This is a genomic window from Candidatus Methylospira mobilis (genome assembly GCF_009498235.1).
GTDB lineage: Bacteria > Pseudomonadota > Gammaproteobacteria > Methylococcales > Methylococcaceae > Methylospira > Methylospira mobilis.
The window spans coordinates 2,412,659-2,528,001 of record NZ_CP044205.1; the positions used below are offsets into that span (position 1 = coordinate 2,412,659).

A 115,343-nucleotide genomic window follows, 5' to 3' on the forward strand; every position below is an offset into this window, starting at 1 on the left:
CACGGCTTTTCCGGATCACGCCATAGCCGTGAAGCGCGCGCCCGTCGTAGCATGCCAGCCCGCGCGCCTGCGGCATGATCAGCCAGTCGCGTAGAAATTGCGGACGATCGGCTGGAAAAACCTGATGATCGTAGGCATTAATCTTTGTGAACGGCACCTCGCCAACCGGCAACAATTCCGGCGCCGGCTCAAAACGGCTATTGCCGGCGATCCTTCCGCCATACCGGATGTTCTTGTAGGCTTGGTGAAACCCGAATCTCTGATAATAATCCACTTTTTCCATAACTCCGTCCAAACCGTTATTGCACTCCGCCAGATATTCGAGCGCGCAATCCTTCAACGCAGTCCCGACTCCTTGACCACGAAATGCTTTTTTAACGATAAAAAGCCCGAAAAAACCAAATGATTGTTGCGGGTACTTCACACCCGAAACCGAACCGATTGCTTCGCTGCCCTGCCAAGCCATGAAGAAACCCTGTGGATCGGTATTGTAAAACACCTCGGCGTCGTTCAGACCGGGATTCCAGCCTTCCAAGGCAGCCCATTCAATGGCGGTATCCAAATCCTGCCGCCGCATCCGGCGAATTTCGTAATTCATAAGTTTTTACCTCAACCTGCGGGGGTTCGATCAAATTCTTGTCGACACGCCGCCTGCACCAACTTTTACAATCGCACGGGCCTGATAATGTTTAATTCCGGATAACTATTCAACTACCCTTGTATAACGCTGTAGGAGCGGGCTTTAGCCCGCGAAAGAGGTCGATCGCAACCTAAAGCCCGCTCCTGCGAAGTTGTTTCAATCGAAGATTACTTTGCACCGTCCCTTTTAAGGTTGCGTTTTCCGTAGAAGCCTTTAATGAGCTTATTTAATAAAAAAACGTCGAAACCAGTTACGTAGAATCAGAGGGTTGCTATTCGTTTTGTGGCGAAAAACGATTAACTCAGTGATTCCCTAGGGTTTACTTTCTTTTTTTATTAACAATGATGTTGCTATCGGTGATGCCAATAAATTTAAATCAATATTGTTTTGTTTCAGTAACGCCTCAATTGCCGGCAGTAATGTCCCCAATCTTTCCTCGATAGTTGACCTCACTGTATCTACAACACAACCTGTGTACCCCGTTCGATTTCAACATTAAGTTGAGAACCCGCCAGTTTTGACTCGAATGTGGTCATTCTACGCGTTTCTGGAATTAGCCAAACTTCAAACCAGTCAGACTCTTTATTGATTTCCGATATCGTCAGACTGGTGCCATTAAGAGCAATGTAACCTTTTGGAAAAATATAACGCATCCACTGGTGAGGCACGCCAATTCGAATGCAATAATTATTCTGGATCTGTGTTACGTCATGCACGGTAGCGCAGAAATCGACATGACCGGAAAGAGGGTGTCCGCCTATTTCAGCGCCATCTTTTGCAGCGCGTTCGGCATTAACTCGATCGCCCGCAGTACAGCCCCCCAATGTCGTGATCAACGTGCTTTGCAGCATGACATCAAATTTCACATGAATGTCACTGAGTACTTCTGTGACCGTCAGGCAAACACCATCAATCGCAATACTTGCGCCAATTTTCAGGTCAGTGCAAAAACCGCTGGGAAACTCGATTTCAAAAGAACGCATGCCATCAATATCGGTCACGGATTTAATGGTTGCGATACCTTGTACGATACCTGTAAACATAAAAATTCTCTCGAACGCAAATAACGCCCGACGCACATTCATGTGTGCTGTAGAATATTGCCGAAGTAAAGCACCATAATAATTCAGAGTCAATCCATTAAGGAAACGCTGATTTAATCGCCACCTAATTCCATATATTTATTATGGATATAAATTAACCATGGTATAATAATCAATATATTATACTGAAACGGTTTCCGGCGTATGATGAAACAGACCACCCTCCTTGACGTTCTTCTCCAGCAAAAATCGCGTACCACGCGGCGCGAGACTTTTTTGAACGCGATGGATCAGGTAGTTCCCTGGTCTGAACTGGTCGAGCTCATTCAGCCGGTGTATCCCGCTTCCGGACGAGGTCGTCCGCCTATCGGGATCGAAAGGATGTTGCGATTGTATTTCATCCAGCAATGGTACGGCTTTTCCGACGAAGGAACAGAAGATGCGCTTTATGATATGCCCCTATTAAGCCGCTTTGCCGGAATTGACCTGACGCATGAGCGTGTTCCCGATGCTACCACGCTATTGAACTTCCGCCACCTGCTGGAAGAGCATAAGCTGGCGCCGGTGATGCTGGGCCGCATTAATGCGCTTCTTGAAGCGAAAGGATTACTCATGCGCGAAGGAACGATCGTGGATGCCACGTTGATCGCAGCGCCGCCCTCGACCAAAAACAAAAGTGGCGAGCGCGATCCGGAAATGCACCAGACCAAGAAAGGAAATCAGTGGTATTTCGGGATGAAGGCGCATATTGGTGTGGATGCTGAATCGGGACTGGTTCATACGGTTGTCGGTACGTCGGCGCATGTCAGTGATGTGGTGATGACCAGCGAGTTGCTTCATGGTCGGGAACAAGTGGTCATAGCCGATGCCGGTTACATCGGCGTTGAAAAGCGCGAAGAGAATACCGGGAAAACGGTGGAGTGGTTGATCGCCATGAAGCGCGGCAAGCTAAAAGCGATGCCCGAAGGCCGATGGAAAGAAACGGTGCGCGAGATCGAAAAAAAGAAGGCGCAGATTCGTTCGCGTGTCGAGCATCCGTTCCATGTGATCAAGAACCTGTTTCATTATCGCAAGACGCGGTATCGGGGATTGGAAAAGAACACGCATCAACTACAGATTTTGTTCGGGCTTTGTAATTTGTACCGGAGCCAAAAGCGGCTGATGGGGTCGATATGAGGGATTATTGCGCCCTCAATCCGCCCGAAAGGCGGAAAATGCCGGTAAAACCGGTGGTTTTAAGAGGGAACGCATAAAAAATGCGCCAAAATAGAAAATTTAGGCTCAAAAAAATTGCGCACCGGCGCAGCAACCCAGGTTTTGGCTATTAATCAGCGGTTCCTTAAAAACATGGAATTTGCTATAAACGGGTTTTCTCAGCAAGCAACTCCGGCGTATTTTCTGGTTTTTCAGCGCTTTTCAATATTGCAGGATAATCTGAGATCATCCCAAAAAAGAACCCCGGCATGGCCCGGGGTTGTCAAAAGCGCGCGGACTGTTCCGGTATTGGTAAACAGTAGCGCGGTGGGATTGTTTACATGTTCGATTATGGCGCGCGCGGGTCTTCGCGCGTCGCGGCGGCCCATTCGGCTATCTGGGCGGTATTGGGGAAACGTTTGAGTACCGGCTCCTGGCAAACGATGGCTTCGGTCGTCATTACCGTCGACACGATGCCCGCCGCATTCTGCAACGCCAGCCGGGCAACTTTGACCGGATCGAGTATGCCTGCTTCCAGCAGGCTGCCATAAGTCCTGGCCGCAACATCGTACCCATAAACGCCGTCATCGTGCATCAGCACTTTCGCCAAAACCGATTCGGGATTCATTCCGGCGTTATGCGCTATACAGCGTAAAGGCTCATAGAGCGCTTCTTCCACGATTTCCACGCCGCGACGCAGATCGGCATTGTCGAACCGGAGCCTGTCCAACGCCCTGCGGATATGCAGCAAGCCTACGCCGCCGCCGGCCATAACGCCTTCGTCCATTGCCGCGCGTACCGAGTTATAGGCGTTTTCGACGCGAACCATGCGCTCTTTTATCGTCATATCGTTCAAACCGCCGACACGGTACACGGCGGTTTTGCTGCGTAAAAAAGCGATGCGTTCTTCGAGGTTTTCCAAGTCGTGGCGATTTCCGGTCGGAGACCCCTCGCCCGGCTTGCGTGCGCGTATCCTGTCGGCATCGAGCGTCAATTGTGCAATCCGATCCTCTATCCGCTGTGCGTCGCCGCGACAGCCGATAATCAGCGTGGATTCGGCGCTGACCACGACTCGCTGAGCTTGTCCCAGATCCGCCAGCGTCATTTTTTCCAAGGTATCGCCTTGAACTTCCAGGCAGGCGCGTCCGCCGGTCATTATTGCCAGGTCGAGCAGGCGTTCGCTGCGTCCGTCGCCGAACCCAGGGGGTTTGACGGCAACCACCTTGAAGTTGCCGCGCACATGATTCAGCAACAGCGGCGCCAGAGCTTCTTCAGTGATATTCTCGGCTATGACCAGCAGCGGACGCCGCTGGTCCTGGGCATTTTCCAGCAGCGGCACCAGATCCATGAAGTCCGTTACTTCACGGTCGTACAGCAAAATATAGGGCTGATCCAGCTCCGCCAGATTTCTTTCCTTATCGGTATTGAAATAAGAGGACAAATAGCCCTGCGCGAAGCGGGAACCGTCGGTAATTTCCAGTTCGTCGTCGTGAGTATAGCCCAGCTCAAAACTGACTACGCCATCGTTGCCGACCGCTTCAATCGCATCAATCAGTAAATCGGCGACGCTGTCGTCTTCCTTGCTGGCCGAACGGCAAACCTTGCGGAAAATATCGCGATCCTGGGTGCGTATCGCGGTTCGGCGCATTTCATTGCTCAGGCATTCGACCGCCAGTTCCATGCCTTTTTTAAGATCAACCGGATTCGCGCCGGCGACCATGCTCTTTTCGCAGCCCCTGGCAAGGCTGCGCGCCAGTACTATCGAAGTCGTCGTGCCGTCGCCGGCCGCACGGGAAACCGCACCGGCGACATCGCGCAACATGCGCGCGCCTACATCTTCAATGATATCGGGAAGCGTAATCGCTTGCGCCACGGTAACGCCGTCGCGCGTCACCACCGGCCCCACGCCGTCGGTACGATGCTGGATGACGACACTGGGACCAGATGCGCCCAGCGTTACTTCCACGGCCTGAGCAAGTTTGTTTATGCCGCGCATCATCCTTGAGCGGGCGTTATGATTAAAAACGATTTGTTTCGCCATAGGTGTGCAAACTCTGATTATAGTTATCGGAAAGCAAAAGCTTTACTTTTGTATTTGTAACTATTCAGCATGCCCGCTGGAAAGGAAATGAGGTGAGTCAGGCGAGACCTTTTGCGTCCATGGATGGGCGCATAGAGCTTCCAGAAATGGAATTGCAGCGTGGTTATTCTCTCCGACACGCTTCCCCGTGTGTCTCGGCTGACTTGCCTCAACCCGACTGCATCGTTCATGACTAAAAAGCACTCACTGAATAGTTACTTGTATTTTTTAATTCGAATCTATCGAATAGTGACGCATTAATGTCTGTCCTGCATTGGCGCGCGCCGAGCAGGCGCGCCGCTGGCGCGACCATATCCACATCAACTCGCGGTCATTCCAGTCCAGCGTGCGGCGCAATTCCTCTTCGTCCTGTCGAGACAACGATTTATTCCATAGCTCCCGCAATTCTGCTACACGATCGGGATAAAGGCCGGATGTCAGCTTCTGTTCGCGAACCGCAAGCTCGCGAATGGAGTGATCCAGTTGCCGCACGGTCAGTTCGATAAACTGTTCATCTTCAGCTTGCGAAGACATGACGCATCCACTACCTAAACTCGATACAAAATAAAAGTTGAATCGCCGCCGTCCAATGGTGGGCCTGCCATAACGTTGCCATCGGAGTATCGACGGCAATTCAACAAAACTTACGCCGTCGCACCCACTGTCAGAAATTTTTCCAGGTAAATCTGATTTTTAGGTATGCCGAACTCACTGCAAACGGCATAAGCCGCATCGACCATGCCCGGAGGCCCGCACAGATAAAGGTCGGGTTTAAGCGGATGCTGTTCCAGATCGTGGCGCAGAATGTCGATGACATTGCCTCGTTCGCCTTTCCAGGCTTCATCCGGCTGCCAGGCGCAGATTTTCACACTCAGCGTAGGCATTTCCCTTTCCAGCGCTTCAAGCTCATCGACATAAAACGCTTCGTCAGGCTTGTTCACACCGAAATACAGCCGCGCTTCCTGCGGTTCTCCCCAGTGATGCATTTGCCTGATCATTGATAACACCGGTGCCAACCCCGTACCGCCGGCAACAAAATAACGCGGGCGGAAACCATTCTCCTTCAGCGAGAAAATACCGAGCGGGCCTTTAAGCGATAAAATCTGACCCGGTTTCGCCCGGTTACGCAGAAAGTTTGAGAACTGCCCATCAGGCAGCAATCGGATCAGAAATTCGAGATCGCCGTCCTCATTGCTGATATTGGCTGGAGAATAGGAACGCGACAGTTCACTATCGGGTATCCGTATGTCCATATACTGGCCGGGAGCGAAATCGACTTTCAACTCGCTGCCGCTACCCGGTTTTTTCAGCAACAAGCGTACGGCATTGGATGAAATGGGCGTAACACTGACGACTTCCGCCTCAAAATCCAGATCTTCAGCCCCGAAGGAAATTCTGGAATAGGTATATGGTACTTCAACCTCCAGATCGGTTTCCGGGAAGCAGCGGCACAGTAAAACCTGACCTTCTTCCTCTTCTTCGGGCGTGAGCGCCTGCACGCTGCACCCCACCAGCTTATAATCGCCTTCCACGCAGAAGGCTTTACAGGTGGAGCACCCTCCGGCGCGGCAGGATGACATCAGGATGATATCCTGACGCAGGCCGGCGGAAATGACATCCTCGTCGGATTTGCACTCAAAACTTACGGATTCACCATCTTCGGTGATAACTTCTATGGTATGCGATGCCGCCATGGCATGAACTCCTGCTTCCAGGTATTTTTAGGTTGTCTGTTTGTTGGACATAATCTGGCCGTCGACATGGCCAAAAAATGCCAATACATGTTGAACCGACTGTTTCGACGACTCCAGACTGATCGCACAGCCGTCCTGTATCTCCTCTCCATCGCGCGTAATCACCCAGCGCCACATGAAATCGAGATCGTAGGCGTAGGCGCTGTAACGCCCGTTCTCGATCAGCGGCACAGGCTCCAGGCCTTCGGGCATAACCAGAGCGCCGCGCAGATTTTTTTGAAACAAATGTTCCAAATCAAGCACCTTGCTATCTGAATGATCTTCGGTTGTCATCATGGGTACAATCAATTCTGAATTGGTTTTCCATCAACGGGAGTATTGCCACGGTTCACAACCTGCACGCCGTATACTGCAGAAATACCCCGTCAACAGACTTTATCTCGACTCACTTTCTATAGGGACAGGAAGCGAACCTTGTTTTTCTCGCTTAATGCGGTACCTGAATAACGCGAACGCCACGCTGCTTGCGCAGATCCTCAAGCGAGGTATCGTAGTAATTCAGGTTGCGCAGCTCCATCAAACGAGTACCCAATTGGCGCTCGGCGTCCAGGAAAAAATTCACGGGAAGAATCGGCGGTTTATAAGCCTGGCGGAAACCGATGTGGATTTTCTCCGCTTCCCACTTATCCTTGGCGGCATTGATTTTGGCTACCGCCTGATTGACTACCTCTGCGGCGTCCTCACCGGTTGCAGTCTTGTTGCGGAAGTCTTCGTCGCTGAAAGCGTTGGCTTTCAGTACCGCCACCTTTTCTTCGAGCTTGGCTTCGATCCACAGATAGTCGATATCCAGATCGTAGCTTTTTCTGAACGGTGTGCTGTAATCAAGACGGAACTGCGTCAAGGTTTCCGCGCCCTCTTTCAGCGTGCTGATGGCGGCAACTTTCGATTTCCATTCTCTGCGAATGGCGTTATCGTGAACGGGTTGGTTAGGCATAGTCATTCACTCCTTATGCGGCTTTGTAATCTTCGAGCTTGGTATCCAGACCCATCAGTTCACTGGTAATAGTAAACTTGTTGCCCAGCGTATAAGCGCGACCTATGGTGGAAGAAACATCCACCAGAAAGTCGTAGACGTTGAAGCTGCGTCCCAGCAACTCGGAAATCTCGTCGCAATCGACTTCGATTTTGCCGTTGGCCTTGATCCACCAGTAACCGGCGCGATCTTCAACGTTGACGGTCGGATTCACGCTCTTCTTGTAATCCTGCAGCAGGATTTCATCGATGAAAGTATTGATTTCATCCGATTTTTTCAGAACCAGAACCACGGTATCGCTTTCATGCACAACCTGGTTTTCTTCGGCAAAGAATTCGTCGGCGAATGCCTTACCCGTTTTCCCCATGATGCCGGCATCATAAGCGTTCTTATTTACAGTCATGTTTATCTCCTTATTTCAGACCGGCCAGAACGGTATTCACGATCTGATCGCGATCCACCTTGAAGCCGATTTTGGCGGCATAGTCTTCGGTCCAATCATCAACCACGCGATACAGCGACGCTGTGATTTCTTCTTTACTGGTTGTGCCGGCAGGCAGCAACGCAAAGATTCCAACGAAGTCGCGCAAGGCGTTGACGGTCTGACCCAGCCACTTCGCGGTCCAATTGTTCAGAACCTTTTTGTTGTACGCGCCAAATTCGGCGTCTGCTACCAGCGTGGTGTAGAAGTAGTCCTGCACGTCCAGCTTGGTGATACCGTAATAGCTCTGTGCCTGATTTATGAAGAACGGTGTCAGGTTGTCGCCGAACTTCGGCGCTAGACGCAGAAAGAACTCGCGGCGCACGAACTGGCCGAACAGCGAATCGTAAACGGCGTGAACCGCAAACAGGCTTTCGTTCCAGTCGAACACATCCTGCCAGATGCCTTCAACAGCAAGGCGGGCGCTCTTGTAGATGTTGCCGGTGGTCCATTCCTTTTTCGGCACGGCGGTAGACTCGTCAAATCCGGGAACGATTTTGGCGAGGAAACCGCGTTCCAGCTGGATCATTTGCGCCAGATCGACTTTATCGAAACCCCAGAAGGTGGCACTGACACGAATGGTATCAGACAACGCTTCGCGCGCTACGGCGGAGTGGGCGTTGAAAAGGCCGTATTCGCTGTGCAGAAAAGCGCCCAGGTACTTGTTGATGATTTCATCGCACCAGAACCGGTCCATAGTGCGGATCTGGCCGTCGGCTGAGTAGCCCTGCAGGAAACGGTCGGTGACGCGCCATTCCTCGGCCTTGTCCTTTACATAAGGAGCGTGCCAGCGACGGCTTGGGTCACGATGGCGATACCAGTCCTGAGTGTGCAGCTCGGTGGTCTCGTTGCCCCAGGAAGGGCGTCCGCCGTGGAATTTTTGCGTCCAGTCGCCCCAGTCCAGGCCGCCTGCAATCCAGTCGGCATTCGGCTGTGCGTAAACCGTCAGCGCTTCGTATTCGGTCAGACGTTTCCAGCGCGGCGTCACGAAATAACCCATTTTATTCTGGGTATCCAGTGGTGCATCGGGCAATGCTTTCAGAATGACGCTGGCCATTTCCGGATCGGTCAGACCACGGGGTCTTTCTCCTAACATACTCATAACATATCTTCCTATCTTAAGATTATTCGATTGAGCAACCGGGCCGCATCGAGGGATGAAGCCCGATAGAGCATCAATTCAGCGCATCGACCGGGTTTTTGAAAACACAGTTCAGCCTTTTGATGTCGTCCAGCGTCCACAGCTTGTCGCCACGTACATGCGGTTGCGCGATCAAGGTCTTACCGTCGCTGCGCAGGCCGTGCAGTTCCTTGATCACTTCGGACAGTTCGCGTCCTTCGTACTGTTCGAAGATGTTCTGGCACTCGTAACGTTCCGGCTCGGACAGCCACATGCGCTCGCCCCACTGGTCGCTGAAGGTATGCTTCTGACCGTTGAACTCATGTACGCGCAGCGTGCTTTCGCCCTTGCACAACGTCGGGCAGAACGGAACCTGGGATACGCGGTCGATATAGATCGGATGATTGTTTTCGATGAACCACATCAACGGGATGAAACCCGATGACGGATCTTCGCAGCCGCGCGCGCGCCACTCGTCATAGATTTTGCCGTAGTGATCGTACCAGCCAGGGTAGTTCTCTTCGAACCAGGCCGATTCTTCCGCATCCGGCAGATTCAGGCGGAAGAAGCCTGTGGGCCATAACGCATAAGCCAGCAGGAACAGATCGTGATGCGCCCAGTAGGCGTCTTTCTTCGCATCGCGCAGGCTCTTCGGCGAATCGACGCCATATTTGCCGAGACGGCCGATCCATATGCCGCCCCAATCTTCATAAACCCAGCGATTCCAGGTTTTAACCCAAGGCTCTACCTTGAACTTGCTGCCGTACTCGAACAGCATGCCCAGCGCCGGCGTGAAGTACTTCTGTTGCGTCCAGAAAGCATTGTTCAGGTCGGTGTTCAAGTATTTTGCCGAAGCAGGGTCGTTGGCGATGGATACCACGGTCTGGTAGCCGTTGGCCATATGACGCAGTTCGTCGGTTTCGATCGACAGGAACACGGTCGGAGTGATTTCATCGCCGTTGGCTGCAGCCCATTCGGTAACGGCTACGATCAGCGGGTTGGTGAAGCAGGCTTCGCCGACCAGCTGCAGGTTGATGGAACACTCGACCGCGTCGCCGGAAATAAACCCGTCGGAGAATACGCGCTTCATGCCCTTCCACAGCGGCCCGATGGTGCGCGTGCGGCGCGCATCGTTATGACCGGCAGGATCCTGACCGTTCTTGGCGAAGTAGTGGTTCACGTAGGCGCACTGGTGGGTGTGACGAATTTCGTCCAGCACCTGGGCCAGGTAGCCGTTCTTCTGCTCGGCGGCGGTCGCCGAATCCCACAGCATGCCGGTTGCGGCAATAGCGTTGTACTCGCCCACTTCCAGGAAGTTGGAAACCACTTTCATGGTCTCATTCCATTTCGGATGCACGCGATGGCCGGCGTTCAAGCGCGTCAGCGCATCCTGCAGACTGCCGAACTGGCGCTCGTCCTTGACGGACTCCATGCGCGCATATTCCTTGGCGATGAGCTTGAACTGCTCTTTGGTTTCATTCGCCATCTTGTACTTGGTGGCGTACTTGGTGCGGTTGTTTTTGAATTCCCAGTTAAAGCTTTGAAGCCAACGGTGAACTTCCTGCGCATTGACGCTGGTGGGCGCACGATGTGTGGCCAGGGCGTCGGTTGCGGCTTTGGTAGCTGCGCTTATAGCCATTTCTATCTATCTCCTCAAGGTAGATCACAGCCCCGCTTGCGGGGCATCCTTAAATATCAGCCGGAAGCCGATATTTCCCGTAACCGTAGTCCGGGACAGAAGAGATAGGGCAATGACTGTGCCAACGAGGAAACTTATTGTTTACTCTTTTTAATACAATGATTTATTACAGAACCGTAAAAACGGGAAAGTAAACGGACCACCTAAACGGCGTATACAAACTAGACAGCGTTTAATAGTTAGACATCGTCCGCGCCGCTTCAAAACTCCATCCGTAACAAGCCGATCACGTTTAACGGCGTTCCCGGCGGGATGTTGTATCGGTTCGTAGCGGCAGCGTAACAGGTTTTGTGGAAAAGATTTTTAACGCACGATCAGCCAAGACCTTTATCCTGAAAGGGCTGGCAAACGGGGAAATCGGGGTTATTTGCTGAATCACGCCCAAGGGATAGCGTCCAGTAACGGCTATCCACCGTTTTCGGAAAAGGATTAAAGGGGGTGATGCTGTAGTCTCGTTACCAACCATACGCTGGACGCAAGACTTAAAGAACTTGAGCTGAGGCTGAGCAAGGATATTGAGGTGCTTCGCGCAGAAACAAAGCAGTCTATTACTGAAACGAATGCGCGCATATCGGAAACCAAAGTCGAACTGATCCGCTGGGTCGTTGCCGTAGGCATGCTGCAATCCACAGAGATTGTGGGCGTACTGCTTAAGGTCGCTCACTTGGTTTAAACGCTGCGCATAAAATGGCTGGACTCCTGTGCCGTATCAGAACTCCACTCGCAGCAACCCCATCGCGTTTAACGGCGTTCCCGGCAGTATGTTGTAGCGGTTCGTCGCAGCCGCGTAATAGGTTTTATCGAAAATATTTTTGATGTTCAGTTGCGCGGTCACCCTGTTGCCAAGAAAAGGAAAGCTGTACGATGCCATCGCATTGACTATGGCGTAGGCCGGCAACTGAAATGAATTGGCGTTATCGCCTTCCTGTATGCCCAGCGCCTGCACGCCCAGCGCAGCGCTCATCCCCGTGAAGTCGCCATCTGCATCGTATTTCGCCCAAAAATTCCCCATGTCGGCCGGGGCATTAGGCAAACGCAGGCCGGCAACAGCATATTCGGTAGTCAGCGTCGCATTGGGACCGGAAGCGATGTACGGCTGCCCTGAGGTATACCAGACGTCGTCGTGGGTATAATTGGCGATCACGCTCCAGTGATCGCTCAAGCGTCCGGTAATATCCAGCTCGACGCCGCGGCTTTCCGCAGCGGCGGGGAGAAAGGTCGGCATCCCATTGACATACAGGGTAGGCGCCGAAAAGAGATTGGTTCCTTCGATGATGACATTGGTTTTGGCAATATCAAAAGCGGCCAGCGTCACCATTAAACTCTTATCGAAAAACTCCATTTTAACGCCGCCTTCGTACTGTGTGGCGTATGAAGGCGGGTAAGGTGAGTTACCACCGCCCGGGCTGGAAACATTGGGACTGATCGCCTGGGTAAAATTGCCATAAATGGACAACCATGGCGCAGGCTGATAGGTGATGCCGACGCGCGGGTTCCAGGCGCTGACCGTACTGGTGGCGTTACCGGGATTTTGCCGATGGGTAGCCTCAGCCAAAGAGGGAGAACCAAAACCGTTCCCCATCACCAACGAGTCGTATCGTCCGCCAATCAGCAGGTGCAGCCTATCGTCGAAAAACGAAATCTGATCCTGAGCGTAAGCCGCCGTCCAGCCCAGCGCACTTTGAATATATAAGGGTTTGGTATTGGCGGGTACTCCGGTGCCGGTATAAGTGGCGGGATTATAAATATTGAACGCTCCGGCTGGATAGCCGCCAAGACCGAAATTGAAGGGAGTCACCGGTTCGTTCATATGATAGTAGTCGAAACCGAGCAAAGCGGAATGCGTGATAACGCCGGTCTCGAACTTGCCCCGCAAATCCAGATTGGTTGCAATCGTGCCTTGAGGCCATTGGCCTACATTCATCATGCGCGTTGCCCCTCCCGTTATCGGGTTAAGAGCGGTGATGCCCGAGTATGAGTCCTGCATTTCCTGATATTGATAATAGAAACGATTAACCACGCTCCAGTCGCGACTCATTTCGAAAATCCAGTCATAGCCGATATAGTTTCTTTTCTGCCTCATAATCGGGCTGGTGGTAAAACTCGCATCGCCGAGATAAGTGTTGACCGGCAACGCCGCCGGGCGATTGCCTATCGCGGGCAGGCCGGGATATTCGACGATGGCCCTGTCCTGATATTGATAGTCGAGGTTCAGCTTGAATCGATCGACGGGATGCCAGGTAAGCGAAGGCGCGACGAGCACGTCCTGCGTAGCCCCGTGATTGATGAATGAGCCGGTGTCGTAATATTGCCCGTTGATCCGGTACAGCACTGTTTTATCAGGCGTCAGCGCGCCGGTCGCATCCGCTGTGGTGCGGTACATCCCATAGGAGCCGAACTGTTGCTGCAACGAATAATAAGATGTCTCCGATGGCCGCTTCAAATTCATATTAACGATACCGCCCGGCTGGACCTGTCCATACAACATCGCGGAAGCGCCTTTCAGCACATCGACCGACTGCAGGTTATTGGTGTCGAACCCCATGCTGTCAAGCATGCGCAGGCCGTTCATGTAAATATTGTTACCGGTGTTGAAACCGCGAATACTGAACGTTTGGAAACTCAAGGCGCTCGGGCTTGGAACAATGGCGCTGACATTCGGCCCAATTGCATCCTGCACGCTGATGGCCTGCTGATCGTCCATCGTTCTATGCGTAGTACCCTGAATACCGAAAGGCGTCTGCATGATCGGCGTGTCCATTTTATTTGCAGTCGAGGAATGGTCCATCAGATAGCGGTCGTCGCCTTCATCCGGCCCCGCATCTTCATCCGGCCCCGCGACCATCACGGCCGGCAACAGATTGAATGGCGCCTGAACAGGCGCATCCTCCGGTTTTACTGAAACCGCGCCATCCGGGGTAATCGCATAACTCAGGCCGGTTCCGAACAGCAGTTTTTTCAGCGCCTGACGCGTAGTGTAACTGCCCTTCACCCTGTTGCTGCGTTTAGCAGCAACAGTTTGCTCGGCGAAAAACAAGGGCGCGCCGGACTGCCTGGCCAGTTGCTGCAATGCGCTGCTCAGGGGCTGAGCGGCAATACTGAAAACATGCATGGCTTCTTCCGCACAGGCTGTAGATACGGTAACAGCCATGATTACCGACACCAGGGATGTTGCGAAAAGTCGACTCCCCCCCGCCGTTTTGCAAGTATTACCGGGAGAAAAGCGGATGGACGGCATCGAAAAATTCCAGGTTTTTGCCAACGCGGCATTTAGACATTTTTTTATGCGCTTGCAGGCGCACACAGGGAAGCAAAATAATTTTATCGGCTGCAGGTCCGGATGAAACGACGATTAGAATCTACAACCATCAGCAGTAGCAAGTTGTTGATAGTCAGGAGCAGCTTGGACTCTGGCAAAAACTCGACCGCCTTCACGCTCATTGCGGTTTTATAGCGGCTAGGGAGCATCCATCCATAAAGTTCAAATGCTATCAAGAGTATATAACCATCATTGAAAAGCATAAAACATACCATAACCATAACAACTTGTTTTAAAGTTATTTTTTATAATGGCTATGCTTTTTTGAAACGGTCATCGACTCAAAATCCCGCCCGTTCAAGTGAAATGCCACAGGTTAACCTCCCGACAGCCTTGACACAGCGCCATGCCTGGTAGTATGAGCGGCTTCAAGCGCAGGTATTGTCATTTGTCACGATGTTGAACTGAATTAAACCGCCGCGGCTACCGCCTTGCAACGCACAGGAAACACCGGCCGGTGCGCAGTAATCAGCCAATACGACGTCGAACGCCAACGATTTCCCGGCAACGTCGTAAGCGAACGTCGCGCCTTCCAAAGCGGGATAGGCAATATCCGGAGCGGCGGTCAAGGTGACACCGAACGCTTCGGCGACAGCGGTGAAACTCAGGTGGTCGCTGGGGCCGGTGGCAGTCCATGACGCCCTGAAGTCGCATGCGGCCGACAGTTCCAGTGCAAATGGCCGGCCGCAAATATCAACCGCCGCTTCCCAAAATCCGTTGTCGATAGTGACGATACAGCGTAATTGAGCGCCGGCAATCTCAAGCGCGCCGTCGAAAGCAAGACGCTCGACCGCCAAGTCCAGGGAAACCTGAATGTCGTTTAGCGGGAGTCCGAATAGCGCGGAAGATACCTCGGCCTGCAAACTCAACTGATTCGCCAGACCAGAGACGAGACTACCGATGGAAATTTGCTCGATACCGCCATAAAAAACCAGCGCTCTGTCTTTCTGAAACCTGGCGTTGAGGATGACGCGATTGTTCGAATCGATATAAAAACAGACCGTCACGACAGCTTCCGTTTTCTGGGCGGTAACGACAAGATTCATTTGCGGCGCGGCAAGCACCAGCTTACCGGGTACGATTTCCCAATCCATGTAGGACTGTGCGTAAAGCCAGAACGTTTTGTTGGGTACGTCGAGGCGTAGACTCAACGCATGAAACATCATGTCGCGACCGGTTTGCTTCAAAACGACCGAATACTCCGGCGCATATGCGGCCAGCAATTCCGTTAAATAGAGCGGATTTTCCGGGATCAGATTGCCGGTAAGGTAAAGATCCGGAAGTTTGCCGGCGACCTTAAAGCGGACGCCTAACACTTTAAAGGAAGCTTGAACGGCGCTATAAGCCCGCCGTTTTTCAGGGTCTGTCGCATTCCGAATCACAAAAAAAACCTTCAAGTCATCGAATGACGCCATGCCGTTATTTAACAAATCGATATACGGCTCCAAACCGGCCGTAACAAAAAACAGCGGAACGGTTTTTTGCCGGCGATCGAATTTCACCTTTAAATCAAGCGACAGAAGCGAAAACTGCACTTTCAAATTATCCGGCATCAGATTGATCCAACTATCATCACCGCACAGTTCACTCAAAATTTCCAGATTTGCGCCGCCGTTCAAAACCAGCGCAGCATTTAGTACCCATAAGGTATTATCCCCATTTGGAAAATCCACACTGGCAGTTAATTCGGCCTGTTGCAATTCGATGAATCCCTTAAGTCCGCCGTTAGTGAGCGATATATCGCCCATACCTGAATCACCGGAAAATGAAATAAGAGCGGTATTAAAAAATACAGATAGCGTATTCAGTTTAAACCAGTCTATGCCGTCAATCTTGAAAATAAGATCAGGACGTAAAGAGCCGCCAAGCGTAAAGTTATAGCGCATTGCGCTGGCCTGGGTCAGATCGCCTTTGAAATCAACTGTTTCTCCGGAGAAGTTAAGTTTACCGGTAACCGTCAATGACCGGGCGTTGGCGTCGAGGATTACTTGCGAGTCCGAGTTGCCTGCCGCTTCAAACAACCCGGCCAAGTCGTGAAACTCCTCGATACCTTGAATAAACAGTTTTCCGTCAAGAATGTTGTTATCGATCAGTCTATACAGTTCTGAAACGGTACGCATTGTTACGACCAAGCTCCTGTGCCATTAGCAGTGATTTAGTTGGATAATCGACAAATATTAATCACATGATTTGCATCAGAAAACATTGCGACACACGCGTGCTGCTTCACACTCTTCACTATTTTTACTCATGGCATTCATATTTATACTTAGCTGTTTTAATTGTTTCCTTAACTCCTCGACCAATGCCGTTTTATCTGCGAATTGTATCTGAGTGCGCACAGCCGCCATCGATGGCTCCGGCAAATACGTTTTTTTATTTCCATCAGTTGCTGCGTTTTCATCGGCATTCACCTTAAAACCAAATGAATTGTACAAATTGGCGTCATTGAGCCTGTGAACATAAAATGGGATATCAAGACTGGAAAAGTCCTTCAGGTTATTATCGGCGCTCCATAAAAGCCAGGCATTTAATGAATCCCATGTTACTCCGAAAGCACGCGAATCCGGCACCGTCATCTCAATCCCGGCGCCAATCCTACTAATATCCTTTCCAAGTTCATTGACAATCGCCGAAGGATCGCATGCGCCATGACTGCACAACCACCCATACAACGCGGACTTCGCCTTTACCAATCCCCACGTTCCTTCAGCTACATACCGGGTAGTTATCATTTCTATATCTTCAAGAAATACATACAGCGCTTCATTGGCAACAACCTTGGTTATCGTTTTTTCAAAAAACTTTGCAAGTCGATCGACATAATCTTTAAGCGGATACTTTTCGCCATTTAACGAAACTCTATTTTTTCCATTTTGTTCCAGGCCATCAACATCACTGAAAGAATGCTGCGTGACAAAAAACCCCCGAGCTTCATCCATCGAAATTACATATGAAAACTCACCAGGATCATGCTCACTATCTATGGCGCCCCATACCCTCATTTTGCCTGAAAAAATAAACGTGTCCGCCAGTTCGTTGAATTTTCTTTTAAAACTATCCTCCAAATCTATAAGACAAGGTTTATTACCATGTGTAATTACGTTTTGCACATGCAAATCCGCAATGGAAAATAAACGGGCCATGGCTATAAGCTTTCCCCATACGGAATAGAATATTTCCGCATCATTTTGCGTTGCATTATTGTAGTCGTGTTCTTCGTGACTTAAAAACTCAACGTATCCGTAAGACTCCCGCACTGGAATACCCGTAGTTTCTTTTGTAAGAAACAAGGACCCGGGAAAACGCGGCAGGATTTTATAGGTGGGCAAGGAACAGCCGTCATCTCTCATGGCGCCGTTCAGAATCTCAGACAGGCTTTTCCCTGTCAGGAAATAGTTTTTTCTCGATACGTCTATAATATCCGCCTCGAACTTTTCCTTATCATCGTTAATTCTTGAAAGCAGCGTATCTTTTACCTTGCCCAGGTCTTCTATACATCCAACAAGATAGCAATCAGCCTCGACATCCCTGGGTTTGTACACCAGTTTTCTATAGCATGAGCGCGTACTAAACGTCAGAATTAAAACCTGCTGCCCCCCCTTATGAAAATCGCTGCCTGTACACTCAATGGCGCTTAGTTTTTCCAGCTCATCACCAAAAAATTCGCCAATAAGTTCCCAGTCAGCTGATAGCCTATCGATCAACAGCCGAATATTGCTCAGGAAATGCGATATCTGCTTATCGATCGCGTATTTAGTGCGTGGATTTCTAATAAAAAACGCATCCAGCCCATCTAGCAGTTCACGTTGCGCTTTGCGCGACTCATGACCAACCCATATTTTCCGGTCTATTACCCAGTTAAAATAATCGGCATAAGCCTGACCGTGCTCTTTGTATTTTTTAAGTTCAAGCGACTTGCACTTTAATCTGTTGTTTTCATCTGCACTGTTGAAAAATTTCGCATCACTTACAAAGCCATCCAGGGCAAAGTCATCTATAGAAGAGGGTTTCCCAACTTCTTTTTGCAATACACAATACAAATGGGTTCGGCATCGGTTAAAATCAGCCATCACACCCGACGCCACATACTGATCCATAATTCTGGCCAGACTTTCTATAAGCTCCTTATTCTGTAACGCGCAGGAAAATCTTTTTGAATAAAACAAGCTGCGAGAGGCGTCAGAGAAAGACAAGGCCGGAGCTGTAACGTTTCCAAACTTTCCAAATAGCGTGTTATATGCAATTACCAGGAAATCATTATAAATAGCAGCCCTTCTCCGGCAGGGAACATTCACCTCGACATGAATATCGTTATCAGAGGAATCATTTTTTCTAAATTTTAATGTATATGTCGCCATTAAGACAAGCACCCTGTGGAGAAAAAATTTGACGTGGTGATCGCATGTCCCGCCTGCTGAATAAATAAGTTGCTCGCGCGACAGGAGCTTTATTAACCCAACTATTCAATATTAATCAGGGGGAACGGTTTTTATAGTGCTTCATCAGGTAATAGCAAGGTATACAAGGGTATGGAATAGCGAACGGCCATTGCCAGATGAGGGGATAAACCGGTTCCGGACACCATCCGGCGCGTCTTTTTAATGCGTGGACGACCAATGGCGGATATCCGGTAAAACGGCAGCAAATAGCCCCTTCCCATCCACACCATCGCCAGCAGTTCTCCCACAAAGATCTGACTGAAGGCAATAAACGGATTATCAAAATAAAGCCCGGCAACGATCACAGGAAAGTTAAAAAGCCAGATAATGCGGGTATCCACTCTGGCGACCAGGTTGAACTGCATACGCGCCAGCAGTAATCCGCGCTGCAACTGATTGAAGTAACGCAAGGGCAACGATAACGACAACATCAACAGCAGTACCGACCACCACCTCCCGTGCAACTGGCCGTACAAAGTCTTCACTAGCCAATCTCCGCGGAGCAGCAGTGCGGCCGTCACCCCCAGTACAGGCGGTAAGCCTGTCCGGCATAATAAATTGAAAGTCGAAATCATGACGAGCATTGAGCAGCCTGCCAGTTGCTGCGAGAACGAGCGCATTAACGCCATCAGCGGAGCGCTCAGCAGCAACATCAGCGCGGTTCCCATTGAAACAGCACTCAGGCGCTCCATTTTCATCGGCACGATGTACGAAGACGAAAACAGCACCAGCGTCAGCAATCCGTAAATTTGTGCCGACAACAGGCGCTGCACTTCCCAGCCGATATTACAGACAAAATCCCGCAGCCACGCGCGTTTCGGCCAACACAAACGCAAATTCAGTTCCGTGCGTATAACAATCAAAGACCCAAGGCTGGTCAGCAGCATGACAATAACGCCGGCTATGTAGCAACCGTTAAAGCCCCGTGCCCAGAAAAATATCAGCACATAATTCAACAGAATTTTAAGCAGGCACTCGATACACTTCCAGACGATCACGAGACCTCCATGGTCTAACGCAATCAGAATAAACGTAGCGCTGCACGCAATCATGCGAAATGGCGCGCTGATCGAAAACCAAAACACTGCATCGGACGCCAGTCCAGACAGTTCACGATTATCCAACAACAGAGCGGCCAGATGAGGATAGAACAATAAACCGGCCACCGCTGTAACTACGCCGATCAATACGCTGATCACTATCATTTGCGGGACGACGATTTCAACGTTTCCATCCCGCCGCCCCCGGGATACGAAAACGGAAGTCACTGCCCCTGTTGCCATCATAATAATAGCGTCCAGTACGGCGATGCGCATCAGCGCAATATAAGCAATCGTGGATGTCTCACTCAAACGAGACAGCATGACCAGATCGATTTGCAGCGTCAACTGCGCAATACCGAAGGTAAAAAACAGCGGGAAAAAACCGCGCAGGAATTCGCGCCCTTTCATTGAAGGATTAGGTATAGATCGCTCATAGGGAACAGATTCTGCTCGTATCCTGCTGAAATCAGAAAAGATACGGAATCGAATGATTTTCAACAAACCGGAGTTCATAAAACCCCGTATTCTGTTAGTATACAAAATACGGAGTCCCTAGTTAAACCCTTAGGGCTTGTGTCACCAGTATTGGTAAAGAAGCCTCGGTTTACTTATGCGGCGCTGGAGCTGCAAATGGTGCCGCCGCACTGTGCGGAACCAATTACGTTTACGGTCAAAGCCTGTTTTTTTGCTACTTTGATTTTCATACTATTCTCTCCTAAAGATAAGTATCAAACAATACGGCGGAATTTTCTGCCCGCACATACCCGATCCGCCATAACAGGTATGTACTTTCCGATGAATCTGTAGGGCAGATTCATCGAATCTTTATAATTTCCAGCTTGCGTACATGCGCAGGAAACAACCCGTCACTGCGGTATCTCGGACCAACCAGGAAACAAATCCAACTCGAATTGCGGCACGGTAAAATAACCCAGCCATTGCTCCGGCTTCGGCAACGGCTCGTCCAGTTCAATCAATTCCACTTCGCGCCTTCCGTCAACGGCATGTTGCTTCCATCCGGCAAAAACTTCCGGAAAATCGCTTCCGCCAATCACGATGCCGCTGTTGATGCCGCGGTCCATCACCGCCCAGCGCGCCGCCGAAGCCGCGATCAGTTTGTGCACAATTTCCGGCGTCAGCTTTGTGGCGAATTCTGATTGCAGCAGCCAGCAATAAACCCAAAGATAAAACGTCCAGTTAAACGATAACTGCAATTTTTCAGCCCACATCATGAAAGGGCGGAATATGGGCAAGCCGTCAGGCTGTCCTGAAAGGCCGATCAACTCAGGACAGACATCGTACAAGGTATGCCAATAAACACGAAAACTGAGATCGAGACGAACATAGGCGCGCGTATGGCGCGGATAAGCGCCCTGCCAGTCAGGCGTATCCAGCGACTGATGATCCCAGACCGGGTGAGGTACCGGCAGCAGGTTGAGCAGATCGGAGTCGAATATCAGTCTCCCGTTCATGCTGCCGCTCCTTCCGTATCACAGAAGACAGCGCGTAACTTTCTGATATCGGATACGATGCTGTCATATTCGATATTCTGATCACGCTCATAAGTCATGGTCGCGCCGGGTTTTTCGAAACGTTTTTTATAACCTGCAAGGAATCCCAGCGTTTCTTCGGACATTAAACCGTCGTGGGAATCCACGATGACTGAGGGGTTCTCCGTCAGGGACTGACGGTAACTCGCCACATGATAATGAAGGGTCGAGTCGATGACGTTTTCCCAACTGTCCAGCGCGAGACCGCAATTAAGATAGGCGCAAACAGCATTGGACGCATCGAACAGGGTTTCGGAACCGGTCTCCTTTGCTAGACGCATGAAAAATTCCGGTGCGTCCGCTCCGCTGTCCATGATCGATGGAAAATTTTCCAGATAAAGCGGCTGCCTCAGCTGTTCCTGCCACCATTCGACTTTTTGCCTCACCCGCTCGTAATCGCGCTGATAATCCAGTTCCGCCAGATGGTAAAGCTGCCGTCCTTTCGGATTGGAGAAATGCGCCAGATGATCGGAAACGTACAAGGGTTTCATCGCATCGATAAACTCGCGCAAACGTTTGGCAAACGAGATCAAATGATCTTCGTCGCTTTCCAGAAACCGGGAATGCATAATATGAAAGCCGACCGGACAATCGAAGGCCTCTGCAACTTCCTTGACAGGAACATGCAGAAAATTATCGATCAAAAACTCGACGTAATCGACCTCCCCTTCCCCTACCATCTGCCGCACCATTTCCAGCGTGGAACCCTGAGTAAATGTAATGGTTTAATGAACCCGGACACTTCCAAAGGCAGAATTTATACTGTCAGCAGAGGTGAGCATGAAGACAAACGAGACAAAATACAAGCGCCCCAAATACAGTCTGGAATTCAAGCAGGATGCCGCCAAGCTGGTTCTTGAAAAAGGCTACAGCCTGAACCAGGCTGCCGATCATTTGGGCATATCATTAAGTGCCCTGGGACGCTGGGTCCGGACGGAACGCAAGCCTTCCGGCAATGAGTCTGCGACGAAAAAGCCAGGCTTGAATCTGGGGGATCACGATGAATTGATTCGTTTGCGCAAGGAAATTGAACAATTACGCATGGAGCGTGAAATCTTAAAAAAGGCCGCAGTCTTCTTTGCGAAAGAAGCCGAATAAAGTACGGGTTTATTCAGGTGCAACAGAAGACGTATCCAGTGACCGTGCTCTGTCGAGTGATGCAGGTGAGTACCAGTGCGTATTATGAGTGGTTAAAAGCCCGACAGGACAGCGATAAGGATCAACAAGATCAAAAGCTTGCCGAGAAGGCGAGGCAGATTTTCATCGACAATAAACAGTGCTTTGGTTCGCGTCGTTTAGCGGATCGATTGCAAAAACAAGGTCATGCCGTTGGGCGTTTTAAAACGCGGCGCATCATGCGAGATTTAAAGTTGAAGGTTCGCTATCCCAGGCGAGTTAAGGTCACCACCGATAGTAACCATAACGAGGCCATTTCGCCCAACCGCTTGGACCGGCAGTTCCAGGTTGCCAAACCCAATCAAGTATGGACGACAGATATTACCTACGTGTGGACCCTACAAGGCTGGCTTTATGTCGCGGTGGTCATCGATCTGTTTTCCCGGCAAGTCGTGGGCTGGGCGATTGATGATCACATGCGGACCTCGCTGTGCGTCAAGGCCTTGCAAATGGCCTTCTGGCGCCGTAAGCCGCCACCCGGTCTGTTGCATCACTCGGATCGTGGCAGCCAGTATGCGAGCCGGGAATATCGCCGGCATTTAGAAGTGATGAAGATGGAACAGAGTATGAGCCGTAAAGGGAACTGTTGGGACAACTCGCCGACCGAACGCTTTTTTCGCAGCTTGAAGCATGAGCAGCTCAACTACGAAAAATTCAAGACCCAAGAGGCCGCAAAACTGAGTGTGATCGATTATTTGGCTTTTTATAATGGCCGTCGTTCACACTCAATATTGGGTTATCAGACCCCTCTCGAATTCGAGCGGGAATTTTATCGAAACGCTGCCTGAACAGGTGTCCGGTTTTTGTTGACCATTACATACCTCCGTAGCGCTACGCAGACGATGATTAGAAATCCACCCGCAACGCACCCATCACGTTAAGCGGTGTTCCCGGAATAATGTTGAAACGATTGCTCGCCGTCAGGTAATACTGTTTGTCGAACAGGTTTTTAAGATTCAGCTGCGCCGTGACCTTTTTGCCGAGCAGCGGGAAGCTGTAACCGATCATCGCGTTGGCAACGGCATAGGCCGGCAGCTGATACGAGTTGGCGTTGTCGCCTTGCTGTTGCCCCATAGCTTGAACGCCCAGAGCGGTGCTCAGACCGCTGAGATCCCCATCTCCCTCGTATTTCACCCACAAGTTACCCATGTCAGCGGGTACACCAGGCAACCGGTTTCCGGCAACGGCGTACTGCGTGGTAATCGTCGCAGTGGCGCCGGATGCGACATAAGGCTGCCCAGAGGTGTACCAGACGTCGTCATGGGTATAGTTGGCGATCACGCTCCAGTTCTCGTCGATGCGCCCGGTGATGTCGAGTTCTGCGCCCCGGCTTTCCGCCGAAGCAGGTATTGAAGTCGGATATCCGTTGATATAGAAAGTAGGAGCCGAAAGCAGGTTAGTGCCGCCCATAATCACATTGGTTTTGGTGATATCGTAAGCCGCCAGCGTCATCATCAAGCGCTTGTCGAAGAATTCCATCTTGATGCCGCCTTCGAACTGCGTACCGTAAGAAGGAGGATAAGGAGGAAAGCCGCCGCTGTAACCGCCCGCATTGGGGCTGAGCGTCTGCGTAAAGTTGCCGTAGATCGAAATCCACTTTTCAGGCTGCAGCACGATACCGGCGCGTGGATTCCATGCGCTGGTGGTGGCAAAAGCTTGACTGAGATTCGTTCTATTGCTGGTAGCGGGGAAAGCGGGCGAACCGAATCCGTTACCGACAATCAGCGAATCGAAACGCCCGCCCAGAAGTATCTGCAGCATGTCGTCGAAGAAGCTCATCTGGTCCGTAGCATACGCCGCCGTCCAGTTTTGATAGTTCTGGGTATATACCAGATTGCTCGCACTACTGAACGGTACGCCGGTACCGGTATAGGTAGCCGGGTTATATATATTGAACTTGCCGGCCGGATAGCCGGCCAATCCGAAGTTCAGCGCGTCCGCCGGATTGTTCATATAAAAGTAATCGAAACCGAGCAAGGTCGAATGTTTTACCGGACCGGTTTCGAATTTACCCTTAAGATCCAGGTTGGTGGCGATGCTGTCTTCGAAGAACTGCCCGATATTCGTGCTGCGCGTAGCCGCGCCGGTATTCTGAGTAACGCCGCTGACTGACGTACCTGAGTTATAGTTCCCCATGTATTGGTAATAGAAACGGTTAACCAGGCTCCAGTCGTCGTTGAACTTGAAAGTAGCGTCATAGCCGACATAATTTCTAACCTGACGAGTCAACGGACTGTTGGTGATGCTGGAGTCGCCGAGATAAGTGCTGACCGGCAATGCCGCAGGCCGGTTATAGATTGCGGGCAGGCCGGGATACATAACCATCGCCTTGTCCTGATACTGGTAGTCTAGGTTCAGCGTAAACTGTTCTGTCGGCTTCCATGTCAGCGACGGCGCCACCAGCGTGTCCTGATTGGTCGACATGTTGTCGATAAAAGAGCCCGTGGTGTAATACTGGGCATTGAGCCGGTAAAGCAGCGTTTTATCAGGTGTAATAGCGCCGGTCGCATCCGCCGTGGTGCGGTACATTCCGAAAGAACCGAACTGCTGCTGCAACGAATAATACGGCGTATCCGAGGCGCGCTTCAGATTCAGGTTAATCATGCCGCCCGGCTGCACCAGCCCGTACAGCATTGCGGCCGCGCCTTTCAGCACATCGATCGACTGCACGTTATTGGTATCCATCCCCATACTGTCGCCAATTCTCAGTCCGTTCATATAAATATAGTTGCCTGTATTAAAGCCACGTATGGTGTAAGTCTGATAGGTAAACGCGGGGCTGCCCTGCACTACGGAACTGGTATTGGCGTTGATCGCGTCCTGCACGCTGATCGCCTGCTGGTCGTCCATGGTTCTGCGCGTTATGGACTGTACGGCGAACGGCGTATCCATGATCGGCGTATCCATTTTATTCGCTGTCGAGGTGTGATCGATCACATAGTTGTCCCCCCCCTCTTCCACACCGTCTACCAGCGATTTCTCCGCTGTGTCCTTCACCGTAACTGTCGGCAATTGAGCAGGTGTGGATGCCTGAGCAGGAGTTTCGGCGTAAGCCGCTTGCGCCAATCCTGTCAGAAACGCAGCCATTAAAGGTGTTACGATCTGTTTCATGATTTTTTTATCCCTTCTTGTCAATCTGGCATATTTCGTAGACGCCGAAGACAGGTAAAAACCGCCAACTTTTTTTAGAAAAGTTAAATATTATTTGCCGTTTCAATTTTCAGATTAATTGGCGGGTTTTCCGGACGCAGGCGTCTATCTTTAGATAAACACTATCGGCCGTAAAGCTCGTGTAATACTGAAAAATGCAGTGCTGCTCATGGGTCGACAAAGCCCCCCTGAGCGCACTATAAGAATTTGTATCCTCGACAAAAAACAACTTGAAATCCACCCTGAGTCTATTGATGGACTTAATCAATCCGTTTTAAGGGAGCATCATGCAGACTGGTCAAACACTTTGGAAACGCGCAAAACAGATCATTCCAGGCGGAAATATGTTGCTGGCCAAACGTCCGGAATCGTTCCTGCCTGACTTGTGGCCGGCTTATTTCAGCAAAGCGAAAGGCTGCAGAGTATGGGATATGGACGGAAACGAGTATATCGACATGTCCATCATGGGTATCGGCGCGCATCTCCTTGGTTATGGCCACCCTGCGGTTGACGAAGCGGTGTGCAAGGTGATCGCCGACGGCAATATGTCCACACTGAACGGCCCTGAGGAAGTCTATCTGGCGGAAAAATTGATCGAACTTCACCCTTGGGCGGATATGGCGCGCTTTGCACGCACGGGCAGCGATGCCAATGCGGTCGCCATCCGTATCGCGCGCGCCGCCAGCGGCAGGGATAAAGTGGCTTTTTGCGGCTTTCACGGCTGGCACGATTGGTATATGTCGGCCAGCCACGACGATAAAGACTGTCTGGCGCAACAGTTCCTGCCTGGCCTTGAACCCAACGGCATACCGAAAACGCTGAGCGGAACCGCTCTTCCGTTCGTCTATAACGATTACGCATCGCTGGAAACACTGGTGCAGCAACACGATATCGGCGCCATCAAGCTGGAAATAGCACGCCACACGGAGCCTCAGGACGGTTTTCTGCATCAGGTGCGCAAACTGGCGAGCGAGCGCGGCATCGTGCTGATTTTCGATGAATGCACCTCAGGCTTTCGCGAAACACTGGGCGGCGTGCACAAAAGATACGATGTAGAACCCGACATGGCGCTGTTCGGCAAAACGCTGGGCAACGGTTACGCGATATCGGCAATTCTGGGAAAACGCCAGATAATGGAAGCAGCGCAAACCTCGCTGATCAGCAGCACGTTCTGGACTGATCGTATCGGACCGGCTGCCGCGTTGAAAACACTGGAGATCATGGAGCAAACAGCGCCATGGGACGCCGTGATCCGTACCGGATTCGAAATACGCCAGGGCTGGCAACACCTCGCCGACAAATATGACGTTCCTATCAGACATTGGGGGTTGCCTTCAATGGCGCGTATCAACTTCCCTTGCACCAACAACGGGCTGGCTTACAAGACGCTGATCACTCAGGAAATGCTGGCGCGCGGCTATCTGGCCGCCAACAGCGTTTTCGTATGCATCGAACATAGGCCTGACATCATCGCCGGTTTCTTTGAAGCACTGGATCCAGTATTCGCATTAATCGGGGAATGCGAACATGGGCGCGATGTGACGGCACTGCTCAAAGGTCCGGTATGCCATGGGAGCTTCAAGCGTGTAAACTGAAACATGATGACACGCAGAACAAGACTTCATGGGCCGGAAAAACTTTCGGATTCATGGCCCCTGTATAAAGGCAAGGAAACGGCTCGTCCGTAGGCGGCATCCATTTTCAAAACTTACCCGCATCCAAGCCCACCGGCACATCGGCAGTAACCTGATCGAAGCGGAGCATGCGCTTGCCTTTGTGATCTTTCATAAAATCGGCGGCGTCTTCCGGCGTTGCCAGCGGCACCAGTTCATGGCCCATCGGGCCAAGCACGTCGGAGCCGGTGACAAAAAGCGCCTTTTTCGCATCGATTCTTTCCAGGCTGTAAAACTCGGTCACATAAATGGCGCTGATTTCCTCGCGCTTGTGACCGGGAGCGTACCTGGCAAGATCGTAAAGAAACTTGAACATATCCTTGGCGCCATCGAAATGATGAGCATGGCCGTTCTTCCACACTACGGTAGCCACCCAGTTCGGATACTTGGCAACAAGCATGCCGCAGACCGGACAGAGACTTTTCGTGTCGGGCTTGGGCGGCTCTGCCGCCAGGAGCACGGCAGATGTAAAAAAAGCGACAAGAAATGCCAGACTTCTCATTGTATGTTCATTCCAGAAGAATCAGGTTGGATCGTCCTACCATCAGCGTAGCGATAGCGGCGAACAGCAGGTATCCTCCCACTGCAACCGCGGCCAGGCGCACGGAAACTTCCGGCACGATATCCGACAAGCTTGCCATGCCGCGGAACGGCTGAATTGCGCCGATGCCCAGTCCTGCCGCTGTAGCCGTGAATAGCGGCACGTAGAGCCAGTATCCCTGGTAATCGTATTCCGGTTTCAGAATGCAGAACGGGCAGTGGTGGTGCGGGTGTTCATAAAGGTAGAGCGACAGAAAAGACAGAATGCCGGCGACAGCGACGAACATGGCGGCGGCGCTGCCAGCAGCAACAACATAGCCGCCCCGGCGGTATCGACTATAAAAAACCGCCGCCCCCACGACCAGCGTCAGCGAGCCATAAAAAGCAATCAGCGCCAAACCGGGAGGCAGCGCGGAAAGATCCCCGGACAAGCCATGAGCCTCGCTAGAGAACAGGCTGCCGCAACAAGAGGTGATAATGTCGGTGCGAAGACCGGAGAAATATCGCCATTGCAGCATTAGCACCGCCGCCAGCATCGGCAGCATGGCGATCAACAGGCCGTACTTGATCTTCACCAGCGGATAATCGCGGCCGCGCGTATCCACATGATTGATCGTCAGCCACATCGAAGCAAGAAAGAACATCGCCGTCTGTGCGCTCAGCGCCGGAAAACCGTAGCTATTAGCGTTAAGCGTACCCACCGCGCACATCGCGCCGACGAACATCACCGCCATTCGGTCGGCGTTGAACACGAACAGCAGCAAGGAAACAAGCTGTAACGCCAGCACGAAGGTGACCAGCGTTGAAAACAGATAGATGCGCCGTTCCAGCGTCAGTTGCAGCTCGGAGCCGCTGCCGATATCCCAGTAGCGGATCACTTGCAGCGCGAACGGCGTAGCGGTCAACAGCATCCCGACACCCAGGCCGGACGCCAGCAACAGCGCAATAATCGAGGGCTGAAAAATCACGATGCGACAATCCTGCCGTCGCGCATATGAACCACGCGATGGATGTCGGCGGATTCGATTACCAGCGGGTCGTGGCTGGTGACCAGCATTGTCCGCCCCTCGGCGTTCAATTCCGCCAATATCCCCATGAACTGCTTCGACAGCATGGTGTCGAGATTCGCGGTCGGTTCGTCGGCGATCACCACTTCCGGATCATTGATCAACGCGCGAGCAATCGCGACGCGTTGCTGCTCGCCGCCGGACAGCCATTCCACGCGCGCGTCGCAGCGTTGCGCAAGCTTGAGCCGATCAAGTAGGGCCATGGCCTTGTTGCGCACTTCACGGTGCGGCCTGCCGGTGGGCGCGGCGGGAAGCATGATATTGTCAAGCGCGGTGAGTCCCTTGATCAGGTTGAACTGCTGGAAAATAAAACCGAAGCTCTGACGGCGGATTTCAGTAAGAAAACGCTCGGGCAGTCCGGAAATGTCTTCGCCCTTGAACCTGACGCGCCCCTGCGTCGGGCGCGCCAGACAGCCGATGATGGTCAGCATGGTAGTTTTCCCCGAACCGCTGGGACCGCACAGAACAGTGACCTTTTTCGCCTCAATGGAAAGATCGACGCCGCTCAGCGCCCAATATTCGTTGGGTTTACCCTGGTTGAATGCTTTACGAATTTCATTCAGCTCTATCATGCTCTCATCACCGCATCAGGGTCGGTTGTCGCCGCGCGCCAGATCGGCACCAGCACAGCCGCCGTGTAAGGAATGACCGTGAAGAAAAACAGCGTCAATACCGATACGCCGTCTATGACCGGGGTCAGTGAAAAACGAGGGTAAAGCACGGCCCAGCCCTTCAGCACCGGCTCGAACAGTCCCGCATCGAAGCGGAAAACGTGAAGATAGGCGGCTATGTAGCCTATCAGGAAAGCGGCGAGCGAGATCATCGCTCCCTCCCAGAATTTCATTTTAATCACATCGCCGGTCTCCCAGCCAATGGCTTTGAGAATGCCGATTTCGCGTTTTTCTTCGGCGGACAGCCCGGCAGCCTTGTCCCAGGCAAGTATAGCGAAAGCGAACAGCGTACCCGACAGCACGGTCAGCACGATGCCCTCACGCCAGTCGAACAGCGATGCGTAGCTACGCAGTATTTCCTCGCGCAGGATGGGACGGGAATCAGACAAGGCGCTCGCCAGCTTGGCGGCCACGGTGCGCGCCTCATTCGGGTTGGCCACGGACAGCGCTATGTCGGTGTAATGACCCGCCGGGTAGGCGAAAAAGGCGCGAAAGTCGTGTTCGGACAGCAGCACCAGATCGGCGCTGGCCAATTCGGAGCGCTGCGGCAGCACGGCCGCAATCTTAAAAGTAAACAACTGGCCGGAATAGGAGCGGAAAGACACCGCGCTGCCTGCCGTCAGCTCACGCGCACGCGCCAGCGCCGGTCCGATGACCAGCGCGCCGTCACTGACTGTGTAGCCGGGCACCATGAAAGTATAGTTGGCCTTGATCACCGGATCGTAGTAGTAACCCCACAGCCGCCCCTGCTTCTGCTGCACGCCGCGTATGCGGCCAATGCTGTCCAGGTAGTCGGGCGGAATCAGGTCGTGACGGCCGGCCACCATGCGTTGGAGTATGACTTCGGGCGCGCCGGCCAGCACGGCGGCCGCTTCCTGACGCAGCGCGTGCGTAAACAGCATCACCGAAGCCAGCACGAAGACCAGCGCTGCATAAACCGTCAGCAACCCCAGGTTGCGCGTCTTGCGCCGCGCCAGCGAAGCCAGCGTAAAATCAATCAGGCTGCGCTGTTTTTCTATCCAGGAGTTCATAGGCATAAGTCCGTGGCGGCATCAGGCTGCCGGTTGGAAAATGGTCGAAGGCAAGCGGATGATCCTGAAAGGCCGAGTGCAAATCCGCCTGTGCCGGGTGCCGGGTATAGCGCGCCTCGTTGAACAGGGCAAGATCGGCGAGACCGAGCCCCGCTGCCAGCCCGGCGGTTTCCGCCCGCTCGGCAGCGCGTGATCGCGCAAGCAGCGCAGCATCGATAAAACTCAGGCAGAACAGCGCCATCGCGATGGTCAGCGCCGCCAGCGCCAGGGTCGAAGGATGCAGCGTTTTCATAACAGCTTTCTGACCGCGGCCACCACTTTCTCTACCGGCGTGTCGAAACCGAGCACGGCGGCGAGTTTGCCGTCTGGCGCTATGACATAGGTCTGCTGGCTGTGATCGACCGCATAACTGCCGTTCGGTCGCACCGGCTGCTTTTCATAACCGACGCCATAGCGCTTTGCCACCGCGTCAATCTCGTCCACGGTGCCGGTCACGCCTATCATTTCCGGATGAAAATAAGCCGTATAGTCCTTCAAGCGCTGCGTCGTATCGCGTTGCGGATCAACGGTCACCAGCACCATGCGCACCCTGGCGCGCTCTTCGGCTGAAAGCCGCTTTAGCGCCTGCGCGCCGTAGATGGGTGAACAATTGTCGGGACAGCTCGTATAACCGAAATAAAGCAGCAAAACCTTGCCGCGCTGCGCCTGGGTATCGAACGGGCCGTCGGCGGATTGCAGTATGAAATCGCCGCCGGCAGGCAGCTTGGCCTGAGGTCCGGCGCCGGAACACGCAGCAATCATCGCAAGCAGGATAAACGGTACGAACGGAATTATCCGGCTCCGGCAAACTTGTCGGTATCTGAACATCTGATGTAATGCTGAATTGGAATTTAGGGAAAACCGCTGTTATCAAAAAACGCACGATAAGGAAACGGGCCGGAGATTGTGTATCCTTTGTTGCGCAAAGGATAACGCCATGATGCTACACTTGATGGCTCATGCTCTCTGACCCGCTAGGAACAGCCCTATTTAACATGGGGAACCTGCTAATCCAAAGTCCTGACGATACGGAATCCGAAATCGCCGCTACGATATTCGGGAGAAAAAGCAAAACGCAATGCGGCGCGGCTATACTGGGAACCGCTGAGCCACGACCCTCCGCGCAAAATACGGCTACCGCACCCGCCGGCGTCCACCCATGCCGAACCGTCCGCAGGCGCACCGTTGTAATCGGCGTGCTTGCAATCCTGAGTCCACTCCCAAACATTGCCGCTCATGTCGTACAAACCCCAGGCGTTGGGCTGCTTCAACCCGACCTTTTGAGCCCCGCCTTCCGTGTTTCCGTACCAGGCCGCCTTACCCGGGTCGTCCCCCCCGCAAAAATCACGCTGTTCTCCTGCCCTGCAGGCATATTCCCATTCAGCTTCCGTCGGCAACCGGTATTTCTTGCCGGTCCTGGCGCTCAGCCGCTCCGCGAATACCTGGGCCTCATGCCAGTTAACGCTCGTCACCGGACATGCATCGCCGCAGGCGCCGGCCTTGCCGGGAGGACCGCCCCCCATCACCGCCTTCCATTCCTTGCGAGTGATTTCATACTTCCCTATCGCGAAGCGCGGCAGTGCCACGCTATGCACGGGTTCGGTCATCGCCGCGCGCTGTCCTGCTGCACCCATCTGAAAACTTCCGGCCGTCAGCTCTACCATCTCCGGGCAGCCGGCGCAGTCGCGGAAAGAAGAAGCTTCGGCATTAACGACCCACATCAACGCCATCATCAATAAAATTTCTATCATGATTTTCACGGATCATCCTCTATGGCATGAGAGACAAACGTTAGCGCTGTTGACGGCCGGCGGCTCTTTTGCGGCGCTCTTCACGGTTCTTGCGCATTTTGTCGACATCGTCGGCAAGATCGGTGAAGGAAATTCGCAAGGTCTGCTGAAAATCAGCGAGCTGACCGCCATGGATTTTTTGCGCTGCGGCGGCCGCTTCAGCGTTGCCATAGGCGACCTTGCTATTCCAGGTCATCACCCCAGGCAGGTCGCTGCCGACAAGGAAGGTAGCCTTGCCAACCTCGACCAGAGGCTTTGGATCCACATCCGGCGCATTATCTCCCGCATAAATGACTTTTGGATCAAGCGCAAGATTCAGCGCGAGACTGATCGCGGCGCAGTGTATGGAGCAAAGCGGATCCGGCAAATCGTTTCCGTAATGGATCAGCATCCTCGAGCTGTGATTGAAACGTCGGTCCATCCCGCAATAGGGACACATCGGGTACTTTTCAATGTCGTTCACCTCCGGCTTCGGATCGGCCGGCAATTTGGGCAGAAACTGTGCCGGCGTGCCGGCGGTCGACTTGACCATGGACTTGGGCTGGGTCTGAGCGAAAGCGGGAGCGGCAATACCGATGCCCGCCAGCATGGGAAGTTTCAGCAGTTCGCGTCGTTTCATAAATTATCTGAATATCCAGGAAGTTATCTTGTGTTCCATACCCATGCCTTTGCAGCGGATACGTTGCCGGACCGAATAGAGGCTGACCAGGAAGCCAAGTAAAACTCACTACCCTTATTGCAGTCTCACACAAGTAGACGTACCGCATCGATCAAACCGCCACGTATTTACAAAAAATTGCAAATATTCGGTTTGCATGTCCAAGTGAAATACGCATTGAACTCTTCGATGGACTGAACGACCAACAGGATTTTGCGCCCGTTCGCAGCGAACGCATCAACCGGCTTGCGTAGAAAAAACAAATGCGGGCGCAAGCCTTCTATGATTTGCTCGCGATTGCTTACGCAGAAACGTTCAGGCTCAGCTTTTTTTGCCCAGAGGCTTCAGCAGAACTTCATGTTCATTGATACGCTCGACCTTGACCGGCAAGGTGGAGGTGATGGTGTTAAGAATGGCGTCGAGACTGGCGGTGCGAAACGCGCCGCTGACACGCAGGTTGCGCTGTTTGGCATCGGAAATACGGATGCTGATATCGTGATAACGTCCGATTTCGCTTAGCACTTCGCTTAAAGGACGATCGTGGAATACCATCCGGCCCTGCCGCCAGGCGGTGAGATCTGCGATTTCCCGGGCAGGTATCATGGAAAATTCTCCCCGCCGATTATAAGTGATCTGTTGACCCGCAGCCAGATTACAGCTGCCGCGGGCTTCGACCCTGACACGACCTTCCTGGACGGCGACCAGCACGGTTTCCGGCTGGAGATAAACTTCGAAAGCCGTGCCAATATCCGTGGTGCGCCCTCCCCCGGCCTGTACTTCGAAAGGCCGCTCGCCATCGTGCGTCACATTGAAATAAACTTCGCCCCTGACCAACTCCACGCTGCGCCGCCAGCGATTCAAATGGACCTTGATTTCGCTGTCGGTGTTAAGCTCCAGACGCGAACCGTCATTGAGAACAACGACCTCGCGCTCGCCTTTAGCAGCGATGTAACGGGTGCCGACGTCGTACCAGCCGCCCAGCCTTAAGACGATCATGCCGCAAAACAGCAGCAGCGAAGCTGCGGTTGCGAAAATAACAAGCCGTTTTGGTGTAAGCTTGTTCTTCGGCCTGTAGCGTAAAGCATCCTCACGCGCACGGAAGCGCTGCGATTTGAACTGCTCCATCCACCGCCACTGCGCTTCGGCCTGCGCGTAGGCTGCGCGGTGCCGGGGGCTTTCCGCCAGCCATCGATTACAAGCGCGCCGTTCGGCCTCATTACATCCGGGCGCATGCAGACGCACCAGCCACGCGATGGCTTCTTCACGCAGTTTGTCGGTGTCCTCGGGTTGTTCCACTATTTTGAAGTTCTAAATTACGGTATGCGCAGTTTAGCGGATTATTAGGTAAGACGCGATAACAGCCCAAAGCCGCCAGCGCCCTGCCGGGAAGGTGCTGAATAAAGCTTTCCGTTCAGCGTCCTACCAGATTTTCCTGGGCCAGTCGATGGATTAGCGGCATCTCGCGTAACGATTCAGCTATCGGATTCGGTGCCGGGGGTAAGGCGGTCGATATATACTGAAGCGTATCGCCGCCTATCTCTATCCGCTACGCCATAAATCCATACTGGAGGCTCGGGGTTTGTCTCCGCATCATGGACGTTCGACACCCCCAGCCGCTTTGAATCACCCCACATTCGGTGGTACCGAATAGTTACCCTTTCACAGGCAATCGACAGACTCTAAATGCTTGGCGATGTGTTGCGTGGCCTTCATGACATGGCGCTCTGAAGTACGCACGGCAATACCCAGGCGAACGGCGATTTCCGCATGCGATAGTCCTTCTATGCGAAACAGCACAAAAGCGTGGCGGCGCACTTCCGGCAACTGATCGAGCAGTTCCGTGAAACGGTCAAGATCACTTTGGGTTTCCCAGCGACGTGCCGGACACATGCTGGTATCAGGCAGAGATTCCAGCTCTATGTCAGGTTCCGCAAGTTCGTTTCGCGTGATATGCCGCCGATGCTGATCAACAACGAGGTTTGACGCAATCTGGAACAGGTACGCGCGAGGGTTCTGTATCGCCATCGGATCGGGACATTGCGACAAACGCAGAAAGGACTCCTGAACGATATCGTCAACATCTGTTTCGCCGGGCCAGCGGCCGCGTATAAAAGCAGTCATTTCCCGTGCATGGCGAAGGAAAGCGTCATGCAGAAAACAGCGTTTATGGTCGGACATGAGCAGACTTACAGATGAGTTGAAAGACAACGGAATTACCCTGGACTCAATGAAGGATGACGAAATCCGGGCACGAATACCACCATATCAAGCAATATTCATTCCCAAATAAAACGATTATAAATCAATTAACTGATACCATATATAAAAATAGTTGCGGCATATGCCTGATACTGCCACGGAGAAAATACGGCATATGACACACGCAACTCTTTGCCGCACCGCCCATCTCAATAAACCGCCCTTCGCTCGACGCGAGCATGAGCCTTTATTAGAGCGCCGAAAAAAGAAAACCACATCATTCCGGCATGGATTGCCGGAAATCAGCGACAAGGACGTTACTTGGACGTTGCATTATCAGTTCGGTGATTCTTTATGCCGGGACGCCTTGAAACAGCACGCTGTATAGAAGGCACCCAAGAGAGATTCATTCATTACCGGTTTGCGGAACCGCGAACAAAACCTCTTTCGGAAACTTTTTCAGGTGGCTGCCGATTATATCGCCTGCTTTTATATTTCCGCAGACGGTTTCAGCAACATCAAGCCTTGATGCCGTACTGCGTCATTTTCTTATAAAGCGTCGCTCGCGTTATGCCCAATTGCCTAGCAGCGCGGGTAATATTATTTTCCGCGATTTGCAGCGCCGAAAGAATCGCCTTTTTTTCGTGCGCTATCAGACTGCCCGACGCGTAGCGGCTCGACATGCCGTCGTCATCCTCTGGCGGCACGGGACCGAGAGCCGGCATACAGATCTCAATGCCCTGCGATCCGGTTTCGATTTCCGCTATAAAGTCGCCAGGTAAATGCCGCAGCCCAATAACGCCTTCACCGGCAATAATCGCCGCGCAGCGGATCACGTTGGAGAGTTGCCGCACATTCCCAGGCCAGCTATGACGCATGAACAGCGCGATGACTTCATCGCCGAGAAAAAGATTGCCGGGAAGGTTGCTGCGCATGATCTCTCTGCGCAATACCTCATCCATCAACGCGCGTTTATCTTCACGGCTACGCAAGGGCGGCAACACCACCTGCATGCCGTTCAGGCGATAATATAAGTCGCGGCGAAAACGTCCCGCCTTGACGGCCTCGCCGATCGGAACATTGGTTGCGGCAAAAACCTGCACATCGACTCGCACCGGCGCCGTGGCGCCTACCGGATAAAATTCGGAGTTTTCCAGCACACGCAACAGCGTCGACTGCATGTCCAGACTCATGTCGCCGATTTCGTCAAGAAACAACACGCCTTTGTCGGCCAGCTGAAACTTGCCGGGCTTGCCTTCGCGCCGCGCGCCGGTAAAACTGCCTGACGCGTAGCCGAACAATTCGCTTTCGATCAAGTCACGGGGTATGGACGCGCAGTTGACCGGGATGAAAGGGCCGCTCGCGCGTGGTCCCTGCTCATAAGCCTTGCGCACGAAGTGCTCCTTGCCGGCCCCGGATTCACCGATAACCAGCACCGGAATACGGTGCTTCTGCAAGCGTACCACGCGTTCCAGGGTTTCGTCTCCGGCCGCGCCTTCGCAATGGCAAACTTCGGTTGCAACGGCGTTGCTTTGCTGCAAACGCAGGTTCGCGGAAGATGAGGCCGGTTTTTTCGATGCAATCCCGGCGGCTTGCGCATCGAGAAAATCGCGCTGTATGCCGCCGCCGACCAAAACGGTCATGGTTTTAAGTATGCCGGGGTCCACGCGCTGATCGCTCAATATACCGAGCCCCCATTCCAGTTTGCCGTCAGCCCCGAACAGAGGATAACCTGCCGTGGCGAAAGGATGGAGCAAGCGCAGAAAATGCTCCTCGCCGCAAAATGCAGCCGGCTTCCCGCATAGTATGGATGAACCGATGCCGTTATTTCCCATCATCTGTTCATTCCAGCTAACCACATGCCGAGTCAGTTGCGACCCGCGGGTATAGTCATCGAATGGCCGGCCGAATGTGCTCAGCACCTGACCGCGGCTGTCTGCCAGATACAGCATCAAGCCGTCATTAAGGAATAGCGACGCGACAGCGCGCTGAAAACACGCTACCATCCCGGTAGTCGCATCCGGGGCAATGATTTCATCTACGGGATAATGCTGCTTCTTCAACTCCGAAACGGGCACGTCCATGGAAGACGACAATTGATAATCTTCGATGCAACGTCGCCAGGAGCGCGCTACCTCATCGCGCACCCACTCATCCGGCGCAGGCACCTGCAAGGTCTGCCGCATCCATTCCCACGCCTGACGCGGACGCTCCAGCAGGTTAAACGTTTTAAGAAAACCGTCCAGATGCGACACCCCTGTTTCGCTCACTGACGGCGAACAATCATCTACCAATGACCGCGATACCGGCGATACCTGCATTGAAACCATAACGTACCCTCTAAGCTGTCTTCATGCTCTCCGTGCCAGAACCGCGCTTAATAAAACTTTGACAGGCAACGCGCAAGATACTCATCCCTTAGCACTGAAAAACCCTTTCCATGGCATATCAGCATATAGACTGATTACTCCAGTCGCAATGCGGCATATTGACGCATAAATCAATATCTTAAATTTACTCCAGATATAGTTTAGAACGTTAAATGACACACTCTGCTACGGCATTTAACACAATAAACAGAAGGGAATGACAAAATACTTACCAAGAGAACGCAAGCCATGCTATCTGTTTTTTTCTTGTTTTCAACTGAATTTAACAGGTTAAAAACAGTCTGACCATAAAAACACCTTTCGCGCCGCTTGCTGGCATCATTTGTGTTACATACTAACCTCGTTGGCTTTCGGAAGTACCTTTACTCTGGAAACGCTGTCCGCGATCAAAAATCAATAAAAAAACAAACCTGCTCGCCATAAGGAAAAATGGATGACCGACCCCAACCAAAGTTGTATAACTATTTGCCAGGAATGCGTCGTTGCCTGCGAGGCGTGTGTTACCTCATGCCTCGCATCCGCCGGCGGCATGAGCGGCTGCGTGTCCTACTGCCGGGACTGCATCGATCTGTGCACGCTCTGCGTTGCCTTTATGGCGCGCGGTTCAACATTGAGCGCCGAAGTCTGTAAACTTTGCGCCGCCGCCTGCAAGGTGTGTTCAGAAGAATGCGCCAAGTATGCCGCGAACTGCGAACACTGCCGTCGTTGCGCCGAAATCTGCGCCAGGTGCGCGGAAGAATGCTCGAAATGCGCGGAGCACTGTGAAAAGTCATCCTGCTGTAAATAAGGCAGGCGAGTGAATGAAACCGGGCTGCCCGGATTCATTTTTGTATATCTTTTAGGAGTATGAGGGAATCATGACCGAACGCCAACAACCATCTACGCCGGCACCGACCAATACAGGTTTTCGGCTCACCATAGAATTCGACAGCGAAAACCGCGTATTATCGGCCAGCGTAAATGGCAATCAAATCAGCGGAATAGTGCCGGACAATACGCGGGCGATTGCCAATGCCGGCGCTGAAAGCTGCTGCTCATCGGAAGGACCAGCCCCCATGCCAGTACGTTCCGACGCCGAAAGCTGCTGCTCGGTCGAAATTCCCTCATCGCGCAGCATCAGTCTGGAAGTATTAAAAAAAGTTTCGGTACAGACCATTATCGCGACTCTCATCGTCGTGCTGCTGCAATATGCGGTCTACCGTACCCAGTTCCATGACCCCGATTTTGTGAAACGCTATGGCTGGTGGCTGTTCTATCTCGATATCAGCATTATCCCGCTGGTGACCGCCATGGTTTACCTGCGTGCCTTCCTCTATGAAAAAACCTCGCACATGATGGGCATGATGATCGGCATGACGCTGGGCATGCAGGTCGGCACCATGGTCGGCGCGGTGCTGGGAGCCACCAACGGCTTTTTTATCGGTGCGCTGGTCGGCATGCTCAGCGGCGTTTTCGTCGCGATGTACGCGGCCTGGTGCTGCGGCCCGATGGCGGTCATGCACAGCCTGATGGGCGGCATCATGGGCGGCACCATGGGCTCTATGATACTGGTCATGATGATGATGGATCATGTATTGATCTTCATGCCGGTATTCACCGTACTGAACATCGCCCTGGTCGTGTGGTTTATCTACCTGTACTACAAAGAATGCTGCTGTACGGAAAACCTGCAGCTAGGCAAGCCCGTCAATGGATTCGTACTGACTTCCGTCAATATCGTCAGCATCGGCCTTATTTCGGCGCTGATGCTTTATGGTCCCAAGGGACCCGGCAGCTGGATGGGCGAGCCGGCGGATATGAGCGCATCGAATGAAGAATGCATCGACGACGCGGGGAATCCGTTCGAAGCCAAAGCCTGGCAGAAACCCTGCAAGACCAAGGGAGCCTCGCAGATGGCGTGCGGCGCCATGATGAACAGCGGCGGCTAGACCTTAAGCACTGCGCATTTAAGTACCCCCTCAAAAAACCGAGTTAAACGGCGCTGATTCCGGCTTTCCGGTCAGCGCACGAGGGCGTGTATTTGTTTTTTTTCGACGTTTTGTTAAATCAATGGAGAAACGCATGACTACGATAACGGCAAACCCAAATACCGGAATATTTCGCAGGCGTACCCTGGAGCTTTGCATAGGCCTGACGTTGACGGGTGGACTGACCATGCAGCCCGCCATCGTCGAGGCCAAATCCAAACGCCATCAACCAACCCGGCAGGAAATCGAACTGGAAGATGAAAACGCCGAATTGCGTAGACAGGTTTCCGAGCTGCAATCCAAACTGAATGCGGCTCCGGCTACAAATGCCTCCGCCACGCCGTTTGCCGCCACGCCCATCCCCAAAAGCACCGCGCCAGTCACCGCCGCAGCTGCGCCGGCAGCGGCAGCCAACGGCGGCATGGCCTGTGGAGCCAACATGGGCGGGATGAAAATGGAGCCCGGCTCCAAATTCCTGATGAATCCGGTCTGGGGCGGTCTGGACATGTTCTGGAACATGCCCAAGGATTCCATCATGATGAACGTCAAATGGATGCACAATCAGCAAAACGGCCTGGGACAAGGTACCAGCTCCGTACCCGTCAACGTCGCTTCGTCACCCTACAACAAATACATGATGCCGGGCGCAAGCCAGTCCATGGATATGTTCATGTTCATGCCGATGTGGGGCGTAACCGAAGACATTACGCTGATGGCGATGATCAACTACATGTACATGTCGATGCCCAGCCAGATGCTGATGGGCAACCCATTGCAAAGCTACAGCATGTCGCCGATGAATACCGGCGGCATCATGGACACCGACTTCGATATCATCTACCGCATCAGCCACGATTTTGTCGGCACCTTCCAGGTCAGCGCGCCCACCGGCAGCACCCAGCAGACCTATAACCCGTCAGGCATGGTTGGTTACCAACCAGGCGCTTGCAAAGGCATGATGAGCGGACCAGGCTGCTGGAACCAGCTAACGTCCTACGGCATGCAGATGGGCGCAGGCGTACCCGGATTGATGCCGGCGCTGACTTACAACTGGATCAGCGAAGACGCGCAATGGAATCTCGGCGGGCAGGCGTCGTATAACGCCTTTGCCGGCACCAACAACGGCTGGAGTCCCGGCAACATGTTCAAACTGTCGGTCTGGGCGCAACACGAGCTGTTCGACGACTGGACCGTGTGGCTGCGCTCCAATTTCACCGATCAGGCGCAGATCCAGGGCTGCAGCAACCAGATCAGCGGTATTGCTTACTGCGAAAATCGCAGCCTTACCAATACCTATATGCCGGGATTCAATCCCAGCATGTACGGCGGCAAGGTTGCGACTTTATTGCTGGGCTTCAGTTATACCTACGGCATGTTCAACATCGGCGTAGAGGGCGGCATACCCGTTTACCAGAACCTGAACGTCGGAGATAACACAATGAGCAACGGCCAGCCAATCGGCATGCAGTTGCAAAACGCCTATTATATCAACGCAGGCACTTCTTTTATGTTCTAAAACATAGCGTTGAACCCGTCCTGTGCATTGCCGGATCGATTCAACGGTAAGCCGTCCGGCTTTATTTCGTTTACAGATATTAGACTGAAACCATTACACACGCTGAGGAGACTGTTATGAAAAAAAATGATAAAAATTCTTTTACCGTACTGGTAGGCGCTGGCGTTATGACTGCTTTTGTTGCTCCGACGGCAACCGCCGAAAACAACCCTTTTGCACTTAACGATCTTTCCGGTAACACCATGCACGTTGCGGCAGCCAACACGCAAATGAAATGCGGACAAGGCAAATGTGGCGCGGGCATGATGAAACAAGGCGCACAACAAGCCAATAAACCCGCGCCTACGCCACCCCAGAATGCCAATACGGGAACCGCCGCCAACACAACGACCGGGGGTAATGCCGCCTCGCCCGCCACCCAGCAAACACCCCCCGTAAAAAATCAATCCAACCCGAAATAATGAAAAAATGTTTATGCAGGCAATTACATGCACCGGCCTGAAACATTAACTGTAGACAATATACAACATAGGAGTACAGCTATTATGAATATTATTGCCGGCAACACGCAGGAACAGCTCGTCATGAACCTGGACCTGGAACCACATGTCCTAAAACTGATTTCCGATGAAGGTACTGGCTGGTCTTTAGACTATGCTCTCAAGGTTGAAAAGGAATATCGCGCCTTCCTTATTCTGCACCTGCGCTATCCCAATGCCACTCACATTCCAACCAAAAGCATAGACACTTTCTGGCATACGCATATCCTTGACACAATAAAGTACATGGAAGACTGCGATGCTATTTTCGGCCATTACTTCCATCACTTTCCCTATATGGGTTTACGCGGCGAATCCGATGCGGAGTTCGCCGCGGTATCCTTCAACAATACCGTCAACCTGTTCCAAAGCGAGTTCGGAATTGACATTAGTGTGCGCGACAGCTCACCCAGGGTAAGCGCGGCAAACTGCAGCGGTAATTGCTCAGGCAATTGCAGCGGTAATGTTACCCCGCATAAAAAGTCTTCCGCTATCCGGGTCCATGCAAATCAAAAACCCGCCAAGCCGGTTTCAGCAAATTGCAGCGGCAACTGTTCGGGCAACTGTAGCGGAAGTATTCATCAGCAGCAAAAACCCGCCCACAAGGAAATAAATACGCACCATTCTGCAACCGGGCTGACCACGGCAAATTGCAGTGGTAACTGCTCCGGCAATTGCAGCGGCAGTATTTACAGAGACCGCCCGTCTCTTGCAGGTTTTATGAATACCCACCGCGTTCAATAAAGACAAAAAGCTAAAGTCGTTGGGCCCAAACCCCGTTAATGACGGATTTGAGGCCACAAATCTCCAATGCCGTTAGTTACCCGGCCCCATCTCCCTTTGGGAAAGGGGGCCGGGTAAGGACAGAAAGCGCTGTTTCACACCAAAATACCGTTGATAAATAAGATACTTTTACATCATCCAGCGGAAGAGCAGACATGGAGATACCTCCTGCTCTGCGAGGCATGCCTCCTGGCTTATGGCATTGCATCCAAACAAACCTGCTCATTTTATACAACCTGCAACTTTGGCATAGCGCCTAAATGCATTTGGATAAACGAAACTGGAAAAGCGCATAATAAAGCGTCCCGGCCGACTTCGTCAGGTTCCAGGAAATGTCAGCACGACGACGACAACCGGAATAGTCAATACGACAGCGGCTACCAGTAAAGAGAGCAGAGCTGCATTATTCTTCATGGAAACACCATCTTCAGCAGATTTCTTCCCCAGATTGATGTTAAAGTCGCGGTGTTTATGGAATAAGCTTTCTATTTCATTCAGAATGCGCTGATTGCTCATCAACAACTTATACGCCTGATCGCTTTTATTTTCATTTGAGAGAGCAAGCACCTTTCCGCTCATGTCATCGTATTCGGCAAGCGCCTGATAATCTTCCTGTAAAAGACGGCGATCCTCCTCATTGAAAACAAGCGGTTCATAATCATTCAGATAGCCGTCAATTTTTGTGCGCGATTCTGTTATCATGGACATGACAACGGACATGCCACCACTGCCGCTTTGAGCGACACGCTGACAAACAATGAGTTGCAGTTTGGTAATTTCCAGTAATGCCGCATCCAATACCACTACGCTCGGCAGCGAATTGGAAAGCGCGTAATTGGCTTCTTTATATACACGGCTCGTCTGATACTGATTGAATCCGAAAAAACCCAACAACCAAATCAAAACCCAGCCGCCAAGCAGAAAAATACGTGATTTAACATTCATAGTTTGATTCCTTGATGGTTTTGACTTTACAGCGCGACCCGATCTGAACTATCAAAAGACGACCGTCTCAGGTCGAAGCGAGTCTCCAACGAAATATTCGCTAACGTTATCTCAATTTTGGCCGAAGTGGATATTTTATGTTTCAATACACGAGTTGAACATATATAATGATTTATTATATACAATAAGTCAACATGACACAGAAGCCATACACTGGAGCCTTGGGAGGGTTTAATGCCGGAACTTCTCGACCAAATAGTCAATCTGGTAATACATTCCCTGGTGTTATTTTCCAGTCTGGGTATTTTTGTGCTAACGCTGAATGCTCGCTACATCCACGCCGTATTTCTATTAAGAGGCGTTCATGGTGAATTAAAAACCTGCCAGAAATCCGCAGCGCTGGAAATGGAATTGAATTCGCTGATTTACCGGTGCCGGTTATTGAAGTGGAGTTTCGTGCTGATTCTGTGCAGCGCAATGAGCAGCTGCATTTTCTTGATGAGTTCCATTTTTTTCCGCATGATTGACAACACACACATCGAAACCTTGATTGTTTCAATTGTCGCCAGTGTTTTCTTTATTCTAAGTTCAATGATTTTACTATTAATGGAAGTGATATCGTCTTTTAAAGATACATTAATACACATTGGTCACATTGAGATAACGCAGGAAAGTCAGTAAGTCCGTTTTGTAGCTCGGTCAGTGATCGTGCCGGTGATGCGCATCCGGGAAGTGCCGGTGGCTATGGTTCAGCGGTGTGTGATCATGAAGATGACTATGCTTGACGCCTGAAGGAACAGGTTGGACATGGCCATGCAGATGGTGTTCGTCGTGTACATGTTCATGCTCATGGGTCATCGCTTCATGACGATGCAAGTGGCTATGCTGTTCGCTCAGATGCAGCAGAACGCCCAGCACCATCAGCATTCCCGCCGCCAGCAATTGCAAGGTAATGGTTTCGCCCAGCACCACGACTGCGAGCACCGCGCCGAAGAACGGCGCAACCGAGAAATAGGCTCCGGTTCTCGCAGTACCCAGACGGCGGAGGCCGACGACAAACAGGACCAGGCTTACGCCGTAAGCGCACAGGCCCAAAGTCAACGCTGCGCCCATTTCCAGAGCAGGCGGCCATGTGGCGCCCTGCGAAAAGGCCAGACCCAGATTAGCCGTACCGGCCACCATCCCCTTAACCGCGGCTATCCAGGCGGCATCGGCGTGCGCGACATGACGCGTAAAATTATTATCCAAACCCCAGGCCAGACAGGCGGTCAATATCAGCAGAACAGGCGGGAGGCTATCGAAACGCGCCTGATCCTCCGGCCAGCTGAGCACCGCGGCGCCGGCCACTATAAAAAGCATGCCCAATACCAAACGCCGGTCGAAGTTTTCCCGAAAAACAAACCAGGCCAGCAAAGCGGTAAAAACCCCCTCGGCATTGAGCAGCAAGGAAGCTCCGGCAGCCGGCATCCGGTTAAGCCCCCACAATAACAGCACCGGCGCGGCAATGCCGCCCGCGCCTATTCCACCGGTAAACCATAACCATTCGCTGCCGCTGAGTTTGACGCGCAAGCCGCCGCGAATGCATAGATAGACACTCAGCCCCAACCCGGAGCCCAGGTAAAGCAAGCCGGCCAGCAACCAGGGATCGACACTGAGCAACAGCCGCTTGGCCAGCGGCGTGCCGGCGCCAAACAGAAAAGCCGCCGTCAACGCGGCAATCACGCCGGGTTCACGAATTCCATACAGTCGTTTCATCGTTGGCCTATTTCAAAATACACCGGTTGAATCGGGGCGTCCCAGTCTGCGACATGAGGCCATATGACACAGCTTTCGGTCAAAAACCATAGACAGACCTGTAATCGGCTGCATCCCGAATTGCGCCATATATAAATTATCTCAGCAATAGTCTATAAATTAACAGCATAGACGCTACTAAATACGCTGATCAGCACGAGACGCGGACGCATACTATGGCATTAGTTTTGCTTTTAGTTTCAAAGCGTTTCTGTTAACCAGTAACAAAAAAATTAAACCAGAAACAATAACAGCGCATCGTCCTCAAGGATAACAATGAAAACCACTCCCATACTCATCGCCGGCAGATCACGAAAACTGTCCGCGTTTAAATATGCGCCGCTTACCACCGGCCTGATCTTTTGCGTATTTCTCGAGGCTACGGCGGCCGAAACACAAACGGCAACAGACACGCCACCGGTCAGCTCCGGCAGCGTCAGCCCTAACCCGGATAGTGATAAGTCACGCAGTTCAATAGAACAAAATCCGGCAGCCCGCCCGCGAGCGCTCAACACCGGTAACGGCCCCGAAGCAACGGCAGAGCAAGATTCTCCCGTTTCCGCAAATACAGTGCCGGACAAACCCATGGGGTTGCAATCATTAGACACGGTCAGCGTAAAGGGACGTGCCGACATACAGGGGCGCGCCAATGATTTAACCGGGATAGCCTCCTCGGCCTCGCAGGGCGAAGTGAGCAACGACGACATCAAATACCGCCCGACATCGCGCACCGGCGAAATCATCGAAGTGGTTCCCGGCATGATCTCCACCCAGCACAGCGGCACCGGCAAGGCCAATCAATACTTCCTGCGCGGCTTCAACTTGGATCACGGCACCGATTTTACCACCTGGGTCGACGGCATCCCGATGAATCTGCGCTCCAATGCGCACGGTCAGGGCTACATGGACCTGAACAGTCTGATTCCGGAAATGGTGGAGAAAATCGAGTTCGGCAAAGGCCCCTATTACGCCGATCAGGGCGATTTTTCATCGGCGGGCTACGCGCGCATGACTACCAAGAACAAGGTCACCGGCTTCAATAACGACAGCGACTACGGTTATGCGAAGTTCGAAGGCGGCATGTTCGATTATTACCGCGCGTTGTTCGCCAACTCCAATCCTGTCGGCATCGGCGATCTGTTGTACGCCTTGGAATACACCGGTTATAACGGCCCTTGGACCGTATCCGAGAACAGCAACAAATACAACGGAATGCTGAAATACAGCTTCGGCGAGCAGGACTGGCGGGTCGCCTTCAACGGCAAGGCTTATTACAGCCACTGGGTCGCCACCAACCAGATTCCGCTCGCCGGCCTCGGCCAGTCGCTCAGTCCCACCTGCTGCGATATCAACGGCGCGAACGGCGTCGGCGGCGACGGGCGTTACGGTTCGATGAATCCGACCGATGGCGGCGTCACCAACCGCTACAGCGGCTCGGTGAATGCCTGGAGCCGGGGCGACAACTACAAGAATGAGATGAACCTTTACGCGCTTTATTACAATCTGGATTTGTTTTCCGATTTTACCTATTTTTCCGCCAACCCGATTCAGGGCGACCAGGTGCATCAGCAGGAACGGCGTGTCCAGGCCGGCGGCAATGCCGAACAAACCTGGCTTCACAAGCTGTACGGCTTCGACATGGAAAACAAACTCGGCGTCCAGCTTCGCTACGACGGCATACGCAACCTCGGCGTCAGCAATACTTATAATCAGCAGCCGGTGGCGAACAACTCATATCTGCCGCCTTCGCTGTATAATGTCGACGAAACCAGTCTGTGGGTTTACGCACAGAACGAAACGCGCTGGACTGATAAAGTCCGCAGCATCGTTTCCGGACGTAGTGATACCTTCTGGTTCAACGTACAGAGTATTACCCCAGGGTTTCAATACAACGCGCAAAACTCGGGTACTACCGCAGCCACGGCCTTGAGTCCGAAATTCAATTTGATTTTCGGGCCATGGGCGGAAACCGAAGCGTTCATCAACAGCGGTTACAGCTACCACTCCAACGACGCGCGCGGCACCGTGATTCACTATAACCCGGACGGCACGGCGGCCACGCCGGTAACGCCGCTGTCCTGGTCGCGCGGCGCTGAAACCGGGATTAGAACGCAGTACATCCCGCACCTGAACACCACCCTGGCGGTCTGGTATCTGCAAATGAGCGGAGAACTGGTGTTCGAGGGCGATACCGGCACCACGGCGGAAACCGGCGGCACCAACCGCTACGGCGTCGAGTGGACAAACTACTACAAGCCGCTGGACTGGCTGACATTGGACGCCGACTTTGCGTTTACCAGTTCCCGCTATCAGAGCCTCCAGGACCCCGGCTGCGTTGCCGGCACCACCAACATTCCCGCCAACGGCTGCGGCAGCGGCTATTCCGTTCCCAATGCTGTAGGACGCGTCATCACCGCGGGCGCGCAAATCGACCTGCCGGAAGGCTATTTTGCCAGTCTGCGGCTGAGAAGCTTCGGACAGGATGCGCTCAATAATAACGCGACTGCATGGCTGGGCAATACCAATATCGTCAATTTCGGCGCCGGCTGGCATAACGAGCGCGTCAAAATAGAAGTGGATATCTTTAACTTGTTAAACTCGCAGGCAAACGATATTGCCTACTGGTATCAATACGGTCTTTGCAATACGTTCAGCAACAATAATCAATGCGCCGGCGGCAATGTAACGCAATACAACGGCGCCACGTTCCATCCGATACAACCGCGCATGGTCAGGGCGGGAATCACGGTAAATTTCTAATCAGCCCCGCCAATACAACTGCGGGATATGCCGACTCATTTAAGCCATATCCCGCATTAAATACGGGTTCCCATCGGGAAAAATCACAGGAGCAATTGCAATATATTGATATATTGCAATTAATTAAAATGATAAAGTCAGGCATGAATTATGCTTATACTGGTAGTTCGCTGGTAAAGAAAAATCATTCATTCCATCGTAGATATGACTGTTGTTCAAGGAAAAGCCCATGAACATGTCGTTGATTATTTTAATTTAAATAAACTTTGAGGTTCAGATGAGAAAAACCAATTTATTGCGTGCACTATCGATTTTGTTCTTTTTGTCTATAAGCAATATAAGCTTCGCCGGCGGACGCTATGAAGATCCACCAGACGGTCTGGTGGAGGTTTACGGTCTCTCACAACAAATTCTGCAAGCATTGGATGCAGGCGATAATGCCAAAGCATTGGAAATCGTTAAGCAGGCGCGCAAAATTGCACTCGATTCCTACAAGGAAAAAAGCTCAATGCCTATGCAAATTGCCAGCTCCGGCATGAAGGAAGCACGAAACGCGTTGGAAGCCAATCCGGCAGACGTTGCCAAAGCCAAACAGGAAGTTCAGCATGCCTATGAGAAACTGAGCAGTGAAATAGAATATTACAAAAAAGAAGGCAAAATAAAATAAACCGCTCACGCGGTTTGCGTACAGCCGGCCCTGAATACGGGGGCCGGCTTTCATCGATACTAATGCAATAGAAACTATTCCACCGCAGCTCTTGTAACCAAAAAGAAACGCTGTAACCCGTGTCCATACAGGCCTCGGCAGTTTTCCAGCTCGCCATCCCCGATAAGTTGCACTCAATTAAACACGGGACTGAGATTTTCTATATTTCGCCGCATCACCGACAGGAAATCGCCCTGCTCCGGCCTGTTCGCGCAAGGATCGAACACTGCGTTTTTAATTCCCAGGCTGTTCAGCCGTTCCGTAATCGGGCTATCCGGCAGACTTTCCCAGATCATCCATTGCGCATGATGGTTTTTCATCAGCTGCTGCATATTTTTCCATTCGTCTTCCGCTGGCATTTCATTCGCTTCCCAGTGCACGCTCTTTAGATTCAAACCATAGCGTCTGGCCAGATATTGATAAACGGGATGAGATGCGAACAGCGGACGTGTTTGATTACTCGCGACCAAACGCCTGAGCTCATCATCCAACTGCCGCAAATCGGCCTGCAAACTTTGCAGGTTATGCGTGATTTCCGTTTTTAAACCCGGATATTTTTTAATCGCAACGCTGGCAAGCGCATCGGCCTGTTGCTCAGCCTGGGTAAAATCAAGCCAGGTCGTAAAAGCGGTTCCTGCGTGGGAATGTTCGCCGTCCGGACCATGGCTGTGAATAATCGCATCGTCAATCACGATATAACTGTTTTTAAAGCCAGCCGAGGTATCCACCAGCTTCAGCCTGGATAACGCCACTTTCGGCAACCATTTTTCATAATCTGCGCCATTCAGGACCACGAGCCCGGCTTTCTGCATCAACGCGATGGCCGGAAAGGAGGGTTTCCAGAAAGCCGGGTCCTGATCGGGGGGAACAGGTAAATCAACGCGGGCATGGCTCCCGAACAACCGCTCCGCAAAATAAACCAGCGGATAATTGCTTGCCACAATGTCGGGCACAGGCCCGGTTCCTGCTAACCCATCCGCATTGGCCACCGCTCCCTGCGCAGACAGCAGCAGGGCCGCGCAACAATTCAGTAATGTTTTACCTAGGTGCGTACTTTTTAAAGCACGCTGCATATTTAAGGAATGGCGCATAATAATAATACCCTCAGGGCAGAACGAGAAACCGGACCAGTGGAGCGATGTTGGCGCGAACCACTGCCATCAATACCACGCAAACCGTAGCGCATGCCAGGCTCAGCAACACCGCCTCGGCGAATAACAGTCTGACGACCTTGCCGCGGCTGCAACCCAGCAGATAAATGGCATTGATTTCACTTTCTCTCAACCTGAGCGTCAGCGCGAAAACCAGGCCGACGATACAAAACGTTGCGATGCCGACCAGCAGCAGCGCCGAATCAAACAGGCGGCGTATGCGGAAAATGTTCGCCAGTAAGCCGGTAATCGTCTTCAACGGCTGCACGATCTGCGTAGCGGCGTCATCGGCAACATAGCGCCCTCTCAGCAATGCTGCCGATTTGCGATCATACGGTATCGCAATAATCGCGCTGACGGGATAGTTACCGGCATCGCCGTGAAAATGGAAGGCATCCAGGTTTTCCGGCGTGATTTCGGTGTAGGTAACCAGCCCTGCATCCGCGACGCGTACCCGGACATCCTCCGCTATCAACGGGTTTATCGCATGACCGATGGCTTTTGACTCCGAATGACCGTGTCCCAAACCTTCCATAACCCACGCGGTTTGCAAATCAATGAAAATCGCCTGGTCGTCGGGGCTGTGCGAACGCGCAAGCACACCGCTCACATGCAGACGCAGCGGATACACTCCGGCAAGGTCGAACAGATTTTCCGGCGTGGTCAACAGCGTGTCGCCAGGCTTCAGCTTCAAATCCTGCGCAGCATCGACTCCCAGAATACATTCGCCCAGCATGCCCATCATGCGTCCGGTCCGGATAGATAATCCGCGGAAATCGTGATAATCCAATGTCGCGCCCACCAGCGGATGTCCCTGAATGCGGAAACGCGTATAAATCGGCAGCGCATCGGCCAACCCGCTTTCCTGTATGCTATTGACTTCAACCATCGGAATCACGGGCGCGGCAGCTATACTGAAATAGAGCGCATTGAGCGTCAGATCGACCGCGCTTCCTTTGGCTCCGACCAGCAGCGGCGTTTGCGCTGCGCGCAAGCTCAGTTGGCGTTCTCCCTCATCCAGAACAAGATGCAACGCCAGCGGCAGCACCGCAAGCAAACTCAATGAAGAAACGAGGATCAGGCTACGGATGCGATGATGGACAAGGTAGCGCCACGCCAGATAAAAGTCATGCCGCATACCCTACCCTTCCCCGGACGGAAAGTTCGACAGTTCGCGGCGCATCGGCATGAAATCCACAACGCGGTCGAATTGCGGAAGCAGCTCGTGATCGTGCGTGACCGCGACTACCGTGGCTTGCCGCTCGTCAGCCGCCTTGAACAGCAGGTTTAGAATTTTTACCTTGTTGACCGGGTCCAGATTACCGGTAGCCTCATCCGCCAGAATCAGATCAGGCTCAGTCAGCAGCGCGCGGCAAACGGCGACGCGTTGCCGCTCGCCCTGAGACAGGGTATCCGGCATGGCGTTCAGCCTGCCGGACAATCCGACTCTTTCCGCCGCAAACCGCGCGCGCGCGCGAATTTGACCATCCAGTTTAAGCACCGGGTTGATGCGAAAGGCGTGGACTATATTGTCCATGACATGCAGATAATCCAGTAGCTCGATTTCCTGAAAGATAAAGCCGATACGAGTAATCCGAAAATTGCTCCGCTCCGACCCGTCAAGCTGATGCAGCGCAGCGCCGTCGACAAACAATTGCCCGCAATCTGGCTGTAAAATGCCGGCAATCAGTTTTAAAAGCGTGGTTTTTCCGGCGCCGCTCGGCCCGATAATCGCTATTTTTTCACCGGATGCGATATGCAGCGCCGGTATATCCAGCTCGAATTCGGCATCGGGATAGCGAAATTTGACGCGATTGAGTTTGATCATTGACTTTCGCCCCCAACCAGAGGGCGGCCGTCCAGGAAAGCCAGTTGCGTGATGCGCCATTCTCCCCTGCGGCTTGCCGCCAACCGCAAACGCGCTTCGTAGAGGTTCCGGCGATCGTGCGCATGTCCCCAATGAGAAACAACGCCTTCGACCAGCCAGCGCGCAGTCACATCGTAGTGCCGAGGAAATCTTCCTTTATCCTGAATTTGCAAATCCAATAACTCGACACGGCTGACTTTACCTTCGCCGCCCAATCCACGCGCCTGTTTGAGTAGCGCCCTGCGCTGCTGCAAATAAATTTCATCGAGAATATCCTCATCGAGACTATTGGCCAGCCGGTCATAGACCGCATTTTCTTCCCGCAACTGAAATGCGCGATAGGCGTTATGTAACAGCGCTGCGAGAATAGCCTTGACCCGATCGGTTTCCGATGCGGGCTGCTCGCCGCTTTTGATTTCCAGCGCGGAATAGTCCTCGCCGGCGGCAGACAAAGGCTCCATCATTTCCTCGCTCGACCAGGACAACAACGGCTGTTCGATGGAGACATCGGCATCCAAAGTCTCCCTGCCTTGCAAAATGGTAAATGATCGCAATGCATGGGCGATCCGAGGCGCGCCGGAAAAATCCCAGGTCAAACTCAACGACGTAACCGGTTTATCGACAAAATAGGCCAGAACCACTCCCAGCAGTGCGTTATCGGCATCCTGACGGCTGTTATCGTCCAATGGAACGATGCCTTGCCGGCTGAATGAAACGAAGCCTATGCGATCCATCTGCGGTAAAACCGTTATACCGTCCAGCACCATCGGGTTGCGCTGCAGAAGCCGTGGAGCAAGCGCTTCGACCAAGCGCTGCCGCAGCGCGGCGTTCAAAGCTCCGGCGTTTAATTCGGCTTTCAATGAATCAGGAAGCCAATCGCGCACGCCGGACAGGCGTATCAGTATTTCGTGCCTTACTTCCAGCGGCTCGAGGTAAATCCAGGACCTGGGCGCAGCATGATGGCGCACGCGGCTGCTGTCGTCGAAATGCGTCTCCCATGCGTCGTTCCAATTGAAACTCACCGTAAGCGGATGTTCGAACGCCATTAAATCGCTGACCGGAATGCCTTGATGGGTCACGATCAATCCCAGCGACAATTGACCGTTTCGATGTGTTTTATCCTGGGTAAAAACGGCCGATGTCAAAGTAAGGGATTTGAGTTTATGTGGAATCGGATAGACCATCGCACTTTCCCAAACCTTTACACTGCCTACGTTCTCAGAAACTGCGACTGGCGGCGCTGATCCTGCCGTTAACCGGCTATCCTCGCCCAGCATATTCACAAGCCTTAAACCAAAACAGCCAATGCGGACGTTTGCGGGCAATGCAGGCGGACAGGACTGCGCAATTTCCGGAATTTCCGCCATCGCCGGCAGACTGTTATCGGAAATACGCACGCCGACATCCGCCTGCGCATCGCTTACATTGACCTCAATAACGGCCTGAAACCTGGACATTCCGGCCCAATCGCCATAAGCAGGCATCGAAAACAGCGGCAACAGCAAACCGGCCGCCAGGCATGAACGCAACCCGGATTTTAAGCCGGCAAGGAAGAAAGCGGGTGTTGCTATAAACGAATACAACATGAACCATGCAGCGAGCAATGTATTGGATGCGCGACGAAAAAAACCAAGCCAGGAGACAACATCAGAATCCAGCGTAGCCGTGAGAAGGAAAAAGTCTTGCCGCACCTTTATGTTCTTAACTTAATGAAAAAAACCACGACGAATCGCCCTTGTCCCTGGTTTGACGCTGGGAAAGCAACCCGTCATGATAAAAAGGAGGAATTACTCACGAACAGCAATATTAAGCATATATTACGCCAACAGATAAATACACTTTGATTCATCAACTTACTAAATGGCTATAGGCGTTAATACCGCAAGCTACAGGTTATATCGCGCCCATGTGCGTGATATGCCGCAGATTGCCCTCAAGGACATATCCATGCAACAGCCAAAGCGGTGACTAAAAGGCATGTATAAAGTGTCATGTCGTCTCCAAAAAAAAGAACCCCAACCGTCCTTGGACCGTTGGGGTTGTCAAGTTTGCACATGCGTAAAGTTTTTACACACATATTGAGGCGAAGAGAGTTTTCAGAGAGTCCTGCGGCACACTACGCACAGGAACGCCGAACACTATCGCTGTACTATAAAGCAGTTAACGTGCCAATGGCTGGCGATTACTACCCGACTCTTTAATTACTGATGATTCAAGCTCTGCCAGCGGATTGATCTGCAAACAACATAATGTTTTATAAAACCTTAAAACGATAATGATACCGCGTTTACGCCCCTCGTCATGAGTGGGCCTTGTAGGCTGTTTCCCAAATAGAGAACCATATTGACTCGTCGGCAAACAAATCGGCGTATCCATGTTTAAAAAATAAACGCTATCTGTATTAATCCGGGCAAGAGAAAACACCGTCTGAGCTGAACGCTGTTGAACGGCAAGGCTTGTATGGCGTATTCTGACCCGGTTCGGATCGAGAGGATGCCCCATGAGCCACCATTTAAATCTGCTTCATGCCATATTTGAGGACCCGCTCAGGGGCAACATCCACTGGCGCGACGTCGAGTCGCTGCTTCACCATCTGGGCGCAGCCGTACAACCCAGTCACGGAGCCCGTTTTCGGGTGACGCTTAACTCAGTCGAGGGCATACTGCATCACCCGCACCAGGGCAATGTCTGCAGCAAACAGGAAATAAAACATTTGCGCGAATATCTGGCGGAAGCCGGTGTCACTCCTTCCCGCTACGAGACGCAACGAAATCAATAGCCTTACGGCTACCTTGAGATGACTTTTAAACATGCCGTGTTGATCACACAACACATTGACATACCCCGGATATTGTTTTGTCGATCTTTTGGTAACTGTTCAACGTACCCACTGAAGAAGCATGGTGAAATCCGGACAAGAGCTTCTGCGACTCCGGGGAAGGGCGTAGGGAGCTTCCGGGGCCTGTCCTGAACGGCGGCAGGATGAGCCTGCTGCGTGGAGAATTTACCGACACGCTTCCGCGCGCCGCATCGGCAGCCTTAGCCCCAGCCGCCAAAGCCGCTAGCTGCAAAATTACGATTTTTTAATCCACAGAAACTGTGGATAACTCTGTGTATAGCGTGTTGCTCCGATCGCTATCGTCGCGTTATTACGCCGGTTTTATTGCATTGTCCAAATTGGAAACAGCTAGGACAGCAAGGATTGACAAATATTAACTAATTGTTTTTTATATTTTTTAAAGGATAAAAACAAAGAATCAAGCACTTGAAAATTCGAGTTGCGCGTTTCGAAAAGCCGCCGGCGCAAGAGTGGATAAATAATAACTATTACTCGGCGTATACCTTAAAAATACGCTCCGCTCAGCCGTCGAATTTTCCGTTCGTCCTGAGCCTGTCGAACGGTAAATGGAAACCCTCTCGTCCGACAGTTAATCCGCACATGGTTCGACAGGGTTCTCCTGAGCGTAGCCGAAGGGCCCACCAGGAACGGATACCTTAAGGAAACTCTGATTAAGTGCCATTTTTACCGATTTAAAAACTCCAATATAATGAATGCACAGTAAATAATATTACGCAATGGGCTTGATCAAAGGTTCCTTAAAAACATAGTGGCTCCTGACAAATGAGCCGAATAATTACAAAAAACGAAAAATCAGTCCGACAACTCCCGGGCCGCGTAAGCCGCGCCGAGCAATGCGCTGTCGGGATTGAGCGCAACGCGCACCGAACAGTTGCTCAGCAGTTCTCTGAACCGCCCCTTGTCCAAAAAAGCGGGAAGAAAGGTGCCGTTCGAGAGTATTTTCAAAATTTTTGGCGCGATTCCTCCGCCAAGCACCACCCCGCCGACCGCCAGGGTCTTCAACGCCCAGTTTCCAGCTTCGGCGCCGTAAATTTCAACGAATAAATGCAAAGCATCGAGACACAGCGGATCACGCTGCTCCAAACCGCATTGCCCTATCAATGCGGCCGGGTCCGTTGCCGCGCGGATGTTCGCATCAATCGCCGCTACGACATTTTCCGGGCGGGTTTCACTCAAAAACTGATAGATGCTGAAAAGGCCGGGGCCGGAAAGTACGCGCTCGCAGCTGACATGCCCGCCATGTTTGTCGCGCAGCCATGCCAACAGCTTGTCCTGTTCGACGCTGTTGGCGGCGAAATCGCTATGGCCGCCCTCCGTGGCGACGGGATGGTGTTGCCTTCCATCCCAGTACAGCAGGGCTTCCCCCAGTCCGGTCCCAGCCGCCAGCACTGCAATATTGCCTGCTCTGGGTTCGGCGATGACCGCCATCGGATTCAACTCGACAAATTCATACGCTTGCAGATGCAACACGCCCAGGGCCGTGGCTTCGAGGTCGTTCAACAGCCTGACCCGGGCGATCCCTGTCCGTTCGGCGATTTCCCCGGCATCGATCAACCAAGGCAGATTGGTAGTTTGGCAGCGCCCGTCGCGCACCGGACCGGCAACGCCTAAACACGCGGCCAACGGTAATTCGCCGGCATGCGCATCTTTGAGAAAATCGTCGACGACATCGGCGAACGCAGAATAAGCCACGCTGGCATAAGTCTGGTCGCGTACCGATAGCAGGCCGCTCTCCGTTTTTCGAAACAAGGCCAATCGCGTCTTGGTGCCGCCTATATCGCCGGCCAAAACCAAAGCTGCCATAGTCATCAAGCCCCCTTCCCCATGGTAATTTCCACGTTATGTTGCAAACCGTCGCGCTGCAATGGTATGCGTAACGCGCCGTCCGGCTCCTCCAGCAATCTCAAGGATTCACCATCCAGGGTCGCGACAACAATACGCTCGGCGCTGCGGGACGGATTGTTGATCTTGATGAGATAGCCAGTGCTTTCGCCAGGCAAACGGTAATCAAGAGAGTAGCTGTCCCAATCGTCGGGAATGCAAGGCTTCAGCAACAAGGCGCTGCCTTGCTCCACGCTGAAACCCAGCACCGATTCGATGCCGACGCGGTAAAGCCAGCCCGCCGAACCGGTGTACCATGTCCAGCCACCGCGCCCGATATGCGGTTCTTCGCCGTAGATATCGGCGGCGACCACATAGGGTTCAGTCTGATAGCGCGCCACATCGTCAGCGGTCAAGGCATGCTCGACCGGGCTAAGCATTTGCAGCCAGACCGCCGCCTTGTCACGCCATCTCTGTTCCGCCAGCGCTTTCACCACCCAGCATGCGGCATGCGTGTATTGCCCGCCATTCTCGCGCACTCCGGCCACATACCCCTTGATATAGCCGGGGTCGTTCGGCGTATCGACGAAAGCCGGCGTCAGCAGGCGAATCAAACCGGGCGGATCGGACAGCAATTGCCTCTCCACCGCATATAACGCGCTATTGCCGCGCTCTCTCGGAGCAACGCCGGATATAACTGCCCACGCCTGCGCCAACGCGTCGATTTGACATTCATCGCTGTCTTTCGACCCCATCACCGCACCATTGTCGTAATAGGCGCGCCGGTACCATTCGCCGTCCCAGCCGTCCCGGTTTAAAGCGGCTTCTAGTTCGCTACGGTAAGCGCTATAGCGCTCCGCGCGCACGCTATCACCGCGCTGTGCGCATAGCGGCAAGAAGTCGCTGATAATGCGGCACAGAAAAAACCCCATCCAGACGCTTTCTCCGCGGCCTTCGCGCCCAACCCGGTTCATACCGTCATTCCAGTCGCCAGTACCCATCAACGGCAAACCGTGCTCGCCGCGCGTCAGCGAACGATCCAGCGCACGGCAGCAATGTTCGTAAACATCGGCGCGCTGCTTTGAAACGCCGGGCCGCAGATAGTTTTCATCTTCGCCGGGCTCCAGCGGCGGCGCGCTGATAAAACCGACCGGCTCGTTCAGGATCGCGCTGTCGCCTGTGCTGCTTATATAGGTAGCCGTAATCCACGGCAGCCACAGCAAATCATCGGCGAAACGGGTGCGCTGTCCGCGATTGGCCGGTTCCGGGTGCCACCAGTGCAATACGTCGCCTTCCTCGAACTGATGCGCGGCATTGAGCAGTATCTGTTTTCTGGTCAGATCGGGACGCAGCAGCAACAAGGCTGCCGAGTCCTGCAGCTGGTCGCGGAAACCGAAAGCGCCCCCTCCCTGGTAAAAGGCGGAGCGCCCCCACAGACGGCAACTGAGATTCTGGTAGGTAAGCCAGCCGTTCAACATTAAATCGATAGCAGGTACCGGCGTCTTTACCTGCAAGCCGCCCACGGTATCTCGCCAGAATGCCTGTACCTGAAATAAAGCCTCGGCTATAGCTCCGGGCTGACGATAACGTTGCAATAGTGTGGCAAGCTGCCGGGCATCCCCCGCCTCGCCCAGCAGCAACGCGCAATCGATAGTATCGCCCGCTTCGAGGGTAAGCCGCGCCTGCATGGCAAAACAGGGATCCAGCCCTGCGCCGGTGCAACCATCCAGCACCGGTTTCGATAACGCCGCCGGCGCCGACAGCGTTTGACCGTAACCCAGAAAAGCTTCACGATCGGCGCTGTAATGCAGTGCGGCGCCTGTAGGCGCGCTGACCGCGCAAAATACGAAGCCGTCGGCAAAATCGCCGCTGTAGCGCTGGCGCGCAATCAATACCTGTAGTTTGTCTTCGTAAAGAGTTTCGATGCGCTGCGCCTGATCGTTGGCGCTGCTGCCCAGCAACAATTGCTGGAATGAAAACAATGACAGGCTGCGCGTACGCATACTGTTATTAGTCAAGCGGATGCGAACGATTTTAACCGGATCGTTACGCGGAACAAAGACGGTGGTTTCCTGGGCTATGCCGGCCCCGTTATGAATAAAACGGCTGTAGCCGTAACCATGCGCGGCCTGGTAAGCGCCTGCCCCCGCTATCGGGCCGGGCAGAGGAGACCAGACAGTACCGTCTTCTTCGTCGCGCAAATACAGCGCCTCGCCGTGAGGATCGAGCAGCGGATCGTTCGACCATGGCGTTAGACGGTATTCGCGGCTGTTACGCGACCAGGTGTACCCAGCCCCGGTTTCGCTGATCAGGAACCCGAAATGCTCGTTGGAAACGACATTGACCCAGGGTAGCGGCGGTAATAAAAGACGGTCGTTCGTCTCGTCAGCTGAGTTCAACCTGATAACATACTCGCTGCCGTCGGCTGAAAAGCCGCCGTACCCGTTGAAAAAATGCAGATCGGAGGGTGGCGTAAACGCCTGCTCGCGACCTGGCTCCGCAGGCCGCTTGATCCGGTAACGAGAGTACAGCGGGTCGACAGCCGATACCTCCAGCTCCGTCCCGGCAAGCAGGCGCGCATACGATAATATAGCGATGAAGTCCTTGCGTCCGATATCGCAGCAGCTGCGGACGTACAGACAGGCATCAGGAGAGATAAAACCGGGGGGCGCTTCCGCAAATATCAATACCGTGCATACAAACCCCTTGATGCGCCAATAAGCTATCAACTTCGCATACAAAGCAATTGCTTCGCTAAAGCAGAGATTCTGATCATTGACAACCAGCAACGGCCCGGAAACGGCGACGCCCAGACGCGCCAGAGCGGCGCACGAATCGAACCGTTCAGGCAACCCAAGATTCTTCGCCCGCAGGACTGGCTGCTCATACTGCACAGCAGCGGCCAGAACCTGAAACTGCGCAGCCTGATCTTCAGATAAGGACAAATGCGCGCAATGCCCGCGTTCAAAAAGCAATGCCTGTTCGAAAACTGGCGCAGCCGAGGGGAAATCCGCATAACGCTGCGCCACAGCCAACGCACCCGTGCGGCTTTCAGCCACACCCAGAAAAAAAACAACCACAGCCTGCTCGCCCGGTTCGAGCTCTACGACTCGCCGCATGCTGAAAACAGGGTCGAGCACATTACCTGCAGTCCCCGATAATGCGTGATTGCCGAGCAGCGCGGCAGGATCATGGCGGGTATGCCCTCGTCCGATGAAACGCGTGCGATCGGTTTCAAAACCGGCGTCGACGCCTGCTCCTCCGACGCGATGAAACATCCACAACCCGGTTTCCGAGGCCGCGCGCGGACGGCGATGCGCCAGCAAGGTTCCGCTTTCCGCATCATGTTCGGTCTGTATGAACAACCGCGAAAAGGCAGGATGAGACGCATCCGCAGCCGGATGGTTCAGCACCACATCCAGCAAACTGGTCAATTCCAGAGTACGCTTGCGTTCCGAACGGTTGCTCAACGTCAGGCTCCGGACTTCAACCGCATCGTCCGGGCTTACTGCAACAGCCATCAAGCTAACGATTTCCTGATTGGCGCGCTCCAGACGCATGGACGCCACATCTCCGTCTACCCGGTAATGATCGGGAGGACGCAAGCCTGGCTGCAAGCCCGGCGACCACCAGTCGCCGGTATCCATGTCTCTCAGGTAAAGAAAATAACCGTCACCGTCGCTAACCCGGTCGCCGCTCCAGCGAGTCAGCGCAATCTCTCCATAGCTGCAGTAACCACTGCCTGCCCCAGTTATCAAACTGGTAAAATGACCATTGGAAAGCAGGCGAGCCGTTGGCAATGGATAGCGGGATTTGCTCATGGGATATGTCACCAAAGTCAGGGTTGATTGGCCAGCAAGTAAAAAAACCCGTAACTATGGCGGCTACCGGTCTGGAGGCCGCGGGTAAGACTGTCCAGACATGCGGAAGCGTGCAGATCTATCGACAATGCCGGCCGCCCCTACCTGGAAGCTCGACTTTTACCTCCGGCCATAAACGCTCTCGCCAGCCTCCGCAGTTCTTCAGACAGCGGCAAAACCGGTGGCGCCGAATAGTTACAAGTCGGCATAATCTACCAGCTTTTCGGTTGATGTTGCACCTGATGAACGGCGGAATAATCGCCCGAACAGTGCTTGACTAACTCCACTCATGGTTTTCTTGCGATACCGGCTGATCCAATGCACTTCGCTCAGCCGTTTTCACAGAGTTTAGTTGACAACAAAGTATTATACTATCAATATATTATAAAATCCCAACCTTACAGCGTAGCGCTCTTGGGCATGGACGAAGAATTCCGGACAAACCAAAAAGTCTTTATGTGAACGGCATCGGCGGCTGGTAGTGCTTATTCCAAAAATCATGGCTATGTCGACATTAGAGCAGTCTGCCGACACAGGAACCTGTATTCCGGAAATACCTACCGTACACGTCCTACCCCGCTTTGGCGTACCCGCTGCGAGGTAGTCGTTAAGTCAACTAATTCTGAAGATCATCACAAAACGGCATAAAACATGTTTAAGAATATTAAAGTGGGAGTACGGTTGATATTCGGCTTCATGATCATAGTATTGCTTTTGATACTGATCGCATTCATCGGGCTAACGAGAATGAACACGTTGAATGCCGACCTCGACAAGGTAATTAATTCCGAATATCCGGGAACCGCTCTTGCAAACGAAATTGCTTTTCTGTCGCTGGACAATACGCGCATTGTCCGCAATCTGATACTGATGACGGACGAAAGCAAAAAAATGGCTAACAAGGAGAACTATGACAAGAATATTGTAAAGATAGACGAAGACTTCGTGCTGCTGGACAAACTGACCACAGGCGAAACAGGGCAAGAACTGTTGGCGGAGATGAAAGCCGCCAAACTGGTATTTCGCAGTTTCACGCACAAAGTAATAACACTGGCCTTGGCTCACAAAGCCGCAGAAGCGACCGCCGAACTCTATGGCGAAGACTATTTATCCCAGATCACTTATTTGAACAGCATCAAAAAAATGGTCCAGTTTCAAACGGAGTCCATGAAAAACGCCGGCGAAAAGGCTGCGCAGATCTGCAACGAAGACCGGCAACTGATGCTGGTTCTGGCGGGCATATCGATCCTGTTATCGGTTTTGATCGCATTTACCACCATACGAAGCATCACCAGGCCGCTGAAGGCGGTAATGGATGCGCTTAATAAAGTCGCCAAGGGCGAGCTCCCTCCGCGAATCAAGGAAAACTATGGCGGTGAGTTCGATACGCTCAGGGACAGCCTGAATAATTCAGTCAGCGCGGTAAACGCCCTGGCAACAGACGTATCGATGCTTTCCAGCGCGGCTGTGGCCGGCCGGTTGGGAACCCGCGCCGACGCCGAAAAACATCAGGGCGACTTCCGCAAGATCGTCGAGGGCGTCAATGATACGCTGAATGCCGTGATCGAGCCGTTAAGCGTGGCGGCGAACCACATCGACCGCATTGCCAAGGGCGACATTCCTCCGCATATCGGCGAACATTATAACGGCGACTTCAACAGCCTGAAAAACAATCTCAACACGGCTATCGATGGGATCAATGCACTGGTGGCAGACATCTCCCTGCTTTCGGAGGCGGCGGAAAAGGGCAGGCTGGAAATACGGGCCGACTCGGCCCGGCATCAGGGCGATTTCCGCAAAATCGTGGAAGGCGCCAACAAGACCGTGGATATCCAGGAGCGCACCATCGGCGAAGTGATTGCCGCAGTCGACGTGCTATCCGGCGCAATAGCCGAAGTCAATGCCACCGCACAGCTGTTGGCGCAAATGACCACAGAACAGGCGGTCAGCGTCGAGGAAACCGGCGCATCGATAGAGCAAATGAACGCGTCCATCAAACATAATGCGGAAAACGCCCGACTGACCGATGTCATGGCAGCCAAAACCGCCAGGGAAGCCGACGAGGGCGGCGAGGCGGTGACTCAAACAGTGAGCGCGATGAAAAATATCGCCAGCATGATCGGCATCATCAACGATATCGCCAGCCAGACCAATCTGCTGGCCCTTAACGCCGCTATCGAGGCGGCGCGCGCCGGTGAACACGGCAGAGGCTTTGCCGTTGTCGCTGCTGAAGTGCGCAAGCTATCAGAACGCAGCCAGATGGCCGCGCAGGAAATCAGCGAACTGACCGACAGCAGCGTGACCATGGCGGAAAAAGCCGGGCGTCGACTGAATGATATAGTACCCGACGTCGCAAAAACATCCAGTCTGATACAGGAAATCGCCTATTCATCCAAGGAACAATCTTGTGGCGTTGAGCAGATCAACCACGCCATGGAGCAGCTAAACCAGATCACGCAACAGAACGCCAATGCATCCGAAAAGCTGGCGGCAACGGCTGAAGAAATGAATGAGCAGGCAGAACGCCTAAAAAATCATATGAGCTTCTTTTCGATTAAATACCGGCCAAGGCAAAAGAGTGAAACAAACCGCTCTTCTGCCGTGGATTCAAACCCGGCGCTGCCTATGAAAGAAAGTTCGCATGCCGTTGCGGCGGCGCCTGTAAACGAAGAGGAATTTGTTCAGTTTTAGCCGTTGGTTATAATTCGCTGAAAGCGCTAAATAATCGGAAAGCTTACCAACCCAGCAGAATAAAGACTTTGTTCAGTGTTAACACCATGTTAAACAAAATGAAAGTTGTGCAACGCTTGGCGTTGGGATTACGGCTGAAAAAGCATATGAGTTTTTTTCCGTTACCAACCGGCACAGGCAACACCGTGAAACAGCAGCGTACCCCGTCCCGCTCAAACCCGCAACGGAACTTGCACTGGCTACTATTGTTGCCGAAAGCATGGACGAAGCCGAATTCGTTCGCTTTTGACCATAATTCTATGCAGAGAAGCTGACCCATGACTGTTAAAGCTCGTATATCGATGTTGCTGGGTTGCGCCTTGGTAGGATTTCTGGGACTGACTGGTTTGAACGAGTACCTGCTTGACCAAGTGTTTACCACAACCAATTACGCCAACATCAACACGGTACCCAGCGTTATGAGTCTGGCAACAGCCAGGAACTCGTTCAATCAACTCCGGATACGGGTATTCCGTCATATTTTCACCAACGACGCAGTCAAAATGACAGAAATTGACGCCTCGATCAACGAGGCTCAAGCGACCATCGAAGACGCTCTAAAAAAATATGAACCCTTGATTTCCGATGACGAAGATAAGCAGTTGCTGGCTGATGACCGGGCGCTGCTGACGGAGTATCTCCACACCCTGAAACCGGTACTGCTTCTTTCCCGCCAGAATAAGGACGTTCAAGCCCATAATGCGTTGGTCAATGCCGACATTGTTGCACGAAATCTCTACACAGCCATCGAAAGGCATGTCGCCCATAACGAACGGTTAGGTAAACGATATGCCGACGATGCTGTCGAAGCAAAACACCGCGCCGCCAACTTGTCCCGCACCATAGCCCTGTTGATGCTGGCTACGGTCGGCGCGATGGGCTTGCTGATCATTCGTAGCCTGCAACAGCAATTGGGCGGAGAGCCCGGCAAAGCTGCGGAGATCGCCAACAGGATCGCTGTAGGCGACTTGTCCGTCCGTATCGACTTACGCCCCGGAGATACATCAAGCCTGATGGCTGCAATGGAAAATATGTCCGCATCGATCCAGGCGCTGGTTGTCGATAGTACAGCGCTATCCGTAGCAGCGCAGGAAGGCCGTTTGGATGTACGAGCCGGCACAGACAGGCATAAGGGAGACTTCTACAAAATCGTCATAGGAATCAACAACACCCTTGATGCGATGATCGAACCGATCCACGAAGCCAGTCGAGTATTGGCCGCACTGGAGCAAGGAAATCTATCCCAACGCATAACGGCGGAATACCACGGTCAATTTCGTAGACTACGCGATAGCGTAAACAACACGGTGGACAAACTGGCGCATACCATTGAGCAGGTAATGGCGGCTACCGAAACCTTGTCGCACGCAACCGGAGAAGTCAGCGCCACCGCGCAATCGATAGCGCAGATGGTCAACGAACAGGCTGTCAGCGTAGAGGAAACAAGTTCATCCATCGAACAAATGAGCGCGTCCATCAGACAGAACGCCGAAAACGCCAAAGTTACCGATACCATGGCCGCAAAAAGCGCAAAAGAAGCACATGAAGGCGGCGTGGCGGTAATGCAGACTGTAACCGCGATGAAAAGCATTGCCGATATGATCAATATCATCAACGATATTGCCGGGCAAACCAATCTGCTCGCGCTCAACGCGGCTATCGAAGCGGCGCGCGCCGGAGATCAAGGCAAAGGTTTTGCGGTAGTCGCCGCCGAAATTCGCAAGCTGTCGGAACGTAGCCAGATGGCGGCTCAGGAAATAGGCGAGCTGGCGGGCAACAGCGTGGTAACGGCGGAAAAAGCAGGACAAATGTTAAAGGAAATTGTACCCAGCGTCACAAAAACCTCGGATCTGGTTCAAGAGATAGCCTGCGCATCCGAGGAGCAGTCATGCGGCGTGGAACAAATCGGCCGAGCCATGGACCAGCTCAACCGGGTCACGCATCAGAGCGCCAGCATATCCGAGGAACTGGCGGCGACGGCGGAAGAAATGAGCGAGCAGGCGGAACAGCTCAGAAAGCATATGGGTTTCTTTTCCGTAAATAAGCTGGCCGAACAGCGAAAAGACACCTGCCATCCCAGCACAAACGCCCACGGCTCCCCAATATCGTCCGAATCGGAACTCGCCGCGCCGTCTATAACTGCCGGCAACATAAACGAAGCTGAATTTGTTCGTTTTTAAACAGGCAAAGTATGCAACGATACGGCCGCTGACCGTCTTTATTCGAAACAGGCCACAAGATGATATTCTAGAAATCAATTTCCAATTGAAAGTATGTAGGGTAGCAGGGTGAAATCAGCGTCTCCTTCGGACAGTTTCAATTGAAACAACAAGTGATATCTTCAGAGCCCGCCCCGGACTTGATCCGGGTGAATGACGATTTTTCTTTTTCCAATACTAATTTATTGATATAGTAATGTATTTTTCACTCTAGTGTCAACTGAACCTTAAGCGCTGCCCAAGGGCGGGCATCGCGTCCGGATCTGTGGCCTTTATACAACGCCTTTAGAATTCAGGTACTTCCCCAGCAATTGATCCGACTCCATTATATGATGATATAACCATTCCTTCAGAAAAATCATGGTTTCGGCGGTAATCAACGCATGACCGCTATTCAGCCTTGTTTGCAGATCCGTGGCGGTTGCAACCAGCTTTTCATGTTCGTGCAAATGAGCCGCCGCGTGTGGATAACCATGCGCTTTCATCAGACGCTCTTCCGTTGTGAAATGAAAGCCGGTGTATTCGATTACCCTGTCCAAGACCTTGCCCATAATCTCGCGTGCGTCTCCCGCCAGCATATGATCGTGCAAGCCATTAATCAGCTGCACCAGTTTCCTGTGTTGATTATCGATTTCCGCTACCCCAACGCACAAATCGTCGTTCCAGGTAAATAAAGACATCATTCCTCCCATTCCAATCAGGTTAATGAACTTATTAGCTTTTAAAAACCCGCATACCCTTCGAATACCGGCAGGAAGGCATTACAATACAACGATACGAACTTTGATGCTCGATCTTTCGTTTAGCAGGCGACAGGTATCGCGTCCCCCTATAGATAGGCTAGAATTACCCGGTATTTACCAAAGTGGCGTAGAGGGAAACCCATCGAAACAGCACGCCTTCACAGCTAAGGATTGCACTTGCCGGCAGCATCGAGGTTAATGTGTTATAAAAAACAGGTAACTATTCCGTATGGACTAGCGTGACGCTGTAAACAGGGTTGCGGGTAAGGGTAGGCGCGACCGACTGCGGGAAGAATGCAGCAGTCGGGGTTCCATGGCCTGTACTGAGCGGTGGCCGATGGGATGGATACACGGCGTGTCTCGACTGCCTTACCTCAACCCCCAGGCCGGCGGCTGAATAGTTACAAAATTAGTTACCTTTCATAAACACAGTCAGGCAAGATTCGTTAACCATGTTACTCGTACCTTTCCAGCTTGGCGGCGAACACTACGCGCTCCCCGCCTCCGGCATTATCGCGATAACGCAAGTCCCGCATCTGCATGCGCTGCCTCGTGCGCCGGAGTGGATAAAAGGTCTGTTCCGCTATCAAGGCGCAGTACTTCCCGCTGTCGATATGGGTACGCTGATTACCGGAACGCCATGCAGAGACTGGCTGAGCACGCGCTTGCTGCTGGTCGGGACCGAAGAAGATCACGATAGCCGCAAACCGGCAATCGGATTAGTGGCCGAGCGCGTCACCAGCACGCTATCCATCGATCAGAACTCACTAAGCGAAACGGGAGTTCAGTTTGCAACTGCACCGTGGCTGGGATCCGTCGCCGCGCTCGATCATGCCTTATTGCAACTTATACGATGGGAACCGCTGCTTACGGATGACCTGGCGCGGCTATGCGCCGAGACGGCTTTATGAACGGAACAGCAGCCGGCATCCAGAATACGCTGGAGTCTTCCAACGCAGTGAACACTCTCGAATATTGCTGGAAGCGGATAGGCACATTAGGCGGAGACCGCACTTGTGATCGTCTGGCCGGACTGATCCACTGCCGGAACTGCGCAGTCTACCATCAAGCGGCACACACCCTGCTGGATCGTCCCCCTCAAAAAAAATACGTCGACCTGTGGACGGAACAATTGGCCGCGCAACCCGAAAAAGACGAAGGAAACGAGCAGATTTCCATCGTAATTTTCCAGATCGGACATGAATGGTTCGGTCTGCCCACGGCACGCGTCGGCGCGGGAAGCGAAGGCTGCCGCTGGCGGCGTATACCGCATCGCAGCAATAAGGAGTTTCTCGGACTGATGGCGGTACGCGGCGAACTGGTACTGTGCTTTTCGCTCCATGCCATACTGGATATCGACCCCGACGAATACAGTACATGCACACATGTGCTGGTCTGTGGAGAAGAAAGCCGCCGGCTTGCTTTTCCGGTGCAAAAAATTGGCGGCGAAAGACGCATTATCCTCACTCAGCACAGCAAGCCGCCCGTTACCATCTCGCGAGCTGTAGACACTTATACCCAGGCGCTGGTGGAAACGGAAGGATATTCGGTCGCCGTGCTGGATGCCGACCGCTTGTTTCGAGCCATGGAGGCGAAAGTGCGATGAACGATTTTGCTTTATTGGATTTGTTCCAGGAAGAAGTAGACACGCACGCGAATATGCTCACATCCGGCCTGATCGCGCTGGAATCCGCCCCCTGTGACGCGGTCGCTATCGAACCGCTGATGCGAGCCGCTCATTCGCTCAAGGGCGCAGCCAGGGTAATCGGCCTGGATACGGTTGTACGTATTGCCCACGCAATGGAAGACGGACTGGTTGCCGCCATGGAAGGGAAGCTCGAACTGACGCCGGCGCGTATCGACGTGCTGCTGCATGCCGTGGATTGGATCACCACGCTGGCCGCAGTAAGCGAAGCTGACTTACCGGGCTGGTTGGTAACGCAAGCCGACGCGGCGGATGAGATAGAGCAGCGTTTAACTGTTTTGGCCACACCGCCTGAAGACCCCGCCATCAAAAAACAGGATACAGCGACGCCATCACCTGAAAACACAACAGAACAAATCGCTACTGTGGTCGCCGTTGCGACCGTCCGGAAAGATACAATAGCGGCTCCCGCCATGGCCAGCGCGCTGGGAAATGCCGAGCCGAAATTGACTAACGCGGTAAAAATCAACGCCGATGTATTGAATCGCTTCATCAACCTCGCGTCGGAATCGCTGGTCGAAGCTCACCGGATAGATAAATTGTTGCTCGCTTTCCAGAGGATACGGCAACGTTTGACGCAACAGAACGCTTCGTTACGCCGCAACAGCATACAGATAGGTAAAAACTCAAACTATGACGAAGACGAAGACGAAGACGCGCTTGCCAAAGAGTGCGAAGCCTTCGATCAGATTCAACTGGCGTTGATAGAAGGTCTGGACGATCTGGATGCCCATGCGCGCCGCATGTCGCTGATTGCCGAATCACAGTTCAGGGAAGTGATTGCGAGCCGGATGCAGCCCTTCGAAGAGGGCGCGCGCTCTTTTCCCCGTCAGGTGCGCGATCTTGCTCGCGACCTGGGGAAACAGGTCAATTTCGAAATCAAGGGGCTGGAAACCTCTATCGACCGGGACATACTCGCCAAACTGGAAGCGCCGCTCGGCCACCTGCTCAGAAATGCGCTGGATCACGGACTGGAATCGCGTGAGGAACGCCTGATGGCTGGAAAACCTGAAACCGCATCCATCAGCCTGGAAGCGCGTCACCACGCCGGCTCGTTGTTGATAACCGTCAGCGACGACGGCCGCGGCGTAGACCGTGAACGCCTGCGGAAGAAAATCGTCGAACGCAATCTGACCACGACTGAACTGGCGGCAGGCATGAACGATGGAGAGCTGTTCGACTTTCTGTTTCTTCCCGGCCTGTCAACCCGAGAAAAATTGAGCCAGGTATCCGGGCGCGGCGTGGGACTGGATGTGGTGCAGTCCATGGTACAAAGCGCCGGGGGCCAGGTGTCGGTTAAGTCGGAGCTCGGGCGTGGTACCGTATTCCAGCTACAATTGCCGATTACCCGCTCGGTTGTTCGCGCGCTGATGGTGGAAATCGGAGCCGAGCGCTACGCATTGCCGCTGGCGCGCATCATCCGTCTGGTCGAATTGAGACGCGAAAAGCTTAATCTGGTCGAAGGCCGCTGCTATTTCGTACTCGACGGCGTCAATATTGCGCTGATTCCCAGTCACGAACTATTGGATCTGCAACGGGCGCCGGAAGAAAACGACATGATCAAAGCAGTAATGCTGCTCGACCGCGGCGAGTATTATGCCATCGAAGTGGAGTGCTTTCTGGGAGAAAGCGAACTGGTGGTCAGACCTTTGGACCCGCGCCTGGGCCGCATACCCCATATCGCTTCGGCATCCATAGACGAGAGCGGCGTGCCGCTACTGGTACTCGACATCGACGACATGCTTCGCTCCATTGCCTCGCTGCTGGCCGGTGGACATCCGGTAGGCCGGCGCGAACAAACCGGCTCATCCATGCGCAAAAATGTCCGCCGCATTCTGATCGTCGACGATTCGATCACCGTGCGGGAACTCGAACGGCGCGTATTCGAACGCCAGGGCTACGAAGTAAACGTGGCGGTCGACGGTGTGGACGGCTGGAATGCGCTGAATCTGGGCAATTTCGATCTGGTAGTCACCGATGTCGATATGCCGCGCATGACCGGCATAGAACTGGTAAAACTGATCCGGGCGGATGCAATACTGAAACGGCTACCGGTGTTGATGGTTTCCTACAAGGACCGGCCCGAAGATAAAAAAGCCGGACTGGAGGCCGGAGCCAGCCAATATCTGGCCAAAAGCGAATTCCAGGACGATACCCTGATCAAGGCGGTACAAAACCTGATCGGCACCGCAAATATTTAACACCAGGATATAGCATACCGGTATGACTGAAGAACATGACGTATCAGCTGCATTACTGATCAAGCATCGCATTGTGGTACTGCTGATCGACGATCAAAAAATCATCGGCGAAGCGATCCGCCGCATGCTTAAAGACGAAACCGACATCGATTTCCATTTCTGCAACGACCCGTCTCTGGCGCTAGGCGAAGCGCAACGGCTGCAACCGACGTTGATACTTCAGGACCTGGTCATGCCGGATATTAACGGACTCGACCTGGTATTGCTATTTCGCGGCAACCCGGTAACGCGCAATGTACCGTTGATCGTGCTATCCAGCAAAGAAGAACCGGCAGTTAAAGCGGAAGCCTTTGCCCGCGGCGCGAACGATTATCTGGTCAAACTACCGGATCGCATCGAACTCATTGCCCGCATGCGTTATCACTCCAATGCCTATATTGCCCAATTACAGCGCGATGAGGCTTATAACGCCCTGGCCGCCGAACTGGGCGAAGCGGCTACTTACGTGCGCTCGCAATTGCCGCTTCCCATTGCCTCCGGTTCGATCAGAACCGCCTGGGAGTTCGTACCTTCCACCATGCTCGGAGGCGACTCGTTCGGTTATTTCAGCATAGACCCGGAACATTTCGCATTTTTCCTGCTCGACGTTTGCGGTCACGGCGTGGGTCCGGCGCTGCTCTCGGTTTCAGCCATGGCCGCGCTCAACGGACAAACCTTAGCCGACGTCGACTACAAAAGCCCCAGCGAGGTGCTTACTGCGCTCAACGCCGCTTATGCGATGGAAAAGCACAATCAGCTTTATTTCACTATCTGGTACGGCGTATTCAACCGCAACAGCCGTATCGTATCCTATGCCAGCGCAGGGCATCCGCCAGCCATCGTCGTCAGCGGTGGAAACGCTCCACTCGAACTCCGTCAGCAGTCCATGCCGATCGGCCTGATGGACGATACCGAATTTGATACCGCCGAGTTCGAACTACCAGCCAACTCCATCGTCTATCTGTTCAGCGATGGCATCTACGAGGTTACGCTGCCGGAAGGACGCGAATTCAGATTCCCGGAATTTACGGAAAAAGTAGCCTCGATAACGGCGGCGAACGGCGGCATGCAGGAAATGCTGCAAGAAATGCGCTCAGTACAGAATCGCCAGGATTTCGACGACGATGTCTCAATACTGGAGTTGAAATTCGAATAGTTTTATTCCGTCGTCAATTTTTCCGGGCAAACAACGATTCCAGCATTTGAGCCGGGATCACTGTACCGGCATCAAGCTCTGCAGAACCTGGAGCAGCGAATCCAGGCGCAAAAGCGGAAGGAGCGGGCCAAGTCTACAGACTTAGCCCCTCAACTTTGAATATGCTCTCCCGTAATACGCCGTATTTCATCGCGCAGTTTGGCCGCATTTTCGAAATCCAGATCGCGGGAGGCCGCATACATTTTATCCTCCAGCTCCTTGATTAGTTTGGCCGCCTCACGCGCATTGCCGACTTTATATTCGGCCCGCGGTTCGGCGGCTTTTTTCGAAGCGCCGCCGCCTCGCTGCGCAGCCCCCGGTATGTGCACTTCCAATATGTCGCTAATGGTCTTGGTCACACCGACCGGGGTGATGTTGTACTCCTTGTTGAACTGGATCTGCCTGGCTCTGCGCCGTTCGGTCTCTTCCAGCGCGCGTTCTATCGACCCGGTGCGCTTGTCGGCATACAGTATCGCTCTGCCGTGCAGATTGCGCGCGGCGCGGCCTATGGTCTGGATCAACGATACCGTGGAACGCAGAAAGCCTTCCTTGTCGGCATCGAGTATCGCGACCAGCGAAACCTCGGGTATGTCCAACCCTTCGCGCAACAGGTTGATGCCGACCAGCGCGTCGAACTTGCCCAGACGCAAATCCTGAATGATTTCGACACGCTCCACGGTTTCGACGTCCGAATGCAAATACCTGACCTTGACATCGTGCTCCGTCAGATATTCGGTCAAATCCTCGGACATGCGTTTGGTCAGCGTGGTAACCAGCACGCGCTCGTTACGCGCCGCGCGTATACGGATTTCGGACAGCAAATCGTCCACCTGCGTCGCAACCGGGCGTATCTCGACTTCCGGGTCGACCAACCCGGTCGGGCGCACCACCTGCTCGATCACAAAACCGGAATGTTCGCGTTCATACGGACCGGGCGTCGCGGAAACATAGATGCGTTGCGGCGCGCGCTGTTCGAACTCCTCGAATTTGAGCGGGCGGTTATCCAGCGCCGACGGCAGGCGAAAACCGTATTCGACCAGCGTTTCCTTGCGCGAACGGTCGCCGCGAAACATCGCGCCGATTTGCGGCACGGTGACATGGCTTTCGTCCAGTACGATCATCGCGTCGTCCGGCAAATAATCGAACAGCGTCGGCGGCGGTTCGCCGGCCTGTTGGCCGGACAGATAGCGCGAATAGTTTTCGATGCCGGAACAATAGCCGACTTCCATGATGATTTCGATATCGAACAAAGTGCGTTGTTCGAGGCGTTGCGCTTCGACCAGTTTGTTTTGATTGCGCAGCGTCTCCAGGCGTGCCTTGAGTTCAACCTTGATCTCGTCGATCGCCGCCAGCAGCTTTTCGCGCGGCGTCACGTAGTGCGTCTTCGGATAAACCGTATAACGCGCAATGCGGGCAATGATTTCGCCGGTCAGCGGATCGAACAGCGAAAGGCGCTCGATTTCATCGTCGAACAGTTCCACCCGTAGCGCCTCGCTTTCAGACTCCGCAGGGAAGATATCGATAATCTCGCCGCGTACCCGGTAGGTCGCGCGGCGCAGTTCGGTATCGTTGCGCGTGTATTGCAGTTCGGCCAGACGGCGGAGCAAGGTGCGCTGGTCGATCAGATCGCCCCGCACCAGATGCAGCACCATTGCAAAATAAGAGGCCGGTTCGCCCAAGCCATAGATCGCGGAAACCGTTGCGACGATAATGGTGTCGCGCCGCTCGATCAGCGCCTTGGTCGCGGACAATCGCATTTGTTCGATATGTTCGTTTAGCGACGCGTCTTTTTGAATATAAGTATCGGAGGACGGCACATAAGCCTCCGGCTGGTAGTAATCGTAGTAGGAAACGAAATACTCCACCGCGTTTTCCGGAAAAAACTCCTTCATCTCGCCGTATAGCTGCGCCGCCAGCGTTTTATTGTGCGCCATGATCAGGGTAGTGCGCTGCACCTGCTGTATCACATTGGCGATGGTGAAGGTCTTGCCGGAACCGGTCACGCCCAGCAGCGTTTGATGCAGTTCGCCGTCGTTCAGCCCTTCCACCAGTTGCGCAATTGCAGCAGGCTGGTCTCCAGCCGGTTGATAACGCGATTGCAATATAAACTTTTTCTCTCTGGAAGGGTGCGGGGTTTGTGCCGTATCTTGTATCATATGGGCTTGTTGCCACTGTGTGGCCAATTCTTTAGTCATTTCCAGAGCTTCCTGCATGTTTTTTTCATCATGATCATACAACTTTCCGACCGCGTTCAGTCCATCAAACCCTCCCCTACCCTGGCCGTCACCGCGCGCGCGGCGGCGATGCGCGCAGCAGGCAAGGATATAGTCGGCCTGGGAGCCGGCGAACCCGACTTTGACACGCCCGAACATATCAAGCAGGCCGCAATCAAGGCCATTAACGACGGTTTTACCAAGTATACGGCGGTTGATGGAACCGCGGGCCTGAAAAAAGCCATTGCCGCCAAATTCAAGTGCGATAACGGCCTGGATTATGACCTCAAGCAGATTCTGGTTTCGTGCGGCGGCAAGCAAAGCTTTTACAATCTGGCCCAGGCTTTACTGAATCCGGGCGACGAAGTAATTATTCCTGCGCCTTACTGGGTATCCTACCCGGACATGGTGCTGCTCGCCGGCGGCGTGCCGGTCATCGTCAGCGCGGATCAAGGCACCCGCTTCAAAATCACGCCCCGACAGCTACGCGAGGCGCTGAACGCGAAAACCCGCTTGTTCGTAATCAACAGCCCATCCAACCCCACAGGAGTCGCCTACTCGCGCGACGAACTGGCCGCGTTGGGCGCCGTGCTGCGTGATTTCCCGGAAGTGCTGATCGCGACCGACGACATGTATGAGCATATTGTCTGGGAAGAAGGCGGATTCAACAATATCCTGAACGCCTGCCCCGACCTGTATGAACGCACTATCGTACTGAATGGCGTATCCAAAGCCTATTCCATGACCGGATGGCGCATCGGTTATGCCGCCGGTCCGGCGCGTTTGATCGAAGCGATGACCAATATCCAGTCGCAAAGCACCTCCAATCCGACTTCAATTTCGCAGGTCGCGGCGGAAACGGCGCTGAAAGGGGATCAAAGCTTCATACGCGACATGGTCACCGCCTTCAAGCAGCGTCACGACTTTGTCGTCGATGCATTAAACCGCATACCGGGCGTTTCCTGCCTGCAAACCGACGGAACGTTTTATGTCATTCCCGGCGTTCAGGGCGCGATCGAACGCCTGGAATTGGCGGACGATCTGGCATTGTCCGAATTTCTGATAGAAAAAGCCGGCGTCGCGGTCGTCCCCGGCTCGGCATTCGGTTGCCCCGGACATATCCGTTTGTCGATTGCGACCAGCATGCAGAATCTGGAAAAAGCGATGGAACGGCTGCAGCAGGGGCTATCGAACTAAGAAGCTGTTCATAATCTTTTCAGTAATAACGCCAGGAAGGCCAAATGGACAAACTGCGAGCTGGTATTGAGCTCAGCTCGCAGTTTGTCCATAAATGATACTGCCCAGTTTCAGCTGACACTTTGTTAAGCGACATTTTACATTTTTAAGTTCAAAGGCCGCTGGGAACAAATAGCCCAATTTTGAACGAAGCCGCTTTCTATTGTAGTATGTAATGGTCAGGGGCGACGCTTGCGCCATGACCGGTTAGCATGACCAGGGGCGACGTCATAGACATCGGTGAATCGTTTCGGCATTTTTCTTCTGCTGACCCTGCATCCCTTTTGGGCTTATTCTCCAGCGCCATTCGCCGCAACCACCAGCTTTTCCAGATCAGACCTCGCCACCTTACCAACACTGTTTCTGGGTATTTTTTTTACAAAATCTATGCGTTTTGGCAAAAACACCTCGTCCAGATAGGGGCGCAGCGCTTCGGCAATATCCTGTTTGCTTAAATCGCTAACCACTACGGCCATCATGCGGAATTCTCGTTGCGCGTCCGGAATAGCCAGACATACGCCATCATCTACGCCATCGATATCGGTCAACCGCCGATCCAGATCGGCCAGAGAAATGCGTTTTCCGCCTATTTTAACCATGTCGGCGCTACGCCCCAACAGCGTGAATCCGCCGCTGCTCTCAATATGCAACAGGTCCTGCAAATGTGCCGGCTCGGAGAGATGCGGCGCAGATAGCACAATGCCACCTTCCGCGTCATGGTATAGGTTAACCTCGGTATAAGGACGCCATATCGCTTCACGGGCGGTTGCGCGCAAGGCCAGCGACAGGGTTTCCGTGCTTCCGTAAATCTCCCACAACGCCTTGCCGGTAGTCTGCTCTACCTGCAAGGCTTGAGATTGCGATAGACTGGCGGTGGAACAGAGGGTGGCGTGCAGGTTTGACCAGTGCGCCGCCGTTCCGCACAACGCGCGCAAATGAACCGGCGTGGTGGCCAGCAAACACGGCAAGGGCGCGTCACGCACCGTCTGCCGCACATCCTCCGGAAAAAACGGCCAGGCGGCGTGTAAAACCAGCGAGGAAAACAACGGCCAGAAAATCGAGGTTTCAAGTCCGTACATATGCTGGGGCGCGGTGGTAGACACCACGGCCAGACGCGTATTTTCCAACCCCAGGCTGCGCAACGCCATGCTCGCCGAAGTCTGAAACGTACCCCAGGTTTTCAGGCACGGCTTCGAGCGTCCGGTGGTGCCTGAAGTGAAAGCGATCAGCGCGGTTTGTCCGGGATCGAATTCGACAGGCTCGACCCAGGTCATTATCGTGGTTTCCGGCAGTTCGGCCGGAAACCACGGACAAAGCGCATGACGCGGTTCTTTTTCGGCAACCAGGTAACAAGCAGGGAAATCATCCAGCAAGTCGCGCAATATTCCCGGCTGGGCGGCGGGCGGCAACAGGCAGACCTGCTCCCGCAGCATAGCCGCCAGCAAGGTGACGCAGAACAGATAGCGGTCTTCGCACAGGTTAAGCAGATAGGGCCGGTCGGGCAAACGGCGGGCAAATGTGTGTACGTCGGCCCAGAATTTTCCACGGCTCAGTTCAACGCCGTTGCGAACGGCAAACAAGGTTTCTGGGCGCTGTATCGGCATCGGCGGTTAGTTTTCTCCAGCCAAGCCCAATACTTTCCAGAAATCCTGCCTGCGCGGAACGTTTAATACCGCCTGAGCCGCCAGCATGCCGGAAAAACTGACCCCCACGCATCCACCGCCGGGGCGGGTCCAATGGCCGGCGAAAAACAGCCCTTCCAGCGGGCCGCGAACGGACGGACGGTTCGCCCCCACCTGATCAGGCGTAGGGCTCCAGCCATAGGCGGCTCCCTGATGATTCAAGGTATAGCGTTCCATCGTGCGCGGAGAACCGGACTCCACCACCAGCAGGTGGTCGTTAAGGCCAGGATAACGCCGTTCGGCTTTTTCCAGCAGGCGCTGTTGAAAAGATAGTTTGGCGCTACGCCACGATTTGCCGACATCGAACGGACATAGCGTAGTCAGCAGCATCAGGTGTTGCCCGGCAGGAGCGAGCGAAGAATCGGCCAGCGTGGGAATAGCGGCGGAAAACCAGTTAGGTTGCCCCAGCTCCGTCATGGCGAAGTTATGTTCATGATCGAAACTATCGAAATAAAACGCTTCATGCGCCCTGCCCCGCGTTCGAATATCCAGATCGGTAGCGACATACACCACAAACAATGAGATCGACGCGGATAAGCGATTGAGGCTATCCAAATAACTGCCAGGCAGATTTTCCCTGCCCAGCAAAAATTCGGCTGTGTAGCCTGCATCGACATTGGAAATCACATGATCCGCACCAATAATCTGCCCGTTTTCCAATACGATGCCCGTTACCTTGCCGTTTTTCACGCCGATGCGCCGGGCTCCGGCATTGAGCAATAATTCCCCGCCCTGCTTTTCCAGACTGCGAGCCAGACGGTCGGCATAGGTTTGGAAGCTTCCCTTGCAGTAAAAGCCGCCTTCATACGTATAACCGGCAGACATCGTTGCCCAGGATAGAAAAGACAAGCGCGACGGCGGCAATCCCAGATACGGCCACAACGAAGCATAGGCGCCGCGCAAACGTTCGTCGGCAATTTTTTCCTGCAGGACTTGCCCCAGCGTGGCGCGGCGATACCGGAACATCCGCGCCAGTTGCCGCGTCGGTGAAACGCCCGCCGTTCCGCCCTGCCCCAGCAGTTCGTCAGCTACCATCAATTCTTCGGCCACCTGCCGGCATAAACGGGAAATATCGCGCAAACTCTCCCGTTCTTGCGGAAAACAATCGCCTAAAGCGCTGACCAGGGAGTCTTCTCCGTCCGGCAAATTGACTTCCAGATCAGGGAAAGCCGCGCTGGCATAAGGAGAAACCGCTATGAAACGGGATTCTTCGTGAATATCCAGCGCGCGTGAAACTTGATAGATGATGCTGCCATTGGCATAACCCTGCGGACCGCAACCGCTAACCAAGTGAACGCCGGCATCGAAGCGGCATCCGCGCCGTGAAAAACCGTGGGCGTAACCGCCGGGGCGTTTGTGCCGTTCCACCACCAGCACCGATTTTCCGGCTTTCGCCAGCAAGGCCGCTGCGGTCAAGCCGCCGATGCCCGCGCCGACAACAATGACATCATAGCGTTCCTGTCTGGATTCTCTAGCGATAGCGCTCATGGAAACTCCGTATCAAGGAGAAGTATACCATCCTGCCTGATTGACTTGTTTCCAATTCAGGCACATCCCCCCTGCAACACTTTCACCCATTTTCTGGTGCTGTGGAAACCGTCCGCCGTCTCCGCTACGATGACGACATCGGAGCTTTCATTCATCTTGATATGCAACGATACAAAGGACTGCATATCCACCTGAAAATTGAAGCGCGCAGTCAATGGCGTCGGATTTTTTTCGACAAAAATCAATAGGGATTTAACGCCGCTCAGCGTGCCTTCCACTGAAATCGGTACGATGGCTCCATCCTCGGCAATATCGGGTACTGTCAGCACAAGACGCTCATCGAACCGGATTTTCGCCGCAGCGCCCAGTTCAGCGGCGATCGCCTCGTCCAGCGTACCGAAAGCGGTCGACGGTGCTTTTTTCCGGGCAAAAGCCGGCTGCAAAAATGCCAGCGTCATCAGGCCGCCGCAAAGCTGCAAAAAACGCCTGCGCGCTGTTTTCGTGTTACGCTGTAGAATAATTTGTTTCTGTTTCATACCGCCACAATACCTTTATGTCCACACTAAAGATACGCGCCCGCCGGCAAGACGGCTACACGCTGTTACGCGTGCTGATCAGCCATCCTATGGAAACCGGACGACGAAAAACGGAACAGGAGCAGCCGATAGCCGCGCACTATATTCGAAACGTACAGATAGCGCTGAACGGAGCGCTGATTTCCGAATGCCTGTTCAGCACATCGGTTTCACGCAATCCGTATCTTTCGCTGCATCTGCCGGCCAGTCAACCCGGCGACCGTCTACGCGTCAGCTGGCAGGACAACCAGGGACAGAGCGATAGCGACGAAGTGCTGGTCGAATGATCAGGCATCGTCTTTGCTGCAAGGTGTACGCTACAGCTCGCGCGTTGCGCTGAAATGAATATCCGGCCAGCGCTCCTCGGTCAGCGATAAGTTAACCCGGCTGCTCGCCAGATAAACCAGATAACCGCTGCCGTCCTCCGCCAGATTTTCAAACGCCTTGCGTTTGAACTCCTCCAGCAGCTTCACATCGGAACAACTCACCCAGCGCGCGGTAGAAACCGAAACCGTATCGTATACGCACTCTACGTTATATTCCGCCTTCAGACGAAAAGCAGTCACATCGAATTGCAATATACCGACCGCGCCCAATATCATATCGTTGTTTTTCAGTGGCTTGAACAACTGGGTTGCGCCTTCCTCGGTCAACTGCTGCAAGCCTTTCTGCAAGGCTTTCGCACGCAACGGATCTTTGAGAACCACGCGCCGGAACAGCTCGGGCGCGAAATAAGGCACCCCTTCGTATTTTAGACTTTCGCCCTGGGTAAAAGTGTCTCCGACCTGTATCGTGCCGTGATTATGCAGACCGATGATATCGCCGGCATAGGCTTCCTCCACGTTTTTGCGCGTATCGGCCTGGAAGGTAATGGCGTTAGCAATCTGCACCTGTTTTCCGGTACGCACATGATACATTTTCATGCCCTTGTCGTACTTTCCGGAGCAAACCCGCAAAAAGGCGATACGATCGCGATGAGCAGGGTCCATGTTGGCCTGTATTTTGAAGACAAAACCGCTGAATTTATCTTCCGCAGCGTCGACGATACGTTCACGCGCCTGGCGCGGTTGCGGCTGCGGTGCAAAATCGGCGAAAGCATCCAGCAACTCCAGCACCCCGAAATTATTGATTGCGGATCCGAAAAATACCGGCGTTTGTCTACCGCTCAGATAACTTTCCAGCTTGAAGGTATGGGAAGCACCCTTGACCAGTTCCATTTCCACGCGCAACTCGTCGGCCTGATCGCCCAGCACTTTGTCCAGTTCGGGATTATCCAAACCGGCGATGACCTCGCCTTTGATGATTTTGTCGCCATGCGAGGGACTGAACAAATGCACGGAATCCGTCGCCAGATCGTAGACGCCCTTGAAACGCTTGCCCATGCCGATAGGCCAGGTCATCGGCACGCATTGTATCTTCAGAATATCTTCCACTTCGTCCAGCAGTTCGATCGGCTCGCGGCCTTCGCGATCCAGCTTGTTGATGAAGGTCAGTATCGGTGTGTCGCGCAGACGACAGACCTCCATCAGCTTGATGGTTCTGTCTTCGACGCCCTTCGCGCTGTCGATCACCATCAGCGCCGAATCCACCGCAGTCAGCGTGCGATAGGTATCCTCGGAAAAATCTTCGTGTCCCGGAGTATCGAGCAGATTGAGTATGCAGTCCTTATGCTCGAACTGCATGACCGAAGTAGTCACGGAAATACCGCGCTGCTTTTCCATTTCCATCCAGTCCGAAGTCGCATGACGCGCCGCCTTGCGGCTTTTGACCGAACCGGCCAGCTGTATAGCTCCGCCGAACAGCAGCAACTTTTCGGTCAGGGTGGTTTTACCCGCGTCGGGATGAGAGATGATGGCGAATGTGCGTCTACGCTTGATTTCTAAGGAATTCATGGGGAGATTTTTAGGATAATGCGATTTTATGTACTCAGCTATGTACACATTTCAAGATTTTATGTACTCAGCTATGTACACATTTCAAAAAGTACACAAACGGCATGAATATATTTAAGCAGTGAATTATAACTTAACCAGAGTCAGCTTGCTGTACGCCCTTCCCAAGCTTCAATGTCTTCTGGGTCCCAAAGGCAGGATGTACCCGTATGCTGGATCGTCGGTTTAGGGAGCGGGTTTTCATCCAGCTTCATCCACCGGCAGATTGTTCTTTTCGATTTTTGGTACCGATTCACGAGGTCCGATATAGTGAGGAATTGAAGTGGCTACACTAAACCGGACACACAGATAAACTACCTCGAAAAGGGAGAGTGTGTCAGAAATGAGTCAAGAAAAACCGAAAACCTATACAGCAGAATTTAAGGCCTCGGCAGTTAAGCTGGCGAATGAGTCGGACAAACCGGCTGCGCAGACGGCGAAAGAGTTGGGTATTAACCCGAATACGCTTTATACTTGGATTCATCAATACAGCCGGCCTCAGGCGAACGATAAGGCAGTCCGAACCGACGAGCATTTGTACGGGGAGCTAAAGCGCCTAAAGCTGGAAAACAGCCGCTTGAAGGAGGAGCGTGATTTATTAAAAAAGGCGGCAGCGTACTTTGCCAAGGAACAACGGTGAAGTACGCCTGGATCAAACAACACCGCGATGAATTTTCAGCGAAAGCGATGTGCCGTTTTATGAAGGTTTCCCGTAGCGCTTATTATGCGTGGCTACAGGGTCCTGCGTCGGTCACAGAAAAGTCTGACGCTAAGCTGTCGGATAAAATCTGCACGTTATTTAAAAAAAGCCGCGGGAGCTACGGCACACGACGGCTGAAAATAGAATTGGGAAAGAGGGATATCCATCTGAGCCGCCGAAGAATTGGGCGCTTGATGCGACAAGCCGATTTACGCTGTAAGACCCGGCGCCGCTTCAAGGCGACCACAAATTCGCAGCATAACCTGCCGGTTGCAGCCAATCTTCTGGGTCGCCAGTTTAGCGTCCAGCGGCCCAACCAAGCTTACGTGGGTGATATTACCTATATTTCGACGCAAGAAGGCTGGCTGTACTTAGCGGTGGTAATCGACTTATATTCTCGCCAAGTCGTAGGCTGGTCTATGGCTGAACATATGCGCACTGCGTTGGCCAACGATGCCTTTTTGATGGCGGTTTGGAAGCGTAAGCCGGAAAAAGGCCTGATCTGGCATACCGACCGCGGCAGTCAATACGCGTCGGAAAGTCATCGGATGTTATTGAAGCAACACGGTGTTCGGCAAAGTATGAGCCGTAAGGGGAATTGCTGGGACAATGCCGTTGCGGAAAGTTTTTTTCATACGCTCAAAACAGAGCTGATTTATCAGGAAAACTACAAAACTCGGGAGCAAGCCAAGCATATTTGAATATATTGAAGTCTTTTATAACCGGGAGCGGCTTCATTCGGCCAACGAGTATATGTCGCCAGTGGACTACGAACGAATTATTGATGATTTAACTGTAGCGCAACAACATTCCCGTGCCATTCAAAAATCCGGCCTCAATTTCCAGATCGGCAGCCGTCAAGGGATGAGCGTCTATCCAGCCCGCCGGAAAAAAAAGCTCAATACTGCCCAGAGCGAACTTCAAGCCTATATCGGGCAACGGCGCGGAGCGGCGGCTGCGGTTCAGCAGTATGGACAGTCTTAACAAAAAAATCAGGGACTTTACCGCCTCGTCCCATGGCGCAGCCAGTTCCTTGAACCATTTTGCCTGCAGCTTGCGCCGATGAGCGCGCACTATGGTCGCCAACAGCTGCTGGTCCTGCCGGGAGAAGCCGGGCAAATCGGCATTCTGGATGATATACGCGCCATGTTTATGATATTGGCTATGAGCGATATCCAAACCGATTTCATGCAGCTCCGCCGCCCAGTCCAGCCACTGCAACGCAATCTCGCTATCGATGCCGTGCAGGGGTAATACTTGCCTAGCCAAATGATGCAGCGTCGTACGAATTCGGGCGGCGTGTTCCTGATCGACATGATAGCGGCTTGCCAATGCAGCAACGGTACGCGAGCGGATGTCCTCATGGTTGATTCTGCCCAGTAGATCGTAGAGCAACCCTTCGCGCAGGGCGCCATCGGATACCTCCATGGCGCGGATGCCCAGACTATTGAACGTGGCATAAAGTATCGCCAGACCGCCCGGCAGTATCGCTCTGCGATCGGCGGAAAGATCGGGAAACGACAAGCGATCCATATGACCGGCGGAGAGCATCGCGTCTATCAGGCGATTCAGACCTTCCAGGTTGATCGTATCCCGCCCCCACCCCGAAGCGGATATTACTTTCTGCACCGAACGCAAGGTACCCGATGCGCCCACAGCCTGGTCCCAGGCATCGGAACGAAAGCTGTTTTCGATCGGCTCCAGCTCCGTTTGCGCCGCCAGCACCGCATGCTTGAAACGCTTCGCGGTTATTTTTCCGTCCGGGAAGTGGATCAGGCTTATCGATACCGACCCCATCTGCAGGCTTTCCTTTTGCAGCGGATTTCCGTCGATGCCGATGATATATTCGGTACTGCCGCCGCCTATGTCCATGACCAGACGGCGGCGTCCGTCGCACGCCAGGCTCTTTGCGACACCCTGATAAATCAGCCGCGCTTCCTCTATGCCAGAAATAATTTCGATCGGATAGCCCAAAGCCTGCTCGGCTATAAACAGAAACTCCGCGCCGTTACGCGCGGCGCGCAGCGTGTTGGTACCCACCGCCCTGACACTGGACGGCGGCATGCCGCGCAAGCGTTGTCCGAAGCGTTGCAGGCAATCGATCGCGCGCTGCTGCGACTCCGGCGTCAATTGCCGCGCTGGCGTCAATCCGGCGCCAAGACGCACCATTTCACGCAAACGATCGAGCACGACCAGCTCGCCCTTGCGTAAGTTGGCCACTATCATATGAAAACTATTCGAACCCAAGTCTATTGCAGCAACAGTTTCCAATTGATTAAGCGGCACGTTTCGTTCCTTGGAGTTGTGATCTGAGTTTATAGTCAAGCTGTATTCCTGCTAAGATTGCAGGATAAATCGTTATTTTACCGAATTCGCCGCCTGTTTTTCCAAATCCTTATGTACGCACTTGCGCTTGACAATTTACAAAAGACCTACGGAAACGGCTTCAAAGCCCTTACCGGAATCGACCTGCATGTGGAGTCGGGCGATTTTTTTGCCCTGCTGGGTCCCAACGGGGCCGGAAAATCCACGACCATCGGCATCATCAGTTCGCTGGTCAACAAAACATCGGGCAAGGTTTCGGTATTCGGCAACGATCTCGACAGCAATCCGGAGGAGGTGCGCCGCTGCATCGGACTGGTGCCGCAGGAAATCAACTTCAATCAGTTTGAAAAAGTCGAGAACATCGTCGTCAATCAGGCGGGTTATTACGGCATTCCTTATCGCGAGGCTTGCCGCCGCGCCAAACAGTGCCTGAGCGCGCTGGATCTATGGGACCGGCGCAACAGCGTATCCAGGCAGCTCTCAGGCGGCATGAAGCGCCGGCTGATGATTGCGCGCGCATTGGTGCATTCGCCAAGACTGCTGATCCTGGACGAACCCACCGCCGGTGTGGACATAGAGATCCGGCATGCGATGTGGGCTTTTCTGGAGCAGCTGAACCGCGCCGGCACGACCATCATACTGACTACCCATTATCTGGAGGAAGCGGAAAAACTGTGCCGCAACATCGCCATCATCAATCATGGGCGCATCGTTGCAAACAGCGACATGTCCGGCCTGCTGGCGCGGCTTCCGACTGATCGATTTGTGCTGGAACTGAGAAATCCGCTTAACGAACTGCCGCAACTGGAAAATTATGTGCTGAAGCAGATAGACGGCGCCACGCTCGCCGTCGATGTGTCGGCCCATATCGGCATCCATTCCTTGTTTACGCAATTGACGCAGCACGGAATCGAAGTAGCCAGCATACGCAATGCTTCCAACCGGCTGGAACAGTTTTTCATGAATCTGCTGGACAACAAACCAGCCCACCCGGAGCGCTGATAATCGATATGAAACATTTGATCGCCCTGCAAACCATACTGTTCAAGGAAATTTTGCGCTTCGTGCGCATCTGGCCGCAAACACTGTTGCCTCCGGCGGTAACCACCTCGCTATATTTTCTGATTTTCGGCCGCCTGATGGGAGCGCGTATCGGCGAAATGGGAGGCATCAGCTATATCGCCTATATCGTACCCGGCGTGATATTGATGTCGGTGATAACCAACGCCTACAGCAACGTGGTTTCCTCATTCTACTCGACCAAGTTTCAGCGTCATATCGAAGAGCTGCTCATAGCACCGGTGCCGAACTGGGTGATACTGACCGGCTATGTCGGCGGCGGCGTCACGCGCGGGTTAATGGTTGGCGCCGTGGTGGCGCTGATATCCCACTTTTTCAGCCCACAGGCCTGGGTACACCCGTGGATCGTCTGCTTGGTGTGCATACTCACGGCGATGGTGTTTTCTCTGGCGGGCTTTTTAAATGCGCTGTTTGCTAACAGCTTCGACGACATATCCATCATCCCTAATTTTGTGCTGACGCCGCTGGTCTATCTGGGCGGCGTGTTTTATTCGGTCAGCCTGCTGCCGGAACCCTGGCGCAGTCTGTCGCTGGGAAATCCGATTCTCTACATGGTCAACGCGTTCCGCTACGGTATGCTGGGTATTTCCGACGTCGATATCATGCGATCTTTTGCGATCATCGGCGCGTTCATCCTGACTTTGGGCGGAGCCAGCCTGATACTGTTGCATAAAGGCATAGGGCTGAAGAACTGAAAGTTGCTGCCGGCTATCGTTTTTAACAATTACAAACCGGCTGAGCTCGTATAATTCTGCGCTCCTCGCCCCATCTCGCGCAAGACGACTACAGCTTTAATCCCGGACGCGGTATCATGTTTACAATTGGTTCAGCCTTGCCGCACGGGTGCGCGCAACAAAACCGGCAACAGTCAGGTACATACAACTTAAGTTACCCCGCTCCGAGGATGTCATGCAAAAATGGAAACGACTGCTGATCGCCGCCGCCCTGGCGTTGGTAGTGCTTACTTCGATTCTGGCCGCTTCCGGCATTCCATTAATTAATTTGCTGGTCGACTACTGGTGGTTCAGTTCGCTCGACTACGAAGGCTACTTCTGGCTGCGTCTACTGTACCGCTACATACTTTCCGGCAGCGTGACATTATTTTTCTTCCTGGTGTTCTTTTTGAACTTCTGGGTCGCTTCGCGTTTTCTCGGCGCGGAAGAAATTTCCCTTGCCAGTCTGCCGGAAAAAGAAACGCGTCGCACAAAACACCTGCTCCACCTATTGCAAGCGGGTTCGATCCGCATTTATGCACCGCTATCGCTGATCCTGGCCGTCACCATAGCGCTACCCTTTTATACGCACTGGGAACAGGCATTATTGTTCATTTTCGGGCCGGAGGCAGGCGTAGCCGATCCGGTCTATCAGGAAGATGTCAGCTTTTACCTGTTTAGACTCCCAATTTTCGATCTGATACAGGTCGAGCTGCAAAATGCGTTCATACTGCTTACGCTGGGCATCACGCTACTGTACTGGATAGAACACCATCTCGTACCTGCAAAACAGCGCACCTGGCCACCCGGGGCGAAAATGCACATCAGCGCGCTGGCGATCGCAAGTGCGCTCGCGCTCGCGTGGGGCTTTATACTCGACCGTCACGACCTGCTCTACGTGGATTTTCACGAACCGGTGTTTTTCGGGCCCGGCTTCGTCGAACATATGTTTCGGGACCCCCTGCTCTGGCTGTCTGCGATAACCGTAGTTGCCGGCACCTTGCTTGGCATTTTCTATGCCTACACAGGAAAGAGAGGATGGCTCGTCCTGTTCAGCGGCGTGTTTTTTTTGATTTCCATTTTATTGGAACACTCGTCGTACGTTCCCGGCCTGATGGATCGGTTTATCGTCAAACCCAACCCGGTCAAAGCCGAGCAAGCCTATATGGAAGACAATATTATTGCAACCCAGGACGCCTATTACCTTCAGGATATTAAAACCGTCGATATCACTCCCGGCTTTGGCGTTGACTTGATAGATGCGCATACCAGCGAACATCTGGACAATATTCCGGTCTGGGATACCGATTTTCTGGATGACGTTTATCAGGAAATGCAGGGCATACGGCCTTATTACAACTTTACCGATATCGATGTCGCCCGCTACACGATCAATGGCAAAATCGAACAAGTCAATCTGTCCACACGCGAAATCAACCTCGAGAAGCTTCCCGAGGAAGCGCAAAATTGGGAAAACCGCCATCTGCGCTATACGCACGGCTTCGGCGCAGTGGTAACGCCATCGACGCAGAATGCGGACGAGCCGATGAAATGGCTGTTGCGCGACATCAACATGCAGTCGAGCATGGGCTTCAATGTTGAAAACCCCGATATCTACTATGGCACCGAACGACTCGATTACGCCATCGTTCCAAATCGGCTCAATATCGTCGATATCGCCGGCAATGACCAAAGCGTCAACGCGGGAAGGACCGGGATTCCGATTTCATCGCTGTTTCGCAAACTCATTATTTCCGGCTACTTTCGCGATGAAAAGCTATTTTTCAGCGTAAATATCGATCAGAACAGTCATGTGTTGATGCGTCGCAATATCGTCGAGCGCGTCAAAACCCTGACGCCGTTTCTCGCTCTGGACAAAGACCCCTACCCGGTCATCACACCGCAACGCATCTACTGGATACAGGACGCCTATACCCTGTCGGAAGAATATCCGGTATCGAAGATCAGTCGCTTCACTTTTGCCGGGGATAGTCAACCCAGCGAATTCAACTATATCCGCAATTCAGTCAAAGTGGTAATCGACGCCTTCGACGGCTCGGTCAGTTACTATATAAACAACCCTTCCGATCCGGTCATACAGGGTTACAGCAGCGCTTTCCCCGGACTGTTCAAAGATATGGCCTTGATGCCGCAGCCGCTTAAAGACCAGCTGCGTTATCCCGAGGATCTGTTCAATATCCGCATGCGGATTTACGCCAAATATCATCAAAAAGATCCGTCCCTGTTTTATCAGCAAGCCGAGACCTGGGATTTTTCCAAAGACAGCGAAAAAAAACCGGTACAGCCCTATTATTTGACTACCCATATCCAGGACACCCTGGATGATGAAAACTTCATGCTGATCGCACCAATGACGCCAATAGGACGCAGCAACCTGAGTGCGCTGGCTATTGGCGGCAATATACGTTTCGACAGCAATACATCGCCGCTCACATCACAGATCGTTATTTATAAATTCAATCGGGAGACGCAGGTCGACGGACCGTCGCAAATCAGCGCATTAATCGATCAGGACTCTGAAATATCTAAACTGTTCTCATTATGGGATCAAAAAGGTTCGCATGTTATCCGTGGCCGCATCATCACCTTGCCCATCGGAAGATCCGTGCTCTACGTTCAACCCATTTACCTGGTATCGACCGCCCACACCAAAATACCCGAACTGGCGCGCGTGATTCTTTCCATGGGCAATGTCGTGGTCATGGACACTTCGCTCGAAAAAACATACGACAAGCTCGAAGCGCAGCTAAAAAAAATAACGGCGGCGACGCCGCAAACGGCAGCAATAACAGGAAAATCCGGCACCGTACCGTCTGCCCCCCCCTCGTTGCCTTAAACCGTTAGAGGGCAACATGGCTACGCACGAAGTACTGATTATCGGCGGCGGCATATCGGGTTTGATGACGGCGCGCGAACTGGCGCATGCCGGGATCGAAGTCACGCTTCTGGAACGCCGGACAATAGGCCGGGAATCGTCCTGGGCAGGCGGCGGTATTTTGTCGCCGCTGAGCCCCTGGAATATGCCCGATGCCATTACCGCGCTCAGTCTATGGAGCCAGGCCGCCTATCCCGGGCTGGCGGAAGAACTTATTCAAAATACCGGCATAGACCCTGAATGGGAACAAAGCGGCCTGCTCTTTAAAAACTGCGGACAGAGCGAGCAGGCAACAAGCTGGTGCGTACGCCATCAAGTTGTCTTCGAGCGGGGTATCTCCAGCGAATCAGCGTTGTATCTCCCTCAAATTGCCCATATCCGTAATCCGCGCCTGCTGAAAGCGCTGCGCGCCGAGCTGGAGCAGCGCAGCAACGTAAGACTGCTCGAACAGCATGCCGTCGAATCGGCGGTCATTCGGCACGACCGCGTTCAATCGATCATTACCGGGCAAGGCGAATTTAAAGTCGACAAGGCGATATTGACAGCCGGCGCCTGGAGCGGCGTGTTGGGAGCCTCGTTTCATCTGGATATCCCGATACAACCGGTAAAGGGGCAAATGATCGTCTTTGCCGCAGTTCACGGCTTGCTGCACCCTATTCTACTCAACGATGGTAAATATCTCATACCCCGGCGCGACGGTCATATACTGGCCGGCAGCACCCTGGAATACACAGGCTTCGATAAAGAGTCTACAGAGCAGGCCTACGGGGAACTAAGCGGATTTGCCTATGCCGAATTGCCCGCTTTGCGGGATTATCCCATCGAAAAACACTGGGCAGGTCTCAGACCTGGCTCACCGCAAGGAATACCCTATATCGGGGTTCATCCCGGCTTATCCAATCTCTATGTCAATTGCGGACACTACCGCAACGGCCTGGTCATGGCGCCTGCTTCGGCGCGGCTGCTAGCCGACATCCTGCTGGGCCGAAGCAGTGAAATCGACGCAGCACCTTACCGGATCATTGAAAGAAGTTCAGAAGCGCCTTATAATAAAGCGATGCCCGAATAGCTCAGTCGGTAGAGCGGTTCATTCGTAATGAATAGGTCGCAGGTTCGATTCCTGTTTCGGGCTCCATAATTTCAATAAGTTACGCCACTTTGCAGCGAACTTAAAAAACACGGTGCCCGGTATTTGCAAATTCCATAAAAAAAACGGACACTCGGCCCGTCTGTATTTTTTCTTGCTGGTGCTGCAATCAGATCAAATCTAACTGCGATTGATAGCAGTCACGATGCCCAGATAAGCCGCGTCGCGTATGCGATTATTATTTTCTTTTCGCTATCCTCGCATTGTTCCTTGCGCTGTTTAACAGTCTAGTCTTATAACCATTTTGCACCCTGCCGGAAATCGCGGAAAATCTCGCAGAATGTGTGCGGAAATACCGGTCTAAATTAGGCTCTATGCCGCGCCAGATATGGATTCCTGTGCACGGAAACTTCGCGGTATATTGCGCGGCATTATTCGCCCGTCATGAAGTCGATATATGCCTTTGACGCTTCGATAGGGTCAACGATTGCCCGTTCTATGCGCGTTAGCATATGCTCACACATCGGACACGTCTATCATCATGCGCGGATCAACGATTACCCGTTCGATGCGCGTCGGCATACGGTCCAGCGCACTGACACGCGAGTTTAGCGCTTCCAGTTCTTTCAGTTTAGCCAGCGCTCCCAGACCGTCAAGCATACTCTTGCCGTCCATTGGCGATAACTTGCCGCTTGCTACTGCATCGATGATACATTCGGCCTTATCGCTCAGTGTGTCGCCCTTCAACGCTACTTTGACGGGTTCCTGTACTGGCCGCATTGTTGGCATAACGCGACTGATCAACAAGGATGCCGCCGCTGTATCGCCCATTTTCGCCTGAGTCACCAATGCGGATATGATGCCGTCAATCTCCGGCTCCAGTGCTGTTTTCAGTTTCTCAGTAAACGTAACGCCTTTTTTTCGCCCGGCTGGATTGCCGGATTGTCCTTTATTGAATGCCATCATTGTTCCTTGTGTTGTTTATCAAGCACGATGCAAATATTCATTACTGCGTAATAGCGTCACAGTAGGCGCTTTGCTCATCGCCTGACATTTTCGCCAGCTCTGCCTTTTCAGCATCCGCTATCAGCCGCTCAAGTAGCGCGGTCTGTCTTACTGCGTAATGTTTCGCCAGTCGCTTTAATGACCGTTTGGCCGGTGCGCTTATCAGGGTATTCAATCGCGCCTTATTGCCTTCAATATCCTTGAGGTGTCTTTGCCGATATACCGCTTGTAACTCTGCGTTGGATTTTGCCATGCGCTGCCCTCTCGTTATTACTGCGTAATATTACTACCGGTGACAGATATTTGACGCGCACTCGTAGGCGCAAAATATAAAGGGTGCAATCATTTTTCTACGCACACATTGATTCAAGCTTGCTAAGCTGGTCGTGATGTAGCAAAAATACCCCAGTTGATGAAGCTAACTGTTGAGCTGCGCGTGTGAATTGCGCATTCGATACAACAGCAGCAAAATGGGCATTCTCAAATGCTTTACCCGCTATAATCTCTTGAACCGCAGAGTTTCCAACAGGGTTAGTGTATAGCTTGCACTGAATGACAACCTTTAGCCCATTTTTTTCGGCAATCACATCAATGCCTTGATCCCCGGTCGTTGAAGTTGTGCGGGCATTCCAATCATTATCACGCAAAAGCTCAGCAACAAGTTCCTCATATGCTGTAGGACTGATACTACTAACTTTTTCTGCGTAAGTCGTTGCGGAATCTTTGAAATTTGACGTTACCCGGTCAATTTCTTCTCTCACGCGGGTATAGTTTATACTGTAGGTATCAATATCACCAACAACAGGGTGCAGAACATTTGAAACAAATAGCTCTATCTCTTTTAGCCATTTACTATTATCTACCAGCCCATAGTTCCCTTTTATGGTTAACTGATTCCGTCGAATGGACAGTTCTTGCGCATGATCATTAATTATTTGTTTGGACTTGATAAACTGATACTCTAGCGCTTGCCTGAAGCGTTTAGCTGTAGCGTATCGCATGTATTGATTAAATAGCAGTTTTCCTAGAAAAAAAGCAACCACCAACAATATGATTGTTGACATAATGCCAGAGGAGCCCCTTTCTTTATCGGCAGAGACATCTGTATTTTTTTTAACACTATACCGGTGAGATTCTAAGTAAGCCCCCTCAAAGCTATTTAATTGAGATTTTTCGTTATCTATTTTTCTCCACGTACCATCATTAAGATCAATATCAAGCTCATCTATTTTGTTGTCTTTTTTTCTTCTTGTTTTTGCATGAAGTATTGCGGCACCTTCTTTTTCAAGCCAACATCCCACAACAGTTATTGCTCTATTTTCAGTAACAAACCATGAATCCGCAGGTTTTTTTAATCTGGACAATGGTATTGAAATATAAAGCTGATAATTATATCCTTGCAGTAGAAACGTATCATCTGAGCATTTACTATTTGTTACTAAAGCCTCAATGCCACGCCCCAAATCCCCCGCCCATTCCGCATTAGCATTATTTGCTATGCCAGAAAAAAATAAAATGACAATAACTGGCCTAATACATCGTAAAATGCACACTTCAAATCTCCGAAAAATTTGGTATATGGTTCTATCTTATCAAGCTACGCCATGAAATCCACGAAAAATGACAGTAGGGCTGAAACTGTATCGTCCAGCATGGGTGCATAGTCGCCACAAAAACCCCCACCGTTTCGGGTAGGGCTTGATAGGTATCGTAAAAGTTACAGCTTCGGCGTGTACAGTTCGCAGATTTTCTTATCCAGCCCCCACCATGTCCCACACGCGCCGGGTGCCGGTCTGCCTGCGCCGCATTTAATCTGCGCCGTGTGATAGTCCACGGCCTGAGCGTGCGCACAGTCAGCGCAACGCACCAGCGCCAGCGATACCGATACCGTTTCAATTGCCGATGCTGCCGGTAACTGCGAAACAGCAAACGCCCATGCCTGAGACCTGAGCGGATCGCTTCCAGTTTCGATTGCTTCCTTGTCCGGTTCGTCCAGCAGCGCAAGTACGTCAGCAAGTGGCTGTCCGTTCCTCCCTGACAATTCGGCAGCCAATGCAGCCACATCATTTTTCAACCTGACGGGGTGGCTATGGCTATTTTGGCTAAAACGGCTAAAAGCATCCTCGTTCGGGACAAATTTAGCCAAATTAGCCAAATTTGCCATAGCCACACTGGGAAACTCATTTTCCATTGTTGGCTCTTTGTAGGATGTAATCGGGATGTTTGTTTTTGCTATCTATGGCGATTACCCAGCGGTGCGTCTGCAAGGTCTCCATGATCGTCATAAGCTCGTTTGCTTTCGGTCGCGGTCGACTGGACTTCTGTAGCAGGTCAGCGAATGAAAAAACGCTGGTGCCTTTTTTTGCGTGCTCGCGCTGCATCCATTCCAATATGCGCCGCGCTGGTGCCAGCGTTGTTTCTTCGTCGGCGGCTCGCTGTGAGGCTACCGCTTGAGATAGGTGGTAAAAACCTAGCGCCATTGCTTTGTTGAATGTTTCCGGCGATATTTCAGAAACATCATTTTCCAGTGCGCTCGGATTCATGGCTACATGCAGAACCAGCGCCAGCTTCACGGTCTGCGAAACGGCCTTTGACGCGATGTCGCGCACGTCGTCATAATCGCCGCCCGCCGCCATCATGATCTCAATACTGTTATGGTACTGTCGCCGCAGCTCCGCCGCTTCTGGTGATAGCGTCGCCCTGTGTGGCTCGTCGCGCTGCGTATTGAGCAACTGCATAATCAAGACGTTGTACTGCCCTAGCGCGGCTCTACTGAGATCTGGTTCGTCCTTCTCTTCTAACCGAGTCCCAACTAAACACGGAAGCCAGACCGGAAATATTCGCGCCAATGCACCCGATGCTCTAAGGCTCGGATGCCGCGCCGCCTGTTGGTATTTGTCCGGCTGCACCATCACGCAGACATTCAGGCACGGATTGAGTATCACGCCTGATTCTTGGCCTCCCGTCTCTGCGCTGCCGATACGGTCACGCGTGATCGTGTCGCCGGATATACCGGCGAGAATAACGCCATCGCCGGTTTTTCCATCGCCTGAGTATTTCCCGAGAATTGAATCAATGACAGGTCGGCCTTCGCCCGATTGAATAGAATATTCGCCGTTGTTGTGTTCCATGAGCCGGAACAAAACCTGTTCGGTGTAGTCGCTGGTGAATTTGCGCGGGTGTAGCGGCAACGGCGCTTTTTCTGTTTTGATGTTTGCGATTTGTCGCGCAATATCTTGGCGTTCCAGCGCAGTTTCAGACTTTTCAGCTTCTTTGGTCAGTTTGCGGATTCTCGATTCAACTACGGCATTTATGGCTTCCGCTTCATCCTTCGCAAACTGGTAAGCCTCGGCCTGCTGTTCGATGTATTGAATGAACGGATATTGCAGTTTCTTGAATGGTGGGCTTTTACGCTCCCCACTGGCTGCTATGAGGGTGAAGAACAAGGCCGGAAAATGGTCGAGTCCGTCACGCTCAACGACAACCGCATTTTTTCCGATAGCGGTAGCTACCATTGATAGCGCAATAGATGCAGGACTCTCAGGCGGCACTTTGTCGAACCGTGCGATTTCCTCCGCAGCTTTCGCCAGTGATTCAGGGAGTGCCTGAAAAGGATATTCTGGGAGTAATTTCAGCGGATCGCTTTGTAATGGGATTGGCTCGCCGGTTTCAGCATTTTTAGCACGTGTCTCGGCTTCTTTTTCTATCGAAACGTATTCATCCATAACGGCGCACCTCCGTATGAATGCGCTCAATCCTGCCGCATGCTTCCAGTGCGCGGATTTTGTCATCAGGGCTTAGGTCGTTGCCGTGTAGCAATCGTTCCAGTGCCAGCCCGAGAATAAACGATTCCCTCATCAGCGTGTTGAAGACGTCGGCCATACGCCACGCCGGTTTTTTGCGCGGCTGGGTAGCGTCGTAGTCGCGTCCGTGGATTTTCGGGAATAGGTCGGCAAGGGTCAGGCTAACAGCGCCCACAATATCGGCAGTGCCGCATCCAGCATGACAATTCAATAAAAGTTTGCCGTCGTCCAATTCCTTGATCGACAGGCTAGGCGTGCGGTCGTCATGCGCTGGACAACAGGCTTGATATTTTCCCGGCCCTGTAGATTTGACCTTCTCCAGTCTTTGCAGTAGCTTCTCGATAGGCATCATATCGCACCCCCAACAATCGACAGCCATGCAGCTACACGAACGAACGCGGCTTTGATTTTATTGAAATAACTGATATTATTTGCATGAAGATTGTTTTGCGAAGCCGCGCCCCCCAGCGCGGTTTTTTCGTTTGAAGGATTCATGTTATGCGCCCTCGCCAGTGTGCGAACGGCTGCGGCTTTCAACAAAGGCGAGAAGGTCTGATACGCGATACTTCACGCGCCGCCCGATCTTTACATAAACAAGTCCGTAACGTCCGGTGCTGCGCCACACTGATAGCGTTCCGGGAGAAACGTTGAGATATTGAGCCGCTTCCTGCTCGTTGAGCAGGTGGCTTTCAGCCAAAGCGCATAATGCGGGAAGTGTTGCGCGGGGTGCATTTGTAGATGTAACAGTTGTCATTGCTTAACCTCGATAAAGAAACCGAGATCATCATATCAAACTAATAAATGTTCAAAATCATATGCTTGGTACGGATAACCGGCTAACCGGACTAAATTGTTTCGCCATCAAATTCCTTCTTCCACTCGTAAAAAGTAGTGCGGCTAACCTTATGTTCTTTATCGCAATGAATTTGGAATGATTTAAGCTTCTTATGTGTGCGCTCATTCTCTGGTAGCGATGATTGCGCCAGATATTCGGCATACTCTTTTTTTTACAATCGGCTTGGCGGGGTGTCGATCTCGCGACCTGCTAGCATTAAAGTATTGATACCCTCGTAAAAAATATTGATAATTACCGCATAAACCGAGCATAACCCCAGCATCTATTAACTTTCCCATAGCATAGGTGTAGTCATGCTGGCGCATTGTTATTAGAGCCGCCTCTAAATATAAAACGGCGTATCCACAAGCTAAATGACCTGAGTCTTTTATATAGTCATTAAAAATATGTGTGCCGTTAAATGTGCCGCTACCATCTGAATCTAAACCGGTCACGGCGAACATTTCATTCTTTATTTTTTCAGGCAGGTACTCACCAAAAATATTATGTGCGGCACGACTTACATTATCTTCCAGTCTTTTCGACTCTTGAATTATGATTAACTCAATATCTCTCATGCTATCATTAGCTTAAATAAGACGTTCAACTTTCAGCGCAACCTAAAATAAATCCGTATTTAAAATTGCAAACCCAACTATGAGCATTTTAATGATTAGCATTATGCTATCGTTTAACTTGTCTATGCTCATGACTTAGCCTTGTGTTTTGTTATGCCGCTTCCTGATAACTTTTACCCAACAACATACTTTCGATACTTAAATGATAGTCTATTGCTTCCCATTCGATACCTGTACCTTGACAAATAAAGCGGTAATTATTTAGGTCATTAATAGAAGCACCCATCAGTTCCGCGTACCAACTCAGTGGCGTTGAAATAATACGCCCGTCTGTCAGTTCAACATGCAAATAACGATTATCAAAGCTAACGGTTTTACCCGCGATTGAAGTATTCATCCCATGCCCTCAAAAAGTTTGATTGATGTTCGCTTGTGATTTCCAGCGCCCGCCTTATCTCTTGCGGTTTGAATGTGCTGTTCACTACGCGCATAGTTCCAAGCTCGATTTTGGCGAAGTCACCGCCTTTCATAACGTGTATATGTTTCGGTTCATGCTCGTTGGCGTAGAAAAAGAATTTGTACCCGGCCAGATTCAATAATGTAGGCATTATGGTGCCTGTAGGCGTTCAAGTTGCCGCTCCTTGTCCGCTGCGAAACTCAAGCAGGCGTAAATATCCGGTTCTGTAAGTTCTGGGAAGTCCTCCACAATTTCAGCCGGTGTCATACCTGAAGCCAACTGTTCAAGAATATCGTAAACAGTGAGCCTCAATCCGCGAATACATGGCCTGCCGCCTCGCTTGCCGGGTTCAAGAGTAATGATGCCGTGGTAATCCATGATCTAACCTCTTGCTTGCTTAAGTTGGATAATCTGAGCCGATTCTTTTTTCATTCCGCCAGCTTCAAACATGGCGCTGGTGGCCTTGTTCATTGAATCGCGCACGGGGTCAATATCCAGCCGTGCATAAATCTGTGTTGTATTGACGCTCTTATGATTCAGCGACTTTCCAATGACGGACAGGCTTGCGCCGGTCTTGGCCTGCCAGCTTCCGAGACTACGCCTTAGATCGTGAATACGCAGGCTTTCGATATTCGCGCGTTTCAGTATTCGCGCCCACGCTTTTTTTGGCTCCACTAAATGGCCTGTTTTGCCTGAACTGGGGAATACCCATGTATCACAACATCCTTGCCGGTCGCGCAAAATATCTACAGCTTCCGGCCCCAGCGGGATTACCTGAGCCGTGCCGTTTTTGGTCATTGGTATACGCCACTCTTGGCGCTCGAAGCTGATTTGCTGCCATTGCATTTCAAGAACATTGGTTCGGCGTGCGCCGGTCAGCAAGCTCATCAACACATAATCGCGGATCGTGGTGTTTTCCTCCTGTCCGAGCGATTCAAAAAAACGGGGTAACTCGTCGGCCTGCAAAAACCTGTCGCGTGATTGTTCGGGAAACTTGGCGATACCGTGCGCCGGATTCTCGCCTTTGATAATGCGCCACTCGTTGATACCCTTGTTGGACGAAGCCGCTACGCGGAGAAACAGCCCATCCCCAGCAAGTTCGCATTCCAGTGCACGCTCAAAAAGATGAAAATGCAACCTCATCCCCGGCTCGGGGTTTTTTACTCATGAGGACGTATCGTAATGAAACCACATTTCCCCAGAGATTTCGAACAAAACTATCAAACCCTTCTCAAGCGACTTAAACTCAATGGCTTGCAACCCAAAACGATCGAAGCTTATTCTCGCGCCGTGCGTCGGGCGGGTGAGCGTTTCGCGTTTCAAATTGACGCATTGACCGAACAGCAGTTAACCGATTATTTCGCCGAACTGCTGGCATCCCACTCATGGAGTACCGTCAAACTCGACCTTTATGGCCTCAGGTTTTACTATGAGCATGTGCTGCACCAACCCTGGGTTGCGCCCGATCTGATCAAGCCGCCCAGATCGCAGCAGTTGCCTGATATTGTGACGGTCGAGCAAGCCCAACAAATCTTCGCGGCCACGCGCGTACTCAGTTACCGCGTGTTTTTTTATACCCTTTACAGCATGGGGTTACGGCTCGGCGAAGGACTGCGGCTGCAAGTCGGCGATATCGACGCGACGCGCCAGCGTGTGCATATCCGCGATGCCAAGGGCAACAAGGATCGTTTCGTGCCGCTACCCGCCGCCACTCTGCGGGTACTGCGCCGCTTCTGGCAAGTCCATCGCAACCCGATACTGTTATTTCCCAACCGGCTGGGCGGTCTGAAGCAGGCCCATCGCGCCGTCACGCCGCTCGACCGTGGCGGCGTGCAAAACACCTTGCGTATCGTAACGCAGGCCTGCGGGATTAAAAAAAACTCACGCCGCACAGCCTGCGCCACAGCTACGCAACCCACCTGATCGAAGCGGGCGTCGATCTGCTCGAAGTGCAGCAGATTCTCGGCCATCACTCCATACTCACCACCACGCGCTACACCCGCCTCACCCACCAAACCCAGAACAATGCCAAAGCACGCATCGACGCGCTGATGGATCGGATCGCAATCGGCTGGGGGAAGGTCAAATGATCCGGCTGGCCGACATCATTCAGACTTTCGAAGCCGGGTTTTTGCAACAATACACCGGCCAACTCCTGGCAGGCCAACGCAACGCACTTTCCGCGATCAGGAGCTGCCGCAGCGCCATGAGCCCAAAAATGCAGGCTGAATGCAGCGACTGCGCACATCAAATCCGGGTGCCGCACTCCTGCGGACACCGCAGTTGCCCGCATTGTCAGGCGCACGAATCGCAGCGCTGGATCGAACGACAGGTCGAAAAATTAGTGCCGGGCGACTATTTTCTGATCACATTCACCCTGCCGGCAGAACTGCGCCCGCTTGCCTTGAACAACCAGCAGGCCATATACCCACTGATCCTGCAATGTGCCTGGGACACGATACATAGCTTCAGCCAAAACGACAAAGCGCTGCAAGGCACCCCCGGGGCTGTCGCCGTATTGCATACCCACTCACGCGCACTGGATTACCACCCGCACACGCATCTGGTCGTACCCGCCGCAGCGATTGACAGCAAACGGCGGTTATGGCGCACCAAAAAAGCGAAGTACCTGTTCGACCACAAAGCCCTCGCCAAAGTATTTCGCGCCAAAATGCTGGATGGCATCCGACAAGCCGGGCTGGGCTTACCCAGGCGTTATCCGGAAAAATGGGTGGTTGATTGCAAAAACGTCGGCACGGGCGAAAAGGCATTGGTTTATCTGGGGCGTTATCTGTACCGTGGCGTGATACCGGAAAAGAACATCCTCCGCTGCGAAAACGACCAGGTGACGTACCGCTATCAAAACAGCAAAACCAAAAAGATAGAGCGCAGAACGGTCAGCGGTGTCGCGTTCTTACGCATGATACTGCAACACGTTCTACCCAAAGGCTTCCGCCGCGCCCGCAACTTCGGCTTTTTACATCCCAACAGCAAACGGCAGATCAAACTGCTGCAATTGCTCTTGAATCGGATACCCGATCCGGTATGGGTGGAGCCGAAAAAACGCCCGACGCTATGCTGCCCTTGTTGTGGCGGGGAAATGAAGATCGTGCGCACCGGCATCAAACCGGGATACGACCGCTTCACAATGGCGGAGGGAGCAGGATAGCGGGCAGCAACAGCGGAGATGAACATGTAATCGCACCCACCCACCCGCGCGTCCCGTTACCGGCTCTGACTTCAGGCGCTGAAGGACGCGGCTGGCCTGAAAATGGTCTAAACCGGGAGAATTCCACAGGGAAAGCTCGGTTCAATAAAAGCGTTGCTGCAACGGCAATGATGAAAAGGATAGAAAGGGCGCGAATGATGACCGAGCGCCCTCGAAAACCGAACTGCCCCAAAAGCTATTTCCATAGGAACCTCGTATCAACCGGGCTCGTCCAACAAACGGTTCAGATTGTGGCTCGCTTCGCGATCACAATCTAACCTTACTCGTTAGACTGCTACGGAGAGCAGTCGCCTGGGCTTGAGAGGTTTTTATGAGCGCTCCCGTTAGCGGGCCTAAGCAGCTAAAAGACGAACACCGCATTTCGAGATTTCTTGCGCGTCTTATTTTTCCTTTGTATAGGGAGATAAAGCGGATTCATTGGAGGGAGCGGCATGCTAACCTCGCGGGTAACGACTACCCATATTAGTCGGACACTTTAAGAATCGCAGAACATTCCCCGCATTTAATTACGTAAGTAACACGACGCTTGTCTTGTTCTGCGTCGTAAAGGTCGATCGGCATACGAACGAGCGTAGAAATGTGAGTATGACAGTGCGGGCATGTTGCGAAATATTTTGGTTCTTTGGTCATTGGGGTTCCCTTTAAAAAATTATGCCTACAAAGGAAGAAACGCTTAAAGAAGCAGTCTTGCACTTACTGCTCCCTGTCTGGGTATTTAAGTCAATCCGGCTTTCCTTGCGGAACCCCGACTCCGCCAGACGTATCTTCGATGCGGAATTGAGTCTCCTCAAGGTGTATTCCAGGCTCATCTTTGTCGCGACGCGCTACTATGTTCGGGTCGTGTTTAAGCTCGTAGTTTCGAGTCGCTTCTTTGCCGCGATCCTCAGACTTTCGGATGTTATCCATGTGAAAATTAAGGTCGTTCTCGTTGAGTTCTTCTTTAGACATTTCGATGCTCCGCTTTCGTCTAACGCAAAGTTGAGCGGACGCGCGCGACTCAGTGGAAAAGTGAGTGCAGCATCCATCGCGTCCGCTCGAACGTTTGGTTAGCAATCAACTATCTATCGGAGAGTAGGGAAGCTTAAGGCTCCTGCTACGTACACCCATTATTGATGTTAAAGATATATTCATGTTATGAGGTTTGCGATTTTCAGCTTTTTTTCTTCCCGGGTACTCCAATAGTGCGCGATCGGAGGGTGATGTATGTGTTGAAATTAATGGTATGGATTTATTTATTTCGTTTGGAAAATAATTTAAAGGTATTTTACTGATTTCCTGAAGCAGAGAAAATATTTTGTTTCCATCGAGATTGGGCTGCGCGATTTGTGCAACCTTGATGTGTTTTCTTACAATCGTGTCAAGACAAGAGCACATAAAATACAAATTGACTACATGATATGGAATGTCTCGATTGAGAGATATTGCACTATTGGAGTCAGGATGGACCTCAGGGTCTGGCCCTATTACATTCGCAGCAACCACACCTTCAACATAATAGCCAACAATTATTTTGTTACCCCATGCACCAGTAATAGGGCGAATTCTTCTGTGTTGATGCTTTATGAAGTTTATTATTTTCGATACGTGAGCTCTATATTCTATTGTAAGACCATTGAATTCTCTCGCAGCCTTTCCGGCCTGCTTCGAGTTTTTTTCGAACAATGATTTTATTATTGACTGACAAGCTTCGATGAAGTTTGCGGAGAAGAACAGAAAATTGAATATATCTACCCTAATATCATCTATTTCTTCCAGCCTAATGTCCTCGTTTTCTTTTTTTAATAAAATAATTGAGTTTATTCTTTTTGTTAATCGTGATGCGCTTTCAGTGGCGTCGTTAAAGGTTGTGACAAAAATATCAACAGGATGCATAAGCCCATGTTCAATGTGAAATATTTTTTCGTCTGGAATGCCATTCAAAGTCAATACTACTTGAGGATAATACCCTGAATCTCTATGTGGCAGTTCAAATTTCATACTGATGATCATTTTTTGCTAACGTAAAGTAGCAGGCCGATATGACGCAAAACATTGCGTCATATCGCAGCGTAAAGCCACGCAAAAACGACAAAACTTCATAACTTTCATAATATTAACAAGATATCGTACATCCTATAACAAATAACAAGACGCATCAACAGTCCGCGTACAGTAAAACCAATACGCCCGAGGCTACGCATCCATCAATAATGCTCACAAAAACACTTCACGGCCATTGAAGATGAAGCGAGGCAAGTCTGGCGAGACCTTCAGCGCCATGGATGGGCGCGGAGAGCCCCCAGGGATGGATTTACGGCGTGTCTCGACAGGGCCTTTGCCTCGGCTTCCGTCTTCTACGGCTTCCGCGCTATCACACATGCTGAATCTTTTTTTTAATCGGCACTACTTTCACAAAAAGCCAATGTCCAGTGGAAACAGGCCAAAAAAATCAGCATTTTATAAGCACAGTTCCGCCATGCAACAACTGCCAGTGGTTTTCATGCAGCCAGACAAACAAAAACGCCCTCCCCCGTTGCCGGAGAGAAGGCGTCATGTACAACCGGGAAGCCTGGTTAGCCGCCGAAGTCGTCGAGCATGATATTTTCGCGCTCGACGCCAAGATCGAGCAACATTTTGATTACCGAGCTGTTCATGATCGGCGGACCGCACAGATAATACTCGCAGTCCTCCGGAGCCGGGTGGTTCTTCAAATAGTTCTCGTATAGAACGTTATGTATGAACCCGGTATAGCCGGTCCAGTTGTCTTCCGGTTTCGGTTCCGACAAACCGATGTGCCAGGTGAAGTTCGGATTTTCGGCCTGCAGCTTGTCGAACTCGTCAACGTAGAACATTTCGCGGTAGGAACGCGCGCCGTACCAGAACGTCATCTTGCGCTTGCTCTTCAAACGGCGGAGTTGATCGAAAATATGCGAACGCATCGGCGCCATGCCGGCGCCGCCGCCGACGAATACCATTTCGTTCTCGGTTTCGCGCGCGAAGAACTCGCCGAACGGTCCGGAGATGGTGACTTTGTCGCCCGGTTTCAGGTTGAAGATGTAGGACGACATGATGCCCGGAGGTACGTCGTCCTTACCTGGAGGTGGCGTGGCGATACGCACGTTGAGCATGACGATGTCGCGCTCTTCCGGATAGCTTGCCATCGAATAGGCGCGGATGGCCGGTTCCTTGACCACGGATTCGTACTTCCACAGGTTGTACTTGTCCCATTCGTCGCGGAAGCGCTCTTCGATAATGAAGTCTTTGTACTTCGCATGGTAAGGCGGACATTCGATCTGTATATAGCCGCCGGCGCGGAAATCGATAGTCTCGCCGGCGGGCAGCTCCAGCACCAGTTCCTTGATGAAGGTTGCCTTGTTTTCGTTGGAGCGTACCGTGGTTTCCCACTTTTTAACGCCGAAAACAGAGTCTTCCACATGGATCTTCATGTTCTGCTTGACTGACACCTGGCATGCCAGACGCTCGCCGCAGGCCGCTTCGCGCTTACTGATATGCGACAGTTCGGTCGGCAGTATGTCCCCGCCGCCTTCCGTCACCCTGACCTTGCATTGTCCGCAGGTGCCGCCGCCGCCGCAGGCCGAAGACACAAACAGGCTGTTGTCCGCCAGCGCGGTCAGCAGTTTGGAGCCGATCGGCACATGGATCTTTTTTTCATGGTTGATTTCAATTTCAACATTACCTTCCGCCACCAGCTTCGATTTTGCGCCGAGGATGACAAACACCAGCGCAATAACGATAACGGTGAAAAAGGTAACGCCCAGAATAATTTCCAACATAGCGTTTTATCCTTAGAGCTGTATGCCTGAAAACGCCATGAATCCCATGGCCATCAGTCCGGCGGTGATGAAGGTAATGCCCAGCCCTCTCAAGCCGGGCGGCACGTCGCTGTACTTGAGTTTTTCGCGTACGCCCGCCATTGCGGTAATCGCCAGCGCCCAGCCGAATCCGCTCGATACGCCGTAAACCACGCTTTCGGAAAAGTTGTAGTCACGTTCGATCATGAACAGCGAACCGGCAAGTATCGCGCAGTTTACCGTGATCAACGGCAGGAAGATGCCGAGCGCGTTGTACAGTGCCGGAAAGAAACGATCCAGCGTCATTTCCAGAATCTGCACCAGCGCCGCAATCACGCCGATGCAGCTCATCAGCGCCAGAAAGCTCAGATTGGTGTCGTTGAGACCGGCCCAGGACAATGCGCCTTCCTTGAGCAGATAGCTGTAGATCAGATTATTGGCAGGCACGGTCAGCGCCTGCACTATCATGACCGCGATGCCCAGGCCCACTGCCGTGCCGATTTTTTTGGATACGGCAATAAAGGTGCACATGCCGAGGAAAAACGAAAGCGCCAGATTCTCGATAAAAATCGATTTGACGGCTAGACTGATCAAACCTTCCATTAGTGTGCCTCCCCGTGCGCTGCGTGGCTGATGGTAAAATCGGCCTTTTCAACCTGCGCCGGCTTCCACGCGCGCACCGCCCAGATCAGCAGGCCGATCAGGAAGAACGCGCTCGGCGGCAGCAGCAGCAAGCCGTTCGGCGTATACCAGCCGCCATCCTTGACCAGGGGCAGTATTTCCATGCCGAGCAGCTTGCCCGAACCGAACAGTTCTCTGACGATGGCGACGGTGATCAATACCAGGCTGTAACCCAGGCCATTGCCGATACCGTCCCAGAAGCTTTCCAGCGGCGGATTTTTCATCGCGTAGGCTTCGGCTCGCCCCATCACGATGCAGTTGGTGATGATCAAACCGACGAATACCGACAGCTTCTTGCTGATATCGTAGGCAAAGGCTTTCAGCAATTGATCGACCACGATAACCAGCGACGCGATAATCACCATCTGCGCGATGATGCGTATGCTGCTCGGAATGTGGTTGCGGATCGACGCAATACCGGCGCTCGAGAAAGCGGTTACCGCTGTCAGCGCCAGACTCATGATCAGGGCGGTTGACAACTGCGACGTTACCGCCAACGCCGAGCAGATACCCAGTACCTGCAGGGTGATCGGGTTATTGTCGACCAACGGGTCGAGCAGAACTTTTTTGGTTTCAGCTTCCATCGTTTTAACCTCTCTGTGATCTGAGTTTTGCCAGGTAAGGCGCAAAGCCTTCGCTACCCAGCCAGTAACGCACCAGATTGTTGACGCCGTTGCTGGTCAGCGTGGCGCCGGCCAGACCATCGACCTGATGCTGCGCGCCCGCACGGCTCGGATCGACCGATCCCTTGACCAGGCTCAGCACCGGTTCACCCACTTCGGTATGATGCTTGGCCTGAATCTCTATGCCCTGCTCCGCCGACTCCTTGTAAACCTTCTTGCCCTTCCAAAGCGCCTTCCATTTCGGATTGACCACTTCGCCGCCCAACCCCGGCGTTTCGCCCTGATCGAACAGGTTGAGTCCGATCACGGTCTGTCCGTCGCCTTCCAGCGCCAGGAATCCGTACATGGTGGACCACAGGCCGTAGCCGTTGACCGGTAAAATCACCGCCTTGACCTTGCCGTTTTCCTTTACCAGATAAACCTTGGCGAACTTCGATTTACGTCCGATCTTGGCAAGATCCTTGTCCTTGGGTATCTCAACGCTCAAACCGGGATCCTTGGCCGCTTTGCGCTGATCGAAGGTTTCAGGGTTGATAAAATCGGTGTAATCGCCGCTTTCCAGCTCGACCAGTTTCGGTTCGAATTGCTTGAATACCTCATCAACATTGGTATTGGCGTCCAGCATGCCGACCACTTCGAGTATGTTGACCTTTTCGTCCGCGGCCTTGTTCTTGACCTGCAACGGCTTGAGTATCACCGCTGAACCGGAAACCAGCACCGCGCCGACCAGACACAGCGCAAATGCGACGGCGATGGTCTTCTCAAAACTGTCGTTGGGAAGCGCAAGGACGCGCTTCGCGTAGATATTGGCCTGCTCCGCCCAGCGGGCAAACAGGTCGGAGACTTGCTGCTTCAGCTGATTAGTAGTACTAGACATTACGTTTTATCCTTCTATTGATGTTCGCCTGAACAACAAAGTAATCAATCAGCGGTGCGAATATGTTGGAGAACAGAATGGCCAACATGATGCCTTCCGGGAAGGCGGGATTCACAACGCGGATCAGCACCGTCATCACGCCGATCAGCGCGCCGAAGACCCAGCGCCCGGTCTGCGTCTGCGCGGCGCTGACCGGATCGGTCGCCATGTAGACCATGCCGAACGCAAAACCGCCCACGGTCAAATGCCAATACCAAGGCACGGTGAACATCACGTTGTCGCTGCTGATGAAGTTGAACAGCGTCGAAGTGGCCACCATCCCCAGAAACACGCCCGCCATGATGCGCCATGATGCGATGCGGGTGTAGAGCAGGAAGGCCGCGCCGATCAGTATGGCGATGACCGAGGTTTCTCCCATGGAGCCGGGCTCGATTCCGAACAGAGTCGCCCACCAGGAAATCCCGGCGGCATGGATGCCGTCCAGACCGCTCAGCGCCGCCACGCCCAGCGTCGTCGCGCCGCTGAAACCGTCCACAGCCGTCCATACCGCATCCCCCGACATTGAGGCGGGATATGCAAAATACAGGAAGGCGCGGCCGGTCAGCGCCGGATTCATGAAGTTTTTGCCTGTTCCGCCAAACACTTCCTTACCCATTACCACGCCGAAGGAAATGCCCAAAGCCACCTGCCACAACGGCACATCCGGCGGCATGGTCAACGCGAACAATATCGAAGAAACGAAAAAGCCTTCGTTGATGTCATGTTTACGCACCGTTGCAAACAGCACTTCCCAGATACCGCCCACGGCCAGAGTCACAATGTAGACCGGGAAGAAATACAAGGCTCCATGCAGAAAAACCGAAATCGGGTTATAAGGGCTGTAGCCGACTATATCGAGGATGAAACCTCGCCAGCCGGGCGCCGATGTCAAGCCTATCATCTGCATTGCGCTATTGGCCTGATAGCCGGTGTTGAACAGCGCTACCACCAGGCACGGCAATGCCGCAATCCACACGTAGGTCATGACCCGCTTCAGATCGATCGCATCGCGCACGTGGGTATTGCCGCGTGTGACGTCGGCGGGTGAATACAAAAATGTGTCCACCATCTCATATACGGGGTATAGACGCTCAAAGCGCCCGCCCTTGGCAAACGAGGGGTGGATCTTGTCTAAAAACTGTCGAGTACTGGACATTAGCCTTAGCCTTCCTTCTCAATTTGGGTCAGATTCTGACGTAGCGCGATACCAAAATCGTGCTTTCCCGGATCGACAAAGGTGCATAGCGCCAGATCTTCCTCGTCCAATTCGAGACAACCCAACAACTGTGCCTGATCGCTATCGCCGATAACCAGGGATTTCAGCAGCTGGGTAGGCAGAATATCGAGAGGCATCACGTCCTCGTAAACGCCTACCGGGACGATCGCGCGCGGACTGCCGTATTTGTCGGTGTTCAACGGGAACTTTTTGCCGCGTGCCTTGGGCAGGCTCGACAGCAACACGTTCAGGAACGAAAACTTTTTCTCGCTCGGTACGACCCAGCCGAAAAACTCGCGCTCGCGGCCTTCTTCCAGCACCGATACCTGATTGTGGTAACTGCCGAGAAAAGTAAACGCGCCTTCCACCTGACGTCCGGACAATACCGAACCGGAAATTACCCGGGCCTCTTTGCCGGCTATGAGCTGATCCTTGACCAGATCGCAAAGATTGGCGCCGACGCGGGTGCGAACCAGACGCGGACGTCTGACCAAAGGTCCGGCCAGCGACACGATGCGCTCCACGTTCAGCCGTCCGGTGGTAAACAGCGCGCCGATGGCGATTACCGACTGATAGTCCAGGCTCCACACCGAGCGCGTGGCGCTGACCGGAGCGAGATAGTGGATATGCGTTCCGGCCAGACCCGCGGGGTGCGGCCCGCTGAACTCGGCGGTTTCCATTTTTGCCACGCCGGCGTCAGGGAATCTGTGCCTGGGCGACTGGCAAAGATAAACCTTGCCGTCGGTCAGCTTTGCAATCAGGGCCAGACCGTTTTTGAAGTCTTCGACTCGCTCGCGGACCACGACTTCCGGATTGGCGGCCAGCGGGTTGGTGTCGATAGCCGTTACAAAGATCGAATGCGGAACGGCGTCGGAACCGGGAACCTTGCTGTACGGGCGAGTGCGGAAGGATGTCCACAGCCCCGAAGCAAGCAGATTGTCGCGAACCTGCTCCCGGCTTAACTCCGACAGCTCCTGCTGACTCCAGGAAGGAAAGCCGGCTTCGTCCTGACCGTCCAGTTCGACTACAACCGACTGCAGCACGCGCTTTTCACCGCGATTAATCGACTTGACTATCCCCGATCCCGGCGAGGTAAACACCACTTTCGAATCCGCTTTATCGAAAAAAAGAACATCGCCCAGTTTGACGCGGTCTCCTTCGGACACCTTCAAACTGGGTTTTAATCCCACATAATCCAGGCCTGTCAATGCGACTGAGCCGGGTATACCTGCATCATTGTATATCAACTGCTCAGGTTCGCCGGTAATAGGCAAATCCAAGCCTTTGGTTATTTTTATAAGCATATTTCGAGCCTGTTTTTCAGACAAAATTACGGCCATGCCACTGCCTTGCGCCGCCAGGGGAGCCCCCCATAGGCACAGGAATGAGCTGCGATTACCCGATTGAACGAACCACTTTGCAGAGGCGTCTGTCCCTATGCGCAACAAAGACCACCCCCGATGGAGAAGTCCACTGAACCATACGAACCAGTTCGGCATTACATCATAAAACCACCTGTTGCGACAATGCGCCGCATCGGGCGGCGCCGTTACGGAAATCCGAATTTGGCAGGAAATATGCTTTCACAATAATGCATCCACGGCCAAACCGGCGAATACGGCGGCGCCAAACCAGTTGTTATGCAAAAAAGCGCGAAAACAAGCGGACTTTTCTTCATCCCGCACCAGATATTGCTGCCAGACGAAACAGCCTGCTCCCACTGACAAACCGGCGTAATAAGCAGATCCAAGCCCGGCCTGTATACCCACCCAGCCAAGAACAAGCAGCATCAGCGCTTGCAGGCCGGCGACTACAGACCGCACATGACGCCCAAACAGGATCGCAGTGGACTTGACTCCGACTGTGACGTCGTCGTCTCGATCAACCATCGCATAAAGCGTGTCGTAAATCAGCGCCCACAGCACGACAGCCAGAAACAGCCACCACGCGACAGCAGGCACCTGCCCGGTCTGCGCGGCAAAACTCATGGGTACCGCCCAACCGAAAGCAATGCCAAGATAAGCCTGCGGCAAATGGGTGTAACGCTTCATAAACGGGTAGGAAGCGGCAAGAAATGCGCCGATTACCGATAACAAAATAGTCAATGCATTCAGCAGCAAGGTTAGATCGAACGCCAGCAATATCAATAATAAAAAAAACAGCAGCGCCTGATTTGGCGCTATTTCGCCGGCGGCTATCGGTCTTAAGCGCGTGCGCTCCACATGCGGATCGAATTCGCGGTCGGCGTAGTCGTTGATGACGCAGCCGGCAGAACGCATCACGATCACTCCGGCAACAATCACCATGGAAATCAATAAATCAGGCTTACCATTCCCGGCGATCCACAATGACCACAATGCCGGCCACAACAACAGAAATACGCCTATCGGCTTATCGAGACGCATCAGCCGCCAATAGCTGAACAGTATGCCGCGCGCAATCCTGGTATGTAATTCGCTCACGCCTGCCTCACAGAGAAAACAACAGTTTAGACAAAAAAAACTCGCAAACCAGCATATGTCCGCCGGCGACCCGGTACAGAGAGCGCCGCCCCCACGCAGCCTCCCGTCCGGCAAATCGCGCAGCCTCCTGCCGCCAGTCGATAGCGTCGATCCGGGCATAATCCAGGCAATCCCGGCGCAAGCCTCTATAAGAAAACAATATTTCTCCAAGCGGTCGGGTACCCAACCGCGTCAGGCGCTTGCCGCCCCCTTGCAGCACATCGAACGGCATGACCGAGCGCGCCATCACCATCGGAAGCCCGCCATTACACAATAACACCTCGCGTATCAAAGCATGTCGATACGAAGGCATTCCCAATAAACTCGCTTCATCCTGATAAGGATGCAGCCAGGATTGGTTTACCACCCTCAACTTGAAATTATCGCCATATAAACGCCGCAAGCGGGCGGTAAGCGAACCGTTTTCATAAATCCAGGATGCAACGGGAAAGGGAATACACGTCCGGGCGAGGGTGTTTGCAGTACGCCAGCGCGGTTCGCGCAGAAGCAATTGGCTACGTTTCGACAAAATCTGCCTTAAAATGGAAATGATTATTTTATGATTAAGGAATAATTGAGGCAATTAACTATCGCCGGACGCAACGCTACATGAACGCCGGCAGGGCTCGACTGCTTACCCAGGCTACAAAACAGGGAGCCGTCCCGGTTATCCTCCTGATTGGGGAAATCACACCTCGGCATAGCGCGCGCCCTGCCCCAGCCAACGCGATATGAGCGGCTCGACGCACTCGGGCTCATCGCGCAACAGATCTTCGGCTACCGTTTTTACATCATCGAGCAGGCCGGAATCGCGTATCAGATCGGCGACACGAAACTGCATCAACCCGGTTTGCCGCACGCCTAAAAACTCGCCGGGGCCGCGCAGCTCCAGATCCTTTTCCGCAATGACAAAACCGTCCTGCGTGGCGCGCAATATGCCAAGCCGTTGTTTTGCCGTAACCGAAAGCGGCGATTGATAAAGCAGCACACAAAAGCTTTCGCCTTCGCCGCGTCCAACGCGTCCGCGCAGTTGATGCAGTTGCGACAGCCCCAAACGCTCGGGGTTTTCGATCACCATCAGTCCGGCATTCGGCACGTCGACGCCGACTTCTATCACAGTGGTCGCCACCAGCAAATCATATAGTCCGGACTTGAAGTCCTGCATCGCCTGCTCTTTCTGAGCGGCGCGCATTCTTCCATGTATCAAAGCGACGCGTACTCCCGGCAAAGCGGCGGTCAGCGCCTGGGCAGTCTGCTCGGCGGCCTGACAGGACAACAGCTCGGATTCCTCGATCAGGGTACACACCCAATAAGCCTGGCGCCGCTGCCCAACCCAGTCATGAATGCGCTGTACAACCTCACCGCGGCGCGAGGACGGCATCGCCACCGTCTGTACCGGTTTCCTGCCCGGCGGCAGCTCATCGATAACCGAGACATCCAGATCGGCATAGCCGAGCATGGCCAGGGTACGCGGAATCGGCGTCGCGGTCATGACCAGCTGATGCGGGCAGTTGCCGTCCCGTCCGCCCTTTTCTTTCAGCGCCAGACGTTGATGCACGCCGAAGCGATGCTGCTCGTCGATAATAACCAGCCCGAGACGCTGAAATATCACGCTTTCCTGAAACAGGGCGTGCGTACCCAACACGATATTAACCAGTCCTGAACCGAGCGCAAACAAAACGGTTTCCCGCTCGCTTGCTTTTTGCCTGCCGCTCAAGAATCCCACATTGACGCCCAGCGGCGTCAGCCAGCGTAAAAAGGTCTGATAATGCTGCTCCGCCAGCAACTCGGTCGGCGCCATGATAGCGACCTGAAACCCTGAAGCCACCGCGATCAATGCCGCGCGCGCAGCGACCACGGTTTTTCCCGATCCGACGTCGCCTTGCAATAGGCGCATCATCGGTTTTTCCCCGGCAAGATCACGTTCTATTTCGGCAATGACCCGTTGCTGGGCGGCTGTCATATGAAAAGGCAGGACAGCGCTGAACGCTTGCTCCAATACGGCATTCGGACGCATTAACGGCGCGCGCCTCGTGCGGCTTATTTTGAAACGGCTCAGGCTCAAATGATGGGCAAGAAGTTCTTCGAAAGCCAGCCGTTGCTGCGCTTGATTAATCGAGTCTGCGCTATCGCTTCCGGGCGGCGGACTATGCAACGTCTGGATGGCGTCGAACAGCGCGGGAAAAGCCAAGCCATCGACAACCCGCCGCGGCAGCCAGTCCGTCAAGGCCGATGCCGCTACGCTATCGTCACGGTAATAAGTCAATGCATCCTGAATCAGCCTGCGCAACAGGCGCTGCTGCAAGCCGTCGGTTGACGGGTAAACAGGGGTCAGCGACGCTTCGATCCGGCCCTGCTCTCCGCTCGCAACCTCCCGGTACTCGGGATGCGTCATTTCCTTGCCTGCTCGTCCGTACCCGGCTTCGCGAACTTCGCCGAAACAACGCAACAAAACGCCTGTGCGCATACGCTCGCGCTGTGCGGCGCTATAGTGAAAAAAACGCAGACCGATGCTGGCGTTACCGTCATTCAGATAACAAACCAGAGAGTGCTGGCGTATACCTTGCTCTTCAACTGTTTCAATGTAACCTTCGATCAGTGCGAAATCACCGTGTCTCAGCTGGTTTATACCCTTGATAACCGTGCGATCTTCATAACGTAGCGGCAGATGAAACACCAGATCGTGCAGCGTATGCAATCCCAGGCGCTCAAGACGCTCCAGGGTTTTTCCGCCGACGCCGCGCAGCGCCGTCAACGGCGGCGGCGTGTGTTTCACCCCATTAACGAGTCAACACCATAATACCGTCCATTTCGACAGCGGCGCCGCGCGGCAGCGATGCCACGCCGATAGCCGCGCGCGCCGGATACGGCTCGGTAAAATAACCGGCCATGATTTCATTCAATAGCGAAAAATGCGCCAGATCGGTCAGAAAAATATTCAGTTTGACTACATCCTGCAATGAACCGCCGCCGGCTGCCGCAACCGCGGACAAATTATCGAACACCTGCCGTATCTGATTTTCCACCGTATCGTCAACCAGCGTCATCGTCGCCGGGTCCAGCGGTATCTGACCGGAAAGGTAAACTGTTTCGGTTTCGCCGCCCGAAATTTTGACGGCCTGCGAGTAAGTGCCTATAGCCTTCGGCGCATTATCGGTATGTATTACGGTTTTTTCTGTCATTTGTGCTTTCTCAACTCAGCCTTGTTCCTGGAAATTTTCAAAACTACCGAAAGTTTACGCAATTCGCGCATGACGTTGGCAAGATGTATTCTATCCTTGACCTGCAGTGTAATAATATCGGTAGACACGCGCGCGTCCTGATTGTTTATCTGCACATTTTCGATATTGGCGTGCATGCGCGACAATACCGCAGCGACCTTGGCAAGCGTCCCGAGCTGATTCAGCAGTTCCAGCCGGACTTCCACGGAGAATTCCCCGCTGACATGGCGATCCCATTCGACATCCAGCCAGTTGAGCTGCTTTTTACGCAGATCATGCACGTTTTTGCATTCGTTGAGATGAATGACGATGCCCTTGCCCGGATTGAAAAATCCGACGATGGGATCGCCCGGAATAGGCCGGCAGCAACGCGCCAGACTGACTACCATCCCTTCAGTGCCTTTTATTATCAGCGGCTTGTGCTTTACCGGCGCATCTTCGCCCGGTTCACTTTCCTCCGCGGGTAGTTGCGCCTTGTCATTGAGCAGCAAACGGGCTACCAGGAAAGGCAAACGATTGCCCAGACCTAAATCTTCCAGCAATTGATCCATCGACGGTGAATCGAGCGCCGTCAACAGCGCCTTGGTCTGTTTCAGGGTAAGCTCTTCGAAACGCCGGTTGTGCTCGCTGAGTTCCTTATCCAGCAAGCGCCGCCCCAGACTGATCGCCTCCTGTACCTGGAAATGGCGCAGATAAGCGCGGATACTGGCCCGCGCCTTGGCCGTAACGACGAAGTTCAGCCACAGAGGATTGGGTTTGGCCCAGGGCGCGGTGATAATCTCCACAGTCTGGCCGTTCTGCAAAATCGTTTGCAGCGGGGCCAGTACGCGATCCATGCGCGCCGACACGCAGGCGTTGCCTATGTCGGTATGCACGGCATAGGCGAAGTCGACTATGGTCGCACCGCGCGGCAGCTTGATAATCTTGCCCTTGGGGGTCAATACATAGACTTCCTGCTGGAACAGATCGACCTTCAGATTCTCCAGAAACTCCAGCGAATCCCCGGCGTCTTTCTGGATTTCAACCAGATCGCGCAGCCATTCGTCGGCGCGGGTAATCGGCGCCGACGCACGCGTATCGTCCGATTTGTACGCCCAGTGGGCCGCAACGCCGGATTCCGCTATCTGATGCATGCTGCGCGTGCGAATCTGAATTTCCAGAGGCAATCCATCCGGTCCCACCAGCGTGGTATGCAGCGACTGATAGCCGTTCGCTTTCGGCACGGCAATATAGTCCTTGAAACGCCCCGGAACCGGCTTAAACAGGCTATGGGTAATGCCCAGCGCGCGGTAGCACTCGTCCACCTCGTTGATGACGATGCGGAATGCGTAGACATCAAATACTTCCGCAAAAGAACGGCGCTTGCCGCGCATTTTTTGGTAAATGCTGTACAAGTGCTTTTCGCGGCCGATCACCTGACTGTCAGTCAGTCCGGCGTCGGCCAGACGCTGGGTAATAGCCGCTTCAACCGTGCCGACAACCTCCTTGCGCGGACCTCTCGCTTTGCTTACGGCTTGCTCCAGCACGCGGTAACGATAAGGATAAAGCGCGCTGAACCCCAGATCCTCGAGTTCAAGTCGCACTTCGTTCATACCCAAACGATTGGCTATGGGCGCATAAATATCCAGGGTTTCCCTGGCGATACGACGGCGGCGCTCCGGCGTCATGACGCCCAGCGTTCTCATATTATGCAAACGGTCGGCCAGTTTCACCATGATGACGCGCAAATCCTTGACCATGGCCATGACCATTTTGCGTAAATTCTGCGCCTGGGCTTCCGCGCGCGATTTGCAGTCAAGTTGGGTCAGTTTGCTGACGCCGTCAACCAGATTGGCTACTTCGTCGCCAAATTGCTCGGCCAGTTGCGCCTTGGTAACGGCCGAGTCTTCGATAACGTCATGCAGCAGCCCGGCAATGATGCCGCGCGCGTCCATGCGCATGCCGGCCAGTATGATGGCAACCGATACCGGATGGCAGATATAGGCTTCTCCGCTTACCCTGAACTGGCCTTCATGCGAGGCGGCGGCAAGATCGTAGGCGCGCTGTACATCCGCAAGATGAGCCGAAGGCAGGTATTCGGCAAGCATCGCGTTTAAACGCCGCAGCAGTTTATTCTGCGGCAATTCGGAGGCAATATCGAACGGCACAGCCATGGGCAAACCGCCATCGAAAAATCGCGCGGGCGCCGTATCCTGCTCGTTATGTGTCGCTTCCGCCTCCCCGGTCATTTTAAATCAACGCCCCCTGCCAGAAGTTATAACTGATCGTCATCCAAATCCACAACATCATCGTGCATATTGAAAACCGGACGCTCGATCTTGAAACGTTCGTGTTTAACCGCTTCTTTAAGATAATCGCGCGTAATTAATCCTGCGGCAATCTCCCTTAGCGCCATCACCGTAGGTTTATCGTGATCCCACGGCAGCTTGGCGTCGTCAGGATGCCGGCTTAACTGTCGTGCGCGCTTGGAACCCAGTAATACCAATTGAAAACGATTATCCACCTGATCAAGACAATCTTCCACTGTAACTCTAGCCATATCATTTCCTTTAATTATTTGTTTTATAGTAACTATTCAGCGCATTTTCCAGGAGCCGCGGTATCCCCGAACCAACCCGTTCGTGCCGGGCCCTTCGGCTACGCTCTCCAGAGCGCTGCCGAAGCATGGGGAATTAACTTCAAGCAATGCTATTTCCATTCAACCTTACAACGGCCTCGGAGCCTGTTCTGAGCGAAACCGTAAGGAACGAACGAAAACCCATGAGGCCGGCAGGTTGCTGTTTGTTTAAAACCGCAGCCTCACGATTACGGCGCAGCGCGCTCTTCCAGTATCGCCACTGCCGGCAGCACCTTGCCTTCCAGGTATTCCAGGAACGCCCCGCCTGCCGTGGATATATAGCTGACCTGATCGTAAATGCCGTATTTTTGTATCGCCGCAATGGTGTCGCCGCCGCCGGCAAGCGTGAACGCGTCCGTCGCCGCTATGGCCGCAGCAAGCGTTTTGGTGCCTTCGCCGAACTGATCGAACTCGAAGACGCCTACCGGGCCGTTCCATACTACCGTGCCCGCTTTGGCGACTATGGCGGCCAGCTCCTGTGCGGATTTCGGCCCGATATCGAAAATCATTTCATCGTCCTCTACCTGATCCGCAGTTTTCAATACCGCCGGTTCATTGGCGTCGAAATGCTTACCGACCACGACATCCACGGCGATGGGAATCGCCGCGCCGCGCGCGCGCATGTTTTCTATCAGCGATTTGGCGACAGGCACCAGATCCTCTTCATATAGCGACTTGCCTACGTTATGCCCCATAGCCTTAAGAAAGGTATTGGCAATGCCGCCGCCTACAACCAATTGATCCACTTTTGAGGCAAGCGACTCCAGCACGGTCAATTTGGTTGAAACCTTGCTGCCGCCGACTATTGCGACCAGCGGACG

At 52.9% G+C, this 115,343-nt stretch carries 102 protein-coding genes, 1 tRNA gene and 3 pseudogenes (2 of these 106 running past the window's edge); 31 read left to right on the forward strand and 75 right to left on the reverse strand.

Annotated elements, in window-relative coordinates; genetic code table 11:
• Both F6R98_RS10885 and F6R98_RS10890 read right to left on the reverse strand, forming a co-directional pair.
• A protein-coding gene (locus F6R98_RS10885) for a GNAT family N-acetyltransferase (protein ID WP_153249041.1) crosses the window boundary here: on the reverse strand, positions 1-598 show its 5' portion. Its footprint begins 251 nt before the window's first position; only the first 598 of its 849 coding nucleotides appear in the window; its start codon is at positions 596-598; its stop codon lies beyond the left edge, outside the window.
• A gap of 500 nt (positions 599-1,098) precedes the next feature.
• Positions 1,099-1,683: a riboflavin synthase subunit alpha gene (locus tag F6R98_RS10890; RefSeq protein ID WP_228124832.1), complete on the reverse strand. Its 585-nt coding sequence runs from the start codon at positions 1,681-1,683 to the stop codon at positions 1,099-1,101.
• 207 nt (positions 1,684-1,890) lie between these two features.
• Between F6R98_RS10890 and F6R98_RS10895 the strand changes: the two genes are divergently transcribed.
• Positions 1,891-2,859 (forward strand): IS5 family transposase, encoded by a 969-nt coding sequence (locus tag F6R98_RS10895; protein WP_153250884.1) that lies wholly within the window; start codon positions 1,891-1,893, stop codon positions 2,857-2,859.
• A 367-nt stretch (positions 2,860-3,226) separates the two neighbouring features.
• Here the strand turns inward: F6R98_RS10895 and F6R98_RS10900 are convergent, their stop codons facing one another.
• From F6R98_RS10900 to mmoX, 8 genes are all read right to left on the reverse strand, one after another.
• Positions 3,227-4,918, reverse strand: coding sequence for an Hsp60 family chaperonin (locus F6R98_RS10900; RefSeq protein WP_153249042.1), 1,692 nt, complete (start codon positions 4,916-4,918; stop codon positions 3,227-3,229).
• Between the two features lie 267 nt (positions 4,919-5,185).
• Positions 5,186-5,491, reverse strand: a complete 306-nt coding sequence (locus F6R98_RS10905) for a hypothetical protein (protein ID WP_153249043.1) — start codon at positions 5,489-5,491, stop codon at positions 5,186-5,188.
• Between the two features lie 110 nt (positions 5,492-5,601).
• Positions 5,602-6,651, reverse strand: a complete 1,050-nt coding sequence (gene mmoC / locus F6R98_RS10910) for an aromatic/alkene monooxygenase hydroxylase FAD-binding subunit MmoC (RefSeq protein WP_153249044.1) — start codon at positions 6,649-6,651, stop codon at positions 5,602-5,604.
• A gap of 27 nt (positions 6,652-6,678) precedes the next feature.
• Positions 6,679-6,987: a soluble methane monooxygenase-binding protein MmoD gene (gene mmoD / locus F6R98_RS10915; RefSeq protein WP_315699239.1), complete on the reverse strand. Its 309-nt coding sequence runs from the start codon at positions 6,985-6,987 to the stop codon at positions 6,679-6,681.
• Positions 6,988-7,138: 151 nt separating this feature from the next.
• Positions 7,139-7,645, reverse strand: a complete 507-nt coding sequence (gene mmoZ, locus F6R98_RS10920; RefSeq protein WP_153249045.1) for an aromatic/alkene monooxygenase hydroxylase subunit gamma — start codon at positions 7,643-7,645, stop codon at positions 7,139-7,141.
• Positions 7,646-7,658: 13 nt separating this feature from the next.
• Positions 7,659-8,087, reverse strand: coding sequence for a methane monooxygenase regulator MmoB (mmoB, locus tag F6R98_RS10925; protein ID WP_153249046.1), 429 nt, complete (start codon positions 8,085-8,087; stop codon positions 7,659-7,661).
• Positions 8,088-8,097: 10 nt separating this feature from the next.
• Positions 8,098-9,267 carry an aromatic/alkene monooxygenase hydroxylase subunit beta gene (mmoY, locus tag F6R98_RS10930; RefSeq protein WP_153249047.1) on the reverse strand — a complete coding sequence of 390 codons (1,170 nt, stop codon included), beginning with the start codon at positions 9,265-9,267 and terminating at the stop codon, positions 8,098-8,100.
• Between the two features lie 73 nt (positions 9,268-9,340).
• Positions 9,341-10,924 (reverse strand): aromatic/alkene monooxygenase hydroxylase subunit alpha, encoded by a 1,584-nt coding sequence (gene mmoX / locus F6R98_RS10935; protein ID WP_153249048.1) that lies wholly within the window; start codon positions 10,922-10,924, stop codon positions 9,341-9,343.
• A gap of 580 nt (positions 10,925-11,504) precedes the next feature.
• Between mmoX and F6R98_RS10940 the strand changes: the two genes are divergently transcribed.
• Positions 11,505-11,657, forward strand: a complete 153-nt coding sequence (locus tag F6R98_RS10940) for a hypothetical protein (protein WP_153249049.1) — start codon at positions 11,505-11,507, stop codon at positions 11,655-11,657.
• Positions 11,658-11,693: 36 nt separating this feature from the next.
• Here F6R98_RS10940 and F6R98_RS10945 read toward each other — a convergent pair whose 3' ends face one another.
• Positions 11,694-14,135 carry a TonB-dependent siderophore receptor gene (locus F6R98_RS10945; protein WP_194269893.1) on the reverse strand — a complete coding sequence of 814 codons (2,442 nt, stop codon included), beginning with the start codon at positions 14,133-14,135 and terminating at the stop codon, positions 11,694-11,696.
• Here F6R98_RS10945 and F6R98_RS21625 point away from each other — a divergent pair.
• Positions 14,134-14,328 carry a hypothetical protein gene (locus F6R98_RS21625; protein WP_194269894.1) on the forward strand — a complete coding sequence of 65 codons (195 nt, stop codon included), beginning with the start codon at positions 14,134-14,136 and terminating at the stop codon, positions 14,326-14,328. The genes F6R98_RS10945 and F6R98_RS21625 overlap by 2 nt on opposite strands.
• Before the next feature lie 343 nt (positions 14,329-14,671).
• Here the strand turns inward: F6R98_RS21625 and F6R98_RS10950 are convergent, their stop codons facing one another.
• The 6 genes from F6R98_RS10950 to mbnB all read right to left on the reverse strand — a co-directional run bounded on the left by F6R98_RS10950 (position 14,672) and on the right by mbnB (position 22,060).
• Positions 14,672-16,423: a hypothetical protein gene (locus tag F6R98_RS10950; protein ID WP_153249051.1), complete on the reverse strand. Its 1,752-nt coding sequence runs from the start codon at positions 16,421-16,423 to the stop codon at positions 14,672-14,674.
• A 75-nt stretch (positions 16,424-16,498) separates the two neighbouring features.
• The gene (locus F6R98_RS10955) at positions 16,499-18,664 is read right to left on the reverse strand and encodes a DUF4135 domain-containing protein (RefSeq protein WP_153249052.1); all 2,166 of its coding nucleotides are present in this window, start codon (positions 18,662-18,664) and stop codon (positions 16,499-16,501) included.
• Between the two features lie 131 nt (positions 18,665-18,795).
• The gene (mbnM, locus tag F6R98_RS10960) at positions 18,796-20,196 is read right to left on the reverse strand and encodes an MATE family efflux transporter (protein ID WP_194269895.1); all 1,401 of its coding nucleotides are present in this window, start codon (positions 20,194-20,196) and stop codon (positions 18,796-18,798) included.
• A gap of 200 nt (positions 20,197-20,396) precedes the next feature.
• Complete coding sequence (mbnA, locus tag F6R98_RS10965) at positions 20,397-20,492, reverse strand: methanobactin (RefSeq protein WP_153249054.1); 96 nt, start codon at positions 20,490-20,492, stop codon at positions 20,397-20,399.
• A gap of 162 nt (positions 20,493-20,654) precedes the next feature.
• Positions 20,655-21,260, reverse strand: a complete 606-nt coding sequence (gene mbnC, locus F6R98_RS10970; protein ID WP_153249055.1) for a methanobactin biosynthesis protein MbnC — start codon at positions 21,258-21,260, stop codon at positions 20,655-20,657.
• Positions 21,257-22,060, reverse strand: a complete 804-nt coding sequence (gene mbnB / locus F6R98_RS10975; protein ID WP_407079311.1) for a methanobactin biosynthesis protein MbnB — start codon at positions 22,058-22,060, stop codon at positions 21,257-21,259. The genes mbnC and mbnB overlap by 4 nt, the downstream gene beginning before the upstream one ends.
• Positions 22,061-22,118: 58 nt before the next feature.
• Between mbnB and F6R98_RS10980 the strand changes: the two genes are divergently transcribed.
• Positions 22,119-22,436: a transposase gene (locus tag F6R98_RS10980; protein WP_153249057.1), complete on the forward strand. Its 318-nt coding sequence runs from the start codon at positions 22,119-22,121 to the stop codon at positions 22,434-22,436.
• Positions 22,437-22,453: 17 nt separating this feature from the next.
• A complete protein-coding gene (locus F6R98_RS10985; protein ID WP_265588086.1) occupies positions 22,454-23,302 on the forward strand; it encodes an IS3 family transposase in 849 nt (282 codons plus the stop codon).
• Positions 23,303-23,360: 58 nt separating this feature from the next.
• Here the strand turns inward: F6R98_RS10985 and F6R98_RS10990 are convergent, their stop codons facing one another.
• Entirely contained in the window at positions 23,361-25,625 is a 2,265-nt protein-coding gene (locus F6R98_RS10990) for a TonB-dependent siderophore receptor (RefSeq protein ID WP_153249059.1), read from the reverse strand.
• A 326-nt stretch (positions 25,626-25,951) separates the two neighbouring features.
• Between F6R98_RS10990 and F6R98_RS10995 the strand changes: the two genes are divergently transcribed.
• Positions 25,952-27,259: an aminotransferase class III-fold pyridoxal phosphate-dependent enzyme gene (locus F6R98_RS10995; RefSeq protein WP_153249060.1), complete on the forward strand. Its 1,308-nt coding sequence runs from the start codon at positions 25,952-25,954 to the stop codon at positions 27,257-27,259.
• A 106-nt stretch (positions 27,260-27,365) separates the two neighbouring features.
• Here F6R98_RS10995 and F6R98_RS11000 read toward each other — a convergent pair whose 3' ends face one another.
• From F6R98_RS11000 to F6R98_RS11055, 12 genes are all read right to left on the reverse strand, one after another.
• Positions 27,366-27,839, reverse strand: coding sequence for a nitrous oxide reductase accessory protein NosL (locus tag F6R98_RS11000; protein WP_153249061.1), 474 nt, complete (start codon positions 27,837-27,839; stop codon positions 27,366-27,368).
• Positions 27,840-27,846: 7 nt separating this feature from the next.
• Entirely contained in the window at positions 27,847-28,845 is a 999-nt protein-coding gene (locus tag F6R98_RS11005) for a hypothetical protein (RefSeq protein ID WP_153249062.1), read from the reverse strand.
• Positions 28,842-29,516: an ABC transporter ATP-binding protein gene (locus tag F6R98_RS11010; protein ID WP_153249063.1), complete on the reverse strand. Its 675-nt coding sequence runs from the start codon at positions 29,514-29,516 to the stop codon at positions 28,842-28,844. The genes F6R98_RS11005 and F6R98_RS11010 overlap by 4 nt, the downstream gene beginning before the upstream one ends.
• Positions 29,513-30,646, reverse strand: coding sequence for an ABC transporter permease (locus F6R98_RS11015; protein ID WP_153249064.1), 1,134 nt, complete (start codon positions 30,644-30,646; stop codon positions 29,513-29,515). The genes F6R98_RS11010 and F6R98_RS11015 overlap by 4 nt, the downstream gene beginning before the upstream one ends.
• On the reverse strand, positions 30,609-30,938 hold the full coding sequence (locus tag F6R98_RS11020; RefSeq protein WP_153249065.1) for a hypothetical protein: 330 nt from the start codon (positions 30,936-30,938) through the stop codon (positions 30,609-30,611). Before F6R98_RS11020 ends, F6R98_RS11015 begins: the two co-directional genes overlap by 38 nt.
• Positions 30,935-31,513, reverse strand: coding sequence for an SCO family protein (locus F6R98_RS11025; RefSeq protein WP_228124833.1), 579 nt, complete (start codon positions 31,511-31,513; stop codon positions 30,935-30,937). The genes F6R98_RS11020 and F6R98_RS11025 overlap by 4 nt, the downstream gene beginning before the upstream one ends.
• A 179-nt stretch (positions 31,514-31,692) precedes the next feature.
• On the reverse strand, positions 31,693-32,436 hold the full coding sequence (locus F6R98_RS11030; protein WP_228124834.1) for a formylglycine-generating enzyme family protein: 744 nt from the start codon (positions 32,434-32,436) through the stop codon (positions 31,693-31,695).
• Positions 32,437-32,476: 40 nt separating this feature from the next.
• Positions 32,477-33,094: a nitrous oxide reductase accessory protein NosL gene (locus F6R98_RS11035; protein ID WP_153249066.1), complete on the reverse strand. Its 618-nt coding sequence runs from the start codon at positions 33,092-33,094 to the stop codon at positions 32,477-32,479.
• A gap of 360 nt (positions 33,095-33,454) precedes the next feature.
• Positions 33,455-34,429, reverse strand: coding sequence for a FecR family protein (locus F6R98_RS11040; RefSeq protein ID WP_153249067.1), 975 nt, complete (start codon positions 34,427-34,429; stop codon positions 33,455-33,457).
• Positions 34,430-34,792: 363 nt separating this feature from the next.
• A complete protein-coding gene (locus F6R98_RS11045) occupies positions 34,793-35,311 on the reverse strand; it encodes an RNA polymerase sigma factor (RefSeq protein ID WP_153249068.1) in 519 nt (172 codons plus the stop codon).
• Positions 35,312-35,850: 539 nt separating this feature from the next.
• Entirely contained in the window at positions 35,851-37,662 is a 1,812-nt protein-coding gene (locus F6R98_RS11050; protein WP_153249069.1) for a sigma-54-dependent Fis family transcriptional regulator, read from the reverse strand.
• A gap of 606 nt (positions 37,663-38,268) precedes the next feature.
• A complete protein-coding gene (locus F6R98_RS11055; RefSeq protein ID WP_153249070.1) occupies positions 38,269-38,547 on the reverse strand; it encodes a hypothetical protein in 279 nt (92 codons plus the stop codon).
• Between the two features lie 32 nt (positions 38,548-38,579).
• Between F6R98_RS11055 and F6R98_RS11060 the strand changes: the two genes are divergently transcribed.
• The 4 genes from F6R98_RS11060 (at position 38,580) to F6R98_RS11075 (ending at position 42,488) form a co-directional block, all read left to right on the forward strand.
• Entirely contained in the window at positions 38,580-39,650 is a 1,071-nt protein-coding gene (locus F6R98_RS11060) for a hypothetical protein (protein WP_153249071.1), read from the forward strand.
• Between the two features lie 133 nt (positions 39,651-39,783).
• Entirely contained in the window at positions 39,784-41,205 is a 1,422-nt protein-coding gene (locus F6R98_RS11065; RefSeq protein ID WP_153249072.1) for a hypothetical protein, read from the forward strand.
• A 116-nt stretch (positions 41,206-41,321) separates the two neighbouring features.
• A complete protein-coding gene (locus tag F6R98_RS11070) occupies positions 41,322-41,666 on the forward strand; it encodes a hypothetical protein (protein ID WP_153249073.1) in 345 nt (114 codons plus the stop codon).
• An 84-nt stretch (positions 41,667-41,750) separates the two neighbouring features.
• Positions 41,751-42,488 carry a hypothetical protein gene (locus F6R98_RS11075; protein ID WP_153249074.1) on the forward strand — a complete coding sequence of 246 codons (738 nt, stop codon included), beginning with the start codon at positions 41,751-41,753 and terminating at the stop codon, positions 42,486-42,488.
• A 357-nt stretch (positions 42,489-42,845) separates the two neighbouring features.
• On the opposite strand, the gene F6R98_RS11080 is transcribed toward F6R98_RS11075, so the two are convergent.
• The gene (locus tag F6R98_RS11080; protein ID WP_153249075.1) at positions 42,846-43,472 is read right to left on the reverse strand and encodes an MCP four helix bundle domain-containing protein; all 627 of its coding nucleotides are present in this window, start codon (positions 43,470-43,472) and stop codon (positions 42,846-42,848) included.
• Between the two features lie 234 nt (positions 43,473-43,706).
• Between F6R98_RS11080 and F6R98_RS11085 the strand changes: the two genes are divergently transcribed.
• Positions 43,707-44,153: a DUF2721 domain-containing protein gene (locus F6R98_RS11085; protein WP_153249076.1), complete on the forward strand. Its 447-nt coding sequence runs from the start codon at positions 43,707-43,709 to the stop codon at positions 44,151-44,153.
• Positions 44,154-44,171: 18 nt separating this feature from the next.
• On the opposite strand, the gene F6R98_RS11090 is transcribed toward F6R98_RS11085, so the two are convergent.
• A complete protein-coding gene (locus F6R98_RS11090; RefSeq protein ID WP_153249077.1) occupies positions 44,172-45,227 on the reverse strand; it encodes a DMT family transporter in 1,056 nt (351 codons plus the stop codon).
• Between the two features lie 315 nt (positions 45,228-45,542).
• On the opposite strand from F6R98_RS11090, the gene F6R98_RS11095 reads away from it, so the two are divergent.
• Both F6R98_RS11095 and F6R98_RS11100 read left to right on the forward strand, forming a co-directional pair.
• Positions 45,543-48,026 (forward strand): TonB-dependent receptor, encoded by a 2,484-nt coding sequence (locus F6R98_RS11095; protein ID WP_153249078.1) that lies wholly within the window; start codon positions 45,543-45,545, stop codon positions 48,024-48,026.
• A gap of 277 nt (positions 48,027-48,303) precedes the next feature.
• Positions 48,304-48,693 (forward strand): hypothetical protein, encoded by a 390-nt coding sequence (locus tag F6R98_RS11100; protein WP_153249079.1) that lies wholly within the window; start codon positions 48,304-48,306, stop codon positions 48,691-48,693.
• Positions 48,694-48,866: 173 nt separating this feature from the next.
• Here the strand turns inward: F6R98_RS11100 and F6R98_RS11105 are convergent, their stop codons facing one another.
• From F6R98_RS11105 to F6R98_RS11125, 5 genes and pseudogenes are all read right to left on the reverse strand, one after another.
• Positions 48,867-49,685 carry a metal ABC transporter substrate-binding protein gene (locus F6R98_RS11105; RefSeq protein ID WP_228124835.1) on the reverse strand — a complete coding sequence of 273 codons (819 nt, stop codon included), beginning with the start codon at positions 49,683-49,685 and terminating at the stop codon, positions 48,867-48,869.
• 151 nt (positions 49,686-49,836) lie between these two features.
• Positions 49,837-51,021: an ABC transporter permease family protein gene (locus F6R98_RS11110; protein WP_153249080.1), complete on the reverse strand. Its 1,185-nt coding sequence runs from the start codon at positions 51,019-51,021 to the stop codon at positions 49,837-49,839.
• Between the two features lie 3 nt (positions 51,022-51,024).
• Positions 51,025-51,708, reverse strand: a pseudogene (locus F6R98_RS11115) (ABC transporter ATP-binding protein); the annotation flags it as partial.
• Positions 51,708-53,441, reverse strand: coding sequence for a hypothetical protein (locus tag F6R98_RS11120; protein WP_194269896.1), 1,734 nt, complete (start codon positions 53,439-53,441; stop codon positions 51,708-51,710). The pseudogene F6R98_RS11115 and the gene F6R98_RS11120, both read right to left, overlap by 1 nt.
• Positions 53,442-53,910: 469 nt before the next feature.
• The gene (locus tag F6R98_RS11125; RefSeq protein WP_153249083.1) at positions 53,911-54,252 is read right to left on the reverse strand and encodes a hypothetical protein; all 342 of its coding nucleotides are present in this window, start codon (positions 54,250-54,252) and stop codon (positions 53,911-53,913) included.
• On the opposite strand from F6R98_RS11125, the gene F6R98_RS11130 reads away from it, so the two are divergent.
• On the forward strand, positions 54,251-54,529 hold the full coding sequence (locus F6R98_RS11130) for a type II toxin-antitoxin system HicA family toxin (RefSeq protein ID WP_153249084.1): 279 nt from the start codon (positions 54,251-54,253) through the stop codon (positions 54,527-54,529). The two genes, F6R98_RS11125 and F6R98_RS11130, sit on opposite strands and share 2 nt — an antisense overlap.
• 873 nt (positions 54,530-55,402) lie before the next feature.
• Here F6R98_RS11130 and glk read toward each other — a convergent pair.
• The gene (glk, locus tag F6R98_RS11135) at positions 55,403-56,419 is read right to left on the reverse strand and encodes a glucokinase (protein ID WP_228124836.1); all 1,017 of its coding nucleotides are present in this window, start codon (positions 56,417-56,419) and stop codon (positions 55,403-55,405) included.
• Positions 56,419-60,252 (reverse strand): GH36-type glycosyl hydrolase domain-containing protein, encoded by a 3,834-nt coding sequence (locus F6R98_RS11140; RefSeq protein WP_153249085.1) that lies wholly within the window; start codon positions 60,250-60,252, stop codon positions 56,419-56,421. The genes glk and F6R98_RS11140 overlap by 1 nt, the downstream gene beginning before the upstream one ends.
• Positions 60,253-60,942: 690 nt before the next feature.
• Between F6R98_RS11140 and F6R98_RS11145 the strand changes: the two genes are divergently transcribed.
• On the forward strand, positions 60,943-62,982 hold the full coding sequence (locus F6R98_RS11145; protein WP_153249086.1) for a methyl-accepting chemotaxis protein: 2,040 nt from the start codon (positions 60,943-60,945) through the stop codon (positions 62,980-62,982).
• Between the two features lie 317 nt (positions 62,983-63,299).
• Positions 63,300-65,201, forward strand: a complete 1,902-nt coding sequence (locus F6R98_RS11150; RefSeq protein WP_153249087.1) for a HAMP domain-containing methyl-accepting chemotaxis protein — start codon at positions 63,300-63,302, stop codon at positions 65,199-65,201.
• A gap of 311 nt (positions 65,202-65,512) precedes the next feature.
• On the opposite strand, the gene F6R98_RS11155 is transcribed toward F6R98_RS11150, so the two are convergent.
• Positions 65,513-65,920: a bacteriohemerythrin gene (locus F6R98_RS11155; RefSeq protein ID WP_194269897.1), complete on the reverse strand. Its 408-nt coding sequence runs from the start codon at positions 65,918-65,920 to the stop codon at positions 65,513-65,515.
• 515 nt (positions 65,921-66,435) lie between these two features.
• Between F6R98_RS11155 and F6R98_RS11160 the strand changes: the two genes are divergently transcribed.
• From F6R98_RS11160 to F6R98_RS11175, 4 genes are read left to right on the forward strand one after another with little or no spacing between them, the layout of a single operon-like run.
• The gene (locus F6R98_RS11160) at positions 66,436-66,894 is read left to right on the forward strand and encodes a chemotaxis protein CheW (protein ID WP_153249089.1); all 459 of its coding nucleotides are present in this window, start codon (positions 66,436-66,438) and stop codon (positions 66,892-66,894) included.
• On the forward strand, positions 66,891-67,589 hold the full coding sequence (locus F6R98_RS11165; protein ID WP_153249090.1) for a chemotaxis protein CheW: 699 nt from the start codon (positions 66,891-66,893) through the stop codon (positions 67,587-67,589). The genes F6R98_RS11160 and F6R98_RS11165 overlap by 4 nt, the downstream gene beginning before the upstream one ends.
• Positions 67,586-69,889 carry a hybrid sensor histidine kinase/response regulator gene (locus F6R98_RS11170; protein WP_153249091.1) on the forward strand — a complete coding sequence of 768 codons (2,304 nt, stop codon included), beginning with the start codon at positions 67,586-67,588 and terminating at the stop codon, positions 69,887-69,889. The genes F6R98_RS11165 and F6R98_RS11170 overlap by 4 nt, the downstream gene beginning before the upstream one ends.
• 22 nt (positions 69,890-69,911) lie before the next feature.
• Complete coding sequence (locus F6R98_RS11175; RefSeq protein WP_153249092.1) at positions 69,912-71,084, forward strand: fused response regulator/phosphatase; 1,173 nt, start codon at positions 69,912-69,914, stop codon at positions 71,082-71,084.
• Between the two features lie 149 nt (positions 71,085-71,233).
• On the opposite strand, the gene uvrB is transcribed toward F6R98_RS11175, so the two are convergent.
• Entirely contained in the window at positions 71,234-73,279 is a 2,046-nt protein-coding gene (gene uvrB, locus F6R98_RS11180; RefSeq protein ID WP_153251019.1) for an excinuclease ABC subunit UvrB, read from the reverse strand.
• Positions 73,280-73,348: 69 nt separating this feature from the next.
• On the opposite strand from uvrB, the gene F6R98_RS11185 reads away from it, so the two are divergent.
• Positions 73,349-74,533: a pyridoxal phosphate-dependent aminotransferase gene (locus F6R98_RS11185; RefSeq protein ID WP_153249093.1), complete on the forward strand. Its 1,185-nt coding sequence runs from the start codon at positions 73,349-73,351 to the stop codon at positions 74,531-74,533.
• An 8-nt stretch (positions 74,534-74,541) separates the two neighbouring features.
• Here F6R98_RS11185 and F6R98_RS22770 read toward each other — a convergent pair.
• The 4 genes and pseudogenes from F6R98_RS22770 to F6R98_RS11200 all read right to left on the reverse strand — a co-directional run.
• Positions 74,542-74,627 (reverse strand): annotated as a pseudogene (locus F6R98_RS22770) (IS5/IS1182 family transposase); the annotation flags it as partial.
• 235 nt (positions 74,628-74,862) lie between these two features.
• Positions 74,863-76,176 carry an AMP-binding protein gene (locus F6R98_RS11190; RefSeq protein WP_153249094.1) on the reverse strand — a complete coding sequence of 438 codons (1,314 nt, stop codon included), beginning with the start codon at positions 76,174-76,176 and terminating at the stop codon, positions 74,863-74,865.
• Positions 76,177-76,182: 6 nt separating this feature from the next.
• Positions 76,183-77,742 (reverse strand): phytoene desaturase family protein, encoded by a 1,560-nt coding sequence (locus F6R98_RS11195; protein ID WP_153249095.1) that lies wholly within the window; start codon positions 77,740-77,742, stop codon positions 76,183-76,185.
• 56 nt (positions 77,743-77,798) lie between these two features.
• Positions 77,799-78,278, reverse strand: coding sequence for a thiosulfate oxidation carrier protein SoxY (locus F6R98_RS11200; protein WP_153249096.1), 480 nt, complete (start codon positions 78,276-78,278; stop codon positions 77,799-77,801).
• A gap of 17 nt (positions 78,279-78,295) precedes the next feature.
• Here F6R98_RS11200 and soxZ point away from each other — a divergent pair, with 17 nt between their 5' ends.
• Positions 78,296-78,604, forward strand: coding sequence for a thiosulfate oxidation carrier complex protein SoxZ (gene soxZ, locus F6R98_RS11205; protein WP_153249097.1), 309 nt, complete (start codon positions 78,296-78,298; stop codon positions 78,602-78,604).
• 30 nt (positions 78,605-78,634) lie between these two features.
• On the opposite strand, the gene F6R98_RS11210 is transcribed toward soxZ, so the two are convergent.
• Positions 78,635-80,209 (reverse strand): peptide chain release factor 3, encoded by a 1,575-nt coding sequence (locus F6R98_RS11210; RefSeq protein ID WP_153249098.1) that lies wholly within the window; start codon positions 80,207-80,209, stop codon positions 78,635-78,637.
• Positions 80,210-80,591: 382 nt separating this feature from the next.
• Between F6R98_RS11210 and F6R98_RS11215 the strand changes: the two are divergent.
• A pseudogene (locus tag F6R98_RS11215) lies at positions 80,592-81,722 on the forward strand (IS3 family transposase); the annotation flags it as partial.
• Positions 81,723-81,737: 15 nt separating this feature from the next.
• On the opposite strand, the gene ppx reads toward F6R98_RS11215, so the two are convergent.
• Complete coding sequence (gene ppx, locus F6R98_RS11220) at positions 81,738-83,273, reverse strand: exopolyphosphatase (protein ID WP_228124837.1); 1,536 nt, start codon at positions 83,271-83,273, stop codon at positions 81,738-81,740.
• 72 nt (positions 83,274-83,345) lie between these two features.
• Between ppx and F6R98_RS11225 the strand changes: the two genes are divergently transcribed.
• The 5 genes from F6R98_RS11225 (at position 83,346) to F6R98_RS11245 (ending at position 89,097) form a co-directional block, all read left to right on the forward strand.
• The gene (locus F6R98_RS11225) at positions 83,346-84,275 is read left to right on the forward strand and encodes an ABC transporter ATP-binding protein (protein WP_153249099.1); all 930 of its coding nucleotides are present in this window, start codon (positions 83,346-83,348) and stop codon (positions 84,273-84,275) included.
• An 8-nt stretch (positions 84,276-84,283) separates the two neighbouring features.
• Positions 84,284-85,048, forward strand: a complete 765-nt coding sequence (locus F6R98_RS11230; RefSeq protein ID WP_153249100.1) for an ABC transporter permease — start codon at positions 84,284-84,286, stop codon at positions 85,046-85,048.
• A 214-nt stretch (positions 85,049-85,262) separates the two neighbouring features.
• Complete coding sequence (locus tag F6R98_RS11235; protein ID WP_153249101.1) at positions 85,263-87,923, forward strand: UPF0182 family protein; 2,661 nt, start codon at positions 85,263-85,265, stop codon at positions 87,921-87,923.
• A 16-nt stretch (positions 87,924-87,939) separates the two neighbouring features.
• Positions 87,940-89,031 carry a glycine oxidase ThiO gene (thiO, locus tag F6R98_RS11240; protein ID WP_153249102.1) on the forward strand — a complete coding sequence of 364 codons (1,092 nt, stop codon included), beginning with the start codon at positions 87,940-87,942 and terminating at the stop codon, positions 89,029-89,031.
• Positions 89,022-89,097: transfer RNA gene (locus F6R98_RS11245), tRNA-Thr, on the forward strand. The genes thiO and F6R98_RS11245 overlap by 10 nt, the downstream gene beginning before the upstream one ends.
• A gap of 468 nt (positions 89,098-89,565) precedes the next feature.
• On the opposite strand, the gene F6R98_RS11250 is transcribed toward F6R98_RS11245, so the two are convergent.
• From F6R98_RS11250 to F6R98_RS11310, 13 genes are all read right to left on the reverse strand, one after another.
• Positions 89,566-90,012, reverse strand: coding sequence for a DUF5681 domain-containing protein (locus tag F6R98_RS11250; RefSeq protein ID WP_194269898.1), 447 nt, complete (start codon positions 90,010-90,012; stop codon positions 89,566-89,568).
• Between the two features lie 43 nt (positions 90,013-90,055).
• Positions 90,056-90,307: a hypothetical protein gene (locus F6R98_RS11255; RefSeq protein ID WP_153249104.1), complete on the reverse strand. Its 252-nt coding sequence runs from the start codon at positions 90,305-90,307 to the stop codon at positions 90,056-90,058.
• 97 nt (positions 90,308-90,404) lie between these two features.
• A complete protein-coding gene (locus tag F6R98_RS11260) occupies positions 90,405-91,607 on the reverse strand; it encodes a restriction endonuclease (protein WP_153249105.1) in 1,203 nt (400 codons plus the stop codon).
• 164 nt (positions 91,608-91,771) lie between these two features.
• On the reverse strand, positions 91,772-92,245 hold the full coding sequence (locus F6R98_RS11265) for a hypothetical protein (RefSeq protein WP_153249106.1): 474 nt from the start codon (positions 92,243-92,245) through the stop codon (positions 91,772-91,774).
• Positions 92,235-93,779, reverse strand: coding sequence for a YfjI family protein (locus tag F6R98_RS11270; protein ID WP_194269900.1), 1,545 nt, complete (start codon positions 93,777-93,779; stop codon positions 92,235-92,237). Before F6R98_RS11270 ends, F6R98_RS11265 begins: the two co-directional genes overlap by 11 nt.
• Positions 93,772-94,209, reverse strand: a complete 438-nt coding sequence (locus F6R98_RS11275; protein ID WP_153249108.1) for a DNA primase — start codon at positions 94,207-94,209, stop codon at positions 93,772-93,774. The genes F6R98_RS11270 and F6R98_RS11275 overlap by 8 nt, the downstream gene beginning before the upstream one ends.
• The gene (locus F6R98_RS11280) at positions 94,206-94,352 is read right to left on the reverse strand and encodes a hypothetical protein (protein WP_153249109.1); all 147 of its coding nucleotides are present in this window, start codon (positions 94,350-94,352) and stop codon (positions 94,206-94,208) included. Before F6R98_RS11280 ends, F6R98_RS11275 begins: the two co-directional genes overlap by 4 nt.
• 1 nt (position 94,353) lies before the next feature.
• The gene (locus tag F6R98_RS11285; protein ID WP_153249110.1) at positions 94,354-94,611 is read right to left on the reverse strand and encodes a helix-turn-helix domain-containing protein; all 258 of its coding nucleotides are present in this window, start codon (positions 94,609-94,611) and stop codon (positions 94,354-94,356) included.
• A 203-nt stretch (positions 94,612-94,814) separates the two neighbouring features.
• Entirely contained in the window at positions 94,815-95,270 is a 456-nt protein-coding gene (locus F6R98_RS11290) for a hypothetical protein (RefSeq protein WP_153249111.1), read from the reverse strand.
• 151 nt (positions 95,271-95,421) lie between these two features.
• On the reverse strand, positions 95,422-95,667 hold the full coding sequence (locus F6R98_RS11295) for a DUF2442 domain-containing protein (RefSeq protein ID WP_153249112.1): 246 nt from the start codon (positions 95,665-95,667) through the stop codon (positions 95,422-95,424).
• Positions 95,645-95,878, reverse strand: coding sequence for a DUF4160 domain-containing protein (locus F6R98_RS11300; RefSeq protein ID WP_153249113.1), 234 nt, complete (start codon positions 95,876-95,878; stop codon positions 95,645-95,647). Before F6R98_RS11300 ends, F6R98_RS11295 begins: the two co-directional genes overlap by 23 nt.
• Positions 95,878-96,105, reverse strand: coding sequence for a DUF433 domain-containing protein (locus F6R98_RS11305; RefSeq protein ID WP_153249114.1), 228 nt, complete (start codon positions 96,103-96,105; stop codon positions 95,878-95,880). The genes F6R98_RS11300 and F6R98_RS11305 overlap by 1 nt, the downstream gene beginning before the upstream one ends.
• 3 nt (positions 96,106-96,108) lie before the next feature.
• Positions 96,109-96,693: a tyrosine-type recombinase/integrase gene (locus tag F6R98_RS11310; protein ID WP_265588087.1), complete on the reverse strand. Its 585-nt coding sequence runs from the start codon at positions 96,691-96,693 to the stop codon at positions 96,109-96,111.
• Positions 96,694-96,909: 216 nt separating this feature from the next.
• Between F6R98_RS11310 and F6R98_RS11315 the strand changes: the two genes are divergently transcribed.
• From F6R98_RS11315 to F6R98_RS11325, 3 genes are read left to right on the forward strand one after another with little or no spacing between them, the layout of a single operon-like run.
• Positions 96,910-97,650 carry a tyrosine-type recombinase/integrase gene (locus tag F6R98_RS11315; RefSeq protein ID WP_153249031.1) on the forward strand — a complete coding sequence of 247 codons (741 nt, stop codon included), beginning with the start codon at positions 96,910-96,912 and terminating at the stop codon, positions 97,648-97,650.
• Positions 97,650-97,817: a hypothetical protein gene (locus F6R98_RS22470; protein WP_265588154.1), complete on the forward strand. Its 168-nt coding sequence runs from the start codon at positions 97,650-97,652 to the stop codon at positions 97,815-97,817. Before F6R98_RS11315 ends, F6R98_RS22470 begins: the two co-directional genes overlap by 1 nt.
• Positions 97,814-98,896, forward strand: a complete 1,083-nt coding sequence (locus F6R98_RS11325) for an IS91 family transposase (protein ID WP_153249029.1) — start codon at positions 97,814-97,816, stop codon at positions 98,894-98,896. Before F6R98_RS22470 ends, F6R98_RS11325 begins: the two co-directional genes overlap by 4 nt.
• 780 nt (positions 98,897-99,676) lie before the next feature.
• On the opposite strand, the gene F6R98_RS11335 is transcribed toward F6R98_RS11325, so the two are convergent.
• The 15 genes from F6R98_RS11335 to F6R98_RS11405 form a co-directional block, all read right to left on the reverse strand.
• Positions 99,677-99,904 (reverse strand): hypothetical protein, encoded by a 228-nt coding sequence (locus F6R98_RS11335; protein ID WP_153249117.1) that lies wholly within the window; start codon positions 99,902-99,904, stop codon positions 99,677-99,679.
• A 105-nt stretch (positions 99,905-100,009) separates the two neighbouring features.
• The gene (locus F6R98_RS11340; RefSeq protein ID WP_153249118.1) at positions 100,010-100,933 is read right to left on the reverse strand and encodes a hypothetical protein; all 924 of its coding nucleotides are present in this window, start codon (positions 100,931-100,933) and stop codon (positions 100,010-100,012) included.
• 575 nt (positions 100,934-101,508) lie between these two features.
• The gene (gene nqrF, locus F6R98_RS11345) at positions 101,509-102,729 is read right to left on the reverse strand and encodes an NADH:ubiquinone reductase (Na(+)-transporting) subunit F (protein ID WP_153249119.1); all 1,221 of its coding nucleotides are present in this window, start codon (positions 102,727-102,729) and stop codon (positions 101,509-101,511) included.
• A gap of 12 nt (positions 102,730-102,741) precedes the next feature.
• Positions 102,742-103,350, reverse strand: a complete 609-nt coding sequence (gene nqrE / locus F6R98_RS11350) for an NADH:ubiquinone reductase (Na(+)-transporting) subunit E (RefSeq protein WP_153249120.1) — start codon at positions 103,348-103,350, stop codon at positions 102,742-102,744.
• A complete protein-coding gene (locus F6R98_RS11355; RefSeq protein ID WP_153249121.1) occupies positions 103,350-104,012 on the reverse strand; it encodes an NADH:ubiquinone reductase (Na(+)-transporting) subunit D in 663 nt (220 codons plus the stop codon). Before F6R98_RS11355 ends, nqrE begins: the two co-directional genes overlap by 1 nt.
• Positions 104,013-104,016: 4 nt before the next feature.
• Entirely contained in the window at positions 104,017-104,928 is a 912-nt protein-coding gene (locus tag F6R98_RS11360) for a Na(+)-translocating NADH-quinone reductase subunit C (protein WP_153249122.1), read from the reverse strand.
• Positions 104,921-106,123: an NADH:ubiquinone reductase (Na(+)-transporting) subunit B gene (locus F6R98_RS11365; RefSeq protein WP_153249123.1), complete on the reverse strand. Its 1,203-nt coding sequence runs from the start codon at positions 106,121-106,123 to the stop codon at positions 104,921-104,923. The genes F6R98_RS11360 and F6R98_RS11365 overlap by 8 nt, the downstream gene beginning before the upstream one ends.
• Positions 106,124-106,128: 5 nt before the next feature.
• Positions 106,129-107,487, reverse strand: coding sequence for a Na(+)-translocating NADH-quinone reductase subunit A (locus tag F6R98_RS11370; protein ID WP_153249124.1), 1,359 nt, complete (start codon positions 107,485-107,487; stop codon positions 106,129-106,131).
• A gap of 279 nt (positions 107,488-107,766) precedes the next feature.
• Positions 107,767-108,645: a 4-hydroxybenzoate octaprenyltransferase gene (gene ubiA / locus F6R98_RS11375; protein WP_265588088.1), complete on the reverse strand. Its 879-nt coding sequence runs from the start codon at positions 108,643-108,645 to the stop codon at positions 107,767-107,769.
• Positions 108,646-108,652: 7 nt separating this feature from the next.
• Positions 108,653-109,213: a chorismate--pyruvate lyase family protein gene (locus F6R98_RS11380; RefSeq protein WP_194269901.1), complete on the reverse strand. Its 561-nt coding sequence runs from the start codon at positions 109,211-109,213 to the stop codon at positions 108,653-108,655.
• Positions 109,214-109,372: 159 nt separating this feature from the next.
• The gene (gene recG / locus F6R98_RS11385) at positions 109,373-111,460 is read right to left on the reverse strand and encodes an ATP-dependent DNA helicase RecG (protein WP_228124838.1); all 2,088 of its coding nucleotides are present in this window, start codon (positions 111,458-111,460) and stop codon (positions 109,373-109,375) included.
• A gap of 4 nt (positions 111,461-111,464) precedes the next feature.
• Positions 111,465-111,866 (reverse strand): RidA family protein, encoded by a 402-nt coding sequence (locus F6R98_RS11390; RefSeq protein ID WP_153249126.1) that lies wholly within the window; start codon positions 111,864-111,866, stop codon positions 111,465-111,467.
• Positions 111,863-114,058 (reverse strand): RelA/SpoT family protein, encoded by a 2,196-nt coding sequence (locus F6R98_RS11395; protein WP_153251023.1) that lies wholly within the window; start codon positions 114,056-114,058, stop codon positions 111,863-111,865. The genes F6R98_RS11390 and F6R98_RS11395 overlap by 4 nt, the downstream gene beginning before the upstream one ends.
• A gap of 101 nt (positions 114,059-114,159) precedes the next feature.
• The gene (gene rpoZ, locus F6R98_RS11400) at positions 114,160-114,444 is read right to left on the reverse strand and encodes a DNA-directed RNA polymerase subunit omega (protein WP_153249127.1); all 285 of its coding nucleotides are present in this window, start codon (positions 114,442-114,444) and stop codon (positions 114,160-114,162) included.
• A gap of 266 nt (positions 114,445-114,710) precedes the next feature.
• Positions 114,711-115,343, reverse strand: the 3' portion of a protein-coding gene (locus tag F6R98_RS11405) for a phosphoglycerate kinase (protein WP_153249128.1). 549 nt of this gene lie beyond the right edge of the window; the window shows 633 of its 1,182 coding nt (coding positions 550-1,182); its start codon lies beyond the right edge, outside the window; it ends in the stop codon at positions 114,711-114,713.

Bases quoted from the DNA above. Each gene is read 5' to 3' on its own strand.
- F6R98_RS10890 (WP_228124832.1), bottom strand. From the start codon at position 1,683: ATGTTTACAGGTATCGTACAAGGTATCGCAACCATTAAATCCGTGACC.
- F6R98_RS10895 (WP_153250884.1), top strand. From the start codon at position 1,891: ATGAAACAGACCACCCTCCTTGACGTTCTTCTCCAGCAAAAATCGCGT.
- F6R98_RS10900 (WP_153249042.1), bottom strand. From the start codon at position 4,918: ATGGCGAAACAAATCGTTTTTAATCATAACGCCCGCTCAAGGATGATG.
- F6R98_RS10905 (WP_153249043.1), bottom strand. From the start codon at position 5,491: ATGTCTTCGCAAGCTGAAGATGAACAGTTTATCGAACTGACCGTGCGG.
- mmoC (WP_153249044.1), bottom strand. From the start codon at position 6,651: ATGGCGGCATCGCATACCATAGAAGTTATCACCGAAGATGGTGAATCC.
- mmoD (WP_315699239.1), bottom strand. From the start codon at position 6,987: ATGATGACAACCGAAGATCATTCAGATAGCAAGGTGCTTGATTTGGAA.
- mmoZ (WP_153249045.1), bottom strand. From the start codon at position 7,645: ATGCCTAACCAACCCGTTCACGATAACGCCATTCGCAGAGAATGGAAA.
- mmoB (WP_153249046.1), bottom strand. From the start codon at position 8,087: ATGACTGTAAATAAGAACGCTTATGATGCCGGCATCATGGGGAAAACG.
- mmoY (WP_153249047.1), bottom strand. From the start codon at position 9,267: ATGAGTATGTTAGGAGAAAGACCCCGTGGTCTGACCGATCCGGAAATG.
- mmoX (WP_153249048.1), bottom strand. From the start codon at position 10,924: ATGGCTATAAGCGCAGCTACCAAAGCCGCAACCGACGCCCTGGCCACA.
- F6R98_RS21625 (WP_194269894.1), top strand. From the start codon at position 14,134: ATGATTACCGACACCAGGGATGTTGCGAAAAGTCGACTCCCCCCCGCC.
- F6R98_RS10945 (WP_194269893.1), bottom strand. From the start codon at position 14,135: ATGGCTGTTACCGTATCTACAGCCTGTGCGGAAGAAGCCATGCATGTT.
- F6R98_RS10950 (WP_153249051.1), bottom strand. From the start codon at position 16,423: ATGCGTACCGTTTCAGAACTGTATAGACTGATCGATAACAACATTCTT.
- F6R98_RS10955 (WP_153249052.1), bottom strand. From the start codon at position 18,664: ATGGCGACATATACATTAAAATTTAGAAAAAATGATTCCTCTGATAAC.
- mbnM (WP_194269895.1), bottom strand. From the start codon at position 20,196: ATGAAAGGGCGCGAATTCCTGCGCGGTTTTTTCCCGCTGTTTTTTACC.
- mbnA (WP_153249054.1), bottom strand. From the start codon at position 20,492: ATGAAAATCAAAGTAGCAAAAAAACAGGCTTTGACCGTAAACGTAATT.
- mbnC (WP_153249055.1), bottom strand. From the start codon at position 21,260: ATGAACGGGAGACTGATATTCGACTCCGATCTGCTCAACCTGCTGCCG.
- F6R98_RS10980 (WP_153249057.1), top strand. From the start codon at position 22,119: ATGAAGACAAACGAGACAAAATACAAGCGCCCCAAATACAGTCTGGAA.
- F6R98_RS10990 (WP_153249059.1), bottom strand. From the start codon at position 25,625: ATGAAACAGATCGTAACACCTTTAATGGCTGCGTTTCTGACAGGATTG.
- F6R98_RS10995 (WP_153249060.1), top strand. From the start codon at position 25,952: ATGCAGACTGGTCAAACACTTTGGAAACGCGCAAAACAGATCATTCCA.
- F6R98_RS11000 (WP_153249061.1), bottom strand. From the start codon at position 27,839: ATGAGAAGTCTGGCATTTCTTGTCGCTTTTTTTACATCTGCCGTGCTC.
- F6R98_RS11010 (WP_153249063.1), bottom strand. From the start codon at position 29,516: ATGATAGAGCTGAATGAAATTCGTAAAGCATTCAACCAGGGTAAACCC.
- F6R98_RS11015 (WP_153249064.1), bottom strand. From the start codon at position 30,646: ATGAACTCCTGGATAGAAAAACAGCGCAGCCTGATTGATTTTACGCTG.
- F6R98_RS11020 (WP_153249065.1), bottom strand. From the start codon at position 30,938: ATGAAAACGCTGCATCCTTCGACCCTGGCGCTGGCGGCGCTGACCATC.
- F6R98_RS11025 (WP_228124833.1), bottom strand. From the start codon at position 31,513: ATGTTCAGATACCGACAAGTTTGCCGGAGCCGGATAATTCCGTTCGTA.
- F6R98_RS11030 (WP_228124834.1), bottom strand. From the start codon at position 32,436: ATGATAGAAATTTTATTGATGATGGCGTTGATGTGGGTCGTTAATGCC.
- F6R98_RS11035 (WP_153249066.1), bottom strand. From the start codon at position 33,094: ATGAAACGACGCGAACTGCTGAAACTTCCCATGCTGGCGGGCATCGGT.
- F6R98_RS11045 (WP_153249068.1), bottom strand. From the start codon at position 35,311: ATGTCCGACCATAAACGCTGTTTTCTGCATGACGCTTTCCTTCGCCAT.
- F6R98_RS11050 (WP_153249069.1), bottom strand. From the start codon at position 37,662: ATGGTTTCAATGCAGGTATCGCCGGTATCGCGGTCATTGGTAGATGAT.
- F6R98_RS11055 (WP_153249070.1), bottom strand. From the start codon at position 38,547: ATGAATCCGGGCAGCCCGGTTTCATTCACTCGCCTGCCTTATTTACAG.
- F6R98_RS11060 (WP_153249071.1), top strand. From the start codon at position 38,580: ATGACCGAACGCCAACAACCATCTACGCCGGCACCGACCAATACAGGT.
- F6R98_RS11065 (WP_153249072.1), top strand. From the start codon at position 39,784: ATGACTACGATAACGGCAAACCCAAATACCGGAATATTTCGCAGGCGT.
- F6R98_RS11070 (WP_153249073.1), top strand. From the start codon at position 41,322: ATGAAAAAAAATGATAAAAATTCTTTTACCGTACTGGTAGGCGCTGGC.
- F6R98_RS11075 (WP_153249074.1), top strand. From the start codon at position 41,751: ATGAATATTATTGCCGGCAACACGCAGGAACAGCTCGTCATGAACCTG.
- F6R98_RS11080 (WP_153249075.1), bottom strand. From the start codon at position 43,472: ATGAATGTTAAATCACGTATTTTTCTGCTTGGCGGCTGGGTTTTGATT.
- F6R98_RS11085 (WP_153249076.1), top strand. From the start codon at position 43,707: ATGCCGGAACTTCTCGACCAAATAGTCAATCTGGTAATACATTCCCTG.
- F6R98_RS11090 (WP_153249077.1), bottom strand. From the start codon at position 45,227: ATGAAACGACTGTATGGAATTCGTGAACCCGGCGTGATTGCCGCGTTG.
- F6R98_RS11095 (WP_153249078.1), top strand. From the start codon at position 45,543: ATGAAAACCACTCCCATACTCATCGCCGGCAGATCACGAAAACTGTCC.
- F6R98_RS11100 (WP_153249079.1), top strand. From the start codon at position 48,304: ATGAGAAAAACCAATTTATTGCGTGCACTATCGATTTTGTTCTTTTTG.
- F6R98_RS11110 (WP_153249080.1), bottom strand. From the start codon at position 51,021: ATGCGGCATGACTTTTATCTGGCGTGGCGCTACCTTGTCCATCATCGC.
- F6R98_RS11130 (WP_153249084.1), top strand. From the start codon at position 54,251: ATGAGCCACCATTTAAATCTGCTTCATGCCATATTTGAGGACCCGCTC.
- F6R98_RS11125 (WP_153249083.1), bottom strand. From the start codon at position 54,252: ATGGGGCATCCTCTCGATCCGAACCGGGTCAGAATACGCCATACAAGC.
- glk (WP_228124836.1), bottom strand. From the start codon at position 56,419: ATGACTATGGCAGCTTTGGTTTTGGCCGGCGATATAGGCGGCACCAAG.
- F6R98_RS11140 (WP_153249085.1), bottom strand. From the start codon at position 60,252: ATGAGCAAATCCCGCTATCCATTGCCAACGGCTCGCCTGCTTTCCAAT.
- F6R98_RS11145 (WP_153249086.1), top strand. From the start codon at position 60,943: ATGTTTAAGAATATTAAAGTGGGAGTACGGTTGATATTCGGCTTCATG.
- F6R98_RS11150 (WP_153249087.1), top strand. From the start codon at position 63,300: ATGACTGTTAAAGCTCGTATATCGATGTTGCTGGGTTGCGCCTTGGTA.
- F6R98_RS11155 (WP_194269897.1), bottom strand. From the start codon at position 65,920: ATGTCTTTATTTACCTGGAACGACGATTTGTGCGTTGGGGTAGCGGAA.
- F6R98_RS11160 (WP_153249089.1), top strand. From the start codon at position 66,436: ATGTTACTCGTACCTTTCCAGCTTGGCGGCGAACACTACGCGCTCCCC.
- F6R98_RS11165 (WP_153249090.1), top strand. From the start codon at position 66,891: ATGAACGGAACAGCAGCCGGCATCCAGAATACGCTGGAGTCTTCCAAC.
- F6R98_RS11170 (WP_153249091.1), top strand. From the start codon at position 67,586: ATGAACGATTTTGCTTTATTGGATTTGTTCCAGGAAGAAGTAGACACG.
- F6R98_RS11175 (WP_153249092.1), top strand. From the start codon at position 69,912: ATGACTGAAGAACATGACGTATCAGCTGCATTACTGATCAAGCATCGC.
- uvrB (WP_153251019.1), bottom strand. From the start codon at position 73,279: ATGATACAAGATACGGCACAAACCCCGCACCCTTCCAGAGAGAAAAAG.
- F6R98_RS11185 (WP_153249093.1), top strand. From the start codon at position 73,349: ATGATCATACAACTTTCCGACCGCGTTCAGTCCATCAAACCCTCCCCT.
- F6R98_RS11190 (WP_153249094.1), bottom strand. From the start codon at position 76,176: ATGCCGATACAGCGCCCAGAAACCTTGTTTGCCGTTCGCAACGGCGTT.
- F6R98_RS11195 (WP_153249095.1), bottom strand. From the start codon at position 77,742: ATGAGCGCTATCGCTAGAGAATCCAGACAGGAACGCTATGATGTCATT.
- F6R98_RS11200 (WP_153249096.1), bottom strand. From the start codon at position 78,278: ATGAAACAGAAACAAATTATTCTACAGCGTAACACGAAAACAGCGCGC.
- soxZ (WP_153249097.1), top strand. From the start codon at position 78,296: ATGTCCACACTAAAGATACGCGCCCGCCGGCAAGACGGCTACACGCTG.
- F6R98_RS11210 (WP_153249098.1), bottom strand. From the start codon at position 80,209: ATGAATTCCTTAGAAATCAAGCGTAGACGCACATTCGCCATCATCTCT.
- F6R98_RS11225 (WP_153249099.1), top strand. From the start codon at position 83,346: ATGTACGCACTTGCGCTTGACAATTTACAAAAGACCTACGGAAACGGC.
- F6R98_RS11230 (WP_153249100.1), top strand. From the start codon at position 84,284: ATGAAACATTTGATCGCCCTGCAAACCATACTGTTCAAGGAAATTTTG.
- F6R98_RS11235 (WP_153249101.1), top strand. From the start codon at position 85,263: ATGCAAAAATGGAAACGACTGCTGATCGCCGCCGCCCTGGCGTTGGTA.
- thiO (WP_153249102.1), top strand. From the start codon at position 87,940: ATGGCTACGCACGAAGTACTGATTATCGGCGGCGGCATATCGGGTTTG.
- F6R98_RS11250 (WP_194269898.1), bottom strand. From the start codon at position 90,012: ATGGCATTCAATAAAGGACAATCCGGCAATCCAGCCGGGCGAAAAAAA.
- F6R98_RS11255 (WP_153249104.1), bottom strand. From the start codon at position 90,307: ATGGCAAAATCCAACGCAGAGTTACAAGCGGTATATCGGCAAAGACAC.
- F6R98_RS11265 (WP_153249106.1), bottom strand. From the start codon at position 92,245: ATGGAAAATGAGTTTCCCAGTGTGGCTATGGCAAATTTGGCTAATTTG.
- F6R98_RS11270 (WP_194269900.1), bottom strand. From the start codon at position 93,779: ATGGATGAATACGTTTCGATAGAAAAAGAAGCCGAGACACGTGCTAAA.
- F6R98_RS11275 (WP_153249108.1), bottom strand. From the start codon at position 94,209: ATGATGCCTATCGAGAAGCTACTGCAAAGACTGGAGAAGGTCAAATCT.
- F6R98_RS11280 (WP_153249109.1), bottom strand. From the start codon at position 94,352: ATGAATCCTTCAAACGAAAAAACCGCGCTGGGGGGCGCGGCTTCGCAA.
- F6R98_RS11285 (WP_153249110.1), bottom strand. From the start codon at position 94,611: ATGACAACTGTTACATCTACAAATGCACCCCGCGCAACACTTCCCGCA.
- F6R98_RS11290 (WP_153249111.1), bottom strand. From the start codon at position 95,270: ATGAGAGATATTGAGTTAATCATAATTCAAGAGTCGAAAAGACTGGAA.
- F6R98_RS11295 (WP_153249112.1), bottom strand. From the start codon at position 95,667: ATGAATACTTCAATCGCGGGTAAAACCGTTAGCTTTGATAATCGTTAT.
- F6R98_RS11300 (WP_153249113.1), bottom strand. From the start codon at position 95,878: ATGCCTACATTATTGAATCTGGCCGGGTACAAATTCTTTTTCTACGCC.
- F6R98_RS11305 (WP_153249114.1), bottom strand. From the start codon at position 96,105: ATGGATTACCACGGCATCATTACTCTTGAACCCGGCAAGCGAGGCGGC.
- F6R98_RS11315 (WP_153249031.1), top strand. From the start codon at position 96,910: ATGAAACCACATTTCCCCAGAGATTTCGAACAAAACTATCAAACCCTT.
- F6R98_RS11325 (WP_153249029.1), top strand. From the start codon at position 97,814: ATGATCCGGCTGGCCGACATCATTCAGACTTTCGAAGCCGGGTTTTTG.
- F6R98_RS11335 (WP_153249117.1), bottom strand. From the start codon at position 99,904: ATGTCTAAAGAAGAACTCAACGAGAACGACCTTAATTTTCACATGGAT.
- F6R98_RS11340 (WP_153249118.1), bottom strand. From the start codon at position 100,933: ATGAAATTTGAACTGCCACATAGAGATTCAGGGTATTATCCTCAAGTA.
- nqrF (WP_153249119.1), bottom strand. From the start codon at position 102,729: ATGTTGGAAATTATTCTGGGCGTTACCTTTTTCACCGTTATCGTTATT.
- nqrE (WP_153249120.1), bottom strand. From the start codon at position 103,350: ATGGAAGGTTTGATCAGTCTAGCCGTCAAATCGATTTTTATCGAGAAT.
- F6R98_RS11355 (WP_153249121.1), bottom strand. From the start codon at position 104,012: ATGGAAGCTGAAACCAAAAAAGTTCTGCTCGACCCGTTGGTCGACAAT.
- F6R98_RS11360 (WP_153249122.1), bottom strand. From the start codon at position 104,928: ATGTCTAGTACTACTAATCAGCTGAAGCAGCAAGTCTCCGACCTGTTT.
- F6R98_RS11365 (WP_153249123.1), bottom strand. From the start codon at position 106,123: ATGTCCAGTACTCGACAGTTTTTAGACAAGATCCACCCCTCGTTTGCC.
- F6R98_RS11370 (WP_153249124.1), bottom strand. From the start codon at position 107,487: ATGCTTATAAAAATAACCAAAGGCTTGGATTTGCCTATTACCGGCGAA.
- F6R98_RS11390 (WP_153249126.1), bottom strand. From the start codon at position 111,866: ATGACAGAAAAAACCGTAATACATACCGATAATGCGCCGAAGGCTATA.
- F6R98_RS11395 (WP_153251023.1), bottom strand. From the start codon at position 114,058: ATGGCTGTGCCGTTCGATATTGCCTCCGAATTGCCGCAGAATAAACTG.
- rpoZ (WP_153249127.1), bottom strand. From the start codon at position 114,444: ATGGCTAGAGTTACAGTGGAAGATTGTCTTGATCAGGTGGATAATCGT.